This is a genomic window from Ruegeria sp. CH10, assembly GCF_056537125.1.
Genome location: NZ_JBQFQY010000008.1, coordinates 1 through 115,343, shown reverse-complemented (window position 1 = coordinate 115,343; position 115,343 = coordinate 1). Strand labels below are relative to the sequence as shown.

The 115,343-nt window shown below is 59.2% G+C and carries 99 protein-coding genes and 1 tRNA gene (1 of these 100 running past the window's edge); 44 read left to right on the top strand and 56 right to left on the bottom strand.

Annotated features, from left to right (window positions below; genetic code table 11):
* Together ntrB and ACRZ94_RS19355 are read right to left on the bottom strand one after the other, a co-directional pair.
* Nucleotides 1-665, bottom strand: partial view of a nitrate ABC transporter permease gene (gene ntrB, locus ACRZ94_RS19360; protein ID WP_480656209.1) — the 5' portion only. The gene continues 172 nt to the left of window position 1, outside the view; only the first 665 of its 837 coding nucleotides appear in the window; it begins with the start codon at nucleotides 663-665; its stop codon lies beyond the left edge, outside the window.
* A complete protein-coding gene (locus ACRZ94_RS19355) occupies nucleotides 666-2,057 on the bottom strand; it encodes a CmpA/NrtA family ABC transporter substrate-binding protein (protein WP_480656211.1) in 1,392 nt (463 codons plus the stop codon).
* Nucleotides 2,058-2,260: 203 nt separating this feature from the next.
* Here ACRZ94_RS19355 and ACRZ94_RS19350 point away from each other — a divergent pair, with 203 nt between their 5' ends.
* Entirely contained in the window at nucleotides 2,261-4,117 is a 1,857-nt protein-coding gene (locus ACRZ94_RS19350; RefSeq protein ID WP_480798095.1) for a sigma 54-interacting transcriptional regulator, read from the top strand.
* Nucleotides 4,118-4,129: 12 nt separating this feature from the next.
* Here the strand turns inward: ACRZ94_RS19350 and ACRZ94_RS19345 are convergent, their stop codons facing one another.
* From ACRZ94_RS19345 to ACRZ94_RS19335, 3 genes are all read right to left on the bottom strand, one after another.
* Nucleotides 4,130-4,939 (bottom strand): VOC family protein, encoded by an 810-nt coding sequence (locus ACRZ94_RS19345; protein ID WP_480656215.1) that lies wholly within the window; start codon nucleotides 4,937-4,939, stop codon nucleotides 4,130-4,132.
* A gap of 90 nt (nucleotides 4,940-5,029) precedes the next feature.
* Nucleotides 5,030-5,476 (bottom strand): GtrA family protein, encoded by a 447-nt coding sequence (locus ACRZ94_RS19340; protein ID WP_480798094.1) that lies wholly within the window; start codon nucleotides 5,474-5,476, stop codon nucleotides 5,030-5,032.
* Between the two features lie 167 nt (nucleotides 5,477-5,643).
* Entirely contained in the window at nucleotides 5,644-6,147 is a 504-nt protein-coding gene (locus tag ACRZ94_RS19335) for a class I SAM-dependent methyltransferase (protein WP_480798093.1), read from the bottom strand.
* Nucleotides 6,148-6,332: 185 nt separating this feature from the next.
* On the opposite strand from ACRZ94_RS19335, the gene ACRZ94_RS19330 reads away from it, so the two are divergent.
* The gene (locus ACRZ94_RS19330) at nucleotides 6,333-7,394 is read left to right on the top strand and encodes a Hint domain-containing protein (protein WP_480798092.1); all 1,062 of its coding nucleotides are present in this window, start codon (nucleotides 6,333-6,335) and stop codon (nucleotides 7,392-7,394) included.
* Between the two features lie 68 nt (nucleotides 7,395-7,462).
* Here the strand turns inward: ACRZ94_RS19330 and ACRZ94_RS19325 are convergent.
* A tRNA-Leu gene (locus ACRZ94_RS19325) sits at nucleotides 7,463-7,547 on the bottom strand.
* A 720-nt stretch (nucleotides 7,548-8,267) separates the two neighbouring features.
* Here ACRZ94_RS19325 and ACRZ94_RS19320 point away from each other — a divergent pair.
* The 13 genes from ACRZ94_RS19320 (at nucleotide 8,268) to ACRZ94_RS19260 (ending at nucleotide 25,287) form a co-directional block, all read left to right on the top strand.
* The gene (locus ACRZ94_RS19320) at nucleotides 8,268-8,675 is read left to right on the top strand and encodes a hypothetical protein (RefSeq protein WP_480656394.1); all 408 of its coding nucleotides are present in this window, start codon (nucleotides 8,268-8,270) and stop codon (nucleotides 8,673-8,675) included.
* Between the two features lie 2 nt (nucleotides 8,676-8,677).
* Nucleotides 8,678-10,687, top strand: a complete 2,010-nt coding sequence (locus ACRZ94_RS19315; protein WP_480656225.1) for a dynamin family protein — start codon at nucleotides 8,678-8,680, stop codon at nucleotides 10,685-10,687.
* A gap of 8 nt (nucleotides 10,688-10,695) precedes the next feature.
* Nucleotides 10,696-12,384 (top strand): dynamin family protein, encoded by a 1,689-nt coding sequence (locus ACRZ94_RS19310; RefSeq protein ID WP_480656227.1) that lies wholly within the window; start codon nucleotides 10,696-10,698, stop codon nucleotides 12,382-12,384.
* A gap of 20 nt (nucleotides 12,385-12,404) precedes the next feature.
* Nucleotides 12,405-12,806, top strand: coding sequence for a hypothetical protein (locus ACRZ94_RS19305; protein WP_480656229.1), 402 nt, complete (start codon nucleotides 12,405-12,407; stop codon nucleotides 12,804-12,806).
* A 23-nt stretch (nucleotides 12,807-12,829) separates the two neighbouring features.
* A complete protein-coding gene (locus tag ACRZ94_RS19300) occupies nucleotides 12,830-13,696 on the top strand; it encodes a hypothetical protein (RefSeq protein ID WP_480656231.1) in 867 nt (288 codons plus the stop codon).
* A 67-nt stretch (nucleotides 13,697-13,763) separates the two neighbouring features.
* Complete coding sequence (locus ACRZ94_RS19295; RefSeq protein WP_480656233.1) at nucleotides 13,764-15,806, top strand: dynamin family protein; 2,043 nt, start codon at nucleotides 13,764-13,766, stop codon at nucleotides 15,804-15,806.
* Entirely contained in the window at nucleotides 15,803-17,089 is a 1,287-nt protein-coding gene (locus tag ACRZ94_RS19290; RefSeq protein WP_480656235.1) for a dynamin family protein, read from the top strand. Before ACRZ94_RS19295 ends, ACRZ94_RS19290 begins: the two co-directional genes overlap by 4 nt.
* A 336-nt stretch (nucleotides 17,090-17,425) precedes the next feature.
* On the top strand, nucleotides 17,426-19,615 hold the full coding sequence (locus ACRZ94_RS19285; protein WP_480656237.1) for a protein kinase domain-containing protein: 2,190 nt from the start codon (nucleotides 17,426-17,428) through the stop codon (nucleotides 19,613-19,615).
* Nucleotides 19,616-19,823: 208 nt separating this feature from the next.
* Complete coding sequence (locus ACRZ94_RS19280) at nucleotides 19,824-20,915, top strand: FHA domain-containing protein (protein WP_480656239.1); 1,092 nt, start codon at nucleotides 19,824-19,826, stop codon at nucleotides 20,913-20,915.
* Nucleotides 20,916-20,918: 3 nt separating this feature from the next.
* Nucleotides 20,919-21,701 (top strand): PP2C family protein-serine/threonine phosphatase, encoded by a 783-nt coding sequence (locus tag ACRZ94_RS19275; RefSeq protein WP_480656241.1) that lies wholly within the window; start codon nucleotides 20,919-20,921, stop codon nucleotides 21,699-21,701.
* Nucleotides 21,702-21,723: 22 nt separating this feature from the next.
* Nucleotides 21,724-22,986, top strand: coding sequence for a peptidoglycan-binding protein LysM (locus ACRZ94_RS19270; protein ID WP_480656243.1), 1,263 nt, complete (start codon nucleotides 21,724-21,726; stop codon nucleotides 22,984-22,986).
* Nucleotides 22,987-23,060: 74 nt separating this feature from the next.
* Entirely contained in the window at nucleotides 23,061-24,140 is a 1,080-nt protein-coding gene (locus tag ACRZ94_RS19265) for a peptidoglycan-binding protein LysM (protein ID WP_480656245.1), read from the top strand.
* Nucleotides 24,141-24,180: 40 nt separating this feature from the next.
* Nucleotides 24,181-25,287 (top strand): peptidoglycan-binding protein LysM, encoded by a 1,107-nt coding sequence (locus ACRZ94_RS19260; protein WP_480656247.1) that lies wholly within the window; start codon nucleotides 24,181-24,183, stop codon nucleotides 25,285-25,287.
* Nucleotides 25,288-25,582: 295 nt separating this feature from the next.
* Here the strand turns inward: ACRZ94_RS19260 and ACRZ94_RS19255 are convergent, their stop codons facing one another.
* The 8 genes from ACRZ94_RS19255 to ACRZ94_RS19220 all read right to left on the bottom strand — a co-directional run bounded on the left by ACRZ94_RS19255 (nucleotide 25,583) and on the right by ACRZ94_RS19220 (nucleotide 35,419).
* On the bottom strand, nucleotides 25,583-27,796 hold the full coding sequence (locus tag ACRZ94_RS19255; protein ID WP_480656395.1) for an NADP-dependent isocitrate dehydrogenase: 2,214 nt from the start codon (nucleotides 27,794-27,796) through the stop codon (nucleotides 25,583-25,585).
* A gap of 260 nt (nucleotides 27,797-28,056) precedes the next feature.
* Nucleotides 28,057-29,178 (bottom strand): tetratricopeptide repeat protein, encoded by a 1,122-nt coding sequence (locus tag ACRZ94_RS19250; protein WP_480656249.1) that lies wholly within the window; start codon nucleotides 29,176-29,178, stop codon nucleotides 28,057-28,059.
* Nucleotides 29,179-29,253: 75 nt separating this feature from the next.
* Nucleotides 29,254-30,279 (bottom strand): trans-3-hydroxy-L-proline dehydratase, encoded by a 1,026-nt coding sequence (locus ACRZ94_RS19245; protein ID WP_480656251.1) that lies wholly within the window; start codon nucleotides 30,277-30,279, stop codon nucleotides 29,254-29,256.
* A gap of 9 nt (nucleotides 30,280-30,288) precedes the next feature.
* Nucleotides 30,289-31,527, bottom strand: a complete 1,239-nt coding sequence (locus ACRZ94_RS19240; RefSeq protein WP_480798091.1) for an NAD(P)/FAD-dependent oxidoreductase — start codon at nucleotides 31,525-31,527, stop codon at nucleotides 30,289-30,291.
* The gene (locus ACRZ94_RS19235; protein WP_480798090.1) at nucleotides 31,524-32,456 is read right to left on the bottom strand and encodes a 4-hydroxyproline epimerase; all 933 of its coding nucleotides are present in this window, start codon (nucleotides 32,454-32,456) and stop codon (nucleotides 31,524-31,526) included. The genes ACRZ94_RS19240 and ACRZ94_RS19235 overlap by 4 nt, the downstream gene beginning before the upstream one ends.
* On the bottom strand, nucleotides 32,447-33,406 hold the full coding sequence (locus tag ACRZ94_RS19230; protein ID WP_480798089.1) for a dihydrodipicolinate synthase family protein: 960 nt from the start codon (nucleotides 33,404-33,406) through the stop codon (nucleotides 32,447-32,449). The genes ACRZ94_RS19235 and ACRZ94_RS19230 overlap by 10 nt, the downstream gene beginning before the upstream one ends.
* Nucleotides 33,407-33,557: 151 nt before the next feature.
* Nucleotides 33,558-34,616 carry an ABC transporter ATP-binding protein gene (locus ACRZ94_RS19225; protein ID WP_480798088.1) on the bottom strand — a complete coding sequence of 353 codons (1,059 nt, stop codon included), beginning with the start codon at nucleotides 34,614-34,616 and terminating at the stop codon, nucleotides 33,558-33,560.
* Nucleotides 34,613-35,419: an IclR family transcriptional regulator gene (locus ACRZ94_RS19220; RefSeq protein WP_480656259.1), complete on the bottom strand. Its 807-nt coding sequence runs from the start codon at nucleotides 35,417-35,419 to the stop codon at nucleotides 34,613-34,615. Before ACRZ94_RS19220 ends, ACRZ94_RS19225 begins: the two co-directional genes overlap by 4 nt.
* Nucleotides 35,420-35,565: 146 nt before the next feature.
* Here ACRZ94_RS19220 and ACRZ94_RS19215 point away from each other — a divergent pair, with 146 nt between their 5' ends.
* The 10 genes from ACRZ94_RS19215 (at nucleotide 35,566) to ACRZ94_RS19170 (ending at nucleotide 46,808) form a co-directional block, all read left to right on the top strand.
* Nucleotides 35,566-36,825 carry an ABC transporter substrate-binding protein gene (locus ACRZ94_RS19215; RefSeq protein ID WP_480798087.1) on the top strand — a complete coding sequence of 420 codons (1,260 nt, stop codon included), beginning with the start codon at nucleotides 35,566-35,568 and terminating at the stop codon, nucleotides 36,823-36,825.
* A gap of 97 nt (nucleotides 36,826-36,922) precedes the next feature.
* Nucleotides 36,923-37,846, top strand: coding sequence for a carbohydrate ABC transporter permease (locus ACRZ94_RS19210; protein ID WP_480798086.1), 924 nt, complete (start codon nucleotides 36,923-36,925; stop codon nucleotides 37,844-37,846).
* A 1-nt stretch (nucleotide 37,847) separates the two neighbouring features.
* Entirely contained in the window at nucleotides 37,848-38,696 is an 849-nt protein-coding gene (locus tag ACRZ94_RS19205) for a carbohydrate ABC transporter permease (protein ID WP_480798085.1), read from the top strand.
* Nucleotides 38,697-38,718: 22 nt separating this feature from the next.
* Complete coding sequence (gene melA / locus ACRZ94_RS19200) at nucleotides 38,719-40,059, top strand: alpha-galactosidase (RefSeq protein WP_480798084.1); 1,341 nt, start codon at nucleotides 38,719-38,721, stop codon at nucleotides 40,057-40,059.
* Nucleotides 40,060-40,073: 14 nt separating this feature from the next.
* Nucleotides 40,074-41,783: an IlvD/Edd family dehydratase gene (locus tag ACRZ94_RS19195; protein WP_480656268.1), complete on the top strand. Its 1,710-nt coding sequence runs from the start codon at nucleotides 40,074-40,076 to the stop codon at nucleotides 41,781-41,783.
* Nucleotides 41,783-42,547, top strand: a complete 765-nt coding sequence (locus ACRZ94_RS19190) for an SDR family NAD(P)-dependent oxidoreductase (protein ID WP_480656270.1) — start codon at nucleotides 41,783-41,785, stop codon at nucleotides 42,545-42,547. Before ACRZ94_RS19195 ends, ACRZ94_RS19190 begins: the two co-directional genes overlap by 1 nt.
* Nucleotides 42,548-42,551: 4 nt before the next feature.
* Nucleotides 42,552-43,445: a 2-dehydro-3-deoxygalactonokinase gene (locus ACRZ94_RS19185; RefSeq protein WP_480656272.1), complete on the top strand. Its 894-nt coding sequence runs from the start codon at nucleotides 42,552-42,554 to the stop codon at nucleotides 43,443-43,445.
* A complete protein-coding gene (locus ACRZ94_RS19180) occupies nucleotides 43,442-44,047 on the top strand; it encodes a 2-dehydro-3-deoxy-6-phosphogalactonate aldolase (protein ID WP_480656274.1) in 606 nt (201 codons plus the stop codon). The genes ACRZ94_RS19185 and ACRZ94_RS19180 overlap by 4 nt, the downstream gene beginning before the upstream one ends.
* Nucleotides 44,044-44,904 (top strand): SMP-30/gluconolactonase/LRE family protein, encoded by an 861-nt coding sequence (locus ACRZ94_RS19175; RefSeq protein ID WP_480798083.1) that lies wholly within the window; start codon nucleotides 44,044-44,046, stop codon nucleotides 44,902-44,904. Before ACRZ94_RS19180 ends, ACRZ94_RS19175 begins: the two co-directional genes overlap by 4 nt.
* A complete protein-coding gene (locus ACRZ94_RS19170; protein WP_480798082.1) occupies nucleotides 44,901-46,808 on the top strand; it encodes a beta-galactosidase in 1,908 nt (635 codons plus the stop codon). Before ACRZ94_RS19175 ends, ACRZ94_RS19170 begins: the two co-directional genes overlap by 4 nt.
* A gap of 40 nt (nucleotides 46,809-46,848) precedes the next feature.
* Here ACRZ94_RS19170 and ACRZ94_RS19165 read toward each other — a convergent pair whose 3' ends face one another.
* The 4 genes from ACRZ94_RS19165 to ACRZ94_RS19150 all read right to left on the bottom strand — a co-directional run bounded on the left by ACRZ94_RS19165 (nucleotide 46,849) and on the right by ACRZ94_RS19150 (nucleotide 51,392).
* Nucleotides 46,849-48,108 carry an ABC transporter permease gene (locus ACRZ94_RS19165; protein WP_480656280.1) on the bottom strand — a complete coding sequence of 420 codons (1,260 nt, stop codon included), beginning with the start codon at nucleotides 48,106-48,108 and terminating at the stop codon, nucleotides 46,849-46,851.
* Nucleotides 48,105-49,025 (bottom strand): ABC transporter permease, encoded by a 921-nt coding sequence (locus ACRZ94_RS19160; RefSeq protein ID WP_480656282.1) that lies wholly within the window; start codon nucleotides 49,023-49,025, stop codon nucleotides 48,105-48,107. The genes ACRZ94_RS19165 and ACRZ94_RS19160 overlap by 4 nt, the downstream gene beginning before the upstream one ends.
* A gap of 12 nt (nucleotides 49,026-49,037) precedes the next feature.
* A complete protein-coding gene (locus ACRZ94_RS19155) occupies nucleotides 49,038-50,150 on the bottom strand; it encodes an ABC transporter ATP-binding protein (RefSeq protein ID WP_480656284.1) in 1,113 nt (370 codons plus the stop codon).
* A gap of 117 nt (nucleotides 50,151-50,267) precedes the next feature.
* Entirely contained in the window at nucleotides 50,268-51,392 is a 1,125-nt protein-coding gene (locus ACRZ94_RS19150) for an extracellular solute-binding protein (RefSeq protein ID WP_480798081.1), read from the bottom strand.
* 419 nt (nucleotides 51,393-51,811) lie between these two features.
* Here ACRZ94_RS19150 and ACRZ94_RS19145 point away from each other — a divergent pair, with 419 nt between their 5' ends.
* From ACRZ94_RS19145 to ACRZ94_RS19125, 5 genes are all read left to right on the top strand, one after another.
* Nucleotides 51,812-53,734 carry a family 1 glycosylhydrolase gene (locus tag ACRZ94_RS19145; protein WP_480798080.1) on the top strand — a complete coding sequence of 641 codons (1,923 nt, stop codon included), beginning with the start codon at nucleotides 51,812-51,814 and terminating at the stop codon, nucleotides 53,732-53,734.
* 40 nt (nucleotides 53,735-53,774) lie between these two features.
* Nucleotides 53,775-54,701, top strand: coding sequence for a carbohydrate kinase family protein (locus ACRZ94_RS19140; RefSeq protein ID WP_480798079.1), 927 nt, complete (start codon nucleotides 53,775-53,777; stop codon nucleotides 54,699-54,701).
* A 16-nt stretch (nucleotides 54,702-54,717) separates the two neighbouring features.
* Nucleotides 54,718-55,389 carry a D-lyxose/D-mannose family sugar isomerase gene (locus ACRZ94_RS19135; protein WP_480798078.1) on the top strand — a complete coding sequence of 224 codons (672 nt, stop codon included), beginning with the start codon at nucleotides 54,718-54,720 and terminating at the stop codon, nucleotides 55,387-55,389.
* 65 nt (nucleotides 55,390-55,454) lie between these two features.
* Entirely contained in the window at nucleotides 55,455-55,712 is a 258-nt protein-coding gene (locus ACRZ94_RS19130) for a hypothetical protein (protein ID WP_480656294.1), read from the top strand.
* Between the two features lie 9 nt (nucleotides 55,713-55,721).
* Complete coding sequence (locus ACRZ94_RS19125; RefSeq protein ID WP_480656295.1) at nucleotides 55,722-56,195, top strand: hypothetical protein; 474 nt, start codon at nucleotides 55,722-55,724, stop codon at nucleotides 56,193-56,195.
* A gap of 6 nt (nucleotides 56,196-56,201) precedes the next feature.
* Here ACRZ94_RS19125 and ACRZ94_RS19120 read toward each other — a convergent pair whose 3' ends face one another.
* The 3 genes from ACRZ94_RS19120 to ACRZ94_RS19110 all read right to left on the bottom strand — a co-directional run bounded on the left by ACRZ94_RS19120 (nucleotide 56,202) and on the right by ACRZ94_RS19110 (nucleotide 59,857).
* Complete coding sequence (locus ACRZ94_RS19120) at nucleotides 56,202-57,371, bottom strand: acetate/propionate family kinase (RefSeq protein ID WP_480656297.1); 1,170 nt, start codon at nucleotides 57,369-57,371, stop codon at nucleotides 56,202-56,204.
* A complete protein-coding gene (locus tag ACRZ94_RS19115) occupies nucleotides 57,364-58,755 on the bottom strand; it encodes a bifunctional enoyl-CoA hydratase/phosphate acetyltransferase (RefSeq protein WP_480656299.1) in 1,392 nt (463 codons plus the stop codon). The genes ACRZ94_RS19120 and ACRZ94_RS19115 overlap by 8 nt, the downstream gene beginning before the upstream one ends.
* Nucleotides 58,756-58,933: 178 nt before the next feature.
* Nucleotides 58,934-59,857, bottom strand: coding sequence for a GlxA family transcriptional regulator (locus ACRZ94_RS19110; RefSeq protein ID WP_480798077.1), 924 nt, complete (start codon nucleotides 59,855-59,857; stop codon nucleotides 58,934-58,936).
* Nucleotides 59,858-59,954: 97 nt separating this feature from the next.
* Between ACRZ94_RS19110 and ACRZ94_RS19105 the strand changes: the two genes are divergently transcribed.
* From ACRZ94_RS19105 to ACRZ94_RS19095, 3 genes are read left to right on the top strand one after another with little or no spacing between them, the layout of a single operon-like run.
* Entirely contained in the window at nucleotides 59,955-61,115 is a 1,161-nt protein-coding gene (locus ACRZ94_RS19105; protein ID WP_480656303.1) for an acyl-CoA dehydrogenase family protein, read from the top strand.
* 2 nt (nucleotides 61,116-61,117) lie between these two features.
* A complete protein-coding gene (locus ACRZ94_RS19100; protein ID WP_480798076.1) occupies nucleotides 61,118-63,130 on the top strand; it encodes an acetate--CoA ligase family protein in 2,013 nt (670 codons plus the stop codon).
* Between the two features lie 3 nt (nucleotides 63,131-63,133).
* Complete coding sequence (locus tag ACRZ94_RS19095; protein WP_480656306.1) at nucleotides 63,134-63,913, top strand: carnitinyl-CoA dehydratase; 780 nt, start codon at nucleotides 63,134-63,136, stop codon at nucleotides 63,911-63,913.
* Nucleotides 63,914-63,917: 4 nt separating this feature from the next.
* Here the strand turns inward: ACRZ94_RS19095 and ACRZ94_RS19090 are convergent, their stop codons facing one another.
* The gene (locus tag ACRZ94_RS19090; protein WP_480798075.1) at nucleotides 63,918-65,159 is read right to left on the bottom strand and encodes an acyl-CoA dehydrogenase family protein; all 1,242 of its coding nucleotides are present in this window, start codon (nucleotides 65,157-65,159) and stop codon (nucleotides 63,918-63,920) included.
* Between the two features lie 214 nt (nucleotides 65,160-65,373).
* Here ACRZ94_RS19090 and ACRZ94_RS19085 point away from each other — a divergent pair, with 214 nt between their 5' ends.
* The gene (locus ACRZ94_RS19085) at nucleotides 65,374-65,982 is read left to right on the top strand and encodes a GntR family transcriptional regulator (RefSeq protein ID WP_480798074.1); all 609 of its coding nucleotides are present in this window, start codon (nucleotides 65,374-65,376) and stop codon (nucleotides 65,980-65,982) included.
* On the opposite strand, the gene ACRZ94_RS19080 is transcribed toward ACRZ94_RS19085, so the two are convergent.
* The 12 genes from ACRZ94_RS19080 to ACRZ94_RS19025 all read right to left on the bottom strand — a co-directional run bounded on the left by ACRZ94_RS19080 (nucleotide 65,979) and on the right by ACRZ94_RS19025 (nucleotide 77,999).
* On the bottom strand, nucleotides 65,979-66,737 hold the full coding sequence (locus tag ACRZ94_RS19080; protein ID WP_480656311.1) for a methyltransferase domain-containing protein: 759 nt from the start codon (nucleotides 66,735-66,737) through the stop codon (nucleotides 65,979-65,981). The two genes, ACRZ94_RS19085 and ACRZ94_RS19080, sit on opposite strands and share 4 nt — an antisense overlap.
* Nucleotides 66,734-67,354, bottom strand: coding sequence for a pimeloyl-ACP methyl esterase BioG family protein (locus ACRZ94_RS19075; RefSeq protein WP_480656313.1), 621 nt, complete (start codon nucleotides 67,352-67,354; stop codon nucleotides 66,734-66,736). Before ACRZ94_RS19075 ends, ACRZ94_RS19080 begins: the two co-directional genes overlap by 4 nt.
* Nucleotides 67,351-68,637: an adenosylmethionine--8-amino-7-oxononanoate transaminase gene (bioA, locus tag ACRZ94_RS19070; RefSeq protein WP_480656315.1), complete on the bottom strand. Its 1,287-nt coding sequence runs from the start codon at nucleotides 68,635-68,637 to the stop codon at nucleotides 67,351-67,353. Before bioA ends, ACRZ94_RS19075 begins: the two co-directional genes overlap by 4 nt.
* Nucleotides 68,634-69,254 carry a dethiobiotin synthase gene (gene bioD, locus ACRZ94_RS19065; RefSeq protein WP_480656317.1) on the bottom strand — a complete coding sequence of 207 codons (621 nt, stop codon included), beginning with the start codon at nucleotides 69,252-69,254 and terminating at the stop codon, nucleotides 68,634-68,636. The genes bioA and bioD overlap by 4 nt, the downstream gene beginning before the upstream one ends.
* On the bottom strand, nucleotides 69,251-70,381 hold the full coding sequence (locus tag ACRZ94_RS19060) for an 8-amino-7-oxononanoate synthase (RefSeq protein ID WP_480798073.1): 1,131 nt from the start codon (nucleotides 70,379-70,381) through the stop codon (nucleotides 69,251-69,253). Before ACRZ94_RS19060 ends, bioD begins: the two co-directional genes overlap by 4 nt.
* Nucleotides 70,378-71,358, bottom strand: a complete 981-nt coding sequence (gene bioB / locus ACRZ94_RS19055) for a biotin synthase BioB (RefSeq protein WP_480798072.1) — start codon at nucleotides 71,356-71,358, stop codon at nucleotides 70,378-70,380. Before bioB ends, ACRZ94_RS19060 begins: the two co-directional genes overlap by 4 nt.
* 223 nt (nucleotides 71,359-71,581) lie before the next feature.
* On the bottom strand, nucleotides 71,582-72,607 hold the full coding sequence (locus ACRZ94_RS19050) for a sterol desaturase family protein (RefSeq protein ID WP_480798071.1): 1,026 nt from the start codon (nucleotides 72,605-72,607) through the stop codon (nucleotides 71,582-71,584).
* A 63-nt stretch (nucleotides 72,608-72,670) separates the two neighbouring features.
* On the bottom strand, nucleotides 72,671-74,071 hold the full coding sequence (locus ACRZ94_RS19045; protein ID WP_480798070.1) for a DUF4856 domain-containing protein: 1,401 nt from the start codon (nucleotides 74,069-74,071) through the stop codon (nucleotides 72,671-72,673).
* 202 nt (nucleotides 74,072-74,273) lie between these two features.
* Nucleotides 74,274-75,050 (bottom strand): heme ABC transporter ATP-binding protein, encoded by a 777-nt coding sequence (locus ACRZ94_RS19040; RefSeq protein ID WP_480798069.1) that lies wholly within the window; start codon nucleotides 75,048-75,050, stop codon nucleotides 74,274-74,276.
* A 3-nt stretch (nucleotides 75,051-75,053) separates the two neighbouring features.
* The gene (locus ACRZ94_RS19035; RefSeq protein ID WP_480798068.1) at nucleotides 75,054-76,118 is read right to left on the bottom strand and encodes a FecCD family ABC transporter permease; all 1,065 of its coding nucleotides are present in this window, start codon (nucleotides 76,116-76,118) and stop codon (nucleotides 75,054-75,056) included.
* Nucleotides 76,111-76,956 (bottom strand): heme/hemin ABC transporter substrate-binding protein, encoded by an 846-nt coding sequence (locus ACRZ94_RS19030; RefSeq protein ID WP_480656330.1) that lies wholly within the window; start codon nucleotides 76,954-76,956, stop codon nucleotides 76,111-76,113. Before ACRZ94_RS19030 ends, ACRZ94_RS19035 begins: the two co-directional genes overlap by 8 nt.
* On the bottom strand, nucleotides 76,953-77,999 hold the full coding sequence (locus ACRZ94_RS19025) for a hemin-degrading factor (protein ID WP_480656331.1): 1,047 nt from the start codon (nucleotides 77,997-77,999) through the stop codon (nucleotides 76,953-76,955). Before ACRZ94_RS19025 ends, ACRZ94_RS19030 begins: the two co-directional genes overlap by 4 nt.
* Before the next feature lie 319 nt (nucleotides 78,000-78,318).
* Here ACRZ94_RS19025 and ACRZ94_RS19020 point away from each other — a divergent pair, with 319 nt between their 5' ends.
* The 5 genes from ACRZ94_RS19020 (at nucleotide 78,319) to ACRZ94_RS19000 (ending at nucleotide 83,169) form a co-directional block, all read left to right on the top strand.
* Entirely contained in the window at nucleotides 78,319-80,358 is a 2,040-nt protein-coding gene (locus tag ACRZ94_RS19020; protein ID WP_480798067.1) for a TonB-dependent receptor, read from the top strand.
* A gap of 257 nt (nucleotides 80,359-80,615) precedes the next feature.
* On the top strand, nucleotides 80,616-81,581 hold the full coding sequence (locus ACRZ94_RS19015; protein ID WP_480798066.1) for a MotA/TolQ/ExbB proton channel family protein: 966 nt from the start codon (nucleotides 80,616-80,618) through the stop codon (nucleotides 81,579-81,581).
* A 4-nt stretch (nucleotides 81,582-81,585) separates the two neighbouring features.
* Nucleotides 81,586-81,957, top strand: coding sequence for an ExbD/TolR family protein (locus tag ACRZ94_RS19010; protein WP_480798065.1), 372 nt, complete (start codon nucleotides 81,586-81,588; stop codon nucleotides 81,955-81,957).
* A 4-nt stretch (nucleotides 81,958-81,961) separates the two neighbouring features.
* Nucleotides 81,962-82,345, top strand: a complete 384-nt coding sequence (locus ACRZ94_RS19005; RefSeq protein WP_480798064.1) for an ExbD/TolR family protein — start codon at nucleotides 81,962-81,964, stop codon at nucleotides 82,343-82,345.
* On the top strand, nucleotides 82,342-83,169 hold the full coding sequence (locus tag ACRZ94_RS19000) for a TonB family protein (protein WP_480798063.1): 828 nt from the start codon (nucleotides 82,342-82,344) through the stop codon (nucleotides 83,167-83,169). Before ACRZ94_RS19005 ends, ACRZ94_RS19000 begins: the two co-directional genes overlap by 4 nt.
* A gap of 7 nt (nucleotides 83,170-83,176) precedes the next feature.
* Here ACRZ94_RS19000 and ACRZ94_RS18995 read toward each other — a convergent pair whose 3' ends face one another.
* The 9 genes from ACRZ94_RS18995 to ACRZ94_RS18955 form a co-directional block, all read right to left on the bottom strand.
* Entirely contained in the window at nucleotides 83,177-83,683 is a 507-nt protein-coding gene (locus ACRZ94_RS18995; RefSeq protein ID WP_480798062.1) for a hypothetical protein, read from the bottom strand.
* Complete coding sequence (locus tag ACRZ94_RS18990; protein ID WP_480798061.1) at nucleotides 83,680-83,895, bottom strand: hypothetical protein; 216 nt, start codon at nucleotides 83,893-83,895, stop codon at nucleotides 83,680-83,682. The genes ACRZ94_RS18995 and ACRZ94_RS18990 overlap by 4 nt, the downstream gene beginning before the upstream one ends.
* 128 nt (nucleotides 83,896-84,023) lie before the next feature.
* Complete coding sequence (gene trhA / locus ACRZ94_RS18985) at nucleotides 84,024-84,692, bottom strand: PAQR family membrane homeostasis protein TrhA (RefSeq protein WP_480798060.1); 669 nt, start codon at nucleotides 84,690-84,692, stop codon at nucleotides 84,024-84,026.
* A 93-nt stretch (nucleotides 84,693-84,785) separates the two neighbouring features.
* On the bottom strand, nucleotides 84,786-87,104 hold the full coding sequence (locus tag ACRZ94_RS18980; RefSeq protein ID WP_480798059.1) for a fatty acid cis/trans isomerase: 2,319 nt from the start codon (nucleotides 87,102-87,104) through the stop codon (nucleotides 84,786-84,788).
* A 106-nt stretch (nucleotides 87,105-87,210) separates the two neighbouring features.
* Nucleotides 87,211-88,290, bottom strand: coding sequence for a PLP-dependent cysteine synthase family protein (locus ACRZ94_RS18975; protein WP_480798058.1), 1,080 nt, complete (start codon nucleotides 88,288-88,290; stop codon nucleotides 87,211-87,213).
* Between the two features lie 86 nt (nucleotides 88,291-88,376).
* Nucleotides 88,377-90,071 carry a D-lactate dehydrogenase gene (gene dld, locus ACRZ94_RS18970; protein ID WP_480656350.1) on the bottom strand — a complete coding sequence of 565 codons (1,695 nt, stop codon included), beginning with the start codon at nucleotides 90,069-90,071 and terminating at the stop codon, nucleotides 88,377-88,379.
* Nucleotides 90,072-90,089: 18 nt separating this feature from the next.
* Nucleotides 90,090-91,241 carry an alpha-hydroxy acid oxidase gene (locus ACRZ94_RS18965; protein WP_480656352.1) on the bottom strand — a complete coding sequence of 384 codons (1,152 nt, stop codon included), beginning with the start codon at nucleotides 91,239-91,241 and terminating at the stop codon, nucleotides 90,090-90,092.
* Between the two features lie 12 nt (nucleotides 91,242-91,253).
* A complete protein-coding gene (locus ACRZ94_RS18960) occupies nucleotides 91,254-93,317 on the bottom strand; it encodes a TRAP transporter large permease subunit (protein ID WP_480656354.1) in 2,064 nt (687 codons plus the stop codon).
* Between the two features lie 108 nt (nucleotides 93,318-93,425).
* Entirely contained in the window at nucleotides 93,426-94,475 is a 1,050-nt protein-coding gene (locus ACRZ94_RS18955) for a TRAP transporter substrate-binding protein (protein ID WP_480656356.1), read from the bottom strand.
* 377 nt (nucleotides 94,476-94,852) lie between these two features.
* On the opposite strand from ACRZ94_RS18955, the gene ACRZ94_RS18950 reads away from it, so the two are divergent.
* Nucleotides 94,853-95,587 (top strand): FadR/GntR family transcriptional regulator, encoded by a 735-nt coding sequence (locus ACRZ94_RS18950; protein WP_480798057.1) that lies wholly within the window; start codon nucleotides 94,853-94,855, stop codon nucleotides 95,585-95,587.
* 107 nt (nucleotides 95,588-95,694) lie between these two features.
* Here ACRZ94_RS18950 and ACRZ94_RS18945 read toward each other — a convergent pair whose 3' ends face one another.
* The 12 genes from ACRZ94_RS18945 to ACRZ94_RS18890 all read right to left on the bottom strand — a co-directional run bounded on the left by ACRZ94_RS18945 (nucleotide 95,695) and on the right by ACRZ94_RS18890 (nucleotide 109,139).
* Nucleotides 95,695-96,618 (bottom strand): SMP-30/gluconolactonase/LRE family protein, encoded by a 924-nt coding sequence (locus tag ACRZ94_RS18945; RefSeq protein WP_480798126.1) that lies wholly within the window; start codon nucleotides 96,616-96,618, stop codon nucleotides 95,695-95,697.
* Nucleotides 96,619-96,653: 35 nt separating this feature from the next.
* Nucleotides 96,654-98,156, bottom strand: coding sequence for an aldehyde dehydrogenase (NADP(+)) (locus tag ACRZ94_RS18940; RefSeq protein WP_480798056.1), 1,503 nt, complete (start codon nucleotides 98,154-98,156; stop codon nucleotides 96,654-96,656).
* Nucleotide 98,157: 1 nt separating this feature from the next.
* Nucleotides 98,158-99,066: a dihydrodipicolinate synthase family protein gene (locus ACRZ94_RS18935; protein ID WP_480798055.1), complete on the bottom strand. Its 909-nt coding sequence runs from the start codon at nucleotides 99,064-99,066 to the stop codon at nucleotides 98,158-98,160.
* A gap of 3 nt (nucleotides 99,067-99,069) precedes the next feature.
* On the bottom strand, nucleotides 99,070-100,245 hold the full coding sequence (locus ACRZ94_RS18930) for an L-rhamnonate dehydratase (protein ID WP_480798054.1): 1,176 nt from the start codon (nucleotides 100,243-100,245) through the stop codon (nucleotides 99,070-99,072).
* A 10-nt stretch (nucleotides 100,246-100,255) separates the two neighbouring features.
* Entirely contained in the window at nucleotides 100,256-101,260 is a 1,005-nt protein-coding gene (locus ACRZ94_RS18925; protein ID WP_480798053.1) for a 4-hydroxythreonine-4-phosphate dehydrogenase PdxA, read from the bottom strand.
* The gene (locus tag ACRZ94_RS18920; RefSeq protein WP_480798052.1) at nucleotides 101,257-102,207 is read right to left on the bottom strand and encodes a YncE family protein; all 951 of its coding nucleotides are present in this window, start codon (nucleotides 102,205-102,207) and stop codon (nucleotides 101,257-101,259) included. Before ACRZ94_RS18920 ends, ACRZ94_RS18925 begins: the two co-directional genes overlap by 4 nt.
* Nucleotides 102,208-102,292: 85 nt before the next feature.
* The gene (locus ACRZ94_RS18915) at nucleotides 102,293-103,444 is read right to left on the bottom strand and encodes a substrate-binding domain-containing protein (RefSeq protein ID WP_480798051.1); all 1,152 of its coding nucleotides are present in this window, start codon (nucleotides 103,442-103,444) and stop codon (nucleotides 102,293-102,295) included.
* Between the two features lie 83 nt (nucleotides 103,445-103,527).
* A complete protein-coding gene (locus tag ACRZ94_RS18910) occupies nucleotides 103,528-104,652 on the bottom strand; it encodes an ABC transporter permease (RefSeq protein ID WP_480656372.1) in 1,125 nt (374 codons plus the stop codon).
* Nucleotides 104,653-104,663: 11 nt separating this feature from the next.
* Nucleotides 104,664-105,425, bottom strand: a complete 762-nt coding sequence (locus ACRZ94_RS18905) for an ATP-binding cassette domain-containing protein (protein ID WP_480656374.1) — start codon at nucleotides 105,423-105,425, stop codon at nucleotides 104,664-104,666.
* 111 nt (nucleotides 105,426-105,536) lie between these two features.
* Nucleotides 105,537-106,583, bottom strand: a complete 1,047-nt coding sequence (locus tag ACRZ94_RS18900) for a substrate-binding domain-containing protein (protein WP_480656376.1) — start codon at nucleotides 106,581-106,583, stop codon at nucleotides 105,537-105,539.
* A 19-nt stretch (nucleotides 106,584-106,602) separates the two neighbouring features.
* Nucleotides 106,603-107,622 (bottom strand): ABC transporter permease, encoded by a 1,020-nt coding sequence (locus ACRZ94_RS18895; RefSeq protein ID WP_480656378.1) that lies wholly within the window; start codon nucleotides 107,620-107,622, stop codon nucleotides 106,603-106,605.
* Between the two features lie 11 nt (nucleotides 107,623-107,633).
* Complete coding sequence (locus ACRZ94_RS18890; RefSeq protein ID WP_480798050.1) at nucleotides 107,634-109,139, bottom strand: sugar ABC transporter ATP-binding protein; 1,506 nt, start codon at nucleotides 109,137-109,139, stop codon at nucleotides 107,634-107,636.
* Between the two features lie 127 nt (nucleotides 109,140-109,266).
* Between ACRZ94_RS18890 and ACRZ94_RS18885 the strand changes: the two genes are divergently transcribed.
* The 3 genes from ACRZ94_RS18885 to ACRZ94_RS18875 all read left to right on the top strand — a co-directional run bounded on the left by ACRZ94_RS18885 (nucleotide 109,267) and on the right by ACRZ94_RS18875 (nucleotide 114,601).
* Nucleotides 109,267-110,316 carry a LacI family DNA-binding transcriptional regulator gene (locus ACRZ94_RS18885; RefSeq protein ID WP_480798049.1) on the top strand — a complete coding sequence of 350 codons (1,050 nt, stop codon included), beginning with the start codon at nucleotides 109,267-109,269 and terminating at the stop codon, nucleotides 110,314-110,316.
* Between the two features lie 65 nt (nucleotides 110,317-110,381).
* The gene (locus ACRZ94_RS18880) at nucleotides 110,382-111,479 is read left to right on the top strand and encodes an efflux RND transporter periplasmic adaptor subunit (protein WP_480798048.1); all 1,098 of its coding nucleotides are present in this window, start codon (nucleotides 110,382-110,384) and stop codon (nucleotides 111,477-111,479) included.
* A gap of 8 nt (nucleotides 111,480-111,487) precedes the next feature.
* The gene (locus tag ACRZ94_RS18875; protein WP_480798047.1) at nucleotides 111,488-114,601 is read left to right on the top strand and encodes an efflux RND transporter permease subunit; all 3,114 of its coding nucleotides are present in this window, start codon (nucleotides 111,488-111,490) and stop codon (nucleotides 114,599-114,601) included.
* A 21-nt stretch (nucleotides 114,602-114,622) separates the two neighbouring features.
* Here ACRZ94_RS18875 and ACRZ94_RS18870 read toward each other — a convergent pair whose 3' ends face one another.
* Nucleotides 114,623-115,093, bottom strand: coding sequence for a heme-degrading domain-containing protein (locus ACRZ94_RS18870; protein WP_480798046.1), 471 nt, complete (start codon nucleotides 115,091-115,093; stop codon nucleotides 114,623-114,625).
* A gap of 159 nt (nucleotides 115,094-115,252) precedes the next feature.
* On the opposite strand from ACRZ94_RS18870, the gene ACRZ94_RS18865 reads away from it, so the two are divergent.
* Nucleotides 115,253-115,343: sugar phosphate nucleotidyltransferase (locus ACRZ94_RS18865; protein WP_480798125.1), on the top strand; the 91-nt coding region annotated here is incomplete at its 3' end.

The window sequence follows — 115,343 nt, the reverse complement described above, 5'->3', positions numbered from 1 at the left end:
ACGATGACCAGCCACGCGATTCCGATGGAAATCCGCATACCTGTAATGATCGTTGGGGCAGCGGCGGGCAGAATGACGGTAAAGGCGGTGCGAAACGGCCCCAGTTCATGCGTGCGCGCGACATTCACCCAATCCTGCCGGACACCGGCGACGCCAAAGGCTGTGTTAATCAGCATTGGCCAGATCGAGCAGATGAAGATCACGAAAATCGCGCTTGCCTCACTGTCCTGAATGATGAACAGGGCCAGCGGCATCCACGCCAGCGGAGAAATGGGCCGCAGCACCTGAATGAATGGATTGAACGCCTTGTAAGCGACCTGGCTCATCCCGATCAGAAAACCCAGCGGGATCGCCACGAGGGCAGCCATGAAATACCCGGCCAGAACGCGATAGATCGAATAGCCGATCTGAATGCCGATCCCCTTGTCGTTGGGGCCGGCGTCATAGAACGGGTTCGAAAGCTGCTCCCAAGCTTTGGCGATGACCTGACTTGGGGGCGGCACACCGGCCTTTTGCGCCCCGCCACCGGTCAGACGTTCGTATTCGGTGAGTTCTCCGGCAGCTTTCTGGGCGGGAATGGCGGCCTCCCATATCAGAAGGCCAACCACCAGCATCACCACCGACAGCAGCGCCGCGCGCTGATTTATCGAGAGGTTGTCCAACATTTACGACGCTTTCCCGATTGCAAAGCTTGACACATATCCTTCGGGATCTTTCGGGTCGAAGGTCTTGCCCATGATGGTGTGGGATTTATAAGTCACGTCCGGCGCGTCATAGCCCAGGTCGGTCATGATCTTCTTGGCATCCGCAGCCAGATAGACCTGCTCGGCCACACCTTTGTAATCCACATCGCCTTCGATATAGCCCCAACGCTTCATCTGCGTCAGAATCCAGACACCCATCGAGTGCCATGGGAAAGGATCGAAATCGATCCGGTCGGGCACTTGTTGCACCTCGCCCAGCCCATCGGCATAGGTACCGGTCAGGACCTGCTCGATCACAGGCACCGGCTGGTTCAGGTAGTTGGTTGGCGCAATCGCTTCTGAGATATCCTTGCGGTTATCGGGGTTCGACGCGAATTGCGTGGCGTCGATGATCGACTTGAGCAGCGCGCCATAAGTATTCGGCAGCTCGGTCGCAAAACTCAGCGGCGCGGCAAAGGCACAGCAGGGATGGCCTTCCCAGATGTCCTTGGTCAGGGTGTGGATAAAGCCGATCCCCTCCCACACGGCGCGCTGGTTAAACGGGTCCGGCGACAGATAGCCGTCGAGGTTTCCTGCGCGCAGGTTCGCAACCATCTCTGGCGGGGGCACAACGCGGATCTGGATATCAACATCGGGATCCAGCCCAAACTCGGCCACGTAATAGCGTAGCAGGAAGTTGTGCATCGAGTATTCGAACGGCACGCCGAAGGTGAAGCCCTTCCACTGCTTCGGATCGCGCTTGTCCAGATGTTCATTCGACAGAACGATGGCCTGCCCGTTGATGTTCTCGACTGCAGGCATGATGTAGGGCGTTGCGACCGAACCCGCGCCCATGGTCATCGCCAATGGCATGGGTGTCAGCATGTGGCTGGCGTCATATTCGCCCGACAGCGACTTGTCGCGGGCCACGGCCCAGCCGGCTGTTTTGATGACCTGAGCATTCAGGCCATAGCGTTCATAGAATCCCATCGGTTGCGCCATAATGATCGGCGTGGCGCAGGTGATCGGAACAAAGCCGATGTTCAGGTCGGTCTTCTCAGGCGTGCCCAGATTGTCCAGGATGGCGGCCTTGGCCTGTTCCAGCGGAAAGACCGAGGCCAGCGCCGCCGCAGCGGTCCCGCCGCCCAGCATCCCCATGAACGACCGGCGGTTGATGTCGCTTTGCCCAAACACAGACCGCACAATCGCGCTTTCGACCACGCGTTCGGTCATCTGTTCCGAGGTCATAACCTCGGGCTCGGCATAGTCCTTGTCATGGCCGTGGCCGGACAGGCACCCCTCGCAACCGCAATCGGCCCCGTGGCGCAGGTCGGTCTTTGCGGAAAACGGATTTCCAAGGCTCTTGATCGTCATGGTTTTCCCCTTGTGTCGGTTAAGTTGCCATGATGGTGCCAGTCGAATTTCGCCCAAAACAGCAGCCGCACAAAATTTGTGCGCAATAGAAAATGACTTTTAATCAATGATATAAGCGTCCAACTCTGTGCACATGGTTACGATCTTTCGTAAATTACGAAATCTCGAATTCAGATGCCGCGCCGCAGCACTAGACTGTGGGTATGACGCTTACCTTGTTGCCCCCCGATTCCATTTTGCACGCGCTGCCCGAGGCGGCGCTGGTGCTCGACACCTCTACTGACCGAATTGTGGACTGGAACACGCACGCCCGGGATTTTCTGGATGCAAAGCCGCAAGACGACCCCCTGCCCTTCTCACGCTATTTGCAGTCAGCGCTGCCAAAATTCGTGGTGTTCATCGAAGAGATCGATCACCGCAGCGAAAGCTGGACCCGCGATATTCCCCTGACCTCGACACAGGGCAAAACCAAACGCTGCGAGCTGCGCGCGCGGCTGTTGACGGGCAAGTCGGGGTGGCTGATGATGACGCTGACGGATCTGGATGCGCTGGATCATCGGGCCGAACTGACCGCAATGGCCGAGACCTTTCGGGGCGGGATTCTGGAGTGGAAGCGGACCGAAGGTTTCTTTGCGGAACTGGAGCGACAAAACCAGCTGATCCTGAACGCGGCCGGCGAAGGCATCTATGGCGTCAATGCCGAGGGCAAGACCACCTTCGTCAACCGCGCGGCACAAGAAATGCTGGGCTGGACCACGCAGGACCTGTTGGGCAAGGATATCCATTCGATGATCCACCACCATCATTTGAATGGCGAGGTTTACCCATCGCAACAATGTCCGATCTATCGCTCCTTCCGGTTCGAACAGGTCAACCGGATCGAGGATGAGGTGTTCTGGCGCAAGGACGGCAAACCAATCCGCGTCGAATACGTGTCGACCCCGATCTACGACCAACAGGTTCTGGCCGGAGCGGTGGTGATCTTTCGCGACATCACCGAACGCAAAGAGAACGAACGTAAACTGCGCGACGCGCTGGATGAGGTCGCAGCGCTGCGCGACCGGTTGGAGCAAGAGAACGCCTATCTGCAAGAGGCGATCACGTCGGAACGGGCGCATCACGACATTATCGGCACCTCGCCTGCGATCCGCCAGATCGTCACGCGGATTGATCTGGTCGCCGGAACGGATGCAACCGTGCTGATCTCGGGCGAGACGGGCACTGGCAAGTCTCTGGTGGCGACCGAAATACATAAGGCCAGTCCCCGCGCCCGCCGGCCGCTCATTCATTTCAAATGCAGCTCTCTGGCCCCCGAAGAAATTGAGGCCGAGCTGTTCGGACAGGTGCGCGGCGCCCCAAACGGCGCCACACGGGATAAACCCGGCAAACTGGAACTGGCCCATGGCGGCACATTGTTTTTAGACGATGTAGAAGAGCTGCCGCTGGAGATTCAGGGCAAGTTTCTGGCGGTGCTTCAGAACGGGGTCGTCACCCGGCTGGGCGACACACGGGAAAAACCGATCGACCTGCGCGTCATCGCCGCGACCTCGTTGACCGAGGCGCAGGCTCGTCGTGCCGATCGCATTCGCGAAGACCTGTATCTGTTCCTGAACGTGTTTCCGATCACTTGCCCGCCTCTGCGCGAACGCCGCGAGGATATCCCGCATTTGGCCGCGCATCTGCTGAAGATCGCCGGTCGCAGGCTTAACCGACGGGTGCCCGTTCTGACGGAACACGGGGTACAACAACTGCAAAGCTACGACTGGCCCGGAAATGTGCGCGAACTTCACAACGTGATCGAACGTGCCGCTATCGTTTCGCAAGGCGCAAAGCTGGTGGTCGAATTGGAGGGGGCTGTATCAAGCGTACAGGCAAGCACGTCCTTTCGCACCGAACCCCAAATACAAGAACTCATCCGGGCGAATTTGATTGCCGTACTGCGCGAAACAAAAGGGGCGGTTTCCGGGCCATCCGGCGCAGCGGCATTGCTCGGCGTTAAGCCGACGACGTTGTATTCGCGGATAAAATCGATGAAAATAGCAGACACAGAATGGCAATAAGCCAAGTTTCCATCAATGCCTGGTATTGCCGTATGGGGCCCCCGTTTGGATCACCCCAAAAGCGGCCCGGCTATTGTCGAAGAAGAGCGCGCTATCCTCATCCTGCGACAGCAACGTACCGCCAGCAGACACGGCACGAGCGGAAAAAGAGCCGACACTGTCCACACTGAAGGAGGGAAGCCAGTAGACCTTGTCGCCCCGCAGGGTCTTGTCCAGCGCACGTATCCCGGCGATCTCTTGGCCGTTTCGGTTAAGCAGCTTGGCGCGGGTGCCCTGAAAACGGTCATCGGGCACAACATCAAGCCCCAGTACGTGGCTGTAAAACGGCGCAACCCCAGTGATCGAAGACGTAAAAAGCTCGTTCCAGACCATGCGCCCGTAACCGCTGCCATCGCCTTTGCTGTCGATACTTGGGCCGTCATAGCAGGTAAAGCCTGCCCCAAGCGGATCACGGATCAGCGCCATGGTGCCATCTCCGAAAGGCGTGGGCGGGACATCAACGATCACACCATCCGTTTCTTTGGCACGGGCGACAACGCCATGGATGTCATCCACAGCAAGGTAAGACATCCAGAACGGTGGCATTTTGAGTTTTCGAAAAAACGGAGGCATATCATAGATACCGGCCACCATTTCAGCGCCCTGCATTGCGGCATGATATGTCACCTGATCCATACCGAAGCGGTCATCCGATGCTGCCGCTGCTTTGCCCATGTCCTGTGTTTTCCAGCCAAAAACCTCAGCGTAAAACCTGCGGGACGCGTTTGTGTCGTATGAGGACAGGTCAGTGAATACAAAATTGCTGTCAACGCGAAAACTCATTTCAGGGCCTTTTGGGTCGTACCTAGGAGTTACTTAGGTACTGGTCAAAGACCTGCCAAGCCCAAGCCAACGCGGGGATTCTTTGGCGACCTATGGTGTGTGGCACGACCGGTCGGGAAACACGAACAGCTTGCTGAGAAGAAAGAAAACCGCCGTATAGGTCAGCAAGGCTGCGATCTGCGACACAAGGTGCGGCGCCTGAAAAGCATGAACAAAGATCAGAAGCACAACCAAGTTCATCGCATAACTGATCGCAAACGCGATCATAAAGCGGCCTCCAGACGACCAGGATGCGTCCCGCCCAAATGTCCACCGGCTGTTTGCAAAATAGGAAAAACACAGCCCAGCTGCATACCCTACCATATTCGCCAGAACGGGAGAAAACCCAAGCAGATACATGCAGGCCAAAATAACAGACAGTCCAACGCCCGTATTTGCCAGACCGACAAAGCCGAATTTGAGGATTTGCAGCCCCGTTTGTTTCATTTTTGGGCCCGGACTGCGTATTGCGCACCTATCGGCAGCTTGGTCAACCACGCTTCAAGCGGACGTAAGGATTTAAGGACATGCGGAAAAAAAGATTCGGAACTTCACATCAACATCGCTGGGTGAGTATCCACTCGCCTCCATCCGTTTACGCAAAGTGCGTGCGTTGATCAGGACGGCATTTTCATTAAACGGGCAAGTGTTCACCGCACGCACTGTCAGAGGGTTCCGGGGGTTGTGCTCAAACACGAAAAACCGCCCTCCGGGACGCAAGGTCCGGCGAATTTCACGAAACAGGCCAACATGCGCCTCTTCGGGATGTGATGAAAAACACAAGCCGCCAATGCAATATCCTGACTGTTGTCCGGCAAAGGTAAGGTGCTTCCATCAAAATGCAGGGTCGTACAGCGTGGAACCTTGCGTTGGTTGGCAAGATCAAGACTCCGCTGAGACACATCAGCAAGCGTAATGTCGCTATTTGGGAAGAAAGACGCGAAATACGGGGCCGATGCCCCTATCCCTCCACCGAAATCCAAAATGTTCGTCGGTTCCTCATCCAACCCCCGTGCTTCAAAATCATTGCGGATGTCACGGATTTTCCCCGCACCAGCCTGAAGGAAAGGTGCCTTTCGACACCGGCTTGACCTTAAAGGAACCGGATGCCTCGCTATATTGCAATCCCAAATGGTGAAGTCGAGGACCTGACCACTTACCTGTCGCACCTTTCAGCTCAGCAGGGTCAGTGTTGCCCAAGATGCGGGAACGCAGTTGGGGATTGTCGGTCAGCGCGTCAAAAAAAGAACACTGATTCGCGCAATTCCAAAGCCTAGGATTTAACACTTGTGTTAACCGAATATTATTGTCTTTGTGTTGACCGTATAACTGTTTTTGTTTTCGCGAGTATCCAATGGCCACGACATTCACCGTCTTCTCCCTTGGGAATCTTCCAATCTGGGATCCTGTTGAAGGCAACCAGACCCTCTCGACATTCGCGGTGGACTCGGCCTTGGGTACGTATGGCTCAGCCGCTGATCCCCTTTTCGACGACAGACAAACTCTTTCCGAAGCAGGCAACGGATTCAGCGGTGGCGACCCGGACACCTATGACATCGACAACAACGTGTCGAATGATCAGTTCAGCATCGATGGCGGAGCCCCGCAAACCTTTGATGCATCGATGATCTTCAACGCTGTCATTACGTATACAGACGGCACGACGGCCAATATAACAGCGGTTGTTTTTCAGGACACGAACGGAAACACCTACTGGTCCCCTGAGTTTGAAGAAAACGGCGATCAGGATGCCATTGGCGCGCAGGCGATCCAATCGATTGAACTGGTGTCCCCCGTCTATGCCAACGGGTTCAACACGGGCTATTCGATGTTTGGCGAGCGGGAGGAAGCCGATCCTTTATGCTTTGCCAAGGGCGCTATGATCGAATGCCCTGGTGGCCCCCGCCCGATCGAGTCGCTGTGCGTCGGTGATCTGGTCCTGACGATGGACCATGGCGCGCAACCGATCCGCTGGATTGGTCATCGCAGGATGACGGCCATTGGAAAGTTTGCGCCCATCCGTATCCACACAGGTGTTTTGGGGGCCACAGATACCCTCGAAGTCAGCCCACAGCACCGCCTTCTGCTGCAGGGGGCGCACGTCGATCTGCAGTTTGGCACCCCGCAGGTTTTCGCGGCGGCGAAACATCTGGTCGACGGCAATTATCTGTCTGTACGAGAGGGTGGACAGGTCGAGTATTTTCATTTGCTATTCGACGATCATCAGATCATCTGGGCAAACGGTGTTGCATCGGAAAGCCTGCTTTTGGGCCAGGTTGGAGTGGCCGCGCTGGATGAAGACAGCGTCGCTGAAATTCAAACGCTGTTCCCGGAACTGGACGTCACCTCAGACCAAATGTGCAAAGCAGCCCGCCCGATTCTGAAGTCTTTTGAAGCTTCGGTCGTTTTTGCGTAACACTCAGAAAGCACCGGCGCTCAGGCGGCCTGACAGCAATTCCTATGACGATTCGCACTGGAAAACAGTGGTGCGGGTGGAGGGACTTGAACCCCCACGCCTTGCGGCGCCAGAACCTAAATCTGGTGCGTCTACCAATTTCGCCACACCCGCAACTCCGGCAACGCCTGCCGGGATGGCGTGCTCAATAGCAAAGCAAATCGGAGAGTGCGAGAGGTAAAATCGAACAGTGGCAAGATTATTGACCGCTAATCCGCAACAATCATCAAGTATGCCAGAGGCAGGAACAGCGGGCGCAGCCGGTCAGTTTACGCACGCCACCCCGTCCCACTTTGTATTTTACTCGGGGCTTTCTCAGCATGTTGGGTTCAGCGGCAAGAATTTCTCCAAAGCTATTCGCTGTAATTATTGTTCCTAAATCGAGAACATTAATGAGTTAAAGGTCATTTTTTTAAACGCGTTTACGTTGAACTGCCGAAACAGAAGGACCAACACTGCACTTCGCCGGGCACGAGGAAACAATCAAGAAACCCTTAGAAGCCATTCTCTATCGTGGCAGGCCACCACGTCAACACACGACAATATATTGTTTTTATTATTATTTTAATGATCCGAAAGATCATAGATCCAAAGCCCGAGATACGTGGCAATATCCGCCGATTTGGAAACGATACTGCCCTAGGTTGATCAACATCCGTTCAGCAAGCCATGTTTGCGCCACAATTCAAACGCCAAAAAATCTTATTCGCGTCAAAAAATAACACTGGCTTACCCACAATGATGGTGAGCGGGAGTTAATGAGTCTTTTTTGCCCACTGGCACAATACCAGTTTGTTGCTCAACTCGAACAAAAGGGTCTTAACCGTGACCAACATGATGAACTCTGCTGCTGCTGAGCAAGACGCCATTGGTCTTGCCCGCGAAAGTTTTCTTGGTGAATTGAAGTCCCTGAATCGCGACCACCCGAACACCGGTTTCGGCGTGTCCTTGCGTACGCATTCAGGCGGGCACTACTTGCTGGCCAATTCACGTATGCCGCTGCCCAAAACCAAATCTGATGGTTTTCCGACCGGGCGCCGTCTGGCGCTATTGGAAAATAGCGATCAGTTCAGTGAGATCGAAGTTCTGGCGGATGCCAACGCTTATGAGGAAATCTCACCCGGCGATGAAGCCGCGATTCTGGGCAATGCGCTCAACCTGATCGCCCGAATCGACATTCTGACCAGCGATGCGGCCGGTCAGGCTCAACACCATATCGCTGCTACTGGAACCGGAGGCTAACCATGGCCCGTAACGACCATCTTCTGTCCGTAGGAAACGAAGCCCTGACGCCGATGACCTCGGCTATGTCTGCGCTCTCGGCACAGATCGACCAACTGACAGAGGTGGCGGATGCGCGGTCCTCGGCGCGACTTGCGACGCTCAAGACTCGGATGGAGAATTTTACCGCCAGCGTAACGCTGGTGGGTCAGGTTAAAGCGGGCAAGTCCTCGATCGTGAACATCCTGTCCGGGCGCCCTGCCCTGTTGCCCTCGGATGTGAACCCGTGGACGTCGGTGGTAACCACGCTGAACATCAACACCCGGACCGAAGGCGACCAAAAGGCCAAGTTCACCTTCTTTGAGCAGGAAGAATGGGACAATCTGATGGTCGGCGGCGGCCGACTGGGTGAGTTGGCCAACCGCGCCGGTGCCGATGATGAGATGGAAGACATCCGCCGTCAGATCGGCGAGATGAAGGCCAAGTCCGAGGCCCGTCTGGGTCAGCATTTCGATCTGATTCTGGGGCAAAGTCATCAGTACGACTATTTCGACGACGAACTGATTCAGCGCTATGTCTGTCTGGGCGACGATGAGGACCCGGATATCAACCCCAAGACTGGACGGTTTGCCGATGTGACCAAATCGGCGGAACTGTTCATGGACATTCCGCAATACCCGATCTCACTGAAGCTATGCGATACGCCCGGCGTGAACGACACATTCATGGTGCGCGAACAGATCACCCTGCGCAGCTTGCGCGGGTCCGAGGTCTGCGTGGTGGTTCTGGCCGCGAGCCAGGCCCTGACCACCATGGATATGGCGCTGATGCGGATCATCGCGCAGTTCGAAAATCGTCAGATCATCCTGTTTGTAAACCGGATTGATGAACTGTCGGACCCGGTCAATCAGGTCCCTGAAATTCGCGACCGTATTCAGGACACGCTGAAACAGAACAATATCGACAAAGATACCAGTGTGGTGTTCGGCAGCGCCATGTGGGCCGAGGCGGCCCTGACCGGCAACCCCGACATCATGACCGAGGAGTCTCGTCAGGCGCTGAACACCTTCTACCTGGCGGCCGGGTTTGGCGATCAGGCCCCGTCGCTGGACAAGATTTGGGCCCTGTCCGGTCTGCCCGACCTGTTACTGGCCATGAATGAACGTATCGTCGAAGGCGCAGGAAACCGTTTGCTGGACCGTGTGCGCCATCGTGCGCGCAACATTGCCAGCCAGATCAGGGCAACTGCAGTGGCCAAGAACCTGTCCGAAGGGCAAGGCGTGGTCCGCGATCTGGACGGAGTTGCCCCCGAAGAGGCCATCGGAAAAGTCATTGAGGAATATGAGAAAAAAGCGGCGGCCCTTACCACCTCTTTGCGTGACAAAGTGCTGGAGCGGCTGAACTCGGCCGAATCCAATTTTGTGAAACGCGCCACGGATTCCCTGATTTCTCATCTTGAACAAAACGGTGAGCAAGGCACGTGGCAATATGATCCGGCCGGTCTGCGGACCCTTCAAAAGGCGGCTTACTTCAGCTTTGCCCGCGCAATGCGGAAAGAGGCCGGTGCGCTGTACAATGCCTCGGCAGCAGATGTTGAGGCGCTGTATCAAAAGCTGTTGGGCAACCATCTGGGTGAGTTCAGCATCGAGGCGCCCATCGTTCCCCGCGTTCCGCCGCCGCTGGGCATCGGACGCACCATCGCACTGGATTTGCAAAGCACGTGGTGGCGGCGCTGGTGGCAACGGCGCAAAGGGTTCGAGGCCTATGCCGCAGATTACACACGTTTGATCGCGTCCGAGGCGAACTCGATCACCAAGGACCTTGAGGAAAACCAGATCGCAGCCGTTCTGGAAAATGTACGGGCCGCTTTGTCGGACTTCCTGCGCGAGCAGAAAGAAACCTTGCTGAGCATCTCGGCCTCGGCCGAGCAGGACCCCAACCAGGCCGCCTTGATGGCGGGCATGACGCCCAAGAAATCACGCGACGATATTCTGGGCGACATCCTGAAAGATCTAAGTAACGAGGCAGCATAAGTAGCGACATGGCAAAAGATACACAAACCCGCTTCGTCTCTCCTAAGGCATGGGAACGCGTCGAGCAGTGGTCCCGGCGCAAACCGATCTTTGCCCTGATGGGCGAATTCAGTGCCGGGAAATCCACGCTGATGAACTTTTTGCTGCGCTCGCAGGCTTTGCCGACACAGGTAACTGCAACGCAGCTGCCCCCTGTCTGGTTCAGCTGGGGTAAAAACACCGCCTATGTACACCGCCCTGATGGCACCCGCGAAAACATCTCGTTGGATGAGCTGGAAAACGTAGGCGTCAACGATGCCCAATTTGTGCGTATCTTCCTGGAGGCTGATATTCTCGAAGCAGTCGATCTGATCGACACGCCCGGAATCTCGGATCCCAAAATCTCCAGCGACGTCTGGCGCCGTGCAGTTGGTCAGGCCAACGGCGTGTTGTGGTGCACCCACGCAACCCAGGCCTGGCGCGAGACCGAACGCGCAACCTGGGTTTCCCTTCCCGAGCGTCTGCAGAACAACTCCTTGTTGCTGGTGACCCGGGCCGATGTGCTGGGGGCCAAAGACCGTCAAAAAGTTCTGCGCCGCGTGAATCGCGAAGCCGGGCATTTGTTCAACCGCTCGATTCTGTTTTCGGCCCGCGATGCGATCAACGCACGCGACAAGAGCGGCGATGCCGAACTGTGGGCACGCAGCGGCGGTGGCAAAATGGTCGACAGCTTTTTGCAGATCACCGAACAGATCATGGACAACCGCGCCGATATGCTCTCGCGCTATCAGATTGACCACGGCCTGACTGAAGGCGGGCGTGTACATCCGATCCGTCCAAAGCGAAAAGGTGAAGTCGAGCAACCGCTGAAACTGGTTGATCCGGTTCTTGAGACGGAAGAGGCGCAAGAAGACGAAGTTGTCACCAACTTCCCGATCCGTCCTGCCCGCGTGGAACGCCGGACCGAAGAAGTGGCACGCGAAGAGCGCATCGACCCCGCCGAGGCCGAACGTCTGCGTGCCGAAATGGTCCCTGAAACCCCCGAAGCCACCCCTGAAGCCGAAACCGAAGGGAACGAGCTGCGCGCGGTCTTCAAGGATACCGGGTCAAACAGCCTGAACCTTGGCGAATTCCGCGATGACGCGGCCGAAGAGGATTCTTTCGATCTTCTGAGCGAAGAGGAACTGGAAGAAGACGAGGACAATATCCTTTCCGTTTCCGAGCTGGACGACCCGGCTGACGCTCTGGATACGACCGCTGTCGCGTCCGATGAAGGGACAATGGAACTGGATGACGACGGCTCGGAAGAACCCAGCGCCGAGGTCTCGGTTTCGTCGATCACCGCGCTTCTGGCAGAGCAATCCACCGGAACCGACGATGAATATGAGCCGGAACCGGAATCGAACGGGTTGGTGGATATGCAGATCGTCGCTGTGTCCGAAACGAACGAGGATGCGGCCGAGGAAAAACACGAACAGCTTGAAGACCTGCTGAACGTCCCCGCCGGAATTCCGCTCAGTGCCGCGTCCATGTGGCGTGAAATCACTGCGGATGAGGAATTGCCCGAGGATGCCGAGGGAATGAAAAACGTATTCCGGGCCTTCCTTGAGGAATTCGACCAGATTGCAGCCGAACACTACGCTCGGTACACCAAGGACGCCGCGGGTTCTGTTCCCAACGCACCCGATCGCGGTGGCCCGGAGATTCGTGCGTTATGACCAGAATCAGGTAACAGACGATGACAATCGAAGCCGCACTGAACACCGCGATGGAAACCATACCCGACTGCATCGCAGCCGGGTATGTCGATATGGAAACCGGTATGTTGCTGGGGACCAACAGCCAGGATTCCGAAAGCGCCGATGTGCTGGACAGCCTTGCTTTGGCTGTCGCCAACCTGTTTCAGGGACGGGGCGTCAACGCGTTCGAAGAGCTGTTACGCGCATCTGGCACCGATGACACTGAAAATCCGGGATTTGGGGAAATCGCTGTGTTTTCAAAGGATCGGTTGAACATTTTTCTGCGGACACGGGATTATCCTGATCACGTGATCTGCTACATCTGTCGCGGCAGCGCCAATGTCGGGTTGGCGCTGACGAAATCGCATCTCAGCCTGGGGCCGGTTGCGGCCGCAGTATAGACGGGACCAGAGGGGGTCACGGCATGATGGATACAGACATACTTGAGATGCTCGACGACATCGGGCGATCTTCTGTGGCCCGCCTGAATCCGGCGGTAAGCGTTGCCGGCGACACTGCGCAGCTGCGGCGCGAAAAGATTCTGCGCACCATTCGCGGCACCATTCTGCCCCGCCGTCTGGAATTTACCGCAGCCAACGGCGATTGCCTTGCGATTGAGGTCAACAGCTCACGCGTGACGGATGTATTCCGGGTGCAATCCGGCATCGCCCCGGATTTCGAAACCGAACCGCGCGATGTGCTGGCTGGCAAGCTGGCGCAACTGGTCACAGACATCGCCGCAGCACCTACCCCTTTGGAACTGGTATCGCTCCAACCGGATACGGCGCTTGAAGCGGATGATGTCGGCATTACTTTTTCCGAGATCGAAGCCGCCTGTGAATCGGTCGAATTCCCATCTGAGCCTGTCATCGCCATTGTTCCGCAAGAACCCGAGGTTGAGGCGCAACCCGAGGTCGCAATTGAAGAGCTTGATGGCTCTCTGGCACAGCAATTCTACGATGGGTCGGCTCGGGTCGCCCAGGGCCGCATTCTTGCCCTAAGCACCGACGGGACCGTTTTGCAGACCAGCGACGCCTGCGATGGTGCAGGATCGCTAACCCCTTCCGCTGATTTGTTGGCCCGGTTTGCCCGCGATCTTGCCGGATGGGACAGCGACAGTGAGGCTGTGATGGACCATCCGCAATTGATCGTCATGCGCCCGTCGGGCGGTAAAGGCACCGGTTTGGCCGTTCTGAACGATGGCGAAAATTTCGCGATCGCAGTTCATGAAGCCCGAAAACTAGGTGCTGTTGTAAATCTGTGGTCGTCCCTTCGGGAGGCAGGCGAATGACGCCACCCCTTTTATTCAATTTTTCGATGAATTCGATCCGTGAGATCAAGTTACCAGGGTAAAGAGTATGAGTGAAAGCAACCGTCGCGAGTTAATCCGTATTGCAGAAGACATGAACGGGACGTCCAATGAGGAGACCCGTCAGTTCATTTCTCGCATCGTTGATGATTTGACGAACCTGAAACCCTCAATCGCCTTTGTCGGGCAGATCAAGGCGGGTAAATCGCGCCTGATCAACGGCTTTACCGGGCAGGCGGAATATCTGCCGTCTGATGTGAACCCCTGGACGACGGTGATCACTGACATGCATTTCGGCCATCCCTCGGGGCGTACTGCCGGGGCCGAGTTCCATTTCTTCGACAACCGCCAGTGGCAGGCGCTGATCGCCGAGGGCGAAGAGCTGCGCAACATGTTCCCCGATGACGAGGACAGCTATAAGCGCGAAATGATCGAAGAGCAGGTCGAAGCGATGAAAACCCGCGCCAAGCTGCGTCTGGGCGAAAGCTATAAACACCTGCTGGGTCAGCACCACGATCTGGAAGAGCTGACCACGGATGACCTTGCCCGCTATGTCTGTGCCGGGGACGATCCGACCGAGGAAGGCACCCATGATCCCGGCTCGGATCGGGGCCTGTACAGCGACATTACCCGCAAGGCCGAGGTCTATTTCGACATCGGTCATTTTCCGTTCCCTCTGACGGTGACGGACACGCCGGGCGTCAATGACCCGCTTTTGATCCGCGAGGAAATCTCGCGTCAGTATCTGAAGGAATCCGATTTCTTTGTGGTCGTCCTGTCAGCGCATCAGGCGCTGTCGCGGGCTGACCTGAAGCTGTTCCGCCTGATGCAGGCGCTGGAACTGGGTCAGATTGTGGTGTTTATCAACCGCGTGGATGAACTGGGCGGCGGTGCAGAAGACGCAGGCAAGGTGCGCGCCGACGTGCTGGAGGGTTTGGAAAAGGCCCTTGGAAACGCGGATATCGACGTTCTGATGGGCAGCGCGCAATGGGCGCATTATGCCCTGACCGGCGACGAGACGGGCATCAACCATGATGAGGTACTGGCCTGGCTGCGGGCGCATCCGGAACAGATGAAACAGTATCTCGACGGTGTCGAAGAAATCAAACAGGGTGCAGGTCCGATCAGCCGCGAAGGCGTTCTGCGCTTTGCTGCCATGATCGCATCGGGCCTGCCCGACCTACGCCGTCATGTGACCCATGCGCTGGCTGACGGCCCCCGCAACGAACAGTTGCGCATGGCCTGGCAACACCTCAACAGCTTTGCCCAGGGCGAAGTTGAACGCAGCAAGGCCCACCTGCGCGTGATTGAAGACAGCAGCGGTCCGACCACGGAGAACGTCGGCGAAAATGACAAGACCCTGTCTGAATTGCGCGGGCTTGTGACCCAGAAAACTGCCGAGATCGTAAATGACCTGGATGATGTCCTGGCCAATTTGCGCGGCGTCATGGATGACACCGTGGCCGAAGCCGTATCCGCTGTGGTGCGCGGCCCGAACGGCGACTCGCCCCTGCTGGCCAAGGGCGGGGACACCGAGCTGAACTTTTCTCCGCTGCGCGATCGTATGCGCGAGTTGGTGCAAGGGGCCACACAAGTCGTGCGGCAACGGATGTTGAGCGAGCTGTATGCCATTGACATGCAAAGCAACGCTGCCCTGCGGGCCCTGCCCGGCTGGCAGGAACCTACCGAGAACCGCATGAACACCAGTGCCGTTCGCTGGTTCCGTCCAGATACAACCGCACTGACCCGCGGCATCACGGTCGAATTGCGAGTCAGCTGGCTGTCGCGCCTGATTTCCCGCAAAAGCGTTGTGACCCGGGCCGAGCGCATGCTTGTGCAGGAATTCGAAATGATCGGGGACGATCTGGTCGATACTGCACGCGCCGACCTGCTTGAACGTTTGAACACCGTTCTGGATCACTACATGGCGCTGCTGGCTGGACATCTTGAACATCGTGTCAGCTCTGGTGAGAAAGATGAACGGACCGAGGCGCAGGCGGCGTTTGACCACGCCCAGCGTCTTGTCGAAGAATTGGGCGCAGTGTTCGGTGCGCATAACCCAGACAAAAGACTTGCAGAGGCTGCTGAATGATTGAATTCCCCGGAACCGCACAGGAAGTCAGGCAACTTGAGCGCTTTCTGACCGCGACCGAAAGCCTTCCGGCAGACGCCGCCCTCGACGCGTTGCGCGCCCGTGCTCTGGCGCATGCCGAACGGCTGTCCAACGCGGTGAACATCGGATTCGCCGGGGAATTTGGGGCTGGGAAATCCAGCCTCGCAAACATGTTGGCCGGGGCTGACATTCTGCCCACAGGTCCGCAGCATCTGAAACTGCCGCTGGTGATCGTTGCCTATTCGGACACGCCCGAAACCACGGTCGGCTGGTGGGACAAAGAACCTAAGGTCTATTCCGGAATCGCGCTGGAAAAAGCCGCGGCGGACGAGCCCGATTTCATCTCGGTTGGGTTGAACACCCCGGCCCTGGAAGAGATTTCACTGTTCGACCTGCCCGGAACCGGGGCGTTGGACGACACCTACAAGGCGACGCTCGATCTGCTGAAATTCGTCGATTGTGCGATCTGGTGCACCAACGGAACAAATGCCTGGCGCGAGACTGAGCGCCATCTTTGGGCCCAGGTCCCGCAGGAATTGCGCGCCAATAGTCTGATGGCTGTCACTCATGCCGATCTGCCCCCGGTGCGGGATGCGCTGGACCGGGTGGTGGCGCGTCTGAACAAAGAAAAGGGTGAGTTGTTCCGCTCGGTCGTACCCATCGGGACACCCGTCGCCGTGCGGGCCATGGCACAAGAACCCGAGCCCGATTTTGCGCTGTGGGAAACCTGCGGCGGACAGGATCTGGCCGAGCAGGTTCTGCAAATCGCGTCCGACCGCCGCATCGCCGATCTTGAAGCCGCACGCCGCGATCTTGAGCAGGACTTCCTGCCCTTCCTCGCAACGCTCGACGGTCCCGAGGCCGAGGCGGCCGAGCCCGACACTGTGTCGCTTCAGACAACTCTCGAATCAGCGCTGCCGCCGTTGGAAAACCCGATCCTCGAAGATTGGCTGGCCGCGATTGCCAGCATATACGAAGACCTCCGGGAATCCTCTGATATCGAACCATCGGCCTTCCTGCATGCCTGCCAGGAAATTGTCGAGGATTTCGCCGAGCGGCTGGAACAAGGCGACGAAATCGACCCCAAGGCCGACTGGATTCCGGGTGAGTTCGAAAAGGCCACTGATCTGCTCTTGTTGCTGCAATTTGAAAGCGGTGATGCCCCGTTGAAAGACGCCATCGGCATCCTTGCGCAGCTCAGCGACAACCTCGCCTGGGCTGGCAGCCGCGTGGATTCGGCGCAGCCAAAAACCGGAACCTAGTAATTTCTCGTTAAGATTGCGCTGTAATCCCCGATTCGAAGCGCCCAGAATCGCGCCAAAATAATAACGACTCCGTTGACCAAGTAGAGACAAATAGCGATCGGCCTGCATTTTGTGCAGGCCGTTTTTCTATATATTGTTTTCAACTACACTCCTGAACAACATGTTGTGCTCACGAAAACACGATCCTTAGTGAAGCCACGAGGCGGCCCCAATAAAGTCAAATTTGAACCGTCTAACCGTCTTAACAGTACTGCGGTTGTGTTTGGTTGTGAGTGCTCGGGTGATTTTACCCATCTTTTTAACCGCAAAACGATTAGTAACGGGCGGAATGAAATGAGCCACAACCAGGCGGTCGATGCATCGCACGACGAACCGAAGATTGAAGGACTTCAACCCGGCGCAAAGCTGTTGCGCGGGCAGTATGAAATCCTGCGTTACCTCAGCAATGGCGGGTTCGGCATTACTTATCTGGCCCGCGACAGCCTGGAACGCGACGTGGTCATCAAAGAGTGCTATCCCGGCGCGCTGTGTCACCGCAATGGAGATGCGGTCGAGCCATCAAATCCGGAATACAAAAACGACCTGCGCGCCATCATCGACCTGTTTATTCAGGAAGCCCGCAATCACGCGCGCCTGGTTCACCCCAATATCGTGAACGTCCATCAGGTCTTTGAAGACAATGATACCGCCTATATCGCGATGGACTTCATCAAGGGTTGCGATCTGCTGGACTATGTCGAGAACAAAGACAACAATGCCGGTCCGGACTTCATCGTCAAAGTTACAGAAAAGATGCTGTCGGCGGTGTCCTTCATCCACCAAAGCGGCATGTTGCATCGCGATATCTCGCCGGACAACATTCTGATCGATGAAAACGGCGACCCCGTTCTGATCGATTTTGGCGCCGCGCGCGAGCGGGCTGCAAACCAATCTGCGGCCCTCATGACTCTGCGAGTCATCAAGGACGGCTACTCTCCACATGAATTCTACGTACGCGGAGCGGAACAGGGGCCCAGCAGCGATCTCTATGTGCTGGCCGCCACGCTGTATCACGCGATCAGCGATGAGCGCCCGATTGACGGTCAGACGCGCCTTAACGCGTTCAACAACGGTCAGGACGACCCATACACACCGCTGGCCGGGCGTTTCAGCGGCTATCCGGATGGCTTCCTTGAGGCGCTGGACAAGGCGATGGAAATCCACACGCCGGACCGTCTGCAGACCGCGTTGGACTGGCTGCGCATGTTCCGTGGCCCGAGCGTCAAGTTCGACACGTTCAACCAGCGCCCCGTTTCCGTGATTGTCGGCATGGATCACAAAGATGAAGAGGCCGAAAAAGCTCGCATCAAAGCCGAAAGCGAAAACGCCGAGGCCGTGGTAACCGCATTGCTGGCCGGAAACGCTGATCTTGCCCTGGGTCACGAAGACAAGGGTGAAGACGAACTGGCCAAGTTCACATCCAAGGACGACGCGCCAGTTGCCGTAGATACCGTGGTCAAAAGCGGCTCGGGCGGCAATGGCAAACTGCTGGCGGGTGTGGCCGTCGTCGCTGTTGGCTTGGCCGCAGGCGGGTTCTTCCTGATGTCGGGCGAGAAACCCGAACCGGCGCAGGACGTCGAAGTCGCGGCGGCACCCTCCGCGCCGGAACAAACCGCCACGGCTGAACCTGAAGCACAGGCCGCCGGTTCAGAATCCCAGGAACAGGTCGCAGCCGCAGAGCCACAAGAGCAACCGGCCGCAGCACAAGACACTATCGAGCCCGTCGCAACACCTGATGCTTCGCAAGAAAGCACTGTGGACGCGGCAGACCCCGTTCAGGCGCCTGTCGAGCAGGCCCAGACCGAAGCGGCTGAACAACAAGAGGCACAACCTCAAGCAGCCGAATCTGAACCGGTCGCTGTAACTGACGGCGGTATTCCCGCAGATGTTCAGGTGGCCTTTGCGCATTGGGATGTGGAAGTCCCCTTCCAAATCTCCAGACGTCGCGCATCGACCGGCAATATCATTGCCGTCACCTATGTCGACCCGGCGCAGGATATGTCCGTAATTGGTGACTGGGTCCAACGCGGCGCAACGATCTATACCCTCAACGGCGAACCCATTCGTGCGAATGCAAGCTTTGAGGCTCAGGTCCTGAACAATATTTCGATCGATCCTGATGGCTTTATCCGTGTCACCGCGCGCTATCGTTCGCTCGGCGAAACGCTTGCCAAGAACGGTTTGCTGGCGCTGCCTGCACACCGCATGGTCGGGCTTGAGAACGGCTATGGCTTTGATGTGCGAAACGCCAATGGCGACAACTGGGTTACGACCGTTACCTCTGTTCCGGCCGAGGCCAGCGGCGATCTGAAACGCGGCGATGTGCTGGTGTCCGAGGCCCAAACCGATCTGACCCTGAATGATCAGATCAGCCTGGACATCATATTGGACAGCCTGGTGGCCGACGGTAAGGCGCAGGCCCAGCTGACCGTGTTGCGAGATGGCGCCGAAACACAGGCCGTCATGCAGCTGAAGCAGGAGTAATCTGACCGGTTTTTCAAGATTTGCAGCCCCGCAAACGCTGAGGGTGGTGACTGGAAATCCGCCACCCTGATGGGAACCGGCCCATCGCTGCAGACAAGATTTGGTTTGGTTTCCAGATCACGAGTGCCGATGCGCAGCAACGCGCAAAGGTGAACAGAAGCCCAACAGGACGCAGGTTCTGGAAAATAGAAGCAAAGGTGTCGTCACCATGTTCAAATATAAAAGCCCTCTCAGCCGGCTTCTCGAAGGTGCCGGCAAAGCAAAAGAGGCCGAACCCGCGGCTGAAGAAACCGCAGCACCCGAAGTAGCGGAAAAGCCTCAGCCCATTGCGGACCTGAACGCTCTGCGCGCGGCTTTGGGTGGTGGCAATATGCCGTCGTCGGACAGCTACGAAGACTCTGACGATCTTCTGCCCGAAGAGGATATGCCCGAGCTGTCAGATGATGAGCCTGAAACCCTGTTCGACGATGACGTTGTGATCACAGAAGTTGTCGCGCAGACGCAGGAGCCTGTGCTTGAAGCCCCGCAAGACGAGGTCGAGCTGGAAGAGCCGGTTATCACTCTGCATGTTGCGGCGGATGAAGTGGAAGTTTCCGAACAGGCCGAAGTTCTACAGGTAGAACCCCAGCAAGAGGAATCGATCGTAGAAGTCATGGTCGAACCTGAAGCTGTAGAAGAGGTCGCCGAAGCCCCGCAGCCGGAACCCATGGCCGAGGTCGCGCCAGAACCACAACCGGAAACCGTGATCGAAGTTGCGCCTGAACCGCAGCCAGAGCCGATGGCCGAGGTCGCACCTGCTTCGCAACCTGAGGCCGTGGCAGCCCCTGCCCCTGCGCAGGAAGACCGCCGGGGTCGGGTAAAAACCACGTTCCTTGGCTTTGAACGCGCCGATACGCATGTTCAGGACCTGATTGAAACGGCAGAACCTGTCGCCAAGACCGAAACCGCGAAAGAGACCTTTCCCGTTGGCTGGCTGGTTGTCACCTCGGGGCCGGGCCGTGGTGCGTGCATCACCCTGACCGAAGGTCTGATGCAGATTGGCCGCAATGACGATCAGGCCATTCAGCTGGATTTCGGCGATACGGGCATCTCGCGCAGCAGCCACGCTGTGATCGCGTATGACCCCGAAGACCGCAAATGCTATCTGGGTCACGGCGGCAAGGCCAACCTTGTGCGCCTGAACGGCAAGCCCGTTCTCAGCACGGTTGCGCTGTCCAGCGGTGACCTGATCCGCATCAGTGAAACCTCGATCCGGTTTGCAGCCTTCTGCGATGACGGCTTTGACTGGCGGGATGCATAATTGATGCTGGCGCAACCTGCATATGATATTGCGCTGATCCTGGATCAGGGTCGGCGAGACTCGCAGGAAGACGCGATTGCCGCGCGCATGTTCGATGCCGCACAGGCAGGATATGTCGTGGTCGCTGACGGTATGGGCGGGCACGCCGCAGGCGAAGTCGCCTCGGACCTGGTGGTCAGCGCCTGGCGCGAAGCCCTGGACCCCGAGCTTGAGGGGGACTCGGCATCCGAAACCGCCGTGTTGGATGCACTGCCGCTGGCCGCAATGCAGGCCAACGGTGCGATTTCGACCCATTCCGAGGAACAGGGCGAAGGCTTCAACATGGGGTCAACATTGCTGGGTGCCCTCTTGCTGGGCAACCGGCTGTTCTGGATCTCAATCGGTGACAGCCCCTTGTACCTGTTCCGCGATGGTGCGTTGCGTCAACTCAACGAAGATCACTCGATGGCTCCGGTGATCGACGCCCAGGTCGCCGATGGCAGCCTGACCGAGGCCGAGGCGAAGGCGCACCCGGACCGCAATCAACTGACATCCGTCATCATGGGGGCCGCAATCCCCAAAGTTGATTGCCCCGAAAGCCCGCTTGAGCTGAACGCGCAGGACATTCTGATCCTTGGCAGTGACGGTCTGCAGTTCATCAGCAATGCGGAAATCGAGGCGATCCTGCAAGACAATGCCCATGCATGGGCAGAAGACATCGCAGACGCGCTGTGGCAGGCCCTTCGGGCCAAAGGCCATCCCGATCAAGACAATGCGGCGATTGGCGTCGTCAAACTGAAAAAATAAACAAAGGCAAAGATACAGGGCAATGAGACATAAACTCCTTATTTCAAGCCTGGCGCTCGCCGCCTCTGCAGCGGCCGTTTCTGCACAAGAAGCGTGCTCGACCTACACCATTCAGCGTGGCGACAGCCTGCGCGAGTTGTCGATCGAAGTGTATTCGACTGAAGATTTTCGGATCATTTTTGACGCAAACCGCGATGTGATTGGCAACAATCCGAACATCATCCGCGTGGGCGACGTTCTGACGATGCCGTGCCTCGAAGAAATCGGCCGCGCCCCTGCCGCCCCGCAAACCGAAGCCGAAGCGATGGCCGCGGAAATGGCAGCCGAATTGGTAAAAGCTGCGGAAAAACGCGCCGAAAAGGCAATCGCTGAGGCCGAGGCCCGCGTGGCCGAAGCCGAAGCCGAGGCCAAAAAGGTCAGCGAGGATGCCGTGATCGCGGCGCGCGCCGAAGCCCGGAAAGAGATCGAAGCCGCCCGTGCCGAGGGCGCAGCCCTGATCCGGAACGCAGATCAGGGGGAACGCCCAGCAATCCGCGACCGTCAAGTGTTGATGATCACCGCAGGTGGCTACGCACCGTTCACGGATGAGACTCTGCCTAATCGCGGTCTCTACACCAGCTTGGTGGAAACGGCGATGCTGCGCGCGGCACCAGAGCAGGGCTATAAGATTCAGTTCGTGAATGATTGGTCCTCGCATCTGGACCTGCTGATGCCAACGCTTGCCTTTGACGCCACCTTCCCCTGGTCGCGCCCGAACTGCGAAGAGGCAGCATCCCTGTCCGAAAACGACCGCACACGCTGCGAGACCTACAACTTCTCGAACCCCTTCTATGAGGTCGTGGACACATATTTCGCCCGCGAAGGTTCAGGTTATGAACAGACCCTGACCTATGCCGATTTCGCAGGCACCACGATCTGCCGCCCCGAGGGCTGGTCTTTGTCGCACATGGATGCGGTAGGGCTGTACGAACCCGCGATCAAGCTGATGCGTCCGATTTCACCGGATGATTGTTTTCACGCCGTAATGGACGGCACCGCCGACATCGTCGCAATCGAGGCCCACCTGGCCGTCGCGACAATCGCGCGCCTGGGCTACGAACACCGTATTATCGAAAACCCCAACCTGGCGGCCATCAAGTCGCTTAACGTCATGACCCACAAAGATAATCCGGATGGGGAAGCGATCCTTGAGACGCTCAATCAGGGTCTGGCGATCATGCAGCAATCCGGTGAATGGCGCGATATCGTGTCCACCGCCCTTCGCCATCAAATGGAAAACGGCTGAAACAACTACAAGCCACCTCAATTTAAATCTGGAGAAACTAACTAATGCCTCAATTCACGCTCCATAACGTTGCGATGACCACTGCTGCTGTCATCGCTCTAAGCGCCGGAGCCGCTGCCGCCCAGGAAGCTTGCACGAATTACACCGTGCAGGATGGTGACACCATGGCGACCATCGCAATTGCTGCCTACGGCACATCTAACTACCAGCCCATCTTCAACGCGAACCGCGAGAGTATTACAAATCCGAACGCGCTGAGCCCCGGGCTGTCCCTGGTCCTGCCGTGTCTGGACGGAAGTCTGCCCAACGGACAAAGCGCACGCGACATTATCGCCGAACAGCAGGAGCGTTACGCAAACTCGTCAAAAAACCGGGCGTTCAAACAGCCGATCAAACTGGTCACCGGCAACGGATGGGCCCCTTTCGCTGACGAAACCCTGAACGGTGGTGGCTTTATCACACGTCTGGGAACGACAACCCTGCAACGGGCTGGCAACAACGAAGAGTTCTCGGTCAGCTTCGTGGATGACTGGAACTCGCATATCGAAACACTGCTGCCTTTGGGTGCGTTTGATGTTTCGATGGCCTGGAACATTCCTGACTGCACCAACCGCACCTACGAATGGTCCTGGGAAACCGAAGTGCGCTGCACCCAGTTCCACGCGTCGGCACCGGTCTATGACATCGTGTTCGGATTCTACAGCCTGCCCGAAGGCAAATACGCAAGCGCAACCAGCTTTGACGATCTGCACGGCGCCACAATCTGCCGCATGGAAGGTTGGCCACTGCACGATCTGGAACAAGAAGGTCTGCGCCGTGATGAAACAATGACCGTGCTTCAGCCGGCCACGGCACGCGAGTGCCTTGATGCGGTCATTACAGGATCGGCTGATCTCGCCACTTTCGAAGTGCAACTGTTCGCAGATGCCATGAGCGAAATGGGTCTGAACACGAATGACATCGTCGAAAACCCTTATGTCTCAACTCTGTCCGCGCTTCGATTCATCACCCACCGCTCAAATCCTCAGGGTCAAAAATACCTGGCGCTGATGAACAAGGGCCTGAACGAAATGCGTGAAACAGGTGAATGGTACGCCATCATCTCGGACACGTTGAACGAGCACAACGACCGACTGTTAGAGGCCATCAACTAAAGCCTCATATTCACATTCCAACTCATGGGAGGAAGAATAAATGCTTAATCAAAAACTCAACGCCAAAGTGATGACGGCCTCGGCCGTCCTCACACTCACCGCAGGCGCAGCTGCAGCGCAGGAAGCCTGTTCGAACTACACCGTCACAGACGGTGACACGATGGCAACGATCGCGATTGCTGCCTACGGCACCTCGAACTATCAGCCGATTTTTAACGCGAACCGCAACCTGATCACCAACCCCAACGATCTGGCCCCTGGCCTGGTCCTTGCCCTGCCCTGTGAAGACGGAAGCCTGCCGAACGGCCAGTCCGCTCAGGAAATCATCGCCGCAGAAGAACAACGTGCGGCAAGCGTAAAACGCTCCAACATCTATGCCCCGCCGATCAAAATGGTGGCCGGCAACGGCTGGGAGCCGTTCACCACGGAATCACTGAGCGGCGGCGGCATCATGACCCGCTTGGCTACAACCAGCCTTCAGCGTGCCGGAAACCAGCGCGAATATTCGGTCAGCTTCGTGGATGACTGGACGTCGCATCTGGAAACGCTCTTGCCCCTAGGTGCGTTCGACATCTCGATCGCCTGGACCCTGCCGGACTGTACAAACCGTTCTTATGAATGGTCCGAAGCGACAAAATCCCGTTGCACCGAATTCGTAGGGACCGTCCCTGTGTATGACGTTGTCGGTGGCTTCTTCACGCTGCCGGAAAGCGATTATACGAACGCGACCACCTTCGCAGACTTCGAAGGCGCAACCCTCTGCCGTATGACCGGCTGGAGCATGGTGGTTCTGGAAGAAGTTGGCCTGAATGCCAACAACCTGAACCTGATCCACCCCAACTCGGCCCGCGAATGCCTTGATGCGGTTCTGACCGGCACCGCCGATGTCGCCGCTTTTGAGGTCGAACTGTTCGCGGCGACGATGAACGAAATGGGCCTGACCTCGCAAGAGATCGTCGAGAACCCCTATGTGTCCACTCTGTCGTCGATGAGCTTCCTCGCGCACCGTTCGAACCCGTTCGCACGTGAATACATTGCGATGATGAACAAGGGCCTGAACGAGATGCGTGAATCCGGCGAATGGTACGCGATTATCTCGGATACCCTGCGCGAGCAGAACGAAAAGCTGAACACTGCGTCGAACTGATTTTTCGACCATTCAAACAGCAATCAGGGCTGGTCTTCGGACCGGCCCTTTTTTCGTATTGATCACATCAAAAACGCTGTCAAATCCGCGTTTTACAAGCGTTCCTCAGATGCAACTACGGGAAACCCCTAATACCTAAAACAGCTCAGTACCAATATTCTGAATGTAACTATACCGGTGAGGCTGTGCCTCTCCACTCACTCAAAAAGGGGCCGACTTTGGGGGTCGGCCCCTTTTTCTATCAAATCTCTGAAAACATATGGAAAAGCCGCACCGATGGCGCGGCTTTGCATGTTCAGTCGATGATGGCGTTCAGCGTTGCACTGGGCCGCATCACCGCAGCCGTCTTGACGGGGTCGGTGTGATAGTAGCCACCCAGATCAGCCGCCGCGCCCTGGGCCGCTGCCAGCTCACCCAGGATCTTCGCCTCATTGTCGGCCAGTTCTTTGGCAACCGGGGCGAATTCTGCCGCCAGCTCAGCGTCGTCAGACTGCGACGCCAGCGCTTCGGCCCAATATCGGGCGAACCAATAGTGGCTGTCGCGGTTATCGGGCTGGCCGACTTTGCGGCTGGGCGACTTATTGTTGTCCAGAATGCCCTGCGTTGCTGCCTCGGCCGCGGCACCCAGAACACCCGCCTTGGCGTTGCCTTTGCTGTCGGCCAAAAAGTTGAGCGACTCGCCCAACGCACAGAACTCACCCATCGAGTCCCAGCGCAGGTGGTTTTCTTCAACCAGCTGCTGCACGTGTTTCGGCGCCGACCCACCGGCACCCGTTTCAAACAGGCCGCCGCCATTCATCAGTTTGACGATGGACAGCATCTTGGCCGATGTCCCAAGCTCCAGGATCGGGAACAGGTCCGTCAGGTAATCCCGCAGCACGTTGCCGGTGATCGCGATTGAGTCCTTACCCGCCGTGATCGTCTCAAGCGACTGACGGGTTGCCTCGCGCGGGGCCAGAATCTGGAACTTGTCGGCCACACCTGCGGCCTCCAGCACCGGTTTGACGTATTTGATCAGTTCGGCATCATGGGCGCGGTTTGCGTCCAGCCAGAATATCGCCTCGGACCCGGTCAGGCGCTGGCGATCCATGGCCAGCTGAATCCAGTTTTCAATCGGCGCCTTCTTGACTGTGCAGGCCCGCCAGATGTCGCCCTGTTCCACCGCGTGCTCATGCAGCGTCTCACCATTGGCCAAAACTACGCGAATGGTGCCATCCGCCGGCGCCTGGAACGTGGTGGGGTGCGAGCCGTATTCCTCGGCCTTCTGCGCCATCAGGCCAACATTGGCCACAGCACCGGCGGTAGCGGGGTTCAGCGCACCGTTGGCTTTGAAGAAGTTGATCGTCTCATCATAGACACTGGCATAGCAGCGGTCAGGGATCACACAATTGGTGTCACCTTTCGCACCGGCCTCATCCCAGCCTTTGCCGCCCGCGCGGATCACGGCGGGCATCGAGGCGTCGATGATCACATCCGACGGCACGTGCAGGTTGGTGATGCCGCGGTCCGAGTCGACCATATACATGGACGGGCGGTCACCTTTCAGCGCGTCGATGGCCGCCACGATCTCGGCATTGTCCTTGACACGATCCAACAAGTCACCCAGACCCGAATTCGGGTTCACACCCAGCGTGTCCAGTTCTGCTGCGAATTTCTCGAAAACAGGGGCCAGCCAGGCTTTGACCGCATAGCCAAAGATGATCGGGTCCGACACTTTCATCATGGTCGCTTTCATATGCAGCGAGAACATGGTGCCGTCTTTCTTGGTGTCTTCGATGGCCTCGGCCAGGAAGGCAGACAGAGCTTTGACCGACATGAAGGTCGCATCCGCCACGGTGCCTTCTTCCAGCGGCCAACTGTCTTTCAGGACGCTGACGCTGCCGTCTTTGCCGACGAATTCGATCTTTGCTTCACCGGCCTGCGCCGCCGTGATCGTGGCCGATTTCTCATTTGCATAGAAATCATTGTCTGCCATCGACGACACTTTGGTTTTGCTGTCCGACGCCCATTCACCCATCGAATGCGGGTTCTTTTGGGCGTAGTTCTTGACCGCCTTTGCGGCACGACGATCGCTGTTGCCTTCACGCAGCACCGGGTTCACAGCCGAGCCTTTGATTGCGTCATAGCGCGCTCGGATTGCTTTTTCCGCGTCGGTGGCGGGTTCTTCGGGATAGCTGGGGATGTCATAGCCCTGCCCCTGCAGCTCTTCGATGGCCGCAACCAGCTGCGGGACCGAGGCCGAGATGTTCGGCAGTTTGATCACGTTGGCATCAGCCGTTTTCACCAATTCACCCAACGCAGCCAGATCATCGGTGATGCGCTGAGCCTCGGTCAGGTTTTCGGGAAAGGTCGACAGGATGCGGCCCGCCAGCGAAATATCCTTGGTGCCAACACTGACGCCGGCGGCGCTGGCGAATTTGCGAATGATTGGCAGGAACGAGGCACTGGCCAGCTCGGGCGCTTCGTCTACAATGGTATACAATACATCGAAGTTCGATTTTTCTGCCATATTCATTTACCTTTTTTAAGCCTTTCGGGGCGTGCGTTCCAAGAGTGCGCCACATCTGCGTGGGGCGAAAGGGGCGCGGGTATCCGACCGCCCCAAGGGTGACTCTGATTAGACAGGTTTCCCTTAAAACAGGATGCGGTTCGGATCAATCCTATAGTGGGCGCGCAAATTGACACGGGGTAATGAGGGGATCGGTTTTGAATGACCGAACAAATCGATTTGAACCGCGTTCCTAACAAAACAGCTGGCTGACTCCTACATCACCGTAAGATGGACCGCATTTTCCGGCTCTCTGCAATGCGCGCAACATATTCAGCAACAACCTTTTCCAATTGAGGTGTTGACCCCTCATACGCTTCTTTCGGCACAACCACCCCATCCTCAACAAATACATCAAGTATTTCTGACCGTCCGGTATAGCCAAAACCCTGCAAAGCAGTGTTCAAGTCCGGTTCCGCCAAATCCGACCGTCCCGCTAAGGCAAAGAGGTATCCGCTCAGCAGCAATTCTTCGTTGCCTCTCCACAGATACCATTCAACCGCGGCATTGTACCAACGCTCAATCAGAATATCCTCTTTGCTCTCATCCCCGACGCTCTGATGCGCTGCGACCTTCCGGATGTTTTCGATGCCTTTGATTTCATCACCGATATTCAAGTGGAAATATCCTTCAAGCCAAAGTACAAACGCGGGATCTGGTTTTAAACGGGCAAGCTGCGCAAGAGCTTTCCATGCTTTTGCCTGGTCGGCAGTATGAATTACATTGTAATTCACGTCGGCGATGTGGACCCATTGCTGTTTCGGCCAGCGCAGCTTAGCCCGCTGAAGAAAAAGCCCAAGACTGTTAGCACCTTCCACTTCGAGAAGCGTCCTGGTTAAACCCGCAGCTGCATCCTCTCTCGCCGGGTCAATTTCCAATGCAGTTTCATAGCTTGCAATGACCTCAGAGAAATCACCTTGGCGGTATGCAAACCGAGCTTTGTTCATGTGAGCCGTTGCATTATCGGGAAACAGCGCAACCGCCTTATTGTGGGCCGCCTCAGCGCCCGCAATGTCGCCCATCGCTTCCAAAGCCAAAGCACGCCGCAAAACCGGCGTGGCGTCCTTGGGGTGAAGCTTTGATGCCGCGTCGTAATCCGCGAGGGCCTGATCATACTGTTCGCCGCTGGAATAGGCCCAACCGCGCGCGCTGAGCAGGCTGCTATACTGTTCCGAGGTCAAACCCCCGACCTCGATCAACGCGGTGCATGTCGCGACAACATCAGTCATGCGACCTGTGTTGTCCAAACACTTGGCGGACATTTCGGCGTAATTGGGGTTTGGATTAAGCGCCCAGATCAGGGCCGCGATCACAATAATCAGGGCGGCAATGCGTATCTTCATTTAAACTCGTGTGTCGAAATTAACTCTCTTTTAGGTAGATATCTACACGCCGAAATTCAAGCAATGCCTGTTGGCTCAAACACCCCAGGTATCGCTCAGACGATAGCCGCCCGGCCAGGGGTCATCGGGGTCCAGCATGTGTTGATGTATGCCGGTAATCCAGCCCCGACCGCTGATCTCGGGCGTGATGGCTGGGCGGTCGCCCACCTGGGTTTCCCCGACAATCCGCCCGGTAAAGCGTGAGCCGATGATCGAAACCGCCTCGAACGTCTGGCTCGCCTTCATCTGACCCTTGGCCGCCATCAAAGCCATGCGTGCTGAGACGGCTGTGCCCGTTGGCGACCGGTCGATCTTGCCCGGTTTCACCGTGACAGCTGACTTGCCGGTCAGGCCGATTTCGGTCGCCTCGACCGGACCGCAGAACGCACAGAATGAGATGTGGTTCCAATCCGGGTTCTCAGGATGGGTAAAGCCAAGCTGTTCGTTAGCCGCATCGGTGATGGCGACGCCTGCGCGTGCCAGCTCGCGCGCCTCATCCCCGGTGATGTCAAAACCCAATGCGGCTGCATCCACGACAACGAAACTGTCGCCGCCATAGGCCGTATCCACCGTCAGGGTGCCGATCCCCGGAACCTCAAGCGGGACCGAGATCTGATCAGCGAAACTGGGCAGGTTCTGCACATAGATACGCTCGGCCTTGCCATTCCGGCAGTCGGCCCGTACCCTGACCAACCCGCCCGGGGCCTCAAGCGTCAGCTGGGTGTGCGGCTCTTGCATCGGAATGATCCCGCCATCCAGCAAAACGGTAGAGACGCAGATCGCATTCGACCCGGACATGGGCGGGTTGTCTTCAGGCTCCATGATGATGAACGCCGCATCCGCATCGGGATGTTTCGGCGGCACAAGCAGATTGACATGCCGAAAGACCCCCCCGCGGGGTTCGTTCAGGACAAAATTGCGCAGGGTCTTATCCTGCGCGATAAAGGCGCGTTGTTCCCAAAGGGTGGCGCCGGGGGGCGGCTGAACCCCGCCAACGATGACATCGCCCACCTCGCCCTCGGCATGGGCCGAGATCACATGAATGGTTTTGGAACTGCGCATGTCACCCCCTTAGAACCGTGAGGCGGAATAGGGGGCCAGCGAAATTGGCGCGGGCTGGCCATCGACCAGCGCGCCAACCAGCTCGGCCGTACCCGCCGATTGGGTCAGGCCCAGATGGCCATGACCAAAGGCATATATCACATCCCGCGCCTTGGGTGCCGCGCCGATCACGGGCAGGCTGTCGGGTAGTGACGGGCGATAGCCCATCCATTGCGTACCGCCCTGTGTCTGCAAACCCGGCAAGAAGTCCACGGCCTTATTCAGCAGTACATCGGCACGCTTGAAATTTGGAGGCAGTTTCAGGCCACCCAATTCCACCGCCCCGCCGATCCGCACGCCGCCATTGATCCGCGTGGCAACAAACCCGTGGCTTGAGAAGGTCAGATGCATTCGCAGATCAAAGGCCCCCTCGGGCAGGGTCGTATTATAGCCGCGCTCGGTCTCAAGCGGGACGTGGTCGCCCAATATTCGGGCTAGGTGATGTGACCATGCGCCGGCGCACAGGACGATCTTGTCCGCCTCGACATCCCCATCCAAGGTGGTGATCCGCGCCCCCCGGTCCAACGGCGTCAGGGTCAGAACATCCCGGGTTTCGATCCGGCCACCCCGATCCCGAAAGGCCTGGGCCAAAAGCTCCACCCAGCTTTTGGGGTCCACGACATTCATCCAGTTCGGTGTGAACCCGGCATGGGTGAAACGCGGGCTGAGACCGGGTTGTTTTTCGGCGATGGCCTCGGGGTTTTCCAGCAGTTCGAACTCGATCCCGTGCTGGCGGCGCAACTCCCATGAGGGCAGGCTGGCGCGGAACTCCGCATCACTTTCATACAGCTGCATCTGCCCGTCGCGCTGCAACATGTGTTCGCCCTCGACCGAGGCGATCAGACGCGTCAGCGCCTGACTGGAATATCCCATCATATCGACCTGTGCCTGCAGGGCGGCGCGGTAGTTTTTGGGCTGGCTGGCCCGCCAGAACCGGTACATCCATGGTGCAATCTGCATCGCATAGGCGGGCGGGATTGACAGCGGCCCCAGCGGGTCCAGCAACCATTTCGGAGCCTTCTTCATGATGCCCGGCGTGGCCAGTGGCTCAACCTCGGCAAAGGCAAAGGCGCCCGCATTGCCTGCCGAGGTCTCGGCGGCCACGCCTTTGCGGTCCAGTACCAATACCGAATGCCCGCGCCGCTGCAGTTCCAGCGCGGTCGTGATGCCGATGACGCCCGCGCCGACAACAACAACCTGATTGCTCATGTCTCGATTCCCGTCCTGAACGGATCGTTTGCCTCAAAGATCAAATTTGCCTCGGACATTACATAAGCCTGCCCGGTGATCGAAGGGATAACGCCACTGTTTGTCCCCGATTGATAGGACAGACGATAGGCGCTGCCAATAACGCTGTGCTGCACAATCTCTTCGCCCGGGGCCAGCGCCCCGTCCGCCGCCAGGCAAGCCAGTCGTGCTGAGCTGCCGGTGCCACAGGGTGAGCGGTCATAGTTGTTGTCGGGACACAGCACAAAGTTGCGGCTGTGCACATTCGGGTCGTGTGATGCATCCTGAAAGATCACGTGATCAATGGGCTCGCCCTGCTCCCCTCCGATCCCTTGCGCGATTGAGGCGTCGCGGATGGCAATTGCCAGATCGGTCAATTGGGGGATATTGGCGGTTTCAACCGGGATCGGACTGGGATCAACAATGAAGAACCAGTTGCCGCCATAGGCCACATCCCCAGTCACCGGCCCAACGCCATGCACGTCCAGAACCGCATCCTTATGCACCCGGCGGCTTTCGATATTCGTCACTGTAACGGTATTGGCGTCGTGCAGCTCGACCGTAACAACTCCTGCGGGCGTTTCGATCTTGTGACGCCCCAAGCCGATACGCCCCAGATGCGCCAGCGTGACCGTCAGACCGATCGTGCCATGCCCACACATGCCCAGCACCGCATCCACATCGAAAAAGATCACGCCGGTCACGCAGGTGGGATCCACCGGCTCGACCAGCAGGGCCCCAACCATGGCGGGCTGACCGCGCGGTTCCAACATGAGTGAGCGGTAGAATGTTTCGTGATCGGTTGCCAGCTTTCGGGCGCGCTCTGCCAGAGGGCCCGAGCCCAGATCGGGCGCGCCATCCAGAATGACCCGTGTCGGCTCACCCCCGGTATGGCTGTCGATCACATGCATTCAGCAATCACCCCGCCCTGTTTTGACCAATCCGCAAACCAAGCACGGAACAACCCGTATTGTTCTTCGCAATAGTTTCGCTGCGCATCGGTCAACGCATCCGTTTCGTTGAAATGCAAGCGGTATTCCTGTTCCCCGTTCAACACCAGAAGATGTTTGTAATAAAGCACCAGATCCGGCCCTTCGTCAAAGCTGGACAAGACGTGGATGGCTTCGGTCAGTTCCTGCGCCCGTTGCCGCGCCTCGGCATGGCCCCGCGCCGCCTTTTTTGACAGGGCGGCCAGCAACAAAGCCTCTTGCGGCAGGGCCGTACCAATCCCGGTGATCGAGCCGGTCGCGCCACAGTTGACAAACCCGTGGTACACCTCGGTATCAACGCCAACCATCAGAGTCACCTGATCGTCCTGACTGGTGATGTTTTCTGCCGCATAGCGCAGGTCATCCTTGCCCCCGAACTCCTTGAACCCGATCAGGTTCGGATGTTCGGCCCGCAGCGCAAAGAACAGGTCGGCGCGCGTGGCAAAGCCATAATACGGGCTGTTGTAAATAATCGCAGGAACATCCGGTGCAGCCGAAAGAATGGCCTTGAAATGGTTGCGCTGCGCTGTCGCTGAGCTGCCCCGCGAAAGCACGCGTGGGATCACCATCAGACCCACTGCACCCACCTTTTGCGCATGGGCGGCATGCGCCACCGCCGATTTCGTGTTGATCGCACCGGTGCCCACCACAACCGGCAACCCGGCCTTGACCAGACGCTCAACCCCTTCCATCCGTTGGTCATCCGTCAACAGCGGCCAATCCCCCATTGATCCGCAATAGACGACCGCCGACATACCAGCGTCAATCATCTGCTTCCCCTTGCGCGCCAGCGCGTCGAAATCCGGGCTTCGGTCATCGGTACAGGGGGTCATCAGTGCGGGCATCGTGCCCGAAAAAACAGTGGTCGGCATGGGATAAATCCTTGAAAAGGTCAGAGGCGGCGCAATCGGGTGACGCCCGATGATTGCGTCATAGAGGATATTGGATACAAAATCCATAAAATTTGCGACGCCAAAAAAAACGCGCCGGATCGGCGCGCTTGGTTCGATGTTTGAAGTGCACTTACCTAAACCGAAGACCAGAGTCCGGATCAAACAACATGGCGCGCTCGGGGCGCACGGTGATGCCGATCTTTGCCCCTTGCTTTGAACGTTCATCTTCACGCTCTTCCACGATCAGCTTGTCGCCATTTGGCGTCACCAGGTACGAATAGCTGACTCCGCCAAGCGCCTCGGTCAGGTCAACGGTACAGGTGTCGCCGGCGCGATCCACCTCAATATGCTCGGGGCGGATGCCCAGCGTGACCTTGCCCAAACCCGCAGGCACATTCGCCGAAACGGCCAATGGTGCCGTTAGCGCGGGATGAGAAACCTTGCCATCGGCATAGTCGCATTCCAGAAAGTTCATTGCCGGAGAGCCGATGAACCCCGCCACAAAGCGGTTGTCAGGGTCCCGATACAGATCCATCGGCGCGCCAACCTGCTCAATCCGGCCATCGCGCAGCACAACGATCTTGTCGGCCATGGTCATCGCCTCAACCTGATCGTGGGTCACGTAGATCATCGTGGCCCCGATCTCGTTGTGCAGGCGCGCGATCTCAACCCGCATCTCGACCCGCAGTTCGGCGTCGAGGTTGGACAGAGGTTCGTCGAACAGAAACACCTCGGGCCCACGCACAATGGCGCGCCCGATCGCAACCCGCTGACGCTGACCACCCGACAGGGCCTTGGGCTTGCGCTTGAGGTACTGATCCAGTTTCAGAATGTTCGAAGCCTGCTGAACCTTCTGGTCGATTTCCGATTTGGCAACGCCATTCATGCGCAGACCAAAGCCCATATTTTCAGCCACCGTCATATGCGGGTACAGCGCATAGGTCTGGAACACCATCGCCACACCGCGCTTGGCCGGATCCATATGGGTCACATCGCGCGCACCAATATGGATTTGACCTTCGGACGTTTCTTCCAAACCAGCGATCATCCGCAGCAACGTCGACTTGCCACAGCCCGAGGGGCCCACAAAAACGCAGAACTCTCCATCCTCGATCTCTAGATCAATGCCGTGAATTACCTGCGTCTCGCCGTACCGCTTGATCGCCTGGTTCAGAGTCACTCCGGTCATGTTGCCTGCATCCTGTCTGTGTCGGTGTTTGGACGGGTCTCGGGAAACCGCCACGCCTGTGCCTCAGCCCCGATCTGATCGGCAACCCGCCGAACCCGCGGCACCCAGGCTTCTAATTGTTCGAAATTCATTCTTTCGGTCGATCCCGTTACCGAAATCGCCCCCAACATGCGGCCACCCGATGTCAGGATCGGACAAGCGATGCAGATAATGCCGGGCTCATGCTCCTCATCGTCGATGGCGTAGCCCCGGCTGCGGATCAGATCGAGATTGGCCCGCAATTCCGCTTCGGACGCCAGGGTCTTGTCGGTGAACCGATGATAGCTTTGCTGTGTCACCGCGCGGTTCAGTGCGTCATCGTCCAGAAACGCCATCATCGCCTTACCCACGCCGGTACAGTAGGCCGGGCCTACCTTGCCCGCCTGCGAGAACATCTCAACCGGTTGGGTGGCGTTTCGCTTGTCGACATACAGGACCTGACTGGAATCAAGCTGTGCCAGATGCACCGTCTCTCCGGTCTCGCGGCTCAGCGCGTCCAGAAAAGGCCGCGCGATCGGGGCGATTGAACTTTGCGTCCAGGCCGCATGGGCCAGACGCACCAGACGCAACCCCGGAGCGTATGTCTGCCGGTCGGGATCATAAGACAGCATGCCTTGATTGGTCAGCGACTGCAGAAACCGGTACAGCGTTGCCTTGGGAAAATCACTGCTTTCCAACAGCTCAGCAAACCGGACCGGGCGGGCAAACCCTGCCACCTGATCCAGCACATCACATGCTTTGCCTATTGTTCCGTCACCAGCCACTGGCTTTCGATCTCCTCCCAATGACCCATCGCGGCTTTCACGCGGGTCTTGACAAGGCTAACCGATTCGATGTGTAGTTTTCAATATGTAAAACACGGTTTCATTATTTGGAACTAACATAAAAGTGGGATCAAAGGGAGGACACCATGAATTCCATGTTCAAGCGCACTGCAGCAGCTTTGGCGGCCAGTGTGGCACTTGCCGCGCCCGTTGCCGCCGAACTGACCGGCGAGCTGCGCATTTTCCTGGACACATCGAACCCGGCGCCGCGCGCGACGATGGAGGCGATGATCGAACGGTTCGCAGCCAAACATCCGGGGCTTGAAATCGAAACCACGGTGATCGACCGCGAAGCGTATAAAACGCAGATCCGCAACTTCCTGACGGCAGATACACCGGATGTGGCCAACTGGTACGCCGCCAACCGCATGAAGCCATACGTTGAGGCTGGCCTGTTCGAAGACGTCTCCGACCTGTGGGCCGAACCCGAGATCGGCGACAATCTGGCCTCAACCAAAGGCGCGATGACCATCGACGGCAAGCAATGGGGCGTGCCCTATACCTACTATCAGTGGGGCGTTTACTATCGCAAAGACATCTTTGACGAGCTGGGCCTGAGCGAACCCACCACCTGGGAAGAAGAACTGTCCAACTGCCAGAAGATCGTCGATTCAGGCCGCGCCTGTTATACGATCGGCACCAAGTTCCTGTGGACCGCCGGTGGCTGGTTTGACTACCTGAACATGCGCACCAACGGGTTCGACTTCCACAACCAGCTCGCCAATGGCGAAGTCAGCTGGGAAGACGACCGGGTCAAACAGACCTTTGCCAACTGGAAGCAGCTGATCGACATGGGCGCGTTCATCGACAACCACCAGACCTATAGCTGGCAAGAAGCCCTGCCCTTCATGGTCAACGGTGAAGCCGCCGCATATCTGATGGGCAACTTCGCCGTGGCGCCGCTGCGCGAGGCGGGCCTGACGGATGACCAGCTGGACTTCTACCAGTTCGTCGCCATCAATCCCGATGTCGAACTGGCCGAGGATGCGCCGACCGATACGTTCCACATCCCGTCCAACGCCTCGAACAAAGAAGCCGCGCGTGAGTTCCTGCGCTTCGTCGTCTCGGCCGATGAACAGACCGAGATCAACAACGGTGCGAATCTGGGCCAGCTGCCGGTGAACGCGCAGTCGAAAGTGGATGACGACAAGTTCCTGCTGCAAGGCTTTGAGATGCTGTCCTCCAACAGCCCCGGCGGCGTCGCCCAGTTCTGGGACCGTGACGCCCCTGCGGAGATGGCCAAAGTCTCAATGGAAGGCTTCCAGGAATTCATGGTCAAACCCGACAATCTTGACCGCATTCTCGCCAAACTTGAGCGGGCACGCGGCCGGATTTACGAGAACTGATCCGGGCAGACCGGGCCCCGGCCCGGTCTGATCCAAATTCTGCGTAAGGCGGGTTTCAACCCGCCTTACTCCTTCGACCTAATCTCCGGGTATCCGCATGTCTGCCGTCGAAATCCCTGAACAGGAAAGCTGGTTCCACAGAAATCAGCAACGCATCGCGCCCTGGCTGTTCCTGGCCCCGGGCCTGCTGTTCTTCATGGTCTACGTGATCATACCGGTCTTTCAGTCCTTCAACCTGTCTTTGTACGAGTGGGACGGGCTTGGCGCGGCTGAATATGTTGGGTTCCGAAATTACGAGGACCTCTATTGGGAATGGGTCGACCGCGACGCGTTCTACACCTCGCTCAAGAACAACCTGATCTGGCTGATCCTGTATCTGGCCGCGATCCCGGCGGGTCTGTTCATTGCGCTATTTCTGAACCAGACGGTCTGGGGAATCCGCCTTTATAAATCGCTGTTCTTCTTCCCCTTCGTGATCTCACAGGTTGTCGTGGGCCTCGTCTTCACATGGTTCTACGACCCCACGTTTGGGTTGCTGAACGAGTTTCTGGGCATCTTCGGCCTCGGCCCGCTGAACGTGCTGGGGGATGAGCGTTTCGTGACCTATGGCATCATCTTTGCCGGTCTCTGGCCGCAAACCGCCTATTGCATGATCCTGTACCTCACCGGCCTGAACGCCGTGGACCCCGAGCAGATCGAAGCCGGGCGTCTGGACGGGGCAAAGGGCCTGCGGATGCTGTGGCACATCATCCTGCCGCAACTGCGCCCCGCCACCTTCATCGCCTTTGTCGTGACCATCATTGGCGCGCTGCGCTCCTTTGATCTGATCTCGATCATGACGCAGGGCGGGCCTTTTGGGTCGTCCCGCGTGCTGGCCTATTACATGTTCGAGGTCGCGCTGTCCGAATATGGCTTCCGTATGGGATATGGCGCAGCCATTGCCGTGGTCCTGTTCCTGATCATGCTCTGCTTCATCGCCTACTTCCTGTGGTCGATGTACCGCGAAGAAAGGGGGCATTAAGATGTTTCCCAAACCCATCGAAAAACAATCTCGGCCGGCGCAGATCACCTATCAGGCCATGCTGCCCATCGCCTTGCTGCTGTGGCTGGGGCCACTGCTGGCGGTGGCGCTGTTCTCGATCAAACCCGCGTCGGATTTCACCAATGCGAACTATTGGGGCCTGCCCTCCAGCTTTGAGGGCGCGTTCAACTATGGGCAGGTGTTCTTCAACTCGGACATGCCGCGCTATCTGCTGAATTCGTTCATGATCACCATCCCAACGGTGATCGGCGCAGTGGCGCTCAGCTGCATGACCGGGTTCGCTTTGGGCATCTACAAGTTCAGATCGAACCTCTGGATCTTTTTCATGTTCGTGGCCGGGAACTTTGTGCCGTTCCAGATTCTGATGGTGCCAGTGCGCGATCTGACACTGGAACTGGGACTTTACAACACCAAGACCGGTCTGGTCCTGTTCCACATCGCCTTCCAGACCGGGTTTTGCACACTGTTCATGCGCAACTTTATCCGCGCGCTGCCCTTTGAACTGATCGAGGCCGCACGGGTCGAAGGCATCAGCGAGGTTCGTATCTTCTGGTACGTGGTCCTGCCGCTGATGAAACCAGCCATCGCCGCGCTCAGCGTGCTGATCTTCACCTTCATCTGGAACGACTATTTCTGGGCCGTGGTGCTGACACAAGGCGCCGAAAGCCAACCCGTCACTGCGGGCATCACCAGCTTTAACGCCCAGTTCCGCGCCGCCTATCAACTCATGAGCGCGGGCTCCATCGTCGCAGCGCTGCCGCCTGTGGCCATGTTCTTCCTGATGCAGAAACACTTCATCGCGGGCCTGACGCTGGGGGCTGTGAAATGACGTCAAACCAGAGGTTTGCAACATGGTAAAGATCGCCTTTGTCGGAGCGGGCTCAACGATCTTCATGCAGAATATCGTCGGGGACGCCTTGCTGACCCCATCGCTGGCTGACAGCCACTTTGCCCTGATGGATATCGACGCCGAGCGACTGGCCGAAAGCGCAACCGTGGCCAAAGCCATGATCCGATCCGTCGGGTCTGGTGCCACCGTCACCACCCACACCGACCGCCGCGCGGCGCTGGATGGTGCGGATTTCGTGATCACCGCCTTTCAGGTCGGGGGGTATCAGCCCTGCACCGTGACGGATTTCGAAATCCCCAAGCAATACGGGCTGCGCCAGACCATTGCCGACACGTTGGGGGTCGGAGGCATCATGCGCGGCCTGCGCACCGTTCCCGTTCTTTGGGACATCGCGCAGGACATGATGCAACTATGCCCCGGTGCCACCCTACTGCAATACGTCAACCCGATGGCCATCAACACCTGGGCCCTGGCCGAACAATTCCCGGCCTTGAAACAGGTAGGTCTGTGCCATTCCGTCCAGAATACGGTCGAAGAACTGGCCCATGATCTGGACCTGCCCAAACAAGACATCCGTTACAAGGTCGCCGGTGTGAACCACGTCGCCTTCTTCCTGCGGCTGGAGCATGAGGGGCGAGACCTTTACCCCGCGCTGCGACAGGGCTATGCCAGCGGTCAAATCCCCAAATCGCCCCTGCTGATGCCGCGTTGCCCCAACAAGGTCCGGTATGAGGTGATGGATCATCTGGGCTATTTCTGCACTGAAAGCTCGGAACATCTGGCCGAATATGTGCCGTGGTTCATCAAAGACGGACGGCAGGACCTGATCGAGCAATTCTCAATCCCGTTGGACGAATACCCGACCCGTTGTGTCGAGCAGATCGCCAGTTGGAAAGAACAGGCTAAAACCCTGACCGATGGGCGCGATATCGAAGTGACCCGCAGTCACGAATTCGCGGCGGATTTGATGAACGCCATCGTCACCGATACGCCTTATGTGGCCTATGGCAACCTGCCCAACACGGGCCAGATTCCGCAATTGCCGCTGGGTGCTGCGGTTGAAACCCCATGTCTGGTGGACAGCAATGGCGTTCAGCCTTCGGTCGTCACCGACATCCCGCCACAACTGGTCGCGCTGATGCGCAGTCAGATCAACGTACAGGAACTGACAGTCCGCGCGCTGGTCGACCAGAACCCCGAACACATCTATCACGCCGCGATGATGGACCCGCACACCGCAGCCGAGCTGGACCTGCGCCAGATCCGCAATCTGGTCAGCGATCTGCTGACCGCGCATTCTGACTGGTTGCCGGACTGGTGCCAGCCCGCCAAAGCCGCTTGAAAGGGGCCTAGCCAATGACCAAAAAACGCCGTTCAGAACATTGGTACGGAAAGTTGGACAAGGACGGATTCATCCACCGCTCGTGGATGAAAAACCAGGGCTTTCCCGATCATGCCTTTGACGGGCGTCCGATTATCGGCATCTGCAACACGTGGTCGGAACTGACACCCTGCAACTCGGGCCTGCGCGATCTGGCCGAGGGCGTCAAACGCGGCGTGTGGGAGGCGGGGGGCTTCCCCGTCGAATTCCCAGTCATGTCGCTGGGCGAGACCCAGATGAAGCCGACCGCCATGCTGTTCCGCAACCTGCTGGCCATGGATGTCGAGGAGTCGATCCGCGCCTATGGCATTGACGGTGTTGTCCTTCTGGGCGGGTGCGACAAGACCACACCGGGGCAACTGATGGGCGCGGCCTCGGTCGATCTGCCGTCAATCGTGGTCAGTTCCGGCCCGATGCTGAACGGCAAGTTCAAAGGCAAGGATATCGGCTCGGGCACGGATGTATGGAAATTCTCGGAAGAGGTCCGCGCCGGAGAAATGACCCTGCAGGATTTCATGAACGCGGAATCCGGCATGTCGCGCAGCAAGGGCGTGTGCATGACGATGGGCACGGCCTCGACCATGGCATCGCTGGTTGAGGCGATGGGCATGTCCCTGCCCACCAACGCCGCCCTGCCCGCCGTTGACGCCCGCCGCATGGCGCTGGCGCATCTGACCGGCAAGCGGATTGTCGAGATGGTGGACGAAGACCTCAAACCCTCGGACATCCTGACCAAAGAGGCGTTCGAAAACGCGATCCTGACCAATGCCGCCGTGGGCGGATCGACCAACGCAGTGGTTCACCTGCTGGCGCTGGCGGGTCGGGTCGGCGTCGACCTGACGCTGAAAGACTTTGAAATCGGATCGGAAATTCCGCTGTTGGTGAACTGCATGCCATCAGGCAAATACCTGATGGAGGATTTCTGTTATGCCGGTGGTGTTCCGGTCGTGCTGAATGAACTGAAACCTTTCCTGCGGCCTGCGACAACCGTTCTGAACAAGGACATTTCGGCCCATTATGAGGGTGCCGAGTGTTACAACAGCGATGTCATCCGCCCCTTCAACGATCCGGTGAAAGCTGCGGCGGGTCTGCGCGTTCTGCGCGGCAATCTTGCGCCGAACGGAGCCATCGTGAAACCCTCGGCAGCGACAGATGAATTGCTGGAAACCGAGGCCGAAGCCTTTGTGTTCGAAAGCATCGAAGACCTGAAGGCCAATATCGACCGCGACGACCTGCCGGTCACGCCCGAAACCATTCTGGTGCTAAAAGGCTGCGGCCCCAAGGGCTATCCGGGCATGCCCGAGGTCGGCAATATGCCGATCCCGGCCAAGCTGGTCAAAGAAGGCGTGCGCGACATGATCCGCATCTCGGACGCGCGCATGTCGGGCACTGCCTTCGGCACCGTCATCCTGCATGTCAGCCCCGAGGCACAGGCGGGCGGCACGCTGGCGCTGGTCAAAACCGGCGACCGCATCCGTGTTTCCGCCAGCAAGGGCGAACTGGAACTGCTGGTGGACGACAAAGAACTGGACGCCCGCCGCGCCGCATGGCAACCGGACGATCCGCATTACACGCGCGGTTACGCCCGACTTTACATCGATCACGTGCTGCAAGCCGATCAGGGCGCGGACCTTGATTTCCTTGTGGGCAAAGACACCCGCCTTGTCACCAGAGAGAGCCACTGATGGACCAACCTGCCACCTTCCACGATCTCAACGGGGCCTCGGTCTATATCACCGGCGGTGGCTCGGGCGTTGGCGCCGCGCTGACGGATGGCTTTCTGGCCCAGGGGGCCAATGTGGCGTTCATCGGCCGGTCTGACGCCAGCGGGTTTGTCGAAGAGATGCGCGACAAACACGGACGCGCGCCCTTGTTCATGCAAGGCGACATGACCGATACCGAATTGCTGCACGCCACGATGCAAAAAGCAGCCGAGGCGCATGGGCCTTTGAACGTGCTGGTCAACAACGCCGCCAACGACAAGCGCCACTCGCTTGAGGAAACCACGCCTGAGTTCTGGGACTGGATGATCGAGGTGAACCTCAAAGCCTATTACTTTGCCTGTCAAGAGGCCGCGCGGCAGATGACAAACGGGGGCGCGATCATCAACTTCAGCTCGATCAGCTACATGATGGGCAATGCGGGCTATCCGATCTACACGACGTCGAATGCCGGGATCACCGGTATGACCCGGTCGCTGGCGCGCGAGCTGGGTCCGCAGAACATCCGCGTCAACGCGCTGGCCCCCGGCTGGGTTCTGACGCAAAAGCAGCTGGATATGTGGGCCACGCCCGAAGATCTGGCGGCGCATATGGACCGCCAGTGCCTGAAAGAACATCTGACGCCCCAAGACATGATTGCACCGACCCTGTTCTTGGCCTCTGCGGCCAGCCGGGCCATGACCGGGCAATGTATGGCCGTCGACGGCGGCGTTGTCGTAACGGGGTAGAACCATGAATACCGAATGGATTGCTGTCGATTGGGGAACCTCTCATCTGCGGGTCTGGGCCATGCAGGGCAGCACCGCATTGGATCAGGCACAGTCGCACAAAGGCATGGGCCGTGTGGACAGGGACGGGTTCCAACCCGCCTTGTTCGAACTGATCGAGGGTTGGCTTGGCGATGCGCCGGTTGACGTCATCGCCTGTGGCATGGTCGGTGCCCGGCAGGGCTGGGTCGAGGCGCCCTATTCGGCCGTGCCTTGCGCACCCACCCCGGTTGCGCCGTTTCGCGTGCCCGGAACCGATCCGCGCATTCGCGCCTTTGTGGTGCCCGGATTGAAACAGAACACGCAGCCTGACGTGATGCGGGGCGAAGAAACGCAGATCGCGGGCTTTCTGGCCACCCGTCCAAACTGGGACGGCGTTCTGTGCCTGCCGGGGACTCATACCAAATGGGTGCAGGTCAGCGCCGGAGAGGTCGTCAGCTTTCGCACCTTTTTGACCGGCGAGATGTTCGACCTATTGTCCGCGCAATCCGTTCTGAGGCATTCGGTGGGTCAGGGTTGGGACGATGCGGCCTTTGCCGAGGCAGCCGCCGATGCCCTGTCCAAACCTGAACAACTGGCGGCGCGGCTGTTTGGCCTGCGCGCGGCAGATCTATTGCAAGGTCAGGATGGTGGCAAAGCGCGCGCGCAATTGTCGGGCTATTTGATCGGTGCCGAGTTGGCCGCCACGCGCCCTTATTGGCTAGGTCAACAACTGGCCCTGATCGGGGCCGAAGGGCTGACCACCATCTACGCCAAAGCCTTGCAACAACAGGGCGCATTTGTCGAAACCGCCAACAGCACCCAATGCACATTGGCTGGCCTCTTGCAGGCCCGCAACCTGACGAGGCAAACCGCATGAGCCGCCCTATCATTGCCATCCTGCGGGGCCTGACCCCGTCCGAAGCCCTTCCCGTCGGACGCGCCCTGATTGACGCGGGGATCGACAAGATCGAGGTCCCTTTGAACTCGCCCGATCCGCTTGAGTCGATCGGAGCTATGGTTGACGCCTTTGGCAGCCACGCCCTGATTGGTGCGGGCACTGTTCTGACGACCGATCAGGTGGATGCAGTGGCGCAAGTGGGCGGCAAACTGATCGTGTCGCCAAACTGCGACACGCAGGTGATTTCCCACACACACAAGCTGGGTTTGGAGAGCTGGCCCGGCATCTTCACCCCAACCGAAGCCTTTGCCGCCCTTCAGGCCGGCGCGACGGGGCTCAAGCTGTTTCCCGGCGCGCTGGCTGGCACCGCAGGGCTGTCGGCCATGCGCGCGGTGCTGCCCAAGGGCACGCAGGTCTATGCCGTGGGCGGTGCAGGGCCCGAGAATTTCGATCAGTGGATCAAGGCCAGCGCGGATGGGTTCGGCATTGGCTCGGCTCTGTTCAAGCCCGGCATGACGGTCGGTGACGTCGCCGACCGCGCGGCAAAGATCGTCTCGGCCTATGATGAGGCCGCCGGATGAGCACCGTCTTTGACGACCGCCCCTGCGAGCTGGGCGAAGGCCCCCTGTGGCATCCCGAACGACAACAGCTTTTCTGGTTCGACATCCGCGGCAAACGGTTGATGACCCGTGAGAACGGCAAGGCCCAAAGCTGGCAGTTTGACGAACATGTCTCAGCTGCGGGCTGGGCCGACATGGATACGCTGCTGATGGCGTCTGAGACGGGACTGTGGAAATTCAACCTGACAAGCGGTCAGAAAGACCTGATCACCCCGCTTGAGGCAGATAACCCGATCACCCGATCCAATGACGGCCGCGCCGATCCCTGGGGCGGGTTCTGGATTGGAACGATGGGCAAAAGCGCCGAGCGCGGTGCAGGGGCGATCTATCGCTATTGGCAGGGTAAGCTGCGGCAGTTGGTTCCGAATGTCACGATCTCGAACGCCATCTGTTTTGCTCCGGATCGATCCTGCGCCTACTTCGCAGATACGGCTACGAAACAGGTCATGCGCTGGCGTCTGAACCCTGAAACCGGCTGGTCTGCGGGTAAAGCGGAGGTTTTTCTGGACCTGCGAGACGAAGGGTTGAACCCCGACGGGGCTGTGGTCGATACGGACGGCAATATCTGGATTGCCCAATGGGGGGCCTATCGCGTGGCCTGCTACGCCCCCGATGGCGCGTTTCTGAACGCGATCCCGTTTGACGCCGCGCACACCTCGTGCCCCGCCTTTGGCGGTGCTGACCTGACGACCCTGTTCTGCACCACCGCCCGCGAAGGGCTGGACGCAGACACGCTGTCCACACACCCCACCAATGGCATGGTCCTTGCCGCCCCCGGCGCAGGCAAAGGGCAGGCCGAACACAGAGTCCTGCTATGACCCCCGAACTTGGCGTTTGCTATTATCCCGAACACTGGCCGGAGGAGACATGGGCCAGCGATGCCGCGCGTATGGTCGAAACCGGCCTCAGCTGGGTGCGGATCGGCGAATTCGCATGGAGCAGGCTCGAGCCCACCCCCGGCGATCTGCAATTCGACTGGCTCGACCGCGCGGTCGAGGTGCTGGGGGCGGCTGGCCTCAAGGTGGTGATGGGGACACCCACGGCAACGCCGCCACGCTGGATGCTGGACAAGCACCCCGACATGCTGGCCGTGGATGAACAGAGCAACCCGCGAAAGTTCGGATCGCGCAGGCACTACTGTTTCAGCCATCAGGGCTATATCGAGGAATGCGCGCGTATTGCCCGCATCATGGGGGACCGCTATGGGCGCAACCCGCATGTCGCTGCGTGGCAGATCGACAATGAATATGGCTGCCATGACACCACGATCAGTTACAGCGCGGTTGCGTTGCATGCGTTCCGCACATGGCTGGCCGATCAATACGGCACGATTGACGCGCTGAATGCGGCATGGGGCAATGTGTTCTGGTCGATGGAATATAACAGCTTCGATCAGATCGACCTGCCCAACCTGACCGTGACGGAACCCAACCCCGAGCATGTACTGGCCTTCCGCCGGTTCAGCTCGGACCAGGTGGCGGTGTTCAACAAGGCGCAGGTGGATGTGCTGCGCCCGCTGACCGACGCACCCCTGCTGCACAACTACATGGGTCGGGTTCTGGAATTCGACCATTTCAAGGTGGGGGCGGATCTGGATATTGCCACATGGGACAGCTATCCCATCGGCTTTCTGTCAGACCGGCTTGAGGTGGATGAGGCGCATAAAACCGCCTATTTGCAGCAGGGCGATCCCGACATGCAGGCGTTTCACCATGACCTCTACCGCGCGGTCGGACGTGGCCGCTGGTGGGTGATGGAGCAACAGCCCGGCCCCGTGAACTGGGCACCTTACAATCCCGCGCCCCTGCCCGGCATGGTCCGTCTGTGGTCGCTTGAGGCTGTGGCCCATGGGGCCGAAGTGGTCAGCTATTTCCGCTGGCGTCAGGCCCCCTTCGCGCAAGAGCAGATGCACGCAGGGCTGTTGACCCCTCAAGACGCCCCCGCCCCGGCACAGGCCGAGGCGCGTCAGACCGCCGATGATCTGGCACAGATTGGGGATGTGGCGCAAACGCAGGCCGAGGTTGCGATTTTGTTCGACTACGCCTCAGACTGGGCATGGACAACCCAGCCGCAAGGGGCCGGTTTCAACTATTTCCGGCTGGTCTTTGCCGCCTATCGCGCTTTGCGGCGGGCCGGGTTGTCTGTCGACATTATCTCGGGCGCGGACGCCAATGCCTCGGGTTACAAACTGATCCTCGCACCGGGTCTGGCCACCTTGGATGAGACGTTTGAACAGCGGGCTGATCTGACAATACTGGGACCGCGCAGTGGGGCGATCACGCATGATTTCCAAATCCCCGAAGCCGGACGGCCGGGTCTGCCCGGGCTGGATTGCAATGTGGATCTGGTCGAGACCCTGCCCCCCAACGTGCAGCGCGACGTGGTTGGCGGCGGCGCGGCGCAGCATTGGATCGACCGTCTGTCCGGTAGCGCGCCGGATTTGCTGACCTATTCAGACGGCATACCAGCGCTGAAAGGGGAAAACAGTCTGTGGTACCTGTCCGGCTTCCCCGATGAGGCGCTGTGGGATCGGGTGGTCCAACTGGCAGCCACAGAGGTGGGCCTGACCCTGCATCCCTTGCCCGCTGGCCTGAGACGGCGTGAGACGGCCCGGCATGTGTTCCTGATCAACTACAACGCCGTTCCTGTGCACTGGAACGGCGTTGAGGTTGCAGGCTGCGACGTAGCCATCCTGAACAAAGACGCGCCCGAAAAGCTGTAACTCTTCGGGCGCGCGGTTCACTCACCCACCTTGTGGGCGATCAATCGCTTTGCAGGCTATTTGGGTCAAACGCCCCGCCGAACCCGCCATTGCTGACGGGTGGGTCTTCGGCCTCGGATTCCTCTTCTTCATCCTCGCCGCCCAGCGTGTTCGGTGCAAAGACATTGCCAAACCCGCTGTTGTTGGACGGCTTTGGCGCGGATTGGGCACCCTCTTGCTCGGCCTGTTCCGCCTCGCGCTGTTTGCGGCGTTCCTCGCGCTGCTTGCGCAGCTCCTGAATGCGCTGTTCGGCCTCCAGTTGCTTTTGGGCGCGCACATCGGCGATGCATTGGCCGGGGTTATAGGCGGTTGCGGTGCCCACGACGGTGATCGTAGCCACAGCAAAGACGACCACCAGAACAGCGGCCATGTTCCCGGCAAAAAAGCTGGGCAGCTTGATCTTGCCTGCCAGTTCCTCAACCGTGGCCTGTTTGCGGGCCGCTGCGACCAGTTCCTGCCGTTTCAGCTTGGCCTCGTTCAACAGGGCAAAGAACACGGTCAGCGCCACGATAATAAAGGCCAATGCCGAGATCGAGGGCGTGATGCCATACCGTACCTTTTGCGCCAGCTCGATCGTCAGCGTCGGATATTCACCAAAGGTGAAGGTGGTGGTGTTGTAGTTCTCAAACGAGGCCAGAAACGCCAGCACCGCAGCGGATGCAATCGCGGGTCGCATGAAGGGCAGCAGGATTTTACGAAACGCCTGCGCGTGGGTCGCGCCAAGGTCCAGCGCGGCCTCGGTCAGGGCAATGTCATAGCGTTGCAACCGCGCTACCAGCACCAGCATGCAATAGCTGGCAATAAAGGTGGATTGGCCGATCACCGTCAGGAAAATCCCGTTCGACAGTACGCTGTCCGCGCCCAGCCCCAGCATCCGGCTGATACGGTCCCAGAACACCAGCGTCGAAATACCCAGCACCACACCGGGGATCAGGATCGGCGCAATGATGATGGTGTAGTAGGTCGCGCGCAGTTTGGGCCAGATCTGCGTCAGCATCAGCGCCCCGGCAAGGCCCATCGCCACCGACAGAACCACCGTACCCGCCCCGATGATCAGAGAGTTCTTGATGCCGTTCAGGATGCGCTGGTCCTGAAACAACTCTCCGAACCACTGGAAGGTCAGGCATTCCCAAGGCGTCATCCGCGGAAATTCCGAGGAATTGAACGCCGTCACCGACATGATCACCAGCGGACCCAGCAGATACAGGAAGAAGATCGCCAGATAGACCCAGATACTGATGCGGAGGAAAGACAGGTTCATTTCCCGATATCCCCCATATTCACCTTGAACAGGCGCATCACGGCCAGCACGAACAGGATACAGGTCACCAGCAGCACGATGGCGTAGGCGGCCCCCTGCGGCCAGTCGTTATTGTCGTTGAACTGCTGATAGATCAGCTGCGTGAACCACAGGCTGGACGGCCCGCCCAGAATCTGCGGCGCGGCCAACGCACCGGCCGACAGCATGAAAACCATCGTACAGCCCGAGCTGATCCCCGGTTTGGCATAGGGGATGACCACCCGCCAGTGGATGCGCCACCAGGGGGCACCCAGATCGCGCGCGGCCTCAATCTGATTGTGATCCAGACTTTCGATCACGTTGTAGATCGGGAAGATCATCAGCAGGATGTAGGCATAGCCAAGCCCCGCATAAAGCGCGATGTCATTGCGGATAAAGTCAAACGGCACGTCCCAGATGCCCAGGCCCACAAACAGCGAATTCAGCACTCCGGTCTCACCAAAGATAATCCGCAAGGCAAAGGCCCGCAGGATTTCGTTGATCCAGTAGGGAATGATCAGCATGATCGCAAAGATGCGGATATGGCTGCCCTTGGACTGTCCCAGGTAGTAGGCGATGGGATAACACAGGATTAGGTTGAAGATCGTCACACAGACCGCTGCAACAAGCGTGCGGAAGAACACGCGCAGATCGACCGAGTTATAATCCTGACTGCCACCTTCGGGCCCATAGATCAGGTATTTGTAATTCTCGAGCGTATAGACGTCCTTTGGCCCACCGATTTCAGGCGGGGGCAGGTTGGGACGGAATGAGAAATCCAGCATCGACAGCTGCGGCAGGATGATCAGTCCGATCGTCCAGAAAATCACCAGACCCAGAATCGTCAGCCCCATGCCGGTGCCGTTGCGGTTGAAAAATTCTTTCAGGAAACGAGGCATCTGCTAGGCCCCCTATTCCGCCGCCAGCTCACCGGCTGGCACCAGAACCGCGTTGCGGGTCTCGTATTCCAGCCGGATGGTCTGGCCTGTGTGATCCTCAAATGATTGACCCACATTTGGCAGGGAGACCTTGATCTCTTTCCCGCCTTCGCCTTCCGTGAAGATGTTGAAAGCGTTGCCTTCGAACTCTTCATGCTTGACGCGGGCCGTGACGCAGTGATCACCCGGCGCATCATTAGACGCGATGGCAAAAGCCTCGGGTCGGATGAACATCATCGCTTCGTCCCCTTCGCGCATTTTGCCCTGATTGGCGGTTGAAATCCGCGCCATCAGATCGCCGGTGCGGTTGGTCGAGATCACGGCCTCAGTCCCCATGACCTGCTTGATCTTGCCGCGGAACACGTTGTTTTCACCGACGAATGAGGCCGCAAAGGCCGTGTTCGGGTCGTTATAGATGGTTTTTCCATCGGCGATCTGGTCGATCACACCCGCGCGCATGACGGCGATATTGTCCGACATGGTCAGGGCCTCACCCTGATCGTGGGTGATATAGATGAAGGTGATTCCGACCCGCTGCTGAATCTCGCGCAGTTCCGTCCGCATATGCTGGCGCAGCTTCAGGTCCAGCGCCGAGAGCGGTTCATCCAGCAACAGCACATCGGGTTCCGCACACAGAGCACGAGCAATGGCCACACGCTGACGCTGGCCGCCCGACAGCTCACTGGGCAGTTTGTCCCCCTGCCCCGGCAGCGCGATCATGTCCAGCAACTCATCCGCGCGCTTGCGACGTTCCTTGGCGCTGGCGCCTTTGATCTCCATCGAAAAGGTAATGTTTTCCCACACTTTCATCAGCGGGAAGAGTGCCAGGTTCTGAAAGATCAGTGCCGTGGGACGCTTGTTCGGACCAATCCCACGCATATCCTTGCCGCCGATCAGGACCTTGCCCTCGCTGGGGTCAAGAAACCCGGACACGGCCCGCAGGATCGTGGTCTTTCCACAGCCCGAGGGGCCAAGGAAGGAAAAGAAATCGCCCCCGTTGATATTCACGTTGGCGTCGCGAACGGCAACGAAATCGCCAAAGCGAATCCACAGATTCTCAAGATCTACACCGACCCCTGCACTCATTTTGGTATCTCCGTCAGATGCGGGTGGTGGCCGCACCAAAATAGGGTCCGTCACGCCAAAACGGCGCGCGGGTGGATAACCCCCTGCCACGTGGCAGAGGGTTGTTTTTCAAAGCAATCAGGCGCTTTTGAACTTGTTGACGAACTCGGTCCGCGTTTCCGCATACCACGGGGCCTCGGCCGGCCACGGGTTGAGGTTGGCCAGCGAGTCGCCCGGATAGGCTTCGGCAAAGTTCTTTTTGTAGGTGTCGCCCGAATACTGATCGGCACCCAGAACCGGCGAGTTATAGCCGTGGCTGTCAATCGCAACACCGGCCGGTTTCGCCTGATAGGCAAAGTCGATGAAGGCATAGACCTGATCGACATTGGTGGCACCTGTGGGCATCGCGATACCGTCAACCCAAGCCATCGCGCCTTCGACCGGGGCCTGATAATGCACCGGCTCGCCTGCCGATTTCAGCGCCAGTGGCGGGCCGTCCCAGGTCTGTCCAACAACCACACCTTCGTTCAGCAGACCGTTTTTCTGGGTATCCGCGTCGTTCCAGATCAGCTTGATCCGGTTTTTGCGGTCAATGCACCAATCGGTGATCTGACCCCAAACTTTGCGCATGGTGTCTTCGTCGCCATAAGCGGCCCAGACCGAGCCCGGCTCCATCTCGCCCGCGGCTTCCATATACAGACCCGCACCCAGCATCATCGAATGCGCACGGCCCATTGTTTTACCCGCGTTCTCTTCGGACCAGACGTCGCCGTAGGACGGCGCGTCGCCCTCGGGCAGCCACAGGTCGGTGCGATAGGCAATGCCTTCGGTGCCCCAGATATGCGGCAGCCAGTGCACGCCGCTGTCGGCAAAGTTCCAGGCATCCGTGCCAATCGCCGCCATCGCCGGGTTCACCAGATCAATCGGCACCTTGTTCATGTCAAAGGGCTGCAGCAGCTCAAGCGGCTCCCACTGCAGGGACCGGTTGTTGGTGGGCGAGACAATGTCAAAGCCCTGGCCCTTGGTGGCCTTCATCTTGTTGATGATTTCTTCGTTCGACCCGATGCCGGTATAGTTCACCTTGATCCCGGTCAGGGTTTCGAACTCCTGTAGGAAAGTGGGCGGCAGATAGTCCGACCACATCAGAATGTTGATCTCACCCGAGGATGCCAGTGCGCTTTTGCTGTAAAGCGGTGCAGCCAGCGCTGCCGCGCCTGCGCCCTTTAGCACCGTGCGTCTGGAAAGCGTTTTCCGTTCAGCCATTGTCGTATCTCCCGTTGTTGGTCTTAGTCGTTTTTTGTTGTGTGAATGCAGGTTAGAGCTTTGCGATACCGCTGTCAGTCCAAAAGTGACAGTTACCGGTTTCGGCGCGTCCAGTTTGCAATCGTTTGAAACAGAACCGGATTCAAGTCCCGGTCCGTTTTGCATCCCGATACCATAAGACGGGAATTCTGAATCTCAAACCAAATCCGCGCTGTGCGCTGATCGAAGCGTTGCAACCAGTGTTGCGACGACCTGTCTCACCCGGGACGCTTAGTATATGATAGCGCTATCATTTTTCCTGCTACGCACCCGATCAAACACTACCCGAACCCGGTAAGACACCGAAAACCCCGGATAAAACTGGCAAAATCGCTGCCATCCTGATAGGTGCAGCACACCCGTTCAAACAGGTTCTGACCATGCAATATTCCCGTTCCGATTTCCCCGCAGACTTCCTGTTTGGTGTGACCGGTCCCGATCAGGTGGAAACCGCCCCTCAGACATTCGACACACTGCGCGATACTGGATTTGATTGTGTGCACATTGCCCTGAATTGGGCGCAAGTTTCACCGGCCGACCAAGGGCAGACAACCCCCGATGCTCTGGCCCACTATGATCGGTTGATTGATGCGCTGCTTGAACGGGGGCTACGCCCAAGCGTGGTGTTGTACGATGGAACTCTGCCTCCGACGCTGCTGGATCAGGGCGGGTGGCGGAACCGCGACATCTGCCATTGGTTCACCGAATACACCGAGACAGCGATGGGGCACCTTGGCGATCGGGTGTACAGTGTTGCGCCGTTCAACCCGCGCCAGACGTTGCGCGCGGTCAGTTTTGCCAGCGACCCCCGCACTGCGGCGCGGTCCGTGCATCACATGTTGCTGGCCCAAAGCCACGCGCTTGGGGCTATGCGCGGGTTGGGGCTGACGAATCTGGGTGCCATGGCAAGCCTGTCGGTTTCCAATGACATCGTCCTTTCAGCATTTTCGGAGGGCGTGTTGGACAAAGCGTATTCAAAAAACACGCTGACCCGGTTCGAGCCGCATTTGCCAACGGGCTGGCAGGATGACTTTGCCAGCATTGGTACCAAGACGGATTGGCTGGGCCTCAGCTTTGACGCCCCAAACGCGCTGAGCGCCCTGCCCCCAACCCCGCTGGATCAGCCCCTTGTTCTGATCAATGAAGGGCACAGAGACGCCGATTTCACCGATACACTTGCGGCGGTTCATGGTGCTGTGACACTGGGGGCATCTGTCCAGGTGCTTATCATGCCGTGGCACAAGGATCGGGATTTGTCCGCCCTGAAGCCCCTACTTGCGGGGTCCAATGTCGCGGTGCCCCTTGCGCAAGGTGCAGGGTCACTGCGGGATCACTGGAACCTGGTGGCGGATATCGGCGGCACCAATACCCGTTTGGGCGTCGTCACACACGGCAAGCTGACGGATCTGCGCAAATACCCCACCGGCACGCTACCCGACTTGCTCAACGCGTTTCACAGTCTGCGCGATGAAATCGGCACCGATCCCCGCGCTGTCGTCGCCGCCGGGGCAGGACCCGTAAGGGATGGTGTAATCCGATTGACCAACGCCAATCTCGATCTGGCCGAAGATGACATCGGCGCTGCCACAGGCGCGCAGCATACGTTTGTAATCAACGACTTTACCGCAGCGGCCTGGTCTGTTGCCGAGATCACCGGCGACGATGTCGAGGTGCTGCAGGGCGCGCCCACCCCGCCCATCGGAACCCGGCTTGTGGTTGGGCCCGGAACCGGCCTTGGGGTCGGGGCGCTGCTGTATTCCGAGGGTCGCTATCACACCGCGTCTGGCGAAGGGGGGCATATCGGCCTGTCTCCGCGTCATGTGGATGAGGTTGAAATCTTTCGCGCCGCCCGCCACTTTGCGCCCGAGTGCTTTTTCGACGACACATTGGTGCTTGAGGCTGAAATGTTCCTCAGTGGCACAGGTCTGCCCATCCTGTATCGGGCCGCTCAACTGGCCTCGGGCCAAAGCGAAACCACACAACGCAGCGCCCGCGACATTCTGGAGGATGCTCGCGCCGGTACTGATCCAATCGCCATCAAAACCGCCGAACTCTTTACCACCCATCTGGGTGCCGTCATGGGTGACCTCGCGGTCGTTCTGATGCCCGCAGGCGGGGTTTTCCTCGTGGGGGGCGTCGCCGAAAAGAACCGCTGGCTGTTTGGCGACCGTTTCCGTGCTGCGTTTAACGCGGGTGGCCGGTTCAGCGATTTACGGCAATCCTTCAACCTTTATGTTTCGGAACAGGATGAATTTGGCATTGTTGGCGCTAACAACTTCTGTAAGGCTGCCATCGAACGTTAAAGCGCCGTATTGAGTTCCGCGCGAAAGAAAGGACCCCCGCATGATCCTGTGCTGCGGCGAAGCCCTGATCGACATGATCCCCGCCCCAACCGTTTCAGGGGGCGACGGCTTTGTGCCCCATTCGGGCGGCGCCATTTTCAACACTGCCATCGCATTGGGGCGTCTGGGCGCGCCTGCCGGTCTGTTGACGGGCATATCGACGGATATGTTTGGCGCGCAGCTGGCCGATGCCTTGCAGGCCAGCCACGTGGATGGCAGCCACCTGATCCGCTCGGACCGCCCTACAACGTTGGCATTTGTGCAGTTGAAGGACGGGCATGCAACTTACACGTTCAACGATGAAAATTCGGCCGGACGCATGCTGACGCCCGCAGATATGCCCGATCAGCTGAATGCGGTCTCGGCCCTGTATTTTGGCGGAATCAGCCTGGCCTGTGAGCCCTGCGCCGACGCCTATGCCGCGCTTTTGGAACGGCAGGGGGCGGATCGGGCGGTGATGATCGATCCGAACATCCGCCCCGATTTCATCAGGGACCAAACCCGGTATCGCACACGCCTGAACCAGATGATCGCACAGAGCGACATCCTCAAGGTTTCGGACGAGGATCTGAACTGGATCATCCCCGGCCCCGAACGCCTTGCCGACAAGGTTCCGCTGTTGCTGCAGGCCGGGCCTGCCGTTGTCATTGTGACCCGTGGCGGCGATGGTGCCTCCGGGTATCTGGCCGATGGGTCCGAAACCTCGGTCCCGGTGCGCCCGGTTCAGGTTGTCGACACTGTCGGCGCCGGCGACACGTTCAACGCAGGCGTTCTGGCCGAGCTGGAAAGCGGCGGTCACCTGACCAAATCCGCCTTGCGCACCCTTACCGCTGACCAATTGCGCGCGGCTCTGGCCAAAGGGGCCGAAGTGGCCGCCGTTACCGTATCGCGTGCAGGGGCCAATCCCCCCTGGGCGCATGAGCTCTGATCCACAAGGGACCACCATGAAACGCTCTGACATCAACGCCATCAAAACCGAGGCCGAGGCCTTTATCCGCTCGTTCGGCGCAGTTCTTCCGCCCTTTGCCAACTGGACCCCGGACGAGATGCGCAGCGACAAAGCCGCAGTTATCCGGGACCGGGGTCTGGGCTGGGACATCACCGACTACGGACAAGGCCGGTTCGATGAACTGGGCCTGTTCCTGTTCACCCTGCGCAATGGCGATGTTGCCGATCTGAGCAGTGGTCGGGGGATGCTCTATGCGGAAAAGCTGCTGATCTCTCGCGTCAATCAACTGTCGCCGATGCACCGCCATATCATCAAGGCCGAGGATATCATCAATCGCGGCGGCGGTGATCTGGTGATGGAGATCTACGCCTCGGACCCGCAGGGCGGTATCGATCGCGACACGCCGGTTGTCGTGCCCAGTGACGGCTGCGCGGTCACGATCACACCCGGTGAGCTGTTGCGTCTGAAACCGGGCGAGAGCGTCACGTTGATGCCCGGGGTCTGGCATGCGTTCTGGGCGGAAAAGACGGATTGTCTGATTGGTGAGGTTTCGACCGTCAATGACGACCGCACCGACAACGTGTTCGAAGACCCGATCCCCCGCTTTGCCTCGATCGAGGAGGACGCCGATCCTGATTTCCTGTTGGTTGCGGACTATTATGGATAAGCCCCTTTTCCAGAAGGGGAAAATCGCTGTAATATGGGTGTGGAAACCGGAAAAGGACCGCGCCCATGGTCACAAAAGCCGAACTTGAAGCCCAGGTCGCCGATCTGCGCCGTCAATTGGCCGAGCAAACAAGCGCCGCTGAAAAAGCGACAGCGGCACCGCACCATGACACGGTGGCTGACAAGATTGCCGAAAATATCGACAACTGGTCGGGTCAATTGGAAGAGGCCCTGACCGAGCTTGAAGACCTGCCGCATAACCGGCCCATTCTGTTTGCTCTGGGCATTTTCACGCTTGGCTATCTGCTGGGCCGGTCCCGGTAGGAGCTGACCATGAGCCGTATTTCACGAAACATCTCGATCATTCTGCGCGCTGAACGGCTGATCGCACAGCGCCATGTGGCCGTGGCCGCGCGGCGCACGGGGTTTTATGCAGCAGCCGGGCTGGCGGTTGGACTGGCCGTCGTCATGCTGAACATTGCCGGGTTCTTTTGGCTATCGGCCACACTGTCGAAACCGGCTGCCGCGCTGATTTTGGCCGGGGCCAATCTGGTGCTGGCGCTGTTGCTTGTGATGCTGGCCAACACCCAAGACGCCCAGGCTGACACAACCGCCGCGGTCGAGCTGCGGGATATGGCGCTGCAGGACATTGAATCTGAGGTCAAAGACACTCTGTCCGACGCAAGGGGCACCATGGCGGGCCTGCGGCGCGACCCGCTGGCGGCCCTGTCGCCCGATATCATCAGTACCGTGCTTGGGGTTTTGGTCCGATACGCGCGGCGGCGGAAATCCAAGCCCGAGGAATAGTGGCCCTCAGATCATCTGCGCGGCGGCGCGGGCGATCACCATTTCCTCATTCGTGGGGATCGTCAGAACCCGCACGCGGCTGGTATCCTTGGACAGCACAGTGTCGCGGTTGGCATTTCGATCGGCATCCATCTCAATCCCGATCCAGCCCAGACCGTCGCAGACCTGTTGCCGGATCTGGGTCGCGTTCTCGCCCACACCTCCGGTAAAGACCAAAGCGTCGATCCCCTGCATTGCGGCAGCCAATGCGCCCAGTTCGGCCCGGATGCGCGACACGTAATAGTCAATCGCGCCCCGTGTGTCGGGCGTGTCGGCCTCAAGCAGATCGCGCATGTCCGAGCTGAGACCCGACAGGCCCAGCAAACCGGACTTGCGATACAACAGATCGGCGATTTCGTCGGCCGACAGCCCCTCCTGCTGCAACATGTACAGCATGACACCCGGGTCCAATTGCCCGCTGCGTGTTCCCATCGGCAACCCGTCCAGCGCCGAGAAACCCATGGTCGACGCAACAGCACGCCCGCCCGAGACCGCACACATGGATGCGCCGTTGCCCAGATGGGCAATCACCACCCGACCCGCATAGAGGTCAGGCGCAGTCTCTTTTAGCGTCTGTGTGATGTAGTCATAGCTGAGCCCATGAAAGCCATAGCGGCGCACACCTCTGTCGTAATAGCTTTGCGGCAGGGCAAAGGTGTCATTCACCCATGGGTGGGTTCGATGAAACGCCGTGTCAAAGCAGGCCACTTGCACCGTTTCGGGAAAGGCCGCACTGGCCGCCTGTATACCGGCCAGACTGTAAGGCTGGTGCAGGGGCGCAAAGGGGATAAGTCCGCTCAGGACTTCAGTCACCCTGTCGTCGATCCGCACCGGCTCGGAATATTCAGTCCCACCATGGACAACCCGATGGCCAATCGCCCGGATGCGCATACCGGGCATGTATTCATCCATCATCCCCAGAAACGCCTGAATGGCCGCGTCGTGACCCTGAACCTGGGTCAGCTCGCGCTTGATCTTTCTGCCGTCTTCAAACCGGGCCTCCAGCCGTGGCACATCCTGCAGGTTTTCGATCTGGCCGTTCCAGCGCAGCACAGGAGTGTTGCCATCCTCCAATTCGTACAGTGCGAATTTCAACGAGGACGAGCCGGCATTCAGCGCCAGAATATGATCAGACATTCACTTTTCCCTTAAGTGCCAAAGCGTGCAGCGCCGCCACTGCGCAAGAGGCCAGCCGCGACGCATCATCATCCGCCCGCGAGGTTAGAATGATCGGCACCGTCGCGCCAACAACAATCCCCGCCGCCTCAGCATGCGAGATATAGGTCAGCTGTTTGGCCACCATGTTCCCCGCTTCGATATTCGGAGCCACCAGAATATCCGCGACCCCCGCAACCTGCGAATGGATGCCCTTGGTGCGCGCGGCCTTCAGATCCACAGCGTTGTCCATCGCCAGCGGACCATCTACCAGACCGCCTGTGATCTGGCCCCGTTCCGCCATTTTCGACAGCAAGGCCGCATCAACGGATGAGGGCATATGTGGATTGATCGTTTCGACCGCCGATAACACCCCGACCTTGGGCGTTTCGATACCGATAGACTGCGCCAGATGAATGGCGTTCTGTACGATGTCGGCCTTGGTCTCAAGATCGGGTGCGATATTGACCGCCGCATCTGTTACCATGATGGGGCGCGACATGCCCGGCACATCCATCACAAAGACATGCGACAGACGCCGCCCTGTCCGCAGCCCCTTGTCCCGGCGCAGAACTGCATGCAGCAGTTCGTCGGTATGCAGATACCCTTTCATAAGGGTGTGGGCCTTGCCCGACACCACAAGATCAACGGCGCGATGGGCCGCAGTGTGATGGTTGTTCGCCTGGATGATCTCAATCCCCGTAAGGTCTGCACCCAATTCGGCAGCCGCCGCTTCGATCTTGGCCAGATTACCCAAGAGGATTGGCGTGATGATCCCTTTTTTCCTGGCCAGTAACGCACCGCCTAACGAGTTCGGCTCTTCCGGGGCCACCACTGCGGTGGGCATCGGGTCCAGCGGTTCGACCCGGGCAATCAACGCGTCGAAATGGCGATGACGCTGCACCACCAATCCCGGGACTTCGACCGTGTCGAATTTCAGATGCTTGCTGGGCGGAGTCACCTGAACCTCGCCATTCAGGATCAGGGCGTTGTCGCCCACCCGGCGCACCTCGGCTGAACAGATCAGATCACCGTCTTCGCGCTTTTCCTTCACGCTCACCAGAGCTGTGACTTCATCCCCGGCAATGACAGGCAGGTGAAAGACCAAGTCCGACCTGCGTGCCTGCGTACCGGCCCCCGGCAGGATGTTTCCCAGAACAGCCGCGATCAGGCTTGCGGGCCACAGGGCGGGCGCCACCGCCTCGGGGACGCCATCGCCATCCCCGTCATAGCCTGCCAGATGCAGCGGGTTGTGATCGCCCGAGGCCGAGGCAAAAGCATAAAGGTCGTCCACCGTGCACAAGCGGGTAACCTGCGCCTCATCGCCAACCTTGATCTGCTCATAGGTGCGGTTTTCGTTAATCATCGTCAAAGCCTGCCTTTGTTCACCGCAGCTGTCTTTACCCCTGCGATCACGACACCGAAGCCGGGATACTTTCGCCGTCAGATCAAATGTCACGTACAGCGCCTGCGCCATCTCCACAAGCTCTGGCGGGGTTTCGACCGGCCTTAGCGATAAAACGTAACACCCATGCGATGACACGCTAAACCGAGGGGCCCTTGCGATAGGCGCTGGGGGTGCGCCCGAACTCGGACCGGAATGCCCGGGTCATTGCGCTGGCGCTCTCATACCCGCTGCGGCTGGCAATCTCGGCGATGGACAGGTCCGTGTCTTCGGCCAGCCTTCGCGCCAGATTCAGACGCAAGCGCCGATAAAGGGCCTGTGGCGTCGTCGCCAATTCCGCCTGCACCCGGCTTTCCAGCCGTTTTTGCGAGGTCCCGATGCGCCGCGCAAGCTGCGTAATGGGCAAAGGCGTTTCCAGATTGGCCTGCATCACCGCCAGCGCCTTGTTGACAAGGCTGTCCTCGGATTTCAGCGGCAGTCGGTAGTGATCCGCCCCGGTGCGGCTCATCAGCAAATGCGCGACTTCCATGGACAATAACGGCCCCTGATCCCTGCGAATAAGGGCCGAGGCCAGATCAAAGGCCGCCATCGCGCCGGAACAGGTCAGCCGGTCCCCATCGATGACATATCGTTCCTGCTCGGCATTCACGGCGGGGAAAGCCTCTTCGAAACGCGACAGTTCATCCCAATGAATGGTGGCGCGATGATCGTCCAGCAAACCCGCGCGCGCCAACAGCCAGCTGCCGGTGTCCAGCCCCGCCAGTTGCCGGTGCCGCCCCGCCGCGGACAAGACCGCCCGGACCACCCCGCGCGTATCCAGCTTTAGAAACCCGTAAGACGGCATGACAACCAAAACATCCCCTGTCTGATCACCCAAGGCCCCATCCGGGGTAACGGCCAAACCGCTGGAACTGAGCACTCTGGCCCCGTCGATCGAGCAGAACCGCCAGGAATAGAGCTTTTGCAGTGACAGAGTATTGGCGGCGCGCAGCGGCTCGACCATGTTTGCAAGGCAATGGTTCGAAAATCCGTCAAACAGCAAAATCGTGTAAGCCTGACTCAAATTTTCCAACCTTGCATGTTTTTTGTCGAATTCTGCATGCCATGAGACTGCGCAATGCCGTTTCCTGCGTCAATCACCTATTCAAGGAAGACGCGCGATGCAGTTTGGTCTGTCAGAAGAACAGGAAATGATCGTCTCCACGGTCCGCAGCTTTGTCGAAAATGAAATCTACCCGCATGAGGCCGAGGTTGAGCGCACCGGGCAGGTCCCGCGCGAGCTGGGCGAAGAGATCAAACAGAAGTGTATCGATCTGGGCTTTTATGCCTGCAACTTCCCCGAAGAGGTTGGCGGCGCGGGTCTGAGCCACGTGGATTTCACGCTGGTCGAGCGTGAACTGGGTCGCGGGTCAATGGCCCTGACGCATTTCTTTGGCCGCCCGCAGAACATCCTGATGGCCTGCAACGACGAACAGCGTGAACGCTACCTGCTGCCCGCCGTGCGCGGCGAAAAGATGGATGCGCTGGCGATGACGGAACCCGATGCCGGATCGGATGTGCGCGGTATGAAATGTCAGGCCGTGCGGGATGGTGGCGATTGGGTCGTGAACGGCTCCAAGCATTTCATCTCGGGCGCCGAGCACGCGGATTTCTTTATCGTCTTCATCGCCACCGGCGTGGACGAAACCCCCAAAGGCCCCAAGAAACGCATCACCACCTTTCTGGTTGATCGCGGAACGCCGGGCTTCGAGGTGCGCGAAGGCTATAATTCGGTCAGTCACAAGGGCTACAAGAACTACATCCTCTACTTCGACAATTGCCGCCTGCCCGACGCGCAGGTTCTGGGCGAGGTGGATGGCGGCTTTGCCGTCATGAACGAATGGCTTTACGCCACCCGTCTGACCGTGGCTGCGTTTTCCGTCGGTCGCGCGCGCAGGTGTTTCGACTATGCGCTGAGCTATGCGGCCGAACGCAAGCAGTTCGGCCAGCCGATTGGCAAGTTTCAGGGCGTTGGCTTTCAGATCGCTGACATGATCACCGAGATTGACGCCGCCGACTGGCTGACCCTGTCCGCCGCATGGCGTCTGGATGAAAACCTGCCCTCAAACCGCGAGATTGCCTCGGCCAAGCTTTATGCGTCGGAAATGCTGGCGCGGGTCACCGATGCCACGCTGCAGATCTATGGTGGTATGGGTCTGATGGATGACTTCCCCATTGAACGGTTCTGGCGTGATGCGCGGGTCGAACGTATCTGGGACGGCACCAGCGAAATTCAGCGCCATATCATCAGCCGTGACCTTCTGCGTCCGCTGGGCGCCTGACGATGGCACGGGATCTGACCCGCCTGCTGCGCCCGCAATCCATCGCCGTTGTCGGAGGCGGCGCATGGTGCGAGCAGGTGATCCTGCAATCCGAACGGATGGGATACACGGGTGACATCTGGCCCGTGCATCCCAAGGCCGCAAAGATCGCGGGCCATGCGGTCTATGGCCACCTCGAAGACCTGCCCGCCGCCCCGGATGCCGTGTTCATCGGCATCAACCGCCACGCCACGATTGAGGCGGTGCGTATCTTGTCCGGCATGGGGGCCGGGGGCGCGGTTTGTTTCGCCTCGGGTTTTTCCGAGGCTGTGGCTGAGGACGAAACAGGCGGCGATCTGCAGGATCAGCTGATCGCCGCTGCGGGCGACATGCCCATTCTGGGGCCGAACTGCTATGGCTTTATCAACGCTTTGGACGGTGCGTTGCTGTGGCCCGATCAGCATGGGGCCAAACGGGTAGACTCGGGCGTTGCGATCCTGACGCAAAGCTCGAACATCTCGATCAACCTGACCATGCAGAAACGCGCGCTGCCGATTGCCTATATGGTGACCTGTGGAAACATGGCGCAGACCTCGCAGGCGGAAATCGCGTCAGCCCTGATCGACGATCCACGGGTGACTGCCGTGGGTCTGCATATCGAAGGGTTCAAAGACATCCGCGAATGGGAGGCGCTGGCCGCCAAGGCGTATGACAAAGGCATCCCGCTGGTCGCGCTCAAAGTCGGGGCCTCGGACCAGGCACAGGCGGCGACCGTGTCGCATACCGCGTCGCTTGCCGGCAGCGATGCAGGCGCGCAGGCGCTGTTGGAACGGTTGGGCATCCCGCGCCTGTCCGCCCTGCCTGATTTTCTTGAGACGCTGAAGCTGTTGCATTGCTATGGCCCGCTGCCGGGTGGCAATATCGCCTCGATCAGCTGTTCGGGGGGTGAGGCCAGCCTGATCGCGGATATGGCTTTGGGCACGGGGCTGACCTTTCCGCGCCTGACCGACGACAAGAAAGACCATCTGCGGGCAGCACTTGGGCCCATGGTCGCGCTGAACAATCCGCTGGACTACCACACCTATATCTGGCGCGATGAAGAGGCCATGGCACGTGCGTGGTCCGGCATGACCGGCGATGACATCGACCTGACCTTTTCCATCCTCGACTACCCGACCACGGATGCAAGCGACTGGGCCTATGCCTCACGCGCGGCGATGAAGGTGAGGGCGGACACAGGCGCGCGGTTCGCGATTGCCGCGACCTTGCCAGAGCTGCTGCCCGAAGATGTCGCGCAGGAATTGGTGGCCGGAGGCGTCGTGCCCTTCATGGGACTGCGTGAGGCACTGGCCGCAACCCGCGCCGCGGGTCAGGTGCGCGCCCCGTCACCGCAACCGGTTTGGCTGCCGGGCACGGCAGAGGCAACCGACACCCTGTCCGAGGGCACGGCCAAACAGGTGCTCGCCGAATGTGGCCTGCTTGTCCCGCAGAACCGCACCGTGCGCGGCGTGGAGGCGACGAGCGCTGCGCAAGACATGCAGGCACCGTTCGCGGTCAAAGGCGTGGGGCTGGCGCATAAGTCCGAACATGCCGCCGTTCGGCTGGGTATCCGGGCCGAAGACGTGGCCGCGACAGCCACCGACATCGGCACCGATGAGATTTTGATCGAAGAGATGATCACCGGGGCTGTCGCCGAATTGCTGGTGGGTGTCGTGCGCGATCCGGCCCATGGCTTTGTGCTGACGCTGGGCGCGGGCGGAGTTCTGACCGAAGTGCTGCGCGATACGGCATCGTTGCTGTTGCCCGCAACCGGCGATGACATCCGCCGCGCGTTGAACGGTTTGAAAATCGCGCCGCTTTTGGCGGGCTATCGCGGACAACCGGCGGCTGATATGGATGCAATCATCCGCGCCGTTGAGGCCGTTCAGGCATATGTGATGAAAAACGCCGACACGACCCACGAGGTCGAGATCAACCCGCTTCTCTGCACGCCCGACAAGGCTGTGGCAGTGGACGCCCTTATCCGAAAGGCCTGACAGATGGACCCGATCAAAACACGGCGCGACGGCGCGATCCTCGAAGTGACGCTGGACCGGCCCAAGGCCAACGCAATCGATCTGGCGACCAGCCGCGTGATGGGCGAGGTTTTTGCCGAATTTCGCGACGACCCGGACCTGCGTGTGGCGATCCTGACCGGCGGGGGCGACAAGTTCTTTTGCCCCGGTTGGGATCTGAAAGCCGCCGCCGATGGCGATGCGGTGGATGGGGATTATGGCGTGGGCGGCTTTGGCGGGTTGCAGGAACTGCGCGATCTGAACAAACCCTTGATCGCAGCGGTCAATGGCATCGCCTGTGGCGGCGGGCTGGAACTGGCGCTGTCGGCTGACATGATCCTGGCCGCAGAACACGCCACGTTTGCCCTGCCCGAAATCAGGTCGGGCACCGTGGCAGACGCGGCCAGCGTCAAACTGCCCAAGCGCATCCCCTACCACATCGCGATGGAGCTGCTGCTGACCGGTCGCTGGTTCGATGCAGAGGAAGCACATCGTTGGGGGCTGGTGAACGAAATCACCGCCGCCGATCAGTTGATGGACCGCGCATGGGAGCTGGCTCGCCTTTTGGCGTCGGGCCCGCCGCTGGTCTATGCGGCAATCAAGGACATTGTCCGCGACGCCGAGGATGCCAAATTTCAGGACGCGATGAACCGCATCACCAAACGCCAGCTGCGCACAGTGGACGTTCTCTACGCCAGCGAGGACCAGCTGGAAGGGGCCCGCGCCTTTGCGGAAAAGCGCGACCCCGTTTGGAAGGGCAAATAAACGCTCAACGCTTTGGCGGCGTCAGCCACTGCGCTGACATGCCAAAGTTCGAGCTTTTGAGCTCTTGCTTGGCGATGGCCTGCAGATGCACCTCATCCGGGCCATCCGCATAGCGCAAAGCCCGCGCCCAGGTATAGCTGTCGGCCAGCGGCGTATCGGGCGTCATGCCCATTGCGCCAAAGACCTGCATGGCCCGGTCGGTTACGGTGGCATGCACATTGGGCGCTACAACCTTGATCAGCGAAATCTCACGCCGCGCAGCCTTGGCCCCGACCTGATCGATCTTCCATGCCGCCTGCAAAGTCAGCAGACGCGCCTGATCGATCTCAAGCCGTGATTTGGCGATCCATTCGCGGATTACACCTTGTTCTGAAAGTTGCTTGCCAAAGGCTTTGCGTTCTTGCGCGCGCTCCACCATCAGCGACAGCGCCATCTCGGCCGCCCCGATCGAGCGCATGCAGTGATGAATGCGCCCCGGCCCCAATCGCGCCTGCGCAAGGGCAAACCCGCTGCCTTCTTCGCCCAGCAGATTGCCAGCAGGCACGCGCACATCCTTGAACACCAGTTCCGCATGGCCTTCGGGGTCGTGCATGTTCAGGATCGTGGGGTTGCGCACGATCTCTAGACCCGGTGTGTCCTTGGGCACGATCACCATGCTTTGCTGTTTGTGCCGGTCCGCCTCCGGGTCGGTCTTGCCCATCACGATGAACAGTTTGGTATTCGGATGGCAGGCATTGGTGATGAACCATTTGCGGCCATTGATGACATATTCATCCCCTTCGCGCCGGATCGAGGTGGTGATGTTTGTCGCGTCCGAGCTGGCCACATCCGGTTCCGTCATCGCAAACGAAGATCGGATTTTACCGTTCAGCAAAGGCACCAGCCAATCCGTGCGTTGTTGGGGCGTGGCGAACATGTGCAGCAGCTCCATGTTGCCGGTGTCTGGTGCATTGCAATTGAACACCTCGGACGACCATGTGACCTGACCCATCAACTCGGCCAACGGCGCGTATTCGAGATTGGTCAGCCGCGTTCCGGGTTCATCATCACGCAGCGATGGCAGGAACAGGTTCCACAGCCCCTCGGCACGCGCCAGCGCCTTGAGGTCTTCCATGAAGGATACCGGGAAATTGCCTGCCTCGATCTCTTCCTTATGGTCGCGGATGCGCGGATAGATATGGGCCTCCATAAACCGTTTCAGCTGATCTCGGAGCTCCACTGCGCGGGGCGAGGGGGCAAAATCCATGGCAATTCCTTTCCGGACAGGCGCGTGATCGTACAGTTCCCCCGCACCCTAGCCCCGTCATGGGCGTTTGTGAAACCTGCTTGCCCCGTCTGACGCCTAGGTGCCGCAAAGTCATTCCGGCCAATGAAAGCCACCGGCGGTCAAACGCTCTGTTGCTCAGCCTGTGACATGTCGATAATCGTCTTCACAGACGCGTCAACATGCCGGGGGACAGGTGTCCGAGCAGCAGATCAAGAAATCAGAGGATATCGCGCAGAAGCTTTCGGCGCGGATCGTTCAGGGGGCGTTGCAACCCGGTGAAAAGCTGCGGCAGGACCTGATCGCGCGCGAATTCGGCGTCAGTCAGGTGACCGTGCGCGAGGCGTTGTTGGCGCTGGCGTCCAAGGGGCTGGCCGTGGCCATGCCACGCCGGGGCATGTGCGTTGCACCCATGGATCAGAACGCCATTCAGGAATTGCGAGTCATGCGCCGCGCGCTTGAGCCTGTGGCCCTGCTGCATTCGGTTCCCAACCTCAGCACCGAGCAGATCGCACAGATCGAGCGGGTGCATGAAACCTGCGACAACGCCACGAATGTGCAGGATTGGGAGGACGCCAACCAACGCTTTCACATGGCTGTCATCGCCGCCTGCAACATGCCCCGGATGATGGCCGAAATCGAAAACCTGCAACTGCTATACGCGTGGCATTTCAACAAACTGCACACGGCCAAATGGCGTCAGCGCGCCGATCCGGACCATGCCGCCATTCTGGCCGCCATCAAGGATCGCGATGCGGCCAAGGCCCATGCGGTGATGCAGCGCCACCTGACACGGCTGGCCTAAGGGCGTTTGCGCGCGATAATCCACGTGGGATGATAGGTCAGCGGCACGCCTTCGGTGCCTCCGCACAGACGGGTATAATCGGCGCTGAACGCCAGCAGGCTGGATTTCGTCCACGTCTTTTGTGCCCGCCCATTCACACCCGTCTGGCGCAGATGCTCTAGCACCTTGCGCGGCGTAGGGAAGTGAACCTGCCGTTCATCCTCACCGGCATCGACAATGTCCAGAACGTCTTTCACAGCGGCGGTCAAGGCATCCGGCCCACACAGGCCCGGCGCTTTGGCCGCCGACCCGATCTGAACCAGCTCATGATATTGCTGCGGGCCAAAGCCCGAGATCGCAAGCCACCCCCCGGGTGCCAGCGCATGCGCCGCCCGACGCAAAAAAGCCGCCGGATCAGGCAGCCACTGAATCATCGACGCCGAAGCGATGAGGTGCGGTTGCGACGGCCAGAGGATGCTTTCGGCATCTCCGGGCAGGAAATCGGCCCCATATGTGTCCGCCGTCTGAGAAGCATGGGGCGACAGATCGTTGATCGTCAAAGTGCCGAACCCAAAGCGATCCCGCAACCGCCGTGTCAGATGACCGGTGCCGCAGCCGAACTCTATCGCCGAGATAAAATGGCGCGGCGCGCCGCAATCACGCAAACCCTGCGCCAACTGATCTGCAATCTGCGCCTGTTGTCCCGCCGCATCGTGATAGGTTTGAAAACTGCGGCTGAAACTGCGCTGCACGCGGGTGATCAAGGGGGCGTTCATGCGATCCACTGCCTCCAGCTTTGGCCGCTGGCGAAAGGTACATGCGGGGCCTGCACCTGTTTCACCACGTCCTGCTGCCCCAACCATGCCGCCTGTTGCGCGCGGGTTGGGATGATCCGGTCGCCTTGCGCGATCCAGATCCGGTGGAAATCGATCTTCGGCGCGGCACCCCGTTCGATCACGGCATAAAGCTCAGACTGCGCCGCGCGGATGTCTATCTGCGGTGCAGGGCCAACCAGACCGGCGCGGCGGCAGAACTTGGCGAAACTGGCGGGGCTGAGGTGATCCGCCGTCGCCCGGATCATATCAGGCTCGATACCATGTCGGGCATCGGCGGGGGACAGCGTACCGTTGATCGCAACCAGCCGATGCGGCTGAACACCCGTTTGCACCAGCCAATGCGCAGCTGAGGCTACGCCAAAGGAAAAGGCGATCAGGGTCACGCTTTCATACTGCGCAAGATCGTTAAGCGGGTCATCCAGATGGGTATAGTCGTCCACGAACAAGACATCCGTCGCGCCTGTAAGTCCCTGAAACGGTACAGGCCCCAAAGCCCAGCCGCCAAAGACCACCAGCACCTCGGCGCTTCCTGCGCGGGACAACCACTGATGTTTCATGATGCCCCTTTCGCCAGTGAAACCATGGCCGAGGTCACGCGGCTCAGATCATCGGCTGAGATGATGTAGGGCGGCATGCAATAGATGTTATGGGCAAAGGGGCGCAGCCACACACCGGTTTTCAAGGCCAGCCCATGCGCGACAGAGGGATCGACCCGTTCTTTCATCTCGATCACGCCAATGGCCCCCAGAACGCGCACATCCGCCACGCCGGGCAAGTCGCGCGCTGGGGCGAGTTCGTTTTCCATCTGAGCGGCAATACCCGCAACCTCAGCCCGCCAGTCCCGTTCGGTCAATTGATCCAGACTGGCCACCGCCGCGGCACAGGCCAGCGGGTTGGCCATATAGGTGGGGCCATGCATCATCACGCCCGCCTCACTCTCGCCAATCCGGCGGGCGACGGTTTCCGTCGTGACCGTGGCGGCCAGCGTGATATGCCCGCCGGTCAGCGCCTTGCCCAGACACATGATATCCGGCACGACCCCGGCATGGTGCAGGGCAAACAGCTCTCCGGTGCGGCCAAAGCCGGTGGCGATCTCATCGAAGATGACCAGCACGTCATGGGCCCGGCACATCTCGGCCGCGCGTTGCAGCCATGTGGGGTGGTAGAAATACATGCCGCCCGCCCCCTGAACGACGGGTTCAAGGATCAGGCCCGCGATCTGATCGGCCTTGGTTGCCAGCAGATGTTCCAGCGCGTTCAGGCCGTTCAGGTCGCCATCCTCTGACCACTCCTGCCCAAAGGCGATCTGTGGGCGGGGCAGGAAATGCTGAACGGACAGGGCCCCCGCGAACAATCCGTGCATGCCGTTGACGGGGTCGCAAACGCTCATCGCTTTCCACGTGTCACCGTGATAGCCGCCCCGGATGGTGGCGAACTGGGTCCGGCCCGTCCGGGCTTGCGCCATCTGATACTGCACCGCCATTTTCAGCGCCACTTCGATGGCGACAGAGCCACTGTCGCTGTAAAAGATCCGGTCCATCCCGCCCGGCAGCAGGTCAATCAGCCTGCGCCCCAGCTGGATCGCGGGGGAATGGGTCAGCCCGCCGAACATGACGTGGGGCAACTGCTCCAACTGCGCCTGCATCGCGGCGATGATCGCCGGGTGACGGTGCCCATGCACCGCACACCACCACGAGGACATGGCATCGATCATCTGAGTGCCGTCCTCGGCGGTCAGCCAGACGCCCTCGGCCCCGGTGATCAGATGCATCGGGCCGGGCTGCAACACGTTGGTGTACGGGTGCCACAGGTGGCGGGCGTCGAACTCAAGCGGGGTCACATTGCACCTCGGATCGTGTCGGTGTCGATGGCGGCAAACGCGCCCTTCAGCGCAGCAGGCGTGAGAGGATCAAGGACAGGCAAGCGCCCCAGATGCCGGGTCGCGCCCATCTGTGCGATGGTCTCTTCGACCTCTGGTTCCGCTTCGCCAACAAAGGCCACCCCAACCACGTGACATCCCACATTCCGCAGCGCCATCAGCGACAGGGCGGTGTGGTTGATCGTTCCCAGCGCGGTACGCGCCACCAGAACAACCGGGGCCTTCCACCGTGCAATCACATCAAGAAAAAAGACATGACGGTTCAAAGGCACCATCAGCCCCCCTGCCCCTTCGACCACCAACGGACCGGGCACTTGTGGCAGAGACAGGCGGGCCGGGTCGATCTCAATCCCCATATCCTCGGCCGACAAATGCGGTGAGGCTGGCAGGTTCAGGCGATAGGCTTCGGGCAACACATCGGCACCGGTCAGCGCCCGGACCGTTTCGGTATCTGTCGCCTCTTCCAACCCCGATTGCACGGGCTTCCAGTACTGCGCACCAAGGGCGGCTGTCAGGCCCGCCGCGAACACGGTCTTACCAATGCCGGTATCGGTGCCGGTGACGATGATGGTGCTCATGCGGCCTCACACCGCTGCTGCGCCAGCGCCTCAAACAGCGCGCTGATGTCGCGGTGAGAGACGTTGCCGGTGATCGACACCCGCAGCCGGGACGTGCCGCGTGGCACGGTGGGCGGACGGATGCCCCTTACATCAAACCCCCGCGCTTGCAGGGTCGCGGCCATTTGCATCGTTTCGGCGTCATCCCCCAGAATGATGGGGATGATCTGGCTGTGCAGGAGCTTTTGCGGAACACCCGCCCTGAGCGCGGCGGCATGGGCATATGCCATGCGATCCTGCGCGGCACGGGGCAAAACATCGTCTTGCAGATGCCCTAAAACCGCGCGCACAAGGGCGGCATTGAAGGGCGCAGGCGCGGTTGCAAAGATGAAAGGCCGTGCGCGGTTTATCAGCGTTTCGATCATCACGCGCGCACCGCAGATCAACCCACCCGAAACGCCAAGCCCCTTGCCGCAGGTGTGCAATGTCAGAACCTCGGCCCCCAGACCATGGGCCAGACCTTTGCCGCCGGGTCCGAAAACGCCGGTGGCATGGGCTTCATCCACAACCAGAACAGCGTCGAACGCAATGGCCAGATCGGACAGGGCCCTTAGCGGCGCCAGATCCCCCTCCATCGAGTAAACGCTTTCGACCGCGATCCAGATCTGCCCGGTGCCGCCGGCGGCGCGCCATTCGGTCAGCGCGCGGCGGGCATCTGCCACATCATTATGGGCAAAGGCGCGCGTATCGGCACGACCCATGCGCATCCCTTCATGTGCGCTGGCATGGATCAGATCGTCATAGAGAACCAGGTCACCCGCAGCAGGCAAGGTTGAGAATATCGCCTGATTGGCCTGAAACCCACCCCCCATGAACAGCGCAGCCTCGGCCCCGAAGAACGCGGCGGCCTCGGCCTCAAGCGCCTCATGCTCGGGGTGATTGCCCCGCAACAGGCGCGACCCGCCCGAACCCAGCGGCACACCGCGGTCCAAAGCGTCTTGCGCCGCCCGTTTCAGCAAGGGCGACTGCGCGAGGCCAAGGTAATCGTTCGACGCAAAATCCAACCCTTGTCGCGGGGCCAGTGACCGGCGGCGATGACGAGCCTCCAACGTGTCAAGCACCGAGCGCAATCGGGTCAGCGCCCTCATTCGGCGGCTTCCACACCGCTTTGACCGGCGACCGTTTCGGCCTGCAGGCCCAGCTTGGCAAACAGGATCGCATCGGTGTCCTCTTCGGGGTTTTCCGCAGTCAGCAGGGTTTCCCCAACAAAGATCGAATTCGCCCCGGCCATGAAACACAGCGCCTGATGCTCATCGCTCATGTCGCTGCGTCCGGCAGAGAGACGCACATAGGAAGACGGCATCATGATGCGGGCAGTGGCGATGACGCGCACAAAATCGATCGGGTCAATCGGCTTGGCATCGGCCAGCGGCGTGTCTTCCTGCGGCATCAGCATGTTGATCGGCACCGATTCCGGCGCGGGGCCCATGTTTGCCAGCGTCACCAGCATATCCATGCGGTCCTGAACCTCTTCGCCCATGCCGAGAATGCCGCCCGAGCAAACCTTGATCCCGGCCTCTTGCACACGGGTGAGCGTATCGATCCGGTCGGCAAAGGTACGGGTGGTGATCACCTCGGGGTAATAGCGTTCCGAGGTATCGATATTGTGGTTGTAATAGTCCAGCCCCGCATCGCGCAGGCGAAAGACCTGGTTTTCGTCCAGCATGCCCAGCGTCATGCAGGTCTCCATCCCCATGGCACGGACCCCCTGCACCATCGCGACCAGCGCGTCCATGTCGCGGTCCTTGGGCTCGCGCCAGGCGGCACCCATGCAGAACCGGGTGGCCCCGCCATCGCGGGCTTTGCGCGCCTGGGACAGAACACGCTCAACCTCGATCAGTTTCGATGCCGACAGCTTGGAGCCATTGCGGGCCGATTGAGAGCAATAGGAACAATCCTCGGCGCAGCCTCCTGTCTTGATCGACAACAGCTTGGATGTCTGGATTTTGTTGGGATCAAAATTCTCACGATGCACAGTCTGCGCGCGAAACAGCAGGTCCATCAGCGGCAGGTCATAAACAGCCTGTGCCGCTTGTCGGGTCCATGTCGAAGAAGCTTGATCCATTATATCGATATTCTTTCAGTTTATGTAACCTCTATTTCGTTATTATCGATAATTTACAAATTTTCAACTGCGACCAATTTGTACGCCCTGCCTTCACCTCAGAATGGAACAACGCCACTGCAGACAAACCGGCAGGTTTGCCCAAAGTTTAAGACCGTAAACACTTGAAAACCCGAAGGATGCGCGCAATCTGACCCGATGCGCTTGGTTTCGCCGAACCGATCTATTCGGCAGGCGTCTGAGACACTTTGGACTGCTTTGCCCGGCGATCCGCGCGTTTTGCCGATCTTGAGCCTCCGACTTTGCGGATTCGTCGCCGGATAACAGCCGCCATATCGCGGAAGGGACGGACATAGATGTCCAACAGGTTCGAGGCATGCGCCTCGGACGGTTGCAACCCGAAGGTCAGGGCCTTGTCCCGCTCGGACAGGTGCAATGATCCGAACAGCCAATCCCACACGGCAAATGCCACGCCAAAGTTTTTGTCGTGATGTTCCCGCGCGATGGAATGATGCACCTGATGCTGCGCCGGAGAGATAAGGATATGTTCCAACCAGCGCCAATACCGGATCGAGATATGCGAATGCCGCAGGTTCGAGCCGGTGACATGAAAGACAAACGACATCACATTGACGCCCAGCACCGTGTACAGATCGACCGCGTTTCCGAAAAAGAACAGAAACGTCGCCATCACCGTCCCCTGCGCCACGGCCCCGCGCATTCCGTACAAAACCCCCTCCAGCGGATGGGTGCGGTACACCGTGATCGGCGTCATGGTTTCAGCGGAATGATGAGTTTTGTGAATGGCCCAAAGCAGCGGCCAGCGATGCATCCAACGATGCAGAAGGTATTTGGTGAAATCATCGACGATAAAAATCGTCACTGTAAACAGCGCCACGATCACGCCCTGAGGCATGCCCGCAAAAACGCCCTTTTGCAGGAAACTCATGTCATGCAACGCGTAGTACAAAGCCGTTGCAATCGCCAGCTGCGACACCAGCAGCGGAGAGATGAACAACGTAAAGACGCGGTTGATCAGGAATATCTTGTAATCCGCTTTGGCCGAAGGCGAGAGTATGACTTTGCGGTTAAACACCTCGCTCAGCGCAGAACGGATGGATGACCTGCGAACAAACACCAGCCACAGCAGGGCAATCAGGATTGTGAGAAACAGATACCCCACGAAGATCCGCTTCTTGGGGTTTGAAAAGTCAGCAAAGACCGCGCCTATTTGATCGAGAAATTCCACAGGGCCTGTTTTCCGCTGAATACCCGGCGGCCCACTGACCGCCGGGAAGGGATCAGATGATCCTTAGTCGTTTTCAGCCGATGCGTTGGTGCCCAGCTTTTCAGCCAGCGCCGCCAAATCAGCGGTTGCATCGTTGGCACGGCTTTCGATGCCGAACTTGTCGATCAGCAGCTTTTGCACCTTGAGCATGTTGACCTGATAGTCATCCAGCGACATCTCGCGACCCCGCACAAAGTTGCCGTCTGCATCGATGTCAGACACCATTTTGCCATCGGGCATCGCCGGGCCGAAGCCGATCAGCCAGTTCAGATCAATCGCAGTGGCACCCAGGTTGTTCTTGCCCGACTGCAGCGCCATCGAGAAGCCCTTGAGCTCACCCCAGTGCTTGGCGTAATTGCGCAGTGCTTTGTCCGTGTCTTCGCCCGATTTGATCTTGTCGATGTCTTTGTAAACCGAACCGGCATACTTGAACGTGGCTTCGGCCAGCGTCTTTTCCCAGTTGGTTTCGATGATATCGGCATAGTTCTTCAGCTGCGCACGCTGTTCATCAGTCAGCGCTTCGCCATTGGCGGACGCGATCAGGGCACGACCATCGCGGAACGCGTTGAAGATTGTGGTCATGTACTGGGTGTTTTTGTTGCCACCCCGGTCAGCACCTGCTGCGTAATAGGCCGGACCAAAGACAAATTCGGTCTTCAGGTCGATCACACCGTCGCCATTGGCATCTGCGGCAGCCAGATCTTTCTGCTTGGACACCGCATAGTTCTGATCCGGTGACAGGCTGACCGAATGCGCAGCGGCACCGAAATAGCCGAACGCTTCATCCCAGCTGTGTTCTTTGCCGGTGTAATGGGCACCCTCGGAATAAGGCTTGTCGTTGGGCTTGTTGTCCGCTTCCAGTTTCTCGTCGAGATAGTTGTCGACCGCCTGATTATATGCCATCGCGCCCAGCGTGTATTTCGAGATCAGCTGACCCCAATCCATCCCGTTCACCGGGTCGTAGCCCTGGTTCGAGGCAGCCGCCAAACTGATCATCTGCAGCGCGACATCGACACCCGACTGGTTGCCCGGCCAAGCCGTCATGGCGCCATTGTAGAACTTGCCCGAGATGTTCTTGCCTTTGGAAATCTCGTTCAAGGTCGCTTGCTTGATAGGGAACCCGTCTTTCGAAACCGGCGCGATGATCTCAAGGTCTGCGTCCGAGCCGTTGAAATAGGCCAGCATCAGCGCCTCGACCTCAGCCGCGTTGTTGCCACCATCGCCCTTACCGGCAAGCTTTTTCAGGCTGTCATGCAGCACATGTCGCGCAATCTGCCCGGAGTAGGAAACCGAGTTGGTTTTATCGCCTTCATATCCCTTCACGGTCACCGGAAACGGGCCGTAAGCCTGATCCGCAATTGCTGCGCTGCTGAACAGCGTGACGGCGACAAGCGCCGAAGTGAGTTTGAGCGCGGGCTTTACCATTAGAGTGTCCTCTCCGTTTTAACTGATAATTTTTATCAGGAATCTTGTTTCGCCCGTCATAGCAGATATCAACCAAGCGGTGTCAAGCCCTCAAAGAATTCTGCCTGCAAGCAAAATTCTGTATCAAATCCTCAGGCTTTGCAGGGAAATCCGGCGTGCTGCCAATTGAGGCCCACGTTCACAAATACGTTATCTCAGCCCCTCAAACGCTGGCACCGGCCACCTGAGGCAGCAGAAAAACACCCGTCTCAGGGGTGCGGTTTACAGCGATGCGACAGCCATAAGCGGTGCTGAGCAGATCGTCGCGCAGCGTCTCATGCGGGCGGCCAACATTCAGAACGTTTCCGCCAGACAAAAGGACCACGCGATCCGCGCTCATGGCAGTCAGATTGAGGTCGTGCATCACCATTACGACGCCGCCCCCGTGGGCCGCAAAGTCCCGGGCGATCCGCATCACCTGCAACTGATGCCCGATATCCAGACTTGAAACCGGCTCGTCCAGAAACAGCCAGCGCGCACCGTCAGGACCTGTCGGCTGCCACACTTGCACCAGAACGCGCGCAAGCTGCACACGCTGTTGTTCCCCTCCGGACAGTTCCTGAAAGAACCGCCCCTCAAACCCACCAAGCCCCACTTGGGACAGCGCCTGTAGGGCAATCCGGTCATCGCCATCCATGCGCACCCGCCCCATGCGAACCACCTCAAGCACGGTGAAAGGAAAGCTCATCGGTGTGGATTGCGGCAACACGGCGCGAAGTTCGGATAGGGTGACGGGGCTGGCTTTCGCGATATCCACACCGTTCAGCGTAACTGCACCGTCAAATGGCAGGTCCCCTGTCAGGGCGGCCAACAACGTGGACTTACCCGCGCCCGAGGGGCCAACAATGGTGGTCACCTGCCCGGGATTGGCCGAGAAAGACACCGCGTTCAGGATCAACCGGCGCCCCAGACGCAGGTTCAGGTCGGACACAATCAGCATTGTCTACAGGTCCACAATTCCGCGTTGCCTCAGCAATATCCAAAGAAAAAACGGCGCACCAATCACGGCAGTGACGATCCCGATAGGTAACTCCGAGGGCGCGATGATCGTGCGGCTGATCAGGTCCGCCAACACCAGAAGGGCCGCACCCAGCAAAGCCGAGTTGAGCAGCAAATATTTATGATCTGGCCCCGAGGCCAGCCGCAGCAGATGCGGCACGACAATACCGACAAATCCGATCCCTCCACTGACGGCCACCGCTGCGCCTGTGGCCGCAGCGACGATCAGAATGGCGCTGGTTTTCAGCCGCTGCACCCGGATACCGATATGGCCAGCAGCGGCTTCACCCAAGGCCAGCCCGTTCAACCCCAGCGCCAACAGCGGAGACAGCAAAAGCGGGACCACGATCAGGGGAATGGCGATCCAGACCTTGCTCCAACTGCTGCCCGCCAGCGAACCCATCGACCAGAAGGTGAAATCGCGCAGCTGCGTGTCGTCGGCCATGTAGACAAGGACACCCGTGAACGCCATGGCCAGCGCCGTCAGTGCAATCCCCGCCAGCAGCATGGTCGCGACCGAGGTCCTGCCCCGGCGCGTTGCAACGCGGTACAACAAAACAGTGGTGGTCCAAGCCCCCAAAAAAGCCGTAATCGGCACAAGCCACGTGGCGAACCCTGAGGCCAGCGTCAGCATGCCGCCCAACACAATCGCGCAAACTGCCCCGAGGCTGGCGCCCGCGCTGACCCCGACAATTCCCGGATCTGCCAGCGGGTTACGAAACAACCCCTGCAGCAGTGCCCCGGACACGGCCAGCGCCGCACCCACAAGGCAGCCCATGATCACCCGCGGCGCGCGGATATCAATCAGAACCACCCGGTCGCGCAATGCCAGGTCCTGCCCCTGCGCCACGTCCAGCAGCGCCTGCCACAGCGATGTGCCTGCCGCGCCTGTGGCCAACCCGCTGACCACCGCGCAGCCCAGAACCAACAGCAATACCCAACTTATCCGGCGCGCCGTGGCGCTTCGATCCCCTTCGATGGGCATGGCGGCGGTGGTGCACTCAACCATTTACGTCGCGCAAACCAGCCGAGAGATCGGTGATCGCTTGCCCTGTCCGCACCGAAAAGCCCAAGAGCAGCATTCCGTCCATCCGCAGAAGACGGGCGTTCTGTCCGGCGGGTGTGGCGGCGATTGCCGGATGCTGCAAAACCTCGTCATCGGTTATCTGCGCGGGGCGCCCCCCCTCCATCAGCAGGATCACATCCGGCGCGGCGGTAATGATCGCTTCATCGCTAAGCGGTTTGTAGCCTTCAAACCCCTCGATCGCGTTTCTGGCCCCTGCCAGTTCGATGATGCCCTGAGCCGCCGTATCCGAACCCGCCGCCAAAATACGCCCATTCTGCAAGGTCAGGATGAACAGGACACGCCGATCCGTCAGATCGTCCTGCGCGGTCGCCGCGTCAATGGTCGCGCCAACCTGTTCGGCCAACGCTTGCCCCTTGTCGGGGACACCAAGCGCCTCAGCCACCGCGGCGATTTTGGCCATCACGGCGGCGCGGTCATGGCCCATGGGAATACTCACCAGCGGGATGTGGCTTTCAGACAGAACCTCAAGCGTTTCCGGCGGGCCAGCACCCTCTTCGGCCAAAATCAGGTCGGGATTGACCGACAGCAAACCCTCGGCGGACAGACGGCGGACATAGCCGACATTGGGCAGTTCAGCCACCTGCGGCGGGTGGTTCGAGGTGCTGTCGCGGGCCACCAGCCGGTGCTCCTGCCCCAACGCATAGATGATTTCCGTGATCGACCCACCGGCAGAAACGATCCGTTGGGCGGGCTCGGCCATCGCACTGACAGCCGAAAGCAGCACCGCAAACGCGGCCAGTTTCAAGGGCAAACGGGTCACGCTGGCACCTCCTGCGGCAAGTCTGCAAGCGAATGAACAAGGTCATTCCACTGTGCGGCGGCTTCGGGTTCGGCCAACACACCGAAAATCTGCAGGATCAGTGCGCCTTGCGCATCAAACGCCTCGACCGAGATCGCATCGCCCCGTTTCGTGGCCTTGGTCGCCTGCCAAACCTCGGCGATATGATCGGCGCGCAGGTGCAGGTTAAAGCCCGGATCCAGAACGTTGAGCCATGGACCCATCTGCTTGATCTCTTTCACCGGTCCGGTGTGAATTTCAATACAGCCCATATTGCCGACAAACACCATGATCGGCAGGCCGATTTCAGCGGCCCGATGCAGGACCGTATCCACAGCCGAGACCGCCAGCGGGCGCACATAGGGTGCCCCAGCCATACGATAAGCCCCAAGACGGTTGAGCTTGAGCTTGCGCACCATCTGCAGGAACTGATGCGTGTCGGTGATGTCATCCCAGCCCGCAAGCAGACGATCCGTTTTCGCCACATCAACCTTGGCGGGCTCAACCGCGGCACGGGGTTCCACCATCAGGGTGTCTGACTGGTCAGGCAAAGCCAGCGCCTGAACCAAGCCATCCCACCGGCCTGCATCAGAGGCATCGCGCATAAAAATCTTGTGGACCGCGTCACCCGCCGCATCAAAGACCTGCAGGGACTGCCTCTCTGATCCATCCTCTAGGGTTTTGGTCACCGCGAACCCGTGCACCCAGTGGCGCGGGAACATGCGCAGGTCGATCTCGTGATTGGCGACCAATGACGCATGAGGGCCACCCCGGTAATCATCATAGACCCCAACTTTTTCGATCACGCAGCTTTCGTTGCGGGTCAGCGCCATGACCTCGCCCAAACCGCACACCAAAGGGATCAGTTGATCCATATCCGGGTTGATCCGAACCACGCCATGCCCAACATGGGCTGCTACCAGCTGCGCCTCGGACACGCCCAATTGGTCGGCCAGATCGCGGTCGCGCTTTTTGGGCTGCTCTGACCGGGCAGTACGGATTTCAGACGGGCTGGGTTGGGTCATGGTCGTCTCCTGAACGGACTCAAAGCGCAATTGGCTGGGACCGAGACGACCGGGCTGTGCACTGCTTATGCTGTTGTCGGACCCTGTCATAAGCAGTCAAGGCTGTGGCATCAAGGGCACGGAGCTATTTTCTGACAAAATTACTATGGTATTTTGTGAATAACACCGTTAGAGCCCCGGCCATTCGGACCTAGGCGCAGGCATCCCTGCGGGCCGGTCCACAAGAAACACCCAGCATTCCGCAAGGTAGCATACGAATTTCGCCTGTTTCAGGCGGGTGCATCACTCACTGCACCGTGGAACCTTCTGGGGGTTAAAAATGAAATCAGCACTCAAGCTGTCTACTGCAACTCTGGCGCTGACCAGCGCCGTTTTTGCGACCACGCCACTTTGGGCGCAGGAAAATGACAACCCGATCCAACTGGACGACATCATCGTCACGGGCACCGGCATTCCGACCGAAGTGTTCAAAAGTCCGGGCTCAGTCACTGTTGTTGACCAGGGTGAGATTCGTGAGATCCCGCCCACATCTGTCGCCAACCTGTTGTCGGATGTACCAGGCGTTCAGGTCTCGGAAAACGATCTGGACCGTATCCGTATTCGCGGCGAATCCTCACAGCGGGTGGCCATCATGCTGGACGGGCAGCGCCTGTCGGATCACAACCGCTATGGCACGCCGCTGTTGGTATCGCCCACAGACATTGAACGAATTGAAATCGTGCGCGGCCCGTCATCCGTTGTGTCGGGCAACCGGGCAATTGGCGGTGTGGTCAACATCATCACCAAGCGTGGCGCGGACAAGCCCGTCGAAGTCTCGGGCACGGCCGGTTACATTGGGGCCAATGACGGCTATCGCGCGGCGGCCAGCATCGCAGGTTCGCTGAACAATTTCGACTATCGCCTGTCCTATTCCAAACTGGACCTGAATGACCGCAAGACCCCGGACGGCGATCTGGAACCATCCAGCAGCGAAGAAGACGGCGTTTTCGGCTTTGTCGGCTATCGCTTTGGTCAAAGCTATGTAGGCTTCCGCGCGCAGGACTTTGATGCCTCGACCGAGGTATTCACCGGCAGTCCCAGCGCCGTGATCGATCTGCCCAAGCGCGACCTGCGCAAGTATAGCGCCTTTTACGAGGGCGAGGACCTGACCCCTTGGATGTCGATGCTGAAGGTCAGCGCCTACACCCAGACCGTGGATCGCGTGTTCGACAGCACCTTTGGAACCGGACCGGGCGGCCCCACTGTGAACGCCACTTCGGACGACGAGCAGACCACCAAGGGTGTCGTGGCCACCGCGAATTTCGAATTTGCGCCGGGTCACCGCTCGGTTGTCGGGCTGGAATATGATGACGACCGGCTGGAGACCACGAAAGGGTCGCTTGTCAGCTTTGCAGGCCCCTTCCCACCCCCGATCACATCGACCCGCTTCTACGACGCCACGATCAAAACCGCGAGCATCTTTGGCCAGCACGAAGTCACGTTCGGTGATTTCACCGCCACAGTTGGTGCGCGGTACTACAACGTGGAAAGCGATCTGGAGAACAGCACGGTCGATGGCGTGGCACAGCCGGGTCAAAGCAACAGCGACGATCGCTGGCTGGGCTCAGCCGGGCTGGTCTACAACCTGTCTGATACCTCTGTGCTGCGGGCCAATATCTCGCAGGGCTACACCTATCCGTCGTTGTCGGAACTGTTCCTGACCACTTCGGCTGGCGGTCAGATCATCAACGGCAACCCGGATCTGCGCCCCGAAACGGCCACGAACTACGAAATCGGCGCACGGGTGGATCGGGGCAATCTGGTTCTGGATGCAGCCGTGTTCTACACCGAGGCCAAGAACTACATTACCACGGTCGCCGACCCCAACGCCCCCGGGCAGCTGATTTACGACAACGTCGAAAGCGCCGACAGCTGGGGCTTTGAGATCGCAGCCGAGGTTGATCCGGGCTGGGCTGGTCTGCGTCCCTATGCGATCCTGTCGAATGTCACGCGTGAGTTCACCTATTCCAACGGGTTCAGCACCAAAGACAGCGGCACACCAGATTGGACGGGCACACTGGGGGTTCGGTCCGACTGGCAAACCACCAGCCTGTCGGGCACCTGGGATGTCTTCCTGCGCGGCGAAAGCTCGGCCCAGTTGCGGGATGAGGACGGCAACGTTGTGAACACTGGTACACCCACTGGTGCCAATCCGACGGCGGGATGGACCACGCTGAACTTCCGCGGCAGCCTGGACCTGACCGAGAACGCCCTGCTGACGCTTGAGCTGAACAACATCCTCGACAAATCCTACCGCGCCAATGATCAGATCCCGGCAGCGGGACGGAACATCAACCTGTTCGTGACGGCCACGTTCTGATCCCGAAAAACCACGAAGGCCGCAGTGCATGCTGCGGCCTTCCTGCGTTGACAAAACACATTCGAATATCTACCCCATCCAGTACAGTCTATGAACTCGCCCCAGCCAGACCCGCGTCGCAGAAATACAGCGCAACCGGTCAAGCAATCCCAAAATTTCGACCCGCCTGAACGGTTAACGGCCACCCCCGCACATGCGTGTGCAAGCTGCGGTGCACCGGACACCCCCCGCGCGGGCTCTGGCAAAGAAGACGCGTTATGATGTTTGACTCAGACACTCCGACCCGCTTTCTGCGGCCCGCGTTCCGCCGCACCACGGGCGTCTGGCGCTTGATCCTGGCGGCGGCGCTGATCGTGTTGCCCTTGCCGCTGGTGGCCCAGGACGTACCCACCATTGCCGACAGCAGCCCCATATTGGCCGCGCCACCGCAACCTGAGATCGACCTTGCCCTACCCCAACCTGACGCGGACAGCGTGGCCCCGTTGCCTTGGGACCCTGCGCTCCACCATGGTCCGATCCAACCGGACATAACCGCAGACCCCGCACCACAATCGCAGGACCTGCTTGGGACCGCGCAGGATGCATCTGCAAAGGCGGCAGAGTTTCTACAGAATGGCGGGCCGTCAATCTGGGTCATCGCCGCGCTATCCGTGATCACGGTGGCTCTGATCCTGTGGAAAACCTGGCGTCTGGCCCTGATGGGCGCCTGGTCGCGCGGCAAAGCAGGGCAAGCCGTCACCCTGTTTGAGAACGGTGACATCGCAAGCGCCCTGACAACGGTACAAGGCCGCCGCGGTGTCCGGTCCAAAGTGGTGCTGCACGCAATTGAAGCGATCAAAGCGCTGCCGGACGCACATGCCCGCGAAGAAGTATCCCGTATTGCCAAGCGCGAGATCGCCAATGCCGGTGTGGGATTGCGGGCGCTTGAGCTGATCGTAACCATCGCGCCGCTCTTGGGCCTTTTGGGCACCGTACTGGGCATGATTGCCGCGTTTCAGGCCCTGCAGCAATCCGGCAACCGCGCCGACCCTGCCCTGCTGGCGGGCGGCATTTGGGAGGCGCTGCTGACCACCGCCGCTGGTATGGCCGTTGCCATCCCCGCCTCGGCCGCGCTGACATGGTTTGAGGCCGTGATCGACCGCATTCGCCGCGACGTCGAAGACAGCGCCGTCCGGCTGTTTGTCGCGCCCCAACCCGACAAATTGAAGCTGGCGGCAGAATGATCTGATGCAATTCGCACCACCCGCCAAACCCAGACGCAAACCCAGCCTCACGCCGATGATCGACGTTGTGTTTCTGCTGCTGGTGTTCTTCATGCTGGCATCGCGGTTTGGGGCCGACGCCGTATTGCCGCTGCCGCTGGCCTCGGCAGGGGGTGAATACACCGGCCCACCGCGCCTGATCGATATCCTTCCCGACGGAGAGCTATTGAACGGCATCGTGACACGCGATGTGGTGGGTGACCTGGTGCCGCTGATGCAAAGCCCCAGCGACATGGTGATCCTGCGGGGCAAGGAAGGCGCGACGCTTCAGCGGGTCGTGACCGTGACCGAAACCCTGCGCGCGGCGGGGATCACCTCGGTCGTGCTGTTGGAGTAGCCGCATGGACTTCACCGACCCGCCGCGAAAATCCAAACCCGAATCCATCGTGCCGATGATCAACGTCGTCTTTCTGTTGTTGATCTTTTTCCTGATGACCTCAAACCTGGCCAAACCCGAGCCGTTCGAGGTGACACCACCCCAAACCCGCTCAGAACTGGAACCTGAGGGGGAGCGGATACTCTATGTCCATCAAACCGGCAGAACCTCATTCGTAGGGCTGGAGGGCGAGGCCGCGCTGGCCGCATTGCAAGCCAACAGCGAGACCGACAGCCTGATACAAATCCGCGCCGATGCAGAGCTTGAGGCCAAAATCCTGGCCGGGTTGTTAAGCGATCTGGCGCAGGCCGGGTTGCATCGGGTGGATCTTGTGGTGGCGCAGCAATGAAACGCTGGGTTGAAGGGGTTGTCTTTGTCGCGGTGGCGGTGCTGTTGCATCTGGTGGTCTTTGCCAGCCCACCCAGATCGGGTCAGTCCGCAGGCGGCAGCGGTGGCGAGACTATGATCTCGATCGAGGCCGCCGCGCAGACAGTTGCGAAAATGGTGGACGCCTGGGAAGCCCCACCCAAGACGCAGCCCAAGACCACCTTGTCAAACCCTCAGGCCCCTGCCACGTCCGAGCTTGTGATACCGGAGATGGAGCTAGCGCAAGCGCCGCGCGCCCAGATGGCCGTCGCACTTGCCCAGCCGCAAAAGGATGACAATGTTGAGGTGGACACGACGCCGCCGCCCACCCCTCGGCCCAAACCGAAAAAACAAACGCAAAAACCTGCAAAACCTCAGCCAAAGAAAGAAGCTGAGCAACAAGGGCGCAAAGCTGAACACACAAGCGCGGGCCGCAAGAAAGAAGTCGCCGCCGGAACAGGTGGCGGATCGCAGGCCGGAGCGGGTTCTGCCGCTGTTGCGACGGGAAATTCGGGCAAGCAAGACAAGCTGGAGGCCATTTGGGGCGCAAAAATTCGGGCACGGATTGAACGGTACAAGCGCTATCCCCGCGGTGCGGATGCCACCGGCGTTGTGCGCGTCGGCCTGACCGTTTCCCGCGATGGGCGTGTGTTGTCGCACAGGCTGGCAAAGTCTTCGGGCAACCCGCTGCTGGACAAGGCGGCCCTGGCAACGGTTGCGCGCGCCAAGAAGGTTCCCAAAGCGCCCAAGGGCCTGCCTGGCGACCGTTTCAGTTTCACATTGAATATAAGGCTGGAGCCCCGCTGAGCGCGCGTTACCCGACAACGCGCAGCTTCGCCCTCGTTCGCGAAGAAGCAATCGGCGCAGTGCCTGCGGGAAAACGGTTGGCAAAGGTCAGGCCAGACCGGATCACATCTGGATCAAGACGCCCACCGGTCAGCGCATCCACCGCATCACGCGCTTTGGGCGTGTTGTCGCGTCGCATAAAATGAAGCGCGTAGAGCATGGCGGCTTCGTCCTCGGTGACATAGTCGCGGCTGTGCTCACAAAACGGATCGATGTGATCAAACCCATCTTCGCGGCACTGTGTCACGAATTTCAGAAACCGCGCCAGCAGATGTGCCGCAGGCAAGCCAAGCGTATCCCCCCAACGCTCGGCCGCGATTGAGTAAGCGTGATGCCACGCTTGCGTCTCCGGGCATCGCAGCGCGTCCAGATGATGGCGCGCGACGACCAGCAGGCCGATCTCGAACCGGTCGAACGGATATGCGTCGATCGTCCGCATGCCCTCGAATGGTGCCGTGTTGAAAACCGCTGTCATGCCAGGCCCCTTTTTGGTTCATGGGGTGCTGGGGTCAGGGTGATCGCGTTCGCGGGCAAATCATCCGGCACCTCTTGCGAGTCCGGGGCCGTTGCGTGGGCGGGATAGCGCAAATGCGCCTCAATCGCTGCGCGCAAGGCGGGCTTTAGACGGCATCCGTGTTGGCGGGCCACATCATCTGTCGCCAATAGCGTGCTCAGCATCTGGTTCATGGTCAAACCCCTGTCTCATGCGGCTTATGCGGAAGGCGGCCGGGCGTGATTCGACAGGATCTGACTGAGCCGGGGTTTATATGACTGTTTTAGTCAGGTATTGCAAGCGCAGTACCCAGCGAAAGGCGTCACACGATCTGAGAGGGGCCAAACAACACATGGGCCGTGACAGCGGTGAAGAACAGCGCGCTGCCGGTCAGGACAAATACGTGCCAGATGGTGTTGTGAAAGGGCAGATGGTCCAACAGGTAGAACGCGACCCCGGCCGTATAGATCAAACCACCTGCAGCGATCAGCCAGACGATCATTGGCGAAAGCCCGGCCAGCATGGTGGGGCCGGCCCAGACAACGGCCCAACCCATCATCAGGTACAGGGCCAATCCGAACCATTTGAACCGCGCCGGATCGATCAGTTTCAGGACCGAACCCAGCGTCGCCGATGACCATAAACCGATCAACAACCCCGGTGCCTGCCCGCCCGACAACAACAGAAAAGGCGTGTAAGTCCCGGCAATCTTCACATAGATGCCGGAATGATCCAGACGGCGCAGCAGGCTGCTCCATCTTTCGCTTTCGATCATGTTGTAGAGGGCCGAAAAGGTCAGCATCATCACCAACGTGGCCCCATAGATTGAAACGCCCAGCAGGGCCTCGGGCTCAGCCCGGTTCAGGGCGGTAATGGTAATCAAAACAGGCACCGCAATTGCGGCCGATGCAACACCCAACACATGCACGACACCGTCACTGAAACGCTCGGCCCGGCTGTAGGCAGGTCGGATATCTGCAAAAGACCACATAGGTTTAACTTAGGAACCAACGGGTTCTGAGGCAAGCTGAGCCAACCCGCCGTCGATCAAAGTTCCGTGCCCGACCGCTGCAAGTGATAATGCCTAGGTCGGGTCGTCGTCCGATTTGGGATCCTTGTACCTGTTGAGGTCAAGCACCCCGGCCTGAAGCGGGTCTTGTGCCAGAAAACGATCATGCAGTTGATCGCTGATGCGCCAGAATTCGGGGCTGGTCCGGCGCAGGCCGAATTCTGCGACCACCGCCATGTAGTCGTTTTGCGACCGGATAGATTTCAGCGCAGCAACAAAGCGGCCCATCTGATCCTGCGGTACAAAAAAGAAGAAATTCGGATAGCTACCAACCATCCCCGGCAGGATCGTCAGGACATCCGATGCAGGATCGCGGCGTCCGGTCTCGTCGAACAGAAAGGCCACGTTGGTATGCGCCCGGTCATTGGTCAGTGTATATATGGCAGGATCGGCCTGGTCCTGATCGACCACAAGAACCGAGAGGTCCGGCAGGAACTTCACCCAATCACCGGTTTGATTGACCAACTCCCGCAGAACCTCGCCCGGTTGACCCGCCGCGCAAGCCCCGTCTGTGCAGCGGTTGAGCGGGTCCGAGACGGGCCACAGCCCATCGCCACGCCTGAGCAAGTTCAACAGAAATTCCTGTTTCGGATCGTCCGTCTCAAACGCGATACCCGTCGGGAACCGGTCATCGACGCGGCGTCTGTGCCAATAGGTGTGCAATTCGGCCAATGCGCCCTGATACCAACCTTTATGCAGGTCAGGGCGGAGGTCACGAGGCATGAACGCCAAAAAGGTGTCCTCACTCTCCATCCGCAGCTCATCCATGTAAATCCGTGTGGCCAGCTGGTGTTCCAGCCGGCCGAAAACGTCAAAACCTGCGACAAGGTCATAGTAGATCCGCTCAAATATTGGATAGTCTATAACCCATGCGGTTTCGGGAAGTGCACCGTGAAACCCGGTCATGGCCGAAGCATTGTCGAAATGCCGAAACACCGTGATCAGGGCGTTCGGGTTTATGCCATCCCCGTCCCAGATCGCGTCGTACCCAAACCCGGTCTGATACACCGGGGCGGCTTTGTACCGGTTCGTGCGGAACTCAAGATACTGCGCCTGGTTTTTGTGAGACAAGCCATGCAAGGCGCTCAGCGTCGATGCATCCGCACCCGATACCGGCAATTCCAGAAACGCGGCCCCCTCGCGCAGGTAGCCGGGGTCGGTGACCGACAGGTCAAATTCGGGATCAAGGAAACTGACCCAGAACCTGTCCTCGATCACGTCAACGGCGGTTTCCCCGTGACATACCGGACCACGGATAAAGCTGCGGACAAAGAACAGCGCATCGTCCAGCAGGAACCGATAGCGGCTTTCGGCGGGCATCGCCGCAAAGGTAGTGAACGGGTTGCCGCCCTCGGCCTCGCCATAGTTGGGTAAAGTGTCCAGTGTCCAGTCGGGATTCAGAAACAGCTCTCGATACCGCGCCATACGGTTTGGGCCCAGCGTGTAGACCAGGTGCTCTTTGTGAACGATCGTCTCAGTGAATGGCTGCAAACGGTAATAGAACGGCACAGCCCCCGGATCGTCAAAGGGCCGCCGCGTGGCGATTATGTCGATGTCTTCGCCCGGAGGGGTGGTTGAACGCACCACCTGAAAGAACCGCCGGGGATCGTCACCTTCAAAATGCAGGCGGGCCAGAAACAAATGCTCATATAGGTAGCGACTCATCAACTGACTGCGCAGGTCGTCGGTGTTCAGGAAAGCTTCCCATTCTTTGAGCTGAGCGGTGATATCTTCGGGTATTTCCGAAACGCCATTAGGCAACGTCGCTCCACTGCGCGCCCAGGCCATCAGCGCGTCGTATTCCGCGTCAGCAAGGGGGGCGGTGGCAAAAGGCATCCCCGCCCAGGTATGCCCCTCTCGGAACGCATAGAATTCATCCGTGTCCGGACAAACCAGAGGGCGATCCAGGGCCAAGTCCACCTCGTCAGGTAAGGGCGCGTCTGCAGGCAGAGGGTTCTGCCGTGACCATTCAAGCATCCATTCCAACAGGCTGGGCGCATCCCCTTGTGTCGGATCGCGCTTGACCGCATGAAAGCCCATCGCCCGCCATTCCGGTTCCGTCTGCGCATCAAATCCCAAACGGGTAAGCGGTGCTTCGGACAACCGGTTAGAGTGATAGACCGGCTGTTTGCTGGCCCCTCGTATCAAGCCGTCAGGCGAGGTCAGCTTGAGCTGACAGGGCGCGTCATAGCAGCTGTGACAAACCACACAGCGCCGGTCAATGATGGTCTTTACATCGGCTGCGTGACCCTCTTGGGCACGGGCGGTCGCCACAAAACCCGCTGTGAGCGGCATCAGGATCAAAGCCATCAGCATGTGTCGAAATATTGGCATCCCGGCTCCCTGCTCGACCCCTGACGTGGGCCTTCTTCCTCTGGCTGCTCATATGATTGCAGCGCAAAGGGGGATTAAGCAAGCGGTGCAGCCGTCGGATCAGAGGTCAGCCAACGTGATACCCCGGTGTAGAATGTGATATGGCGGTTTCTTCCTCGGTCATCTCAACCGCGATGTCGCCAAACAAAGGCGTGCTCAGATAGCGCTCGCCTGTGTCGGGTAACATGCACAGAACCGACGCGCCGGGCCCGGCCTGTTCGGCTATCCCGACAGCAACGGCAAAGCTGGCGCCGCCCGAGATTCCCGTGAGAATACCTTCGTCCCGGGCCAGCCGCTGCGCCCATTCCACACCTGCGGGGCCCGAGACTGGAACGAGCTGATCGAAATAACTGTCATCGATGGCTTCCTGCAGCACCGCGGGGATAAAATCAGGGGTCCACCCCTGTATCAGATGCGGCTCAAAGGCCGGGTGGCTGGCCAACGGGTCGCGGTCAGACCCACGTTCGGTTGCAATACCGCTGCCCACCAATTGGGCGTTTTCGGGTTCAGACAGGATGATTCTGGTTGCGGGACGTTCAGCCCTAAGAACGCGCGAGACACCTGTGACGGTGCCGCCGGTGCCATAACCTGTAACGAAGTAATCCAGCTTTTTGCCTTCGAAGTCGCTTAGGATTTCCCGCGCGGTTGTGGCGGCGTGGATTTCGGCATTGGCCGGAGTTTCGAACTGGCGCGCAAGAAACCAGCCATGTTCCTTGGCCAGTTCAACCGCTTTGCGATACATGCCAAAACCTTTTTCGGCCTTAGGAGTCAGCACAACCTTTGCGCCCAGCATGCGCATCAGCTGGCGGCGCTCGGTCGAAAAGCTTTCAGCCATTGTCACCACAAGAGGATAACCCTTTTGGGCGCATACCATAGCCAGCCCGATGCCGGTATTGCCGCTGGTTGCCTCGACAACCGTTTGTCCCGGCGTCAAAGCCCCGCTGCGTTCGGCGGCTTCGATGATGTTGACCGCAAGACGATCCTTGACCGAACCGGCCGGGTTGAAAGCTTCGAATTTGACGAACAGGTCTACATCCCTGGGGCCCAGGTTGTTGATCCGAATGGTGGGGGTATTCCCAATCGTGTCCAGGACCGAGTCATAGACACGGCCATTGCCCGCAGTGGTTCTGAGTTCCGGCTTAGTCATTGGGTATCCTCGCAAATGCACAAATGGTGTACGACTATTCTACCCTGCGCCGGGCTCAAAGTCCCCAACCCTTTGCGCGCGCGTGATCAACCCACGTTGTCTTTCCCGTAGTTACGCGCCTTGGACATCTTGCCGATACCGGGATTGAAAGAGTTCGTTGGATCGCAACATGTGTAATGCGCGGCCAGATCAGGCTTGGCCTTGTACAGGTGCCCGACATTGTGTTCCGCCGGGTATTCAGCCCCACGCTGATCAAACAGCTTAAGCATCGCGGCCTTCAGCGCCTTTGGGTCAGCACCCTTTTTGACAACATAGTCCTGATGCATCACGTGGCACATGAAATGGCCGTAATAAAGCTTGTGAACCAATTGGTCGTCGATCTCGGGCGGCAGTTTCTCTAACCAGTCCTGATCATTGCGCCTTAGGGCCACGTCCAGGGCGATGATGTCCTCAACCTCAGAGTTATGGATCGCCATGTAACGCACGGCGGCCCCTGCGGCGGCGAAACGGTGAAGGCCGGCAATCTTGGCCTCGCGCGCGGTGCATTCAAAGAAATCCGCATCGCGGACTTTCAGAAATTCGGGCAGCCAGTTCCGGGCCTCGGCAATGCCGTCATCCTTCATTTTCAGGATCAGGTGATGTTCATATCGGTCGCGGAAATCGACCATGCGTTTGGGCAAGACCCGAGGCCACAGCGATGCAGCGGTCTGCATGAACCGGTCGGTGAAATTGCGCAGGAACGGGATGCGCCGCAGACGGGCATCCACCGCGCCCTTCATTGCAAAGAACATCGGCAGCCGGTCGGTGCCCAGCTTGTCGATCATCACGACCGTGTCCTTGCCATAACGCGCGGTGATGTCGAACACGTCGCGCTGCATGTATTCGGCCGATACCGGCAGCGAGGTGAACCGCGACAGGATTTGCCGACGCAGATCAGCCAGATCATCGGGGTTGTTGGTGCCGATGTAAAAGACCTGTTCCGCCTCGTTCTTGGGAAAGGTGTCCAGCCGCACGGCAAACACCGCCATCTTTCCTGCCGACCCGGCGGATTCAAACAGCTTGGCCTTATCCGCGTTGAACCGCGCCGGAGTGTCCGCTGTCACATCCCGCACGATCTGCGCATAATCACTGGCCGAGGCGCGCTTGTTCGTGGCCCCCGGCGCGCGCTCAAACCTGCCCGTATCCAGATTGGTCAGGATCTCTTCGGGCGTGTCACCCAGATCAATACCCAGATGGTTGACCAGCTCCAGCGTACCCTGCTCGGTGATGCGGGCATAGACGGACAGTTCGGTATAAACCGGCCCACGTTCAACCAGAGACCCGCCCGAGTTGTTGCACACGCCGCCCACAATCGACGCGCCGATACAGGACGATCCGATCACCGAATGCGGCTCACGCCCCAGCGGGGCCAGCAGTTTTTCCAGCGCAAACAGGGTAGCACCGGGAAAGCTGACGATCTGTTCGCCACCGTTCAACGGTACCAGAGTGTCCATCCGACGCGTGTTGATCAGCACCACGTCGCGGTCATAGCTGCCCGATGGGGTAGACCCTTCGGTCAGGCCGGTATTGGCCGCCTGCATAATGACGATCTTGTCGGCGGCAACACAGGCTTGCAGCACCTTCCACTGCTCTAGCAGAGTGCCAGGCTGTAGGACACACAGCGCCTCGCCCTCGCCCGAGCGAAAGCCCCGCCGAAACCGCTCGGTCGCGCGTTCACCGGTCAGGACGTGGCGCGCGCCAACGATGGACCGGAAATGTTTGATCAGTTCATCATTGGTCATGGCAGTCCTCGTTTCAGATCATGCTGCGCGAAAGCGGATATTCTCGCGGCTCAGTTGGTCGACGCGGGTGACGCCCATCAGTTTCATATCACGCTCAATCTCGGCCCGCATCAGACCAAGGGCGCGTTCGACACCTGCCTGCCCGGCAGCGGCCAGCGGGTACAGATAGTGCCGCCCGACACCCACCGCCTTGGCCCCCAGCGATAATGCCTTGAGCACATGCGTGCCGCGTTGCACGCCACTGTCCATCATCACGTCCAGCTTGTCACCAACGGCATCGACGATCTCGGACAGCTGATCAAAGGGCGTGCGCGATCCGTCCAGCTGACGGCCCCCGTGGTTTGACAGGATGATGCCGGTACAGCCGATCTCAGCCGCACGTTTGGCATCCTCGACGGTCATGATCCCTTTGAGGCAGAATTGCCCGTCCCAATCGCGCACCATCTGGGCCACGTCATCCCAATCCATCGACGGATCAAGCATTTCAGTGAAATAGCCCCCGATGGAACTGGCCCCGCCGCCCATATCCACATGTTCGTCCAGTTGCGGCAGACGGAATTTCTCATGCGTGACATAGTTGATGCCCCACATCGGCTTGATCGCAAACTGGATCATACCACCCAGCGTCAGGCGGAACGGGATCGAGAAGCCCGTGCGCAGATCGCGTTCGCGGTTGCCGCCGGTGATGCTGTCCACGGTCAGCATCATCACCTCAACACCCGCCTCTTTGGCGCGCTGCATCATCGCGGCGTTCAATCCCCGATCTTTGTGGAAGTAGAACTGATAGACCTGCGGGTTCTTATGCTTTTGCCGCAACTCCTCCAGCGATACGGTGCCCAGCGACGACACGCCGAACATCGTCCCGTATTTCTCGGCCGCCGCCGCAACCGCGCGTTCGCCCTGATGGTGGAACAGGCGCTGCAACGCTGTAGGCGAGCAATAGATCGGCATGTCCAGCTTTTGCCCCATCACCGTGACGGACATGTCCACGTCCTTCACCCCACACAGCACCGAAGGCAGCAGATCGCAGCGGTCGAACGCGTTGGTGTTTTCGCGATACGTCACCTCGTCATCGGCGCCACCGTCGATATAGTTAAAGATCGGCCCCGGCAGCCGCTGTTTCGCCAGCCGCCGGAAATCGTGGAAGTTATGGCATTGGTTCAGGCGCATCTGGGCATCTCCTTAGTAGGCGACCGAGGGCAGCCAGGTTGCAAGGGTCGGCCACAGGAAGACCAGCGCCAGACCGGTCAGCTGCAACAAGACAAAGGGAATGATGCCTTTGTAGATATGCGTCAGCTTGATCTCGGGCGGGCAGACGCCTTTCAGGTAGAACAGCGCGAAGCCAACCGGCGGGGTCAGGAAGCTGGTTTGCAGCGTCACCGCCACCAGGATCACGAACCAGACCAGCGCGGGTTCGTCCAGCACGCCAAAGCCGGGGATATCGATGCCCAGCCCATTCACGATCGGGCGCATCAGGGGCAGGACGATCAGCGTGATCTCGATCCAGTCCAGCACAAAGCCCAGCAGGAAGACGATGAACAGGATGAACAGGATCGTGCCATTGGCCCCGAACCCTGTGGATTGCACCACATGTTCGATCAGCTCATCCCCACCCAGTTCGCGCAGAACATATGAGAATACGGTCGCGCCCAAAAAGATCGCAAAGATGTAGGCGGTGGTGTTGAAGGTGGACACCAACACATTCCACAGTTTCTGGAATGTCAGCTTGCGGTATCCCAGCGCCAGCAGGGTCGCGCCCAATGCACCTATGCCCGAGGCCTCGGTCGGCGTGGTCAGACCCGCAAAGATCGAGCCCAGCACCGCGAGGATCAGCAGCAACGTCGGAATAACGGCGATCAGCACGTCCTTGACGGCAGCCCAGTCGGGGGCCGTTGCGCCCTCGGGCACCGGGGCTGCGTCGCGTTTCACCAGCGCAAGGATGAAGATATAGGTCAGGTACAACCCGCCAATGATCACACCGGGGAAGACGGCGGCCATGAACAGATCGCCGACAGACAGGGCCATCTGGTCGGCCATGATCACCAACATGATCGAAGGCGGGATCAGGATGCCCAGCGTGCCCGAAGCAGAGACCACGCCCGCCGCCAGCGTCGGCTGATACTTCTGCTGCATCATCGATGGCAGCGAGAGCACGCCCAGCAGCACGACCGACGCTCCGATGATGCCGGTCGAGGCCGCAAGGATGATCCCGATCAGAGTCACGGTGATCGCCAGACCTCCGCGCACGGTGCCAAACAGGCGCTGCATCGAGGACATCAGACGCTCGGCGACTCCAGATTCGTCCAGCATCAGACCCATAAAGATGAACATCGGCAAGGCGACCAGAACCGCGTTGGACATGGTTGCATAGACCCGGTTCACCACCGCGCCCAGCGTCAGATAGTCCAGCCCGGTAAAGGTGCTTTCCAGCCCCGTCCACAGCATCAGGTCATTGTCGAACAGATAGGCCAGCCCGCAATAGGCCACACCAACACCGGCCAGCACCCACGCCACCGGATAGCCGGTGAATAGCAGTGCGATGAAGGTCAGGAACATGGCGATGACCAGCTTTTCCTCGGTGGTTTCCACAAGGAAGGTCAGGCCGACGCAAACAGCGGCAAACACCGCCAGAACCAGCAGAACGCGGCGCAGCGGGGCACCTTCGCGTTCCGATGCCGGTCCATAGAGCAACGCGTGACCGTCATGGATCAGCCGCGCAAGGGCGGCCAGCGCCAGCAGGACAAAGCTGATCGGGATCACCGCCTTGAAGGCCCAACGCGCAGGCAGGCCGGTCGGGCTGTCCGAGCGCTCATTCACGCGGAAACTCTCGTAGAAATAGTCGTACCCCTGATCTATCATCAGATAGATGAACGGGGTCAGCAGGGTCAGAATGCCGAGCACCTCGATCACCCGCTGTGCGCGGCGGGAAAGCTGCATATGCAGCACGTCCACACGCACATGGCTGTCGGTGATCAGGGCATAGGAAATACCGATCATCGTGACGATGCCGTAGAAATGCCACTGAACTTCGTCCAGTTTGGGATAGTTCTGGCTGAACAGGTAACGCAGCGAGACCTGAGCGAAAATCGCGCTCATCAGCAGCACGTTTGCCCACATGACCACATGGCCCACCGCCTTAACGCCCGTGTCGATGGCAACGGCGATTTTCTGGCGGTCTGTTTCTGGGTGTTCCAGGATGCCTTCATAGGCTTCGACCGGATCGTTGAGGTTATTCTGGCTGGCCATGGTCATTCCTCGCTCAGCAGCCCGACGGGCGGGCAGTGATTGGTTAGAAAGTCCTGTCGGAAAGAACCGGGGCAGCGGATCGCCGCCCCGGCATCGTCAGTCAAAAACTTACTGACGCGGGAGGAACGCGTTGGTTTTCCACAGGCCATAGCCTTCGCGGAACTCGGTCATGTCCGCCAGAACCTGCGCAAAGAAGGCATCGTTTGCGGCCTCTTCTGCGGCGACCTCTTCCCAGGTCGTGCGGAATGTATCCAGCATCTCGGGCGACCACTGCTTGATGGTGACACCGTTGTTTTCAACATTGTCGATCAGAGCCGCGTGCTGAATGGCCTCACCTTCGGCAAAGCTGTCGGCCATCGATGCCTTACAGGCGGTTTCGATGATTGCCTTGTGCTGGTCGCTGGCTTCGTTCCAGACGTCCTTGTTGATCATCAATTCGAACACGGTCGCCTGCTGGTGCCAGCCGGGGAAATAGTTGTATTTCACCAGTTTGTGGAAGCCCAGACGCGCGTCGATGGCAGGCATCGAGAACTCGGTCGCGTCGATGGCGCCTTTTTCCAGCGCGGGGAAAATCTCACCACCCGGCAGCAGCGAGGTTGCGACGCCCAGCTTTTGCATGACTTTGCCGCCCAGACCAAAGAAGCGCATCTTCAGGCCGTTCAGGTCTTCGGGGCTGTTGATTTCCTTGGCGAACCAGCCCGAGGTTTCCGGGGCGATGATCGCGCAGGGCATGACGTGGACGTTATAGCCCGCCTGATCATACATCTCTTGGTACAGTTTCAGACCATTGCCGTAATACATCCATGCCATGTATTCACCCGCTTCGGGGCCGAACGGCACAGCCGAGAACAGCGGCGCAGCAGGGATTTTACCAGCCCAGTACCCGGCGGTGGTATAGCCAGAGTTGATCTTGCCGGTGGATACGGCATCCAGGATTTCAAACGGCGGAACCAGTTTACCCGGCTCGTACACCTTCATCTTCAGCGTGCCACCGGACATCAGGTCCAGCTGTTCGGCCACGCGCGGGATGGGTGAGCCCAGACCCGGTAATTCAGTCGAAAACGCAATCGGGGTTTTCAGCAACAGCTTGTCCGCCGCAACAGCAGGTGCAGCCAGCAGGCTGGCGGCCACGGCAAGGCTCGTCAGGGTCTTTTTCATGATTTCTCCTCCAGGGTTGGTCGGGGCGTGCCCCAATCTTTGGCGCTGGCTCTTCCTGCGCCGCTCCGGTGGTCAACTAACTTTACCAGATGCGACCAGTCAACAACTTTATTTACCACTGCGCGTCCGACTCCGGCCAACTTTCGTTGAAAATCGGCAGCGCAACACAGGTGCCGGAGAGGGCTTGGAAACTTGATGAATTACGAATATTATCTCTAAATCAGAGATTTACATTCATTCGAATTGCGAAATGCGTTGGCTTGAGTTTTGAGGAAAGATGGTTATGTTTATTTACCAGATACTCTTGACCTGACATCAAGCGGAGGCACGACGACATGAGCCCAACGGCGATATTTGAACCCGTCGGACACGAATCGTTGGCCGACGCCGTGGTTGCTCAGATCGAGGACCTGATTGCGTCAGGCATCCTGAAACAGGGCCGCAAACTGCCCTCGGAACGGGATCTGGCCGAGATGCTGCGCGTGTCCCGTCCCAAGCTGCGCGAGGCGTTGGCCGTGCTGGAGGAGCGCGGTCTGGTCACGACCCAGCATGGTGAGGGTACGTTTGTCGCTGCCCTAACCGGTCAGGCGATGATGCCCGCCTTGCTGGCGCTCTATGAACGGCACGAGCCTGCCTTTTTCGATTACCTGGAATACCGACGCGAGCAGGAAGGGTTTGCCGCCCGTCTGGCCGCGCGCCGGGCAACCAAGGCCGACAAGGAGCGTATCACCAAAATTCTGGCTGAAAACGAACGCGCCTGGCAGGAAAATGACACCAAGGCAGGGCAAGAGGCGGATTTTGCCCTGCATACAGCAATCGTGGATGCCAGCCAGAACGCGACCCTGATCCACATGATGGCCTCGATCTTTGAACTGACGCGCAAGGGCGTATTCTATAACCGGGATTTCCTGAGAACGATTGATGGCACCGGCGAACAGCTTTTGGCCCAGCATCTGGAACTGGGCCGAGCCGTGATCGCAGGGGATGAGGATCGCGCCGTTAAGGCCGCGACCACGCATATCGACTTTGTCGAACACTCTTTCAAGCTGGGCATGGAACAAAACCGACGCGAAGCCATGGCCGAAAAGCGGCGCATGCTCTCGGAGCACTAGAGCGTTTCGGGTTTTACCTGAATCACTCTGCGACACAAATGTCCCGAGAACGCCGCAGGCGTGGCAGGGTATTCGTGTCTCAAGTTTAACCCGAAACGCTTTAGCCCTTACCGCACACCGTTCACGTTCAGGTAGATCGAATACAAAGAGCTTGTGCCAGCTATGAACAAGCGGTTGAGCTTGGCCCCGCCGAAGCAGACATTCCCCACCATCTCGGGGATATGCACTTTGCCGATCAGATCGCCCTGCGCATTCAGGCAATGAACCCCATCCGCGGCCGAGCTCCAGATCCTGCCCGCCCGGTCGGGTCGAAACCCGTCGAACAAGCCCTGCGTGCAATCGGCAAACACCCCACCTCCGCTGAGGGCTTTGCCATCCTGTGACACGTCGAACCGCCGGATATGGGCCGGGCCATTTTCATCATGGGTGACGCCCGTATCCGAGATGTACAACGCACTTTCATCTGGTGAGAACGCCAAACCGTTGGGTTTCATGAAATCCGTGGCGACCGCCGTGACCTCAGCCGTGTCCGGGTCAACGCGGTAGACATGGCAGGCGCCGATCTCGCTTTCGGCGCGCTCGCCTTCATAGTCCATCATGATGCCGTAAGAGGGATCGGTAAACCAGATCGAACCATCGGATTTCACCACCACGTCATTGGGCGAGTTCAGGCGTTTACCCTGCCAGGCATCGGCCAGAACGGTAATGGATCCGTCATGCTCGGTTCGGGTCACGCGGCGGGTCAGGTGTTCGCAGGATACCAGGCGGCCTTGGGTGTCCACCGTATTGCCGTTGGCGTTGCTGGACGGCTGACGGAACACTGAAACCGAGCCATCCGTATCATCCCACCGCATGAGTCTGTTGTTGGGAATATCCGACCAGACCAGATAGCGACCCGCCGCGAACCACGCGGGCCCCTCGGACCAGCGCGCGCCGGTCCACAGACGCTCGACCCGGGCGTGGCCGACGAAACAGCCCTCGAATTCCTTGGCGATGACCTCGAACCCGGTTCCTTCCAGAACACCAAACATCATTCAGCTCCTTCTTGTCGTTGGTCTGGCGCGCCTCAGCCACGCAACTCGGGCGGCAGCAGCGCGTCGGGCATGTTCTGATAGCTGACCGGGCGCAGCCAGCGCACGATACCCAGCGTACCCACGGAGGTGGCGCGGACATCGGTGCTGGCCGGGTATGGCCCGCCATGCATCATGGCCGAGCAGACCTCGACCCCCGTCGGGAAGCCGTTCACCAGCAGACGCCCGGCCTTTTCTTCGAGGATCGGCATCAGGTCCTGCGCCAGCGGGGTATCGCCGTCATCCATGTGCAGGGTCAGGGTCAGCTGACCTTCCAGCCCTTCGGCGAGGGCTTTCATCTGGTCGGCATCCTCACAACGCACAAGGATGCCCGCCGCGCCGAACACTTCGTGTTGCAGTTTGGGGTTCGCCATCCACTCAGCCGCGCTGACCTTGAACAGCGCAGGCACTGCGGCGCGTTTGCCGGTTGCGGCGCTGCAGGATGTGACCTCGGTCATCAGATCGCGGAATTCTCGGACACCCTGTTCATAGGCATCGTGGATGCCGTCAGTCAGCATCTTCTGTTCCGCCGTGTCATTCAGCGCGGCGGCGCAAGCGGCTTCCAGCGCATCGGCCTCCAGCCCTTTGACCATGACCGCAACGCCGGGATTGGTGCAGAACTGCCCCGCGCCCATCGTCAGCGACGCCGCCCAACCCGCGCCGATCTCAGCCGCGCGGGCGCTCATGGCTTCGGGAAGGCAGAACATCGGGTTGACCGAGCCCAGCTCACCATAGAACGGGATCGGGTTCGGGCGCGCGTGGCACAGATCGTAAAGCGCGCGGCCCCCGGCCAGCGATCCGGTGAAACCCACTGCGGTGATCTCGGGGTGTTGCACAAGGGCCGAACCGACCTCGCGCCCCGATCCCTGCACCATCTGGAACGTGGCAGGGGGCATGCCGCAAATCTCGATCGCCTTGGCGATGGCTTGGGCGACCAGTTCGGCGGTCCCCGCATGAGCGCTGTGGCCTTTGACAATCACCGGGCACCCGGCAGCGAGGGCCGAAGCGGTATCCCCGCCCGCCGTGGAGAAGGCGAGCGGGAAGTTCGACGCACCAAAGACGACCACAGGGCCGATGGCTTTGTGCGTCAGGCGCAGATCAGGACGGGGGAGTGGCGTCCGATCAGGGAGCGCGCCAGTTTTGCGGGTATCGAGATACCCTGTCTCTTCAATCAGATCGGCGAACATGCGCAGTTGGCCGGTCGTGCGGCCACGTTCACCGACCAGACGGGCCTCGGGCAAGCCGGTCTCGGCCATGCCGGTTTGGGTGATCTCGTCGCCCAGCACATCCATCTGGTCCGCAATCGTGCGCAGAAACGCGGCCCGGTCCGTGCGCGGCTTGCCCGAATAGGCGCGGAAATCGCGGCGTGCGGCGCGGCAGGCGTCATCCACCTGCGCGGCGGTGGCCTGTGCAAAGCTCTGGCCCTCAAGATCGTCTGAGGCACGCAGGTTGTCCGATCCGACCCATGCGCCGTCGATCAGATTTTGTCCAAGGATCATGTTATTTTCCCCATCTCAGGACCAGCGGGTCCAGCGGTTTCAAAAGGTCTATCAACCGGTCGCGAATGGCCGGTTGCAGCGGATCAATCGGGTGGCGGCAGAACTCGGATCCGATGACCCCGCCTTCGACCATCGCGGCCTTGCAGGATTGCCAGCCGCATTGACGGTTTTCATGGTTGATGACCATCGCGACGCGCCCATAGGCAGCGGTCGCCTCGTCCACGCGGCCCGCGTGGTGATGGGTGATCACCGGCTTGATCTGATCGACAATCATGCCCGAGGTCATCGACCCCGTGGCCCCCGCATCCAGATCAGCCAGCAAGGTGATGCCTTCTTCCCCATCAAAGGGGGCCTCAATCGCCTCGCCGCCTTCGGCAATCAGCGCCCGCAGCTTGTTGGCTGCGCGGGGGCATTCGATCTTGAACAGTTTCACCATCTCGATCTCTTGCGCCATTTTCACCAACAACAGCACCGGCAGATCGACGCCTGACAAAGGCGCGTCCTGCACCATGATCGGGATGCCGACCTCGCCCACTGCAGCAAACTGTTCATAGGTCTGCTGCGCGTTCCCCTTCAGAAGCGCCCCGTGATAGGGCGGCATCATCATCACGATATCCGCGCCCAGATCCTTGGCGAATTGCGCGCGTTCTACCGCGATCTGAGTGGCAAAATGGCTGATCGTCACGATCATCGGCACACGGCCTGCGACATGTTCAAGGCAAAGCCGGGTCAGGATCGCGCGTTCCTCGTCCGAGATCAGGAACTGTTCCGAGAAGTTCGCCAGCACGCAGATCCCATCCGCGCCCTGATCGATCAGACAATCCAGAACGCGCTTCATGCCCTCAAGATCAAGCGTGCCGTCATCGTGGAACGGTGTCGGCGCAACGGGCCAGATACCGGTATAGCTCATGGATTACTCCGTAATCTTGAAATGTTTCAGGTGTTTGTCCGTGATCTCAATCCCCAGACCGGGCTTATTGTTATCCAGATCAAGGAATCCATCCACCGCCTCGGGGTCGCCTTCGAAGATGTAGTAGAACAGCTCATTCCCGACCTCGACATCGAAGACTGGGAAGTACTCGCTGATCATGCAATTCGCGTTGGCCATGGTCAGGTGGTAATTGTGCATCTGCCCCGCATGCGGGATGACCGGTATCTGATGCGCCTCGGCAATCGCGTTGATCTTTTGCGCCGCCGTAATACCGCCCACGCGGTTGGTATCATATTGCAAGACGCTGACGGCTTTTTTCTCGATCAGGTCCTTGCAGCCGATGATAGAGAATTCATGCTCACCCCCAGAAATCGGGATGATGTTCATCGCGTTGAGCTCACGATACCCTTCGACATCGTCGGCAATTACCGGCTCTTCCAGCCAGCGGGGTTCATACTTGACCAGCTTGGGTAGCATCCGCTTGGCGTAGTCCAGGTTCCAGCCCATGTAGCATTCGACCATCAGGTCCACGTCATAGCCGATGACCTCACGCACCGCTTCGACCCGTTTGAGGTTTTCGCGCATGCCCGCCATGCCGTCCTTGGGCCCCCAGCCAAACCGCATCTTGTAGGCGGAATAGCCGTTCTTTTGCGCCTCGGCGGCCTCGGCCTGCATCACGTCGATGGGGCCGGAATAGAGCTTGGAATAATAGACCGGGATTTTTTCCTTGGTGCGCCCGCCCAGCAGTTTGAACACGGGCTTGCCCGCCAGCTTGCCCATCAAATCCCAGATCGCCAGATCAACCGCTGAGATCGCGATCATCCCGATCCCCTTGCGCCCCCAGGCGTGGCTGCGACGGTACATTTTTTCCCATAGATAGGCGTAGTCGAATGGGTCCTCGCCAATCACCAGCGGGGCGAACCATTCGTCAATCGCAGCTTTGACCACCGAGGGCGCAAGGGCCGCGTTGCCGATGCCCACAGTGCCGTCATCGGTTTCGATCTCGCAGGTCAGCCACTGGTGGAAGCGGAAGGACGACATCGCATCGCCTTTCTCATAAAGCGCGTCCGAGGCGTTGGTGCAGAAATTGCCGGTGGGCGGAACGGTCGGGCCGGTCCAGTTCCAGACGCGGGTGCGCACGGATTTAATCTTGGTCATCTTGGTCCTCTCAGTCGGCGCTGCGTTCGGCGCGATGTGTTTTGGCCATGCGCACCAGCAGATCGAACGCCTGCCGCGTTGCGCCCGGATTGGCCTTGTTCTGTCCGGCGATATCAAAAGCGGTGCCATGGGCTGGGGTGGCGACCGGGATGGGCAAGCCACCTGCGACGGTCACGCCGCGTTCAAACCCCATCAGTTTAATCGCGATCTGTCCTTGGTCGTGATACATGGTCACGACCGCATCGACCTCGCCCCGCTGCGCCTTTAGGAACACGGTGTCCGAGGGCCACGGCCCCGTCACATTCATCTGTTTTTCCTGCGCTTTGCGGACGGCGGGTTCCAGAATGTCGATCTCTTCCCGACCAAACTTGCCATTGTCCCCCGCATGCGGGTTCAGCGCTGCGACCGCGATATTGGGACGGGCCTTGCCCGCCTTGCGCAGTGTATCATTGGCAAGGTTAACAGCCTTCAATATCCCCTCTTCGGTGATATTGGCCGCCACATCCTTCAGCCCGATATGAGAGGTCACGCGGGTCGTCATCAACTCATCCAGAACGTTGAGTTCCGAATGATAACCGGTATGCCCCATGTACCGCGCCATATAGCGGTGCTCATCCTCGGCATTCAGGCCCGCGGCGGTCATCGCGGCCTTGTTAAACGGGCCGAATAGGATGCCATCCACCTGCCCTGCCATCGCCAAATCCATCGCCTTGTCCAGACAGCGCAGCGAAGTCGTTCCGCCTTCGACCGTGACCTCGGCGATCTGCACGTCTTCGGGCGCGATGGTGTCCATCTCCAGATGGCTCAGGCCGGGTTGACCCGCCACCTCGGCCACCGTGTTCAATGGCACATCCAATTCGGCCTGTTCCGCGCCGCGCTGCCACAGGTGGCTGTCGCCCACAAGCACGATATCGGCTGCGTCCTGCACGCCATCCTGATTGAGCAGCTTGGCGATCAACTCGGGCCCGATACCGGACGGGTCGCCGGGGACGATGGCAATACGGGGTTTGGTCATGCCGCGCCCTCCCAATGTTTGGAAAACCCATCGGGCAGGATGACCATCACGTCCGGCTCCTTGCCCGTGTCAAAGGTCTGCACCACTTCGAACGTGTCCAGATTGAACCGCTGCACCTGCTCACAATCGATGGCGATATAGGCGAATGCAGCCTCGTCATCGATGCACAGCGCCAGCGGGTTTGCCGGGGTTTTCTGTTCGTGCAGCATCTCACCCGTCGCTTCATCAAAGACCGAGAACGAGCCGCCAAAATGGTTCATCGTCACCAGCCGGTTGCGTTTACCGTCATAGTAGATGCGGCAGGGATCATCCGGGGTCGGAAAGCTGCGCTCGATCTCAAGCGTGTCGGTATTGATCACCGCCACCGTGTTCGAGATGCGCTGTGAGGTATAGAGCGTCTGTACATCCTCGCGCAGACACCGCCCCTCGGGTTTCTGTCCGGTCTTGATCGAGATGGGCGCAATCGACGCATCATAGGGATTGAACACCGTCACATCACCCGAGGTCAGGTTCATCGAATAGGCCGTTTGTCCATCTTTGGTCAGCGCGAACAGATGGCATTTCGTGCCACCGGTCGGCGTGATGTGATCCCATCCCTGATCGAAGGCACGCGGGTTTTCCTTGACCAGCAGATGCCCGGTCCATTCCGACAGCACATAAAGCCGCCCCTGCCCGTCCAGCCCGATACCATGCGGGCGCGCGTGTTCGCCCAGATCATAGGTATGCACAATCTCCTGCTTGCGGATGTCGATCACGATGACCGAGCGGCCATCCGTGCCATCGATCCCAGAATTCTGCACGCCGTAGTGGCCCACATAGGCATAGTGAAATTCATCATCGACCACGAATTCATGGGGAAAATGCGGCAAGTCCAGACGCCCCTGCAGGGTACCGGTGTCAATGTCATACCAGCTGACGCAATGGCTGCATTTTTCTATCAACATCATGGATTGCGCCATGCAATCTCCCTCCTTCTATCGTCTGTTCGTTCATCTGTGGCCGGCCAGTCGGGACCGGCCACAGACCAGTTGCTTACCGTTCCAAGGCACCCACGCCCGAGAAACGGAAAGCTTCCTGTTCCAGGGCGTTCAGTTCATCGGCGCTCATCTGATCATGGGCGACGGTGATCCGGCCAAGGAAGACAAAGGGCAGCTCATCCTGACGCCCTTCGAGATGCGCCTTGATCGCTTCGGCGGTCGCTGCGCCCACGTCGTCACCCATCCGCATCGGTGTGGCGTCCAGCTCACCCCGACGGATGGCGTCGAGCTCAAGACCCGTGCCGCCCCAACCGGTTGAGAACACGTCTTTCTCTTTGCCAACGGCAACCTGCGCCTCGACCGAGCCCATGGCCATTGCGGTGTTGGCGTTGTGGATGATCGTTGCCTCAGGATACGCCTGCAGGATCAGGCTGGTGCCTTCAAACCCGCCTTCGCGCTGGTACTCACCATAGTGTTCGTAGACAGTGGTCCAGTTGCCCTTCTCTTCCACGCAAGCCTTGAAATCACCCGAACGCTGATCGTCGGTGATCCCCGGAATGCCGCGGTTCATCGCCATGGTCACGTCATTGCCCAGACGTTCCAGCATGTAGTCGCACATGGTCAGCGCCCCGGCGGCCGAGCTGAAATCGAACCACGCATCGGGCTGGTTGGTCAGGTCCTTGGGCGGCGTGTGGAAGGCCCAGACAAAGGTGGCAAAGCCGTCATTGCCCGCCATCTTGTCGATATTGTCGGCCTGAATCGCCAGTTCCGAGGGGCCAAAGATCACGAAATCATACAGGTCCGCGTCCTGAACCACCTGATTGGCATAGGTCGATTGCAGGCTGTGTTCGATCTGGCGGCTGGCGAATTCGGTTGTCTCATACTCGATCCCCAGTTCGTCCAGTCGCTTGGTCATCGCCAGATAGTTGCGCGCCCAGAAATCCGACGTATCCGCCGAAGGGTAGATCAACGCGATCTGCAACGGGCCGTCCTGCGCGCCCTCATATTTGACCGCCTCGGCCCCGGTTGTGGCCTGCAACGCCTCAAGCTTGCCATCGGCGTTTACCTCGCCCGGAACCCAGTAATCGCGGTCTTCGATGCCCGGCAGTTCCTTGAGCGGCAATTTCCCGTGGCCGTCAGCAAAAGCCGCAGCGGCACACAGGCAAAACGCGCTGGTTGTCAGTAGTGCTTTGTTCAATTGTTTCACGGTAAGTCCTCCCTTTCGCGAATAAGTGGGGTCTTGCAGGTGTGCCGGGGCTCCTACCTCCCGGCACGCCGCTTTTTGTCGCCTTAACCACTTGGCGCAGGCTCGGTTGCCAGTCCCGCCCCAAGGGCCAGCAACAGGATCAGGGCGCCGATCAGCGCGGCTGAAAATCGGATGAGCTTTTGGGCCTCTTTGCTGCGCAGCGCAGCCAACAGACCATGCGCGCCATCCCGGTCTTTCTTTTGCATCCAGGTATAGAGCGCGACCGAGCTGACGATCACCACACCCGAAGCAACGGATTGCCAGAAGAACTCGATCCGCAGGGTGACCAGCGCGTTGATCATCATCGACAGCAGCAGCACACCGGCCAGCGAACCCAGCATCGAGGCGCGACCGCCGAACAGCGAGGTACCCCCCACAACCACCGCCGCGATGACGTGCAGATTGAAATACGGGGCCGAGGTCGCCTGAATCGCATTCAGCTTACCGGTCAGCATCACACCCGCCAGCGCAGCCGCCGCGCCCATCAGCACGTAGGCATAGATTTTGTGGCGGTCGACCGCGACGCCGGTCATCTCACTGGCCTCGGGGTTCGAACCGATGGCGATGGTGTAGCGTCCGAAATAGGTGCGGGTCAGAACCACATAGCCAACGGCCATGGTGATCAGGCCCAGCACGACAGGCACGGGGATAAAGCCGGGAATCTGGCCGCGCCCAATCTCGGTAATCAGATCGGGGAAACGGGCCAGCACCAGACCTTTGGCGATGACCAGCGCCAGACCGCGGTACACAAGATCCATAGCCAGCGTGCCGATCAGGTCTGGCACTTTGAACCGGGTGATGACCAAGCCGTTGATCAGCCCCATGATTGCGCCCATCAGAATGGCCAGCGGCACGGCGATCCACGCGGGAAACCCATATTGCTTGACCAGAAACGCCATCAGAATGGCTGACAGGGCCGCAACCGAGCCGATGGACAGGTCAATCCCGCGCTGGGTGATGACAAAGGTCATCGCCATGGCCATCGGCATATACAGCGCCGCGTCCAACAGGATCAGGTTCAGGTTCGTCAGGCGGAAATACCGCGCGGGTTCCGCGATGCCCATGAAAATCAGGATCGCGAGGATCATGACCATGGGGCCGATAAAGGCCAGATAGGGCTCCAGCCGGTCCATGATGGTTCGTTCGGGATGCGTGGTTGTTGTCGACATCTGTGTTCTCCTCACGCAGCCGCATCCTGGGCACCCACGATGAGGCCCAGAACATCTTGCACCGAACTTTCGGCAGTTTTGACCACGCCGACGGCGCGACCACGACGCTGAACGTGAATGCGGTCAGATACTTCGAACACATCATCCAACGAATGCGAGATCAGGATCACCGCCAGCCCCTGCTCGCGCAGCGACTTGATGAGTTTCAGGGTGCGGGCCGTTTCCTGCGGACCAAGCGCCGCAGTCGGTTCATCCATCACCAGCAGACGCAGGTCTTCGTGATAAACCGCGCGCGAGATGGCCACCGCCTGACGCTGACCCCCCGACAGGCTTTCCGTCATCACATCCATCGAGCGCAGACGGACGCCAAGCCGTTCCTCCAGCACCCGCGCGGCCTCGGTCTTCATGCGTTTATTGTCCAGAAGCGGGATACCCATAAAGTTCTTGGTCAGTTCATTTCCCAGAAACATATTCGCAGCAGGCGACAGGTGATCGGCCAGAGCCAAAGTCTGGTAAACCGCATCTATCCCGTTTGCGATCGCGTCGGAATGGCTGGCCATATCCAAGGGCTGTCCATCCATCAGGATGCGGCCTTCGGTGGGCTGATAGACCCCGGTCAGGATCTTGATCAGCGTGGACTTTCCGGCGCCGTTGTCACCGACGATGGCCAGCACCTCGCCTGCATAGGCGGTCAGGTCCACATCCTGCAACGCGGTCACACCGCCGAAGCGTTTGGTTATTCCTTGCATTTCAACCAATGGCATGTCGCTCATGGTTTCCTCCTTTGCGCAAAGCTCCGCCATGGCGGTCAAATGACCGCTTGTGTGCTCTGCGCTGTGTCGTCTCGGTTGGCGGCGACCCCGATATCGGGGCCGCCCGTGGGGTTACTTGCCCCAGATTTTCGAATACGCCTCGCGGTATGGGGTGTCCGGGTCGAACTGGTTGCTGTCGCCCAGCTTGGTCAGCCCGGCCTCAGTCACCAGCGCGGGCGATGTGATATAGCCCGAGCACGCCTCGCCCTGAATGGCGCGGTTCAGCTCATCCACCAGTTGCCAGCCCTGCAGGTTCAGCGGTTCGGCCACGGTGATGGTCTGATAATTGCCGCTGCGGATACGCTGGAACGCGGCCTCGGACCCGTCGCCAGCCGACCCTGCCTGCGGGCCGTCATCGGACGAGATGCCAGCAGCGGCCAACGCCGGACCCATGAAGTCGAAATAGAGGTCATTGATCGCCAGTGCGTGCGTCCACTGATCACCGTATTTCTGCAAGAGGCTTGTGGTCAACGGCCCCATGCGGGCCGAGGTATCGGCGATGGGCGTGTCGACATATTCCAGCACCGTACCGCCGGCGGCCTCGATGGTTTCCTTGATGCGGTCGGCCTTGTCGATGGCGATCTGATAGGTCGAGTCGGTGAAGATGATCGCCCCTACGCCATCGCCGCCATCCTCCATAGCCCATTCGGCGGCCACCTCGGACACGGTCATCGCATCGGTCGAGACATTGGCAAAGATGCCGCCCGGCGCGTCACAGCCGATCTTGGGGCCCGAATGCCACGCGACAATCGGAATGCCCGCAGCCACGATGCCCTCCAGCGCGGCCTGCTGTTCCACCGCGTCAAAGCCGTTGATGATGACGCCGTCGGGCTGCAAGGCCAGCGCTTGACCGATCGCCCCGGTCCGACCCTGGATCGAGCCCGCGCCGTCCAGCACGCGGACCTCCCAGCCGATGGTATCCACGGCTTCTTCAACGCCGTTGGTCACGCCCAGAATACCACCGTTTTTCAGGTCGGCGGCGACGACCACGATTGACTTGCCCTCGGCAGCCTTGGGGCCACTGGTCGGCCCGTCAAAGGCGGTTTCGGCCATCACAGGCACACCCAGACCGGTCAGAAGGGCAGCGGCGGATACCGCCATGAACGTCCGTTTCAGCATAATCTCCTCCCTTATGCTTTTACTTGTTAGCGCCTTTGCGCCGCTGTGCGTAACCAGCAATGCCGATTGCGATCAGAAGCGTGACACCGTTGAACATCGGCTCGACCCAGAAGGATCCTCCGAATTGTTGAATGCCCGAGATACCGACAGCCAGGATCGCGACACCCACGACTGTTCCCCAGACATTCACGCGTCCCGGCTTGATGGTGGTGGACCCCAGAAAGGCCCCGACCAAAGCAGGCAACAGGAATTCAAGACCGACCGAGGCTTGCCCGATCCGCAATTTTGACGCCAACAGCACCCCGGCAAAGGCCGTGATCAGGCCAGATGACATAAAGGCCCCGATGACGAATTTGCGTGTTGGAATACCGTTCAGCTGCGCGGCGCGCTGGTTCGCGCCAATCGCATAGAGGTACCGACCAATCGGCGTGTATTCCAGGATCAGCCACATGGCGACGGTGATCCCCAACACATAGAACCCGGTGATCGGCAGGCCGAAGACAAAGGTGCCGTTGATGGCATAGAAACTATCCGGCAACGCGCCAACCATCTGACGGCCACCCGTGTGCCACAGGGCCAGCGCATACAGAACCGTGCCGGTGCCCAGCGTGGCGATAAAGCTGTCGATCTTGGCGACCTCGACCAGCAGTCCGTTCAGAAATCCGGTCAGCAAGCCCAGCGACAGGACAATTGCCACGGCAACCGGCCATGGGATGCCATACAAAGTCTGCAAGGAAATCGCCAGAATGTGCCACAGCACGATCCCGTACCCCACCGTCAGGTCGATACGCCCCGCCGCCATCGGGATCATCGCCCCCAGCGACAACAGCGCAATGATGGCCTTGTCCGAGATGATCGCCCGAAGGTTCAGCATTGTCGGGAAGGTATTGGGCAGCAGGATCGAAAACAGAATGATCAGAAACGCGGTCAGCAGGACCAGACCATAGACCGGCAGAAACCGCAGGATGCGCGTTTTCATCGAGGCGTTTTTCAGCTCGGCTTTGGTGGGTTCCAGCGCGTTGGATTCAAGCGATTGCATAGTGGTCTTCCCTAACTTGCGACGGCGTTCGAGGCCGATGCAGCCTGTATGAGGTTCTCGGTTGTCAGTTCGGTGCCCGACAGTTCCCGCACGATTTGTCCCTGACTGAATACGATGGCGCGGTGGCAGATGGCGGCGACCTCTTCGAAATCGGTCGAGACGACGATGATCCCCACCCCATCTGCCATCGCGCGGTTCAGCAGCGCATAGATTTCCGCCTTGGCGCCAACATCGACACCGGCAGTCGGGTCTTCGCAGATCAGGAGCTTGCGCTGAGTTTCAAGCCAGCGGCCAATGACCACCTTTTGCTGATTACCACCCGACAGGCTTTCAATCGCCATGCTTTGGTCATTGGGCGACAGGGCCACGTCATCCCCGATCTTGGCGGCGCTTTGCGTCTCGGCCCGGTGGCTCATGAACGACAACAGCGACCGCCCGATGGCTGCCGGGTTCAGGAATGTGTTTTCCCGGATCGTCAGTGACATGGCCACGGATTCCTCTGTCCGGTCGCGGGCGACCAGACCGATGCCTGCCGCCATCGCCGTTTGCGGCGAAGACAAGTCCGGCCGCTGCCCGCGCAGCGTGATCTGGCCGTCAAACACCTCGGCCCCGAACAACGCGCGCGAGACGTTTTCATGCCCCGCCCCACGCAATCCGACGAGGCCCACGATCTCATTCGTCTGGAGTTGGAAGCTGACATTGTGGGCAGCCTCCATATTCAGGCTCTCGACCTGAAGGATGGTGTCACCCAATGGCATATCGGGCTTGCTGACCTGGCGGGTTTTTCGGCCAACGATCATATACACCAGCTCTTCAGGAGTGGTGTGGTCGATGCTGCGCAAACCCACCATTTCACCGTCGCGCAGCACAGCAACACGGTCGGCGATCTGAAAAATCTCATCCAGACGGTGCGAGACATAAATCATGCCGACACCCTGTTCCTTGAGCGGACGCAACGCTTGGAACAGCCGTTCAACCTCATCAGCCGGCAGCGAGGCTGTGGGTTCATCCAGCACCAGAAAATCGCAATCCACCGCCAAGGCGCGCGCGATGGCAACCAGTGATTTTTCGGTGCGCGACAGGTCCTGAACGCGGGTTGTCGGGTCGAATTCACACCCAACCTTGTCCAGCGCATCCTGCGCAAAGCTTTCAACGGACTTCCAGTTGATCAGCCCGCTTTTGCGCGAATAGCCAAGCGCCAGAGCGATGTTTTCCGCCACCGTCATCCATTCGATCATCCCCAGATCCTGGTGAATGAAAGCCACCGACTGACGCTCACCAAAGCCGCCGGGGCGGTGTTCATAGGGGTGGCCATCGATCAGAACACGCCCCTCATCCGCTTTGTGAATGCCGCCCAGAATTTTGATCAGCGTGGATTTGCCTGCCCCGTTTTCGCCCAGCAGGGCAACGATTTCACCGCGTTCAATGTTCAAAGAGACATCGCGCAAGGCATAGGTGCCTCCAAAATGCTTCTTTATTCCGTCGAAGAACAAGTTGTTTTGCGCAGTGCCGGGCACAGCGGCCTCCTCCCAATGCTGGATAACTCAGATGCTCCTCAACATCGTATTGAGTTACCCGTAACGTTACGCTAGCATTCTCGCAGGCCACTCAGATGTCAATAAAAAAGAGTTACCCGTAACGTAAATGAGCGACGAAGCAGATAAATCTAATAAAAACAACAAAATAAGCCTTGCTGAGGTCGCCAAGGCTGCGGGCGTGTCCAAGATGACCGCCAGCCGTGTTTTACGGGATGAGGGCGGATTCTCGGAAAAGACGCGCGCCAAAGTCATGGCCGAAGTTGACCGTCTGGGCTATTTGCCGAATCGTTTGGCGACCGTGTTTGCGGGCGACAAAAAGTCGACATTTGTCGGCGTCAGCATTCCCGAATTGGGCAACGAAATCTTCGCGCAGGTGCTGGAAGGCATCGATCGGAAACTGGGGGCGTTCGGCCATCAAACCGTTCTTGGCCTGACCGAGCATGAGGTCGACCACGAAGAGAAATGGATTGAGACGGTTCTGTCCTGGCAGCCCGCCGGTCTGATCATCACGGGGCGGTCCCACAGCCCCAAAGCCATCCAGATGCTGCGCGGCGCGGGCATTCCACTGGTCGAGATATGGGATTTCAATTCCAGCCCGCTGGATATGTGCGTTGGGCTGAACCATTTCGACAGCGGCTACAGCATGGGCCGCTATCTGTCGGGCATGGATTATCGCAAGTTCGGCTATGTCGGCACGTCCCATGACGTGGCCAACGCGGCAACGGCGCGGCTGAACGGGTATTCCAAAGCCATCGAAGACGCAAACGGGCGGCTGGAAAAGCAGCTTCTGCTGAAAGACACGCCCGGCTTTTACACCGGGTTTTATGGAACGGAACAGTTACTGGCCTCACACAATGACATTGAGGTCATTTTCTACCAGAATGACAACATGGCAATCGGCGGTCTGCAATATGCCAAGAAAATAGGGCTGAGCATCCCACAGGACATCGGCATTGCCGGGTGGGGGGATCTGCCGATCTCGGCCATTCAGCCCTATCGCCTGACCTCGATCGCCGTGCCGCATCTGAAGATCGGGCAGATTGCAGCCGAGATGGTTCTGGCCCAAATCAATGGTGAGCCGGTGAAGTCGGCCAAGGATGTCGGCTTTCGGCTGATCCCGGGAAGTACGGTGATCAAGCCTGACAGCAGCGCCTGACCGGGATACCGGCTGTCACCCAGATTAACGTTGCGCCGTTCCTATGCGGTGTGAATAGTGAGGGGATGACACGAGCCAGTTGCATCGTTCTGACCTTGGCGGCGCTTTCTCTCAGCCCCCCCGCCAGCGCACAGTCTGACTCTGCACCAAGCGTTGTGGTCGCCGCAGCCTCATTCCAGTCCCTGCAAAAACGCGATGAGTTCGTCGGCCGCGTCGTCGCCGATCAGAGTGTTGATCTGCAGGCCCGCGTCGAAGGCGTGTTGGAAGAGGTGAATTTTACCGAGGGCGGGGTTGTCGCCAAGGGTGATGTGCTGTTTCAGATCGAACAACAGACCTATCAGGCCCGGGTGGACCGCGCACAGGCCGCCCTGAACAGCGCTGAGGCCGCAGCCCAAAGCGACAAGACCGATCTGGACAGGCAGCAGGCGCTGTTTGACAAGGGCGACATTTCACAATCGGTTCTGGACACCTCCAGCGCCAGTTTTGCCGAAGGGCAAGCGGCCGTGGATGCCGCCGCAGCAGCCCTCAGGATTGCCCAGATCGATTTGGGCTATACTCAGATTACCAGCCCTATTGATGGGCGCATCGGGCTGTCGGCGGTGGATGCCGGCAATCTCGTCAATTCTGACAGCGGCGTTCTGGCCACGGTCACAAGCATCGACCCGATATTGGTCAGCTTTTTCATCAGCGAACCGGTCTTGCTGCGTGAACGGCGCAACGGATCAATTTCCCGGGACAACGTAAAACTGACCACCCAAATCACTCTGGCTGACGGGGAAACCTATGACAGTCAGGGGCAAGTTACCTTTGTCGGCGACAGCGTCGGTCAGGACACGGATACCGTTGAACTGAGGGCCACCTTCGCCAACCCTGACGGCATGTTGATCCCCGGTCAGTTTGTCATCGTAGGGCTAAGCGGGTCAGACGATACCAAGGTACTGACCGTCCCGCGCAACGCTGTGCAATTCGACAAACAGGGCTATTTTGTCTTTACGGTCGACGACAAGAATACCGTGCACCGCAAACCGATAGAGATCGGGACACAGACCGCCACCGTAACGCAGGTCAACAAGGGCCTCGACGCGGGTGAGCGCGTCGTTATTCAGGGCCTGCAAAAGATTCATGACGGACTGGTCGTCGATCCGGTGGAAAGCCAGGGTTAGGGGATGGCTTGATCTCTCGCTATTTCATCGACCGCCCGCATTTTGCTGCTGTCATCGCCATTCTGATGGTGCTGTTCGGGGCGGTCTGCCTGCGGCTGATACCGATCTCGGAATACCCGCACATCACCCCACCGCAGGTCTATGTTAACGCGCATTATCCCGGTGCCGACGCACAGGTCATTCAGGAATCCGTCGCGACCCCCATCGAAGAGCGGGTGAATGGCATTGAGGGCATGCTGTATATGCGGTCCAAAAGCGCAAACAACGGCAGCTATGACCTGAGCGTTTCTTTCGAATTGGGCACCGATCCCAATGTCGCCGCGGTCGAGGTTCAGAACCGCATCGCGCTGGCCAGTGCGGAATTGCCCTCGGTCGTGCAGCAACAGGGGATCGAGGTCACGAAACAGTCCGGCAACACGGTCCTTGTGATCAATCTGACCTCACCGGACGGGTCCCGGGACGCGCTTTTCCTCAGCAATTATGCCGCTGAATTCCTGCACGACCCCCTGCAGCGCCTGACCGGAGTGGGCGGCGTCTCGCAATACGGTCAGTTGGAATACAGCATGCGGGTCTGGATCAATCCCGTTCGGATGGCCGCCTTGAACATAACGGCGGCCGAAATTGCCGATGCGATCCAGGACCAGAACCTTGTCGCCGCAGCCGGACAGGTGGGTGCCCCGCCCTTTGGGGATGAGCGTATCGATTTTCAGTACAAGCTGAGGGCCGAAGGTCTGCTGCGCAATGCCACAGATTTCGGCCGGATCATCGTGGCCACCGGCACGGACGGATCGGTGACCCGGCTGGAGGATGTCGCCCGGATTGAGCTCGGCGCAGCCACCTATTCCGGGTCAAGCCGGTTGAACGGGAAAACCACGGCAGCCATCGCGGTGCATCAGGAAAGCAATGCAAACGCGCTGGACATTTCGGACAGTGTGCAGGCGTTGTTGCAGGAGCTGTCGAAAAAGTTCCCAGACGGTGTGTCCTATGAAGTTACATATGATGTGACCGACGCGGTTCGGGTGTCGATCCGGGATATTCTGAAAACCCTAGGCCTGACCGCCGGTCTGGTCGTCGCCGTGACCTTTTTCTTTCTCGCCAGCTTCCGCGCCACGCTTGTCCCGGCTATTGCGATCCCCGTGTCGCTGCTGGGCGCGGTTGGTTTGATCTTTATCGTAGGGTTCAGCGCCAATATGATCACGCTATTTGCCCTTGTGCTGGCCATCACTCTGGTCGTCGACGACGCCATCATCATCATCGAAAACGCTGAGCGCATTCTGACGGATGAGGGTCTGGCCCCGCGCGAGGCGACGCTGAAAGCGATCTCGCAGGTCAACAGACCGATCGTCGCCACCACCTTTGTTCTGGCCGCTGTGTTTGTGCCCGTCTGTTTCTTTCCGGGGGTGACCGGAGCGATCTATTACCCATTCGCCGCGACCATCATTTTTGCCTTTGTCCTGTCGGCAGTGAACGCCCTGACGTTGTCCCCGGTTCTGTGCGCGATGCTGCTGAAAACACAGGCGCGGCCGATTGGTCCTTTGCGTTTTGTGCCGATGGCCGTGTTGTGGCTCAGACGGCTATATGTGCGCCTTGTGTCAGTTATGCTGCGGCACATTCTGGTGTCTTTGCTGGTGTTTGGGACCGCCGTGGCGGGCACCGTCTATTTGTTCAAAACCGTGCCAACAAGTCTGATCCCGCAAGAGGACAATGGCGTATTGATGGCGGCGATAACCCTGCCGGACGGGGCCTCGCTGCAGCGGACGCAGGCTTTTATGGAACAGGCCGGCAAAGTCATCGAGAAGACACCCGGCGTGGACACGGTGACAACCGTCTCAGGCGCAAGCATGCTGGCCGGGGGGCGGTCAAATGCCGGAATGGCAATCATCAGACTGGATCCGTGGGACCAACGCAAAAGCCCCGATCTGCAGTGGCATGCCATCATGCGAAATTTGGACAGAAGCCTTGCTGCGCTGCCACAGGCTGAAAGCTATGTGTTTTCTTTCCCGACCATTCACGGGCTGGGCTCAACCGGAGGCATTTCTGTCGAGCTATTGGATCTGGAAAAGGCCGATGGCAGTCAGTTGGACGCGGTGATGACCGGATTTGTGACTGCGCTGAACGCCGCACCCCAGTTTGTCCGCGCGCATGGCAGCTTTTCGGGGCAGACCCCCCAATACCATTTATCAGTCGACCGTGATCGGGCCGAGGCGCTAGGGGTCAGCGTTTCTGACATTTTCACCGCGCTTCAGGCCAATCTAAGTTCTTATTACGTGGACAATTTCATCCTCTCGGATCGGGTATACTGGGTCATTATCTCAGCCGACGCCAGGTTCCGGCAAACCCAGGATGACGTTGACAATATCTATGTCAAGAATTCGGCGGGAGAGTCCCTGCCCCTGCGCAATTTCCTGAGCACCGAGCCGGTCCTCGCACCTGATTCAATTCCTCGCTACAACCTATTCACCGCCGCATCGGTCAGTGCACAATTGGCCCAGGGTGTCAGCTCGGGCGGCGGGATTGCCGCAGTGCAAGAGATCGCCGACAAAACTCTGCCCGACGGCTTCCGGATCGATTGGTCCGGTGTCACCCAGCAAGAGGTACAGTCTCAGGGCTTGGTACCCTATATCATGCTTTCCGCCTTGATACTGGCCTATCTGTTTCTTGTGGTGCTGTACGAAAGCTGGGTTTTGCCGCTTTCGATCATCGCGTCGACCGTTTTTGCCTTGCTTGGTGCGCTGATACCCTTGGCGATGTTACCCTTCCTGACCAGCAATATCTTTGCACAGGTCGGAATGGTCTTGCTGATCGGGCTGGCGGCGAAAAAGGCCATCATGGTGGTGGAATTTGCCAACCATCAGCGAAAGCTCGGGGCCAGCATTCATGAGGCCGCGCTGAAAGCTGCAGAAACCCGGTTTCGTCCTGTGACGATGACCGGGCTGTGCTTTATCATCGGCGTGATGCCTTTGGTTCTGTCCAGCGGTGCGGGAGCTGCGGCGCGCGTCTCTATCGGCTATCCGGTTCTGTTCGGCATGATTGTCGACAGTACACTTGGCCTGCTTATGATCCCTGTTCTTTATGCGGCGGTGCAATCGGCCCGAGAGTTTCTGATCGCCTTACGAAGATAAGACGGGTCTGCGAAACCCGCCTCAGACCAGTGTGCGCAACACCTCAACCACAAGGTCATGATCGTCATGCTGCGCAAGGCCTGACACCGTCGCGGCACCTACAAGACTGCCGCTGGTCAAAATAATCGGGAAACTCCCACCATGTGAGGCGTATTCCTGCGACGACACATAGTATTTCTCCTCCAGTGTCACACCCTCTTCACGGCAAAACTGCCCCAAATAAAGCGAGCTATGCGCAAACCGCAAAACACTGTTTCGTTTCCGGGCAATCCACGATCCGTTATCTGCGCAACTGCCTGGCAGCCCTGCATGAAAAAGCTGTTGGCCAAAGGCAAATACGTCAATCGCGATGGGCAGATCCGCCGAACGTCCGGCCTTCAGCAGGGCCAGACCCAGCTCAACGCCTGCATCATGTCCGAATTCCGAGAACCGCAATCTGCGTTCCTGCTCAAGCAAACCGGCCGCATCAAGGTTTATGGATTGAGTTTTCAAAGCGCGTCCTCTCCTTTTTGCCGCACACTATCCGTTTGCTATTAGCGCTACCACCGCCATTTGCGGTTTCATGCCCTAGTCGGATTTTCGGCTGGTCTTGTCATGGCGTATTGTGTTGACTAGGACGACTGTGCAGACCATCGGAATTTGAGCGTATTTATGTTGATCACACCCGTCCTTCTCTGTGGCGGCTCGGGCACGCGCCTGTGGCCTTTGTCGCGCAAAAGCTATCCCAAGCAGTTTGTCCCGC

Bases quoted from the DNA above. Each gene is read 5' to 3' on its own strand.
- ACRZ94_RS19305 (WP_480656229.1), top strand. From the start codon at position 12,405: ATGACAATCGAAGCCGCACTGAACACCGCGATGGAAACCATACCCGAC.
- ACRZ94_RS19025 (WP_480656331.1), bottom strand. From the start codon at position 77,999: ATGACCCAACCCAGCCCGTCTGAAATCCGTACTGCCCGGTCAGAGCAG.
- ACRZ94_RS19090 (WP_480798075.1), bottom strand. From the start codon at position 65,159: ATGGATTTTGCCCCCTCGCCCCGCGCAGTGGAGCTCCGAGATCAGCTG.
- ACRZ94_RS18900 (WP_480656376.1), bottom strand. From the start codon at position 106,583: ATGCTGAAACGGACGTTCATGGCGGTATCCGCCGCTGCCCTTCTGACC.
- ACRZ94_RS18925 (WP_480798053.1), bottom strand. From the start codon at position 101,260: ATGACCAAACCCCGTATTGCCATCGTCCCCGGCGACCCGTCCGGTATC.
- ACRZ94_RS19280 (WP_480656239.1), top strand. From the start codon at position 19,824: ATGTTCAAATATAAAAGCCCTCTCAGCCGGCTTCTCGAAGGTGCCGGC.
- ACRZ94_RS19245 (WP_480656251.1), bottom strand. From the start codon at position 30,279: ATGCGCAGTTCCAAAACCATTCATGTGATCTCGGCCCATGCCGAGGGC.
- ACRZ94_RS18975 (WP_480798058.1), bottom strand. From the start codon at position 88,290: ATGACTAAGCCGGAACTCAGAACCACTGCGGGCAATGGCCGTGTCTAT.
- ACRZ94_RS19350 (WP_480798095.1), top strand. From the start codon at position 2,261: ATGACGCTTACCTTGTTGCCCCCCGATTCCATTTTGCACGCGCTGCCC.
- ACRZ94_RS19185 (WP_480656272.1), top strand. From the start codon at position 42,552: ATGAATACCGAATGGATTGCTGTCGATTGGGGAACCTCTCATCTGCGG.
- ACRZ94_RS19300 (WP_480656231.1), top strand. From the start codon at position 12,830: ATGATGGATACAGACATACTTGAGATGCTCGACGACATCGGGCGATCT.
- bioB (WP_480798072.1), bottom strand. From the start codon at position 71,358: ATGGATCAAGCTTCTTCGACATGGACCCGACAAGCGGCACAGGCTGTT.
- ACRZ94_RS18980 (WP_480798059.1), bottom strand. From the start codon at position 87,104: ATGCCAATATTTCGACACATGCTGATGGCTTTGATCCTGATGCCGCTC.
- ACRZ94_RS19205 (WP_480798085.1), top strand. From the start codon at position 37,848: ATGTTTCCCAAACCCATCGAAAAACAATCTCGGCCGGCGCAGATCACC.
- ACRZ94_RS19125 (WP_480656295.1), top strand. From the start codon at position 55,722: ATGAGCCGTATTTCACGAAACATCTCGATCATTCTGCGCGCTGAACGG.
- ACRZ94_RS19315 (WP_480656225.1), top strand. From the start codon at position 8,678: ATGGCCCGTAACGACCATCTTCTGTCCGTAGGAAACGAAGCCCTGACG.
- ACRZ94_RS19285 (WP_480656237.1), top strand. From the start codon at position 17,426: ATGAGCCACAACCAGGCGGTCGATGCATCGCACGACGAACCGAAGATT.
- ACRZ94_RS19010 (WP_480798065.1), top strand. From the start codon at position 81,586: ATGCAATTCGCACCACCCGCCAAACCCAGACGCAAACCCAGCCTCACG.
- ACRZ94_RS19295 (WP_480656233.1), top strand. From the start codon at position 13,764: ATGAGTGAAAGCAACCGTCGCGAGTTAATCCGTATTGCAGAAGACATG.
- ACRZ94_RS19290 (WP_480656235.1), top strand. From the start codon at position 15,803: ATGATTGAATTCCCCGGAACCGCACAGGAAGTCAGGCAACTTGAGCGC.
- ACRZ94_RS19000 (WP_480798063.1), top strand. From the start codon at position 82,342: ATGAAACGCTGGGTTGAAGGGGTTGTCTTTGTCGCGGTGGCGGTGCTG.
- ACRZ94_RS18895 (WP_480656378.1), bottom strand. From the start codon at position 107,622: ATGCAATCGCTTGAATCCAACGCGCTGGAACCCACCAAAGCCGAGCTG.
- ACRZ94_RS19145 (WP_480798080.1), top strand. From the start codon at position 51,812: ATGCAATATTCCCGTTCCGATTTCCCCGCAGACTTCCTGTTTGGTGTG.
- ACRZ94_RS18880 (WP_480798048.1), top strand. From the start codon at position 110,382: ATGACACGAGCCAGTTGCATCGTTCTGACCTTGGCGGCGCTTTCTCTC.
- ACRZ94_RS19015 (WP_480798066.1), top strand. From the start codon at position 80,616: ATGATGTTTGACTCAGACACTCCGACCCGCTTTCTGCGGCCCGCGTTC.
- ACRZ94_RS18920 (WP_480798052.1), bottom strand. From the start codon at position 102,207: ATGATGTTGATAGAAAAATGCAGCCATTGCGTCAGCTGGTATGACATT.
- ACRZ94_RS19240 (WP_480798091.1), bottom strand. From the start codon at position 31,527: ATGAGCAATCAGGTTGTTGTTGTCGGCGCGGGCGTCATCGGCATCACG.
- ACRZ94_RS19130 (WP_480656294.1), top strand. From the start codon at position 55,455: ATGGTCACAAAAGCCGAACTTGAAGCCCAGGTCGCCGATCTGCGCCGT.
- ACRZ94_RS19345 (WP_480656215.1), bottom strand. From the start codon at position 4,939: ATGAGTTTTCGCGTTGACAGCAATTTTGTATTCACTGACCTGTCCTCA.
- ACRZ94_RS18935 (WP_480798055.1), bottom strand. From the start codon at position 99,066: ATGAGCTATACCGGTATCTGGCCCGTTGCGCCGACACCGTTCCACGAT.
- ACRZ94_RS19175 (WP_480798083.1), top strand. From the start codon at position 44,044: ATGAGCACCGTCTTTGACGACCGCCCCTGCGAGCTGGGCGAAGGCCCC.
- ACRZ94_RS19150 (WP_480798081.1), bottom strand. From the start codon at position 51,392: ATGGCTGAACGGAAAACGCTTTCCAGACGCACGGTGCTAAAGGGCGCA.
- dld (WP_480656350.1), bottom strand. From the start codon at position 90,071: ATGACCAATGATGAACTGATCAAACATTTCCGGTCCATCGTTGGCGCG.
- ACRZ94_RS19195 (WP_480656268.1), top strand. From the start codon at position 40,074: ATGACCAAAAAACGCCGTTCAGAACATTGGTACGGAAAGTTGGACAAG.
- ACRZ94_RS19310 (WP_480656227.1), top strand. From the start codon at position 10,696: ATGGCAAAAGATACACAAACCCGCTTCGTCTCTCCTAAGGCATGGGAA.
- ACRZ94_RS19215 (WP_480798087.1), top strand. From the start codon at position 35,566: ATGAATTCCATGTTCAAGCGCACTGCAGCAGCTTTGGCGGCCAGTGTG.
- ACRZ94_RS19180 (WP_480656274.1), top strand. From the start codon at position 43,442: ATGAGCCGCCCTATCATTGCCATCCTGCGGGGCCTGACCCCGTCCGAA.
- ACRZ94_RS19235 (WP_480798090.1), bottom strand. From the start codon at position 32,456: ATGCATGTGATCGACAGCCATACCGGGGGTGAGCCGACACGGGTCATT.
- ACRZ94_RS18990 (WP_480798061.1), bottom strand. From the start codon at position 83,895: ATGAACCAGATGCTGAGCACGCTATTGGCGACAGATGATGTGGCCCGC.
- ACRZ94_RS19210 (WP_480798086.1), top strand. From the start codon at position 36,923: ATGTCTGCCGTCGAAATCCCTGAACAGGAAAGCTGGTTCCACAGAAAT.
- ACRZ94_RS19075 (WP_480656313.1), bottom strand. From the start codon at position 67,354: ATGAAACATCAGTGGTTGTCCCGCGCAGGAAGCGCCGAGGTGCTGGTG.
- ACRZ94_RS18940 (WP_480798056.1), bottom strand. From the start codon at position 98,156: ATGATCCTTGGACAAAATCTGATCGACGGCGCATGGGTCGGATCGGAC.
- ACRZ94_RS19095 (WP_480656306.1), top strand. From the start codon at position 63,134: ATGGACCCGATCAAAACACGGCGCGACGGCGCGATCCTCGAAGTGACG.
- ACRZ94_RS18965 (WP_480656352.1), bottom strand. From the start codon at position 91,241: ATGCGCCTGAACCAATGCCATAACTTCCACGATTTCCGGCGGCTGGCG.
- ACRZ94_RS19270 (WP_480656243.1), top strand. From the start codon at position 21,724: ATGAGACATAAACTCCTTATTTCAAGCCTGGCGCTCGCCGCCTCTGCA.
- ACRZ94_RS19040 (WP_480798069.1), bottom strand. From the start codon at position 75,050: ATGCTGATTGTGTCCGACCTGAACCTGCGTCTGGGGCGCCGGTTGATC.
- ACRZ94_RS19035 (WP_480798068.1), bottom strand. From the start codon at position 76,118: ATGGTTGAGTGCACCACCGCCGCCATGCCCATCGAAGGGGATCGAAGC.
- trhA (WP_480798060.1), bottom strand. From the start codon at position 84,692: ATGTGGTCTTTTGCAGATATCCGACCTGCCTACAGCCGGGCCGAGCGT.
- ACRZ94_RS19045 (WP_480798070.1), bottom strand. From the start codon at position 74,071: ATGGTAAAGCCCGCGCTCAAACTCACTTCGGCGCTTGTCGCCGTCACG.
- ACRZ94_RS19060 (WP_480798073.1), bottom strand. From the start codon at position 70,381: ATGAGGGCGCTGACCCGATTGCGCTCGGTGCTTGACACGTTGGAGGCT.
- ACRZ94_RS19275 (WP_480656241.1), top strand. From the start codon at position 20,919: ATGCTGGCGCAACCTGCATATGATATTGCGCTGATCCTGGATCAGGGT.
- ACRZ94_RS19320 (WP_480656394.1), top strand. From the start codon at position 8,268: ATGATGAACTCTGCTGCTGCTGAGCAAGACGCCATTGGTCTTGCCCGC.
- ACRZ94_RS19190 (WP_480656270.1), top strand. From the start codon at position 41,783: ATGGACCAACCTGCCACCTTCCACGATCTCAACGGGGCCTCGGTCTAT.
- ACRZ94_RS19115 (WP_480656299.1), bottom strand. From the start codon at position 58,755: ATGATTAACGAAAACCGCACCTATGAGCAGATCAAGGTTGGCGATGAG.
- ACRZ94_RS18945 (WP_480798126.1), bottom strand. From the start codon at position 96,618: ATGTTTGGTGTTCTGGAAGGAACCGGGTTCGAGGTCATCGCCAAGGAA.
- ACRZ94_RS19230 (WP_480798089.1), bottom strand. From the start codon at position 33,406: ATGCCGACCACTGTTTTTTCGGGCACGATGCCCGCACTGATGACCCCC.
- ACRZ94_RS19020 (WP_480798067.1), top strand. From the start codon at position 78,319: ATGAAATCAGCACTCAAGCTGTCTACTGCAACTCTGGCGCTGACCAGC.
- ACRZ94_RS19170 (WP_480798082.1), top strand. From the start codon at position 44,901: ATGACCCCCGAACTTGGCGTTTGCTATTATCCCGAACACTGGCCGGAG.
- ACRZ94_RS18930 (WP_480798054.1), bottom strand. From the start codon at position 100,245: ATGACCAAGATTAAATCCGTGCGCACCCGCGTCTGGAACTGGACCGGC.
- ACRZ94_RS19100 (WP_480798076.1), top strand. From the start codon at position 61,118: ATGGCACGGGATCTGACCCGCCTGCTGCGCCCGCAATCCATCGCCGTT.
- ACRZ94_RS19260 (WP_480656247.1), top strand. From the start codon at position 24,181: ATGCTTAATCAAAAACTCAACGCCAAAGTGATGACGGCCTCGGCCGTC.
- ACRZ94_RS18905 (WP_480656374.1), bottom strand. From the start codon at position 105,425: ATGAGCGACATGCCATTGGTTGAAATGCAAGGAATAACCAAACGCTTC.
- ACRZ94_RS19225 (WP_480798088.1), bottom strand. From the start codon at position 34,616: ATGACCGGAGTGACTCTGAACCAGGCGATCAAGCGGTACGGCGAGACG.
- ACRZ94_RS18910 (WP_480656372.1), bottom strand. From the start codon at position 104,652: ATGTCGACAACAACCACGCATCCCGAACGAACCATCATGGACCGGCTG.
- melA (WP_480798084.1), top strand. From the start codon at position 38,719: ATGGTAAAGATCGCCTTTGTCGGAGCGGGCTCAACGATCTTCATGCAG.
- ACRZ94_RS19250 (WP_480656249.1), bottom strand. From the start codon at position 29,178: ATGAAGATACGCATTGCCGCCCTGATTATTGTGATCGCGGCCCTGATC.
- ACRZ94_RS18885 (WP_480798049.1), top strand. From the start codon at position 109,267: ATGAGCGACGAAGCAGATAAATCTAATAAAAACAACAAAATAAGCCTT.
- ACRZ94_RS19330 (WP_480798092.1), top strand. From the start codon at position 6,333: ATGGCCACGACATTCACCGTCTTCTCCCTTGGGAATCTTCCAATCTGG.
- ACRZ94_RS19165 (WP_480656280.1), bottom strand. From the start codon at position 48,108: ATGAACCTGTCTTTCCTCCGCATCAGTATCTGGGTCTATCTGGCGATC.
- bioD (WP_480656317.1), bottom strand. From the start codon at position 69,254: ATGAGCACCATCATCGTCACCGGCACCGATACCGGCATTGGTAAGACC.
- ACRZ94_RS19255 (WP_480656395.1), bottom strand. From the start codon at position 27,796: ATGGCAGAAAAATCGAACTTCGATGTATTGTATACCATTGTAGACGAA.
- ACRZ94_RS18960 (WP_480656354.1), bottom strand. From the start codon at position 93,317: ATGGCCAGCCAGAATAACCTCAACGATCCGGTCGAAGCCTATGAAGGC.
- ACRZ94_RS19160 (WP_480656282.1), bottom strand. From the start codon at position 49,025: ATGCCTCGTTTCCTGAAAGAATTTTTCAACCGCAACGGCACCGGCATG.
- ACRZ94_RS19355 (WP_480656211.1), bottom strand. From the start codon at position 2,057: ATGACGATCAAGAGCCTTGGAAATCCGTTTTCCGCAAAGACCGACCTG.
- ACRZ94_RS19140 (WP_480798079.1), top strand. From the start codon at position 53,775: ATGATCCTGTGCTGCGGCGAAGCCCTGATCGACATGATCCCCGCCCCA.
- ACRZ94_RS19005 (WP_480798064.1), top strand. From the start codon at position 81,962: ATGGACTTCACCGACCCGCCGCGAAAATCCAAACCCGAATCCATCGTG.
- ACRZ94_RS19120 (WP_480656297.1), bottom strand. From the start codon at position 57,371: ATGTCTGATCATATTCTGGCGCTGAATGCCGGCTCGTCCTCGTTGAAA.
- ACRZ94_RS19135 (WP_480798078.1), top strand. From the start codon at position 54,718: ATGAAACGCTCTGACATCAACGCCATCAAAACCGAGGCCGAGGCCTTT.
- ACRZ94_RS19155 (WP_480656284.1), bottom strand. From the start codon at position 50,150: ATGAGTGCAGGGGTCGGTGTAGATCTTGAGAATCTGTGGATTCGCTTT.
- ACRZ94_RS19105 (WP_480656303.1), top strand. From the start codon at position 59,955: ATGCAGTTTGGTCTGTCAGAAGAACAGGAAATGATCGTCTCCACGGTC.
- ACRZ94_RS19080 (WP_480656311.1), bottom strand. From the start codon at position 66,737: ATGAACGCCCCCTTGATCACCCGCGTGCAGCGCAGTTTCAGCCGCAGT.
- ACRZ94_RS18955 (WP_480656356.1), bottom strand. From the start codon at position 94,475: ATGAAAAAGACCCTGACGAGCCTTGCCGTGGCCGCCAGCCTGCTGGCT.
- ACRZ94_RS18995 (WP_480798062.1), bottom strand. From the start codon at position 83,683: ATGACAGCGGTTTTCAACACGGCACCATTCGAGGGCATGCGGACGATC.
- ACRZ94_RS19265 (WP_480656245.1), top strand. From the start codon at position 23,061: ATGACCACTGCTGCTGTCATCGCTCTAAGCGCCGGAGCCGCTGCCGCC.